The organism is Angustibacter sp. McL0619 (assembly GCF_049994355.1).
GTDB lineage: Bacteria > Actinomycetota > Actinomycetes > Actinomycetales > Angustibacteraceae > Angustibacter.
Map to the genome: position 1 here is coordinate 1923740 of NZ_CP188257.1, position 115343 is coordinate 2039082.

Annotated in this window: 110 protein-coding genes and 3 rRNA genes (2 of these 113 running past the window's edge); 93 read left to right on the forward strand and 20 right to left on the reverse strand. The window is 71.5% G+C overall.

Translation table 11 applies throughout. The features are described from left to right. The 11 genes from ACPPVT_RS08880 to ACPPVT_RS08930 all read left to right on the forward strand — a co-directional run. A protein-coding gene (locus ACPPVT_RS08880; RefSeq protein WP_426566634.1) for a YggS family pyridoxal phosphate-dependent enzyme crosses the window boundary here: on the forward strand, positions 1 to 412 show its 3' portion. The gene continues 323 nt to the left of window position 1, outside the view; only the last 412 of its 735 coding nucleotides appear in the window; its start codon lies off the left edge, out of view; it ends in the stop codon at positions 410 to 412. Positions 413 to 471: 59 nt separating this feature from the next. Beyond that, the gene (locus ACPPVT_RS08885) at positions 472 to 945 is read left to right on the forward strand and encodes a cell division protein SepF (protein WP_426566635.1); all 474 of its coding nucleotides are present in this window, start codon (positions 472 to 474) and stop codon (positions 943 to 945) included. 3 nt (positions 946 to 948) lie between these two features. Then, positions 949 to 1227: a YggT family protein gene (locus ACPPVT_RS08890; RefSeq protein WP_426566636.1), complete on the forward strand. Its 279-nt coding sequence runs from the start codon at positions 949 to 951 to the stop codon at positions 1225 to 1227. Between the two features lie 112 nt (positions 1228 to 1339). Beyond that, entirely contained in the window at positions 1340 to 2143 is an 804-nt protein-coding gene (locus ACPPVT_RS08895; protein WP_426566637.1) for a DivIVA domain-containing protein, read from the forward strand. 203 nt (positions 2144 to 2346) lie between these two features. Then, positions 2347 to 3351 carry a TraR/DksA family transcriptional regulator gene (locus ACPPVT_RS08900; RefSeq protein WP_426566638.1) on the forward strand — a complete coding sequence of 335 codons (1005 nt, stop codon included), beginning with the start codon at positions 2347 to 2349 and terminating at the stop codon, positions 3349 to 3351. Then, a complete protein-coding gene (gene lspA / locus ACPPVT_RS08905) occupies positions 3324 to 3902 on the forward strand; it encodes a signal peptidase II (protein WP_426566639.1) in 579 nt (192 codons plus the stop codon). The genes ACPPVT_RS08900 and lspA overlap by 28 nt, the downstream gene beginning before the upstream one ends. After that, entirely contained in the window at positions 3895 to 4842 is a 948-nt protein-coding gene (locus ACPPVT_RS08910; protein WP_426566640.1) for an RluA family pseudouridine synthase, read from the forward strand. The genes lspA and ACPPVT_RS08910 overlap by 8 nt, the downstream gene beginning before the upstream one ends. A gap of 87 nt (positions 4843 to 4929) precedes the next feature. After that, positions 4930 to 8493, forward strand: coding sequence for a DNA polymerase III subunit alpha (dnaE, locus tag ACPPVT_RS08915; RefSeq protein WP_426566641.1), 3564 nt, complete (start codon positions 4930 to 4932; stop codon positions 8491 to 8493). 106 nt (positions 8494 to 8599) lie between these two features. Continuing rightward, complete coding sequence (locus ACPPVT_RS08920) at positions 8600 to 9601, forward strand: IS481 family transposase (protein WP_426562277.1); 1002 nt, start codon at positions 8600 to 8602, stop codon at positions 9599 to 9601. A 179-nt stretch (positions 9602 to 9780) separates the two neighbouring features. Then, positions 9781 to 11352, forward strand: coding sequence for a DUF3352 domain-containing protein (locus ACPPVT_RS08925; RefSeq protein ID WP_426566642.1), 1572 nt, complete (start codon positions 9781 to 9783; stop codon positions 11350 to 11352). Positions 11353 to 11375: 23 nt separating this feature from the next. Beyond that, positions 11376 to 11900: a hypothetical protein gene (locus ACPPVT_RS08930; protein WP_426566643.1), complete on the forward strand. Its 525-nt coding sequence runs from the start codon at positions 11376 to 11378 to the stop codon at positions 11898 to 11900. 54 nt (positions 11901 to 11954) lie between these two features. On the opposite strand, the gene ACPPVT_RS08935 is transcribed toward ACPPVT_RS08930, so the two are convergent. Both ACPPVT_RS08935 and ACPPVT_RS08940 read right to left on the reverse strand, forming a co-directional pair. Continuing rightward, positions 11955 to 12644: an LON peptidase substrate-binding domain-containing protein gene (locus ACPPVT_RS08935; protein WP_426566644.1), complete on the reverse strand. Its 690-nt coding sequence runs from the start codon at positions 12642 to 12644 to the stop codon at positions 11955 to 11957. Then, positions 12641 to 13396 carry an ABC transporter permease gene (locus ACPPVT_RS08940; RefSeq protein ID WP_426567105.1) on the reverse strand — a complete coding sequence of 252 codons (756 nt, stop codon included), beginning with the start codon at positions 13394 to 13396 and terminating at the stop codon, positions 12641 to 12643. Before ACPPVT_RS08940 ends, ACPPVT_RS08935 begins: the two co-directional genes overlap by 4 nt. Positions 13397 to 13537: 141 nt before the next feature. Here ACPPVT_RS08940 and hisD point away from each other — a divergent pair, with 141 nt between their 5' ends. From hisD to ACPPVT_RS08980, 8 genes are read left to right on the forward strand one after another with little or no spacing between them, the layout of a single operon-like run. Beyond that, entirely contained in the window at positions 13538 to 14875 is a 1338-nt protein-coding gene (hisD, locus tag ACPPVT_RS08945; protein ID WP_426566645.1) for a histidinol dehydrogenase, read from the forward strand. A gap of 23 nt (positions 14876 to 14898) precedes the next feature. Beyond that, the gene (locus tag ACPPVT_RS08950; RefSeq protein WP_426566646.1) at positions 14899 to 16014 is read left to right on the forward strand and encodes a histidinol-phosphate transaminase; all 1116 of its coding nucleotides are present in this window, start codon (positions 14899 to 14901) and stop codon (positions 16012 to 16014) included. Then, the gene (gene hisB / locus ACPPVT_RS08955) at positions 16011 to 16637 is read left to right on the forward strand and encodes an imidazoleglycerol-phosphate dehydratase HisB (protein ID WP_426566647.1); all 627 of its coding nucleotides are present in this window, start codon (positions 16011 to 16013) and stop codon (positions 16635 to 16637) included. The genes ACPPVT_RS08950 and hisB overlap by 4 nt, the downstream gene beginning before the upstream one ends. A 13-nt stretch (positions 16638 to 16650) precedes the next feature. Then, positions 16651 to 17277 (forward strand): hypothetical protein, encoded by a 627-nt coding sequence (locus tag ACPPVT_RS08960; protein WP_426566648.1) that lies wholly within the window; start codon positions 16651 to 16653, stop codon positions 17275 to 17277. Next, a complete protein-coding gene (hisH, locus tag ACPPVT_RS08965; RefSeq protein WP_426566649.1) occupies positions 17274 to 17924 on the forward strand; it encodes an imidazole glycerol phosphate synthase subunit HisH in 651 nt (216 codons plus the stop codon). The genes ACPPVT_RS08960 and hisH overlap by 4 nt, the downstream gene beginning before the upstream one ends. A 42-nt stretch (positions 17925 to 17966) precedes the next feature. Then, a complete protein-coding gene (priA, locus tag ACPPVT_RS08970) occupies positions 17967 to 18704 on the forward strand; it encodes a bifunctional 1-(5-phosphoribosyl)-5-((5-phosphoribosylamino)methylideneamino)imidazole-4-carboxamide isomerase/phosphoribosylanthranilate isomerase PriA (protein WP_426566650.1) in 738 nt (245 codons plus the stop codon). An 11-nt stretch (positions 18705 to 18715) separates the two neighbouring features. Beyond that, entirely contained in the window at positions 18716 to 20128 is a 1413-nt protein-coding gene (gene proS / locus ACPPVT_RS08975; RefSeq protein ID WP_426566651.1) for a proline--tRNA ligase, read from the forward strand. Then, entirely contained in the window at positions 20128 to 20868 is a 741-nt protein-coding gene (locus ACPPVT_RS08980; RefSeq protein WP_426566652.1) for an SseB family protein, read from the forward strand. The genes proS and ACPPVT_RS08980 overlap by 1 nt, the downstream gene beginning before the upstream one ends. A 26-nt stretch (positions 20869 to 20894) precedes the next feature. Here the strand turns inward: ACPPVT_RS08980 and ACPPVT_RS08985 are convergent, their stop codons facing one another. Continuing rightward, the gene (locus ACPPVT_RS08985; RefSeq protein ID WP_426566653.1) at positions 20895 to 21377 is read right to left on the reverse strand and encodes a glutathione peroxidase; all 483 of its coding nucleotides are present in this window, start codon (positions 21375 to 21377) and stop codon (positions 20895 to 20897) included. Positions 21378 to 21440: 63 nt separating this feature from the next. On the opposite strand from ACPPVT_RS08985, the gene ACPPVT_RS08990 reads away from it, so the two are divergent. The 3 genes from ACPPVT_RS08990 (at position 21441) to ACPPVT_RS09000 (ending at position 23713) form a co-directional block, all read left to right on the forward strand. Then, complete coding sequence (locus ACPPVT_RS08990) at positions 21441 to 21698, forward strand: hypothetical protein (RefSeq protein WP_426566654.1); 258 nt, start codon at positions 21441 to 21443, stop codon at positions 21696 to 21698. Between the two features lie 88 nt (positions 21699 to 21786). Beyond that, positions 21787 to 22398 (forward strand): dihydrofolate reductase family protein, encoded by a 612-nt coding sequence (locus ACPPVT_RS08995; RefSeq protein WP_426566655.1) that lies wholly within the window; start codon positions 21787 to 21789, stop codon positions 22396 to 22398. A gap of 82 nt (positions 22399 to 22480) precedes the next feature. Further along, entirely contained in the window at positions 22481 to 23713 is a 1233-nt protein-coding gene (locus ACPPVT_RS09000; protein ID WP_426566656.1) for an MFS transporter, read from the forward strand. Here ACPPVT_RS09000 and ACPPVT_RS09005 read toward each other — a convergent pair. Then, positions 23685 to 25031, reverse strand: a complete 1347-nt coding sequence (locus tag ACPPVT_RS09005) for a class I SAM-dependent methyltransferase (protein WP_426567106.1) — start codon at positions 25029 to 25031, stop codon at positions 23685 to 23687. The genes ACPPVT_RS09000 and ACPPVT_RS09005 overlap by 29 nt on opposite strands. Before the next feature lie 173 nt (positions 25032 to 25204). Next, complete coding sequence (locus ACPPVT_RS09010; protein WP_426566657.1) at positions 25205 to 25570, reverse strand: DUF1844 domain-containing protein; 366 nt, start codon at positions 25568 to 25570, stop codon at positions 25205 to 25207. A 284-nt stretch (positions 25571 to 25854) separates the two neighbouring features. On the opposite strand from ACPPVT_RS09010, the gene infC reads away from it, so the two are divergent. The 15 genes from infC to argH all read left to right on the forward strand — a co-directional run bounded on the left by infC (position 25855) and on the right by argH (position 41956). After that, positions 25855 to 26493, forward strand: a complete 639-nt coding sequence (infC, locus tag ACPPVT_RS09015; protein ID WP_426567107.1) for a translation initiation factor IF-3 — start codon at positions 25855 to 25857, stop codon at positions 26491 to 26493. A gap of 129 nt (positions 26494 to 26622) precedes the next feature. Beyond that, a complete protein-coding gene (gene rpmI, locus ACPPVT_RS09020; RefSeq protein WP_345716527.1) occupies positions 26623 to 26817 on the forward strand; it encodes a 50S ribosomal protein L35 in 195 nt (64 codons plus the stop codon). A gap of 60 nt (positions 26818 to 26877) precedes the next feature. Next, the gene (gene rplT, locus ACPPVT_RS09025; protein WP_426566658.1) at positions 26878 to 27261 is read left to right on the forward strand and encodes a 50S ribosomal protein L20; all 384 of its coding nucleotides are present in this window, start codon (positions 26878 to 26880) and stop codon (positions 27259 to 27261) included. Between the two features lie 101 nt (positions 27262 to 27362). Then, complete coding sequence (locus ACPPVT_RS09030) at positions 27363 to 28244, forward strand: TrmH family RNA methyltransferase (RefSeq protein ID WP_426566659.1); 882 nt, start codon at positions 27363 to 27365, stop codon at positions 28242 to 28244. Positions 28245 to 28295: 51 nt separating this feature from the next. Beyond that, on the forward strand, positions 28296 to 29378 hold the full coding sequence (locus tag ACPPVT_RS09035; protein ID WP_426566660.1) for an ATP-binding protein: 1083 nt from the start codon (positions 28296 to 28298) through the stop codon (positions 29376 to 29378). Between the two features lie 55 nt (positions 29379 to 29433). Then, on the forward strand, positions 29434 to 30528 hold the full coding sequence (gene pheS, locus ACPPVT_RS09040; RefSeq protein ID WP_426566661.1) for a phenylalanine--tRNA ligase subunit alpha: 1095 nt from the start codon (positions 29434 to 29436) through the stop codon (positions 30526 to 30528). After that, positions 30528 to 33104, forward strand: coding sequence for a phenylalanine--tRNA ligase subunit beta (gene pheT, locus ACPPVT_RS09045; RefSeq protein WP_426566662.1), 2577 nt, complete (start codon positions 30528 to 30530; stop codon positions 33102 to 33104). The genes pheS and pheT overlap by 1 nt, the downstream gene beginning before the upstream one ends. Positions 33105 to 33183: 79 nt before the next feature. Continuing rightward, positions 33184 to 34227 carry an N-acetyl-gamma-glutamyl-phosphate reductase gene (gene argC / locus ACPPVT_RS09050; RefSeq protein WP_426566663.1) on the forward strand — a complete coding sequence of 348 codons (1044 nt, stop codon included), beginning with the start codon at positions 33184 to 33186 and terminating at the stop codon, positions 34225 to 34227. Then, positions 34224 to 35375: a bifunctional glutamate N-acetyltransferase/amino-acid acetyltransferase ArgJ gene (gene argJ / locus ACPPVT_RS09055; protein WP_426566664.1), complete on the forward strand. Its 1152-nt coding sequence runs from the start codon at positions 34224 to 34226 to the stop codon at positions 35373 to 35375. The genes argC and argJ overlap by 4 nt, the downstream gene beginning before the upstream one ends. Positions 35376 to 35419: 44 nt before the next feature. Continuing rightward, positions 35420 to 36301 (forward strand): acetylglutamate kinase, encoded by an 882-nt coding sequence (gene argB / locus ACPPVT_RS09060; RefSeq protein ID WP_426567108.1) that lies wholly within the window; start codon positions 35420 to 35422, stop codon positions 36299 to 36301. Continuing rightward, complete coding sequence (locus tag ACPPVT_RS09065; RefSeq protein ID WP_426566665.1) at positions 36298 to 37575, forward strand: acetylornithine transaminase; 1278 nt, start codon at positions 36298 to 36300, stop codon at positions 37573 to 37575. Before argB ends, ACPPVT_RS09065 begins: the two co-directional genes overlap by 4 nt. Position 37576: 1 nt before the next feature. Beyond that, complete coding sequence (gene argF, locus ACPPVT_RS09070) at positions 37577 to 38512, forward strand: ornithine carbamoyltransferase (protein ID WP_426566666.1); 936 nt, start codon at positions 37577 to 37579, stop codon at positions 38510 to 38512. Further along, positions 38509 to 39063 (forward strand): arginine repressor, encoded by a 555-nt coding sequence (locus ACPPVT_RS09075; protein ID WP_426566667.1) that lies wholly within the window; start codon positions 38509 to 38511, stop codon positions 39061 to 39063. Before argF ends, ACPPVT_RS09075 begins: the two co-directional genes overlap by 4 nt. After that, a complete protein-coding gene (gene argG, locus ACPPVT_RS09080) occupies positions 39060 to 40490 on the forward strand; it encodes an argininosuccinate synthase (protein ID WP_426566668.1) in 1431 nt (476 codons plus the stop codon). Before ACPPVT_RS09075 ends, argG begins: the two co-directional genes overlap by 4 nt. 41 nt (positions 40491 to 40531) lie before the next feature. Then, a complete protein-coding gene (gene argH, locus ACPPVT_RS09085) occupies positions 40532 to 41956 on the forward strand; it encodes an argininosuccinate lyase (protein WP_426566669.1) in 1425 nt (474 codons plus the stop codon). A 110-nt stretch (positions 41957 to 42066) separates the two neighbouring features. Here the strand turns inward: argH and ACPPVT_RS09090 are convergent, their stop codons facing one another. Further along, on the reverse strand, positions 42067 to 42309 hold the full coding sequence (locus ACPPVT_RS09090) for a hypothetical protein (protein ID WP_426566670.1): 243 nt from the start codon (positions 42307 to 42309) through the stop codon (positions 42067 to 42069). A gap of 111 nt (positions 42310 to 42420) precedes the next feature. Here ACPPVT_RS09090 and ACPPVT_RS09095 point away from each other — a divergent pair, with 111 nt between their 5' ends. The 24 genes from ACPPVT_RS09095 (at position 42421) to ACPPVT_RS09210 (ending at position 69438) form a co-directional block, all read left to right on the forward strand. After that, the gene (locus ACPPVT_RS09095; RefSeq protein WP_426566671.1) at positions 42421 to 42708 is read left to right on the forward strand and encodes a hypothetical protein; all 288 of its coding nucleotides are present in this window, start codon (positions 42421 to 42423) and stop codon (positions 42706 to 42708) included. Positions 42709 to 42711: 3 nt separating this feature from the next. Further along, entirely contained in the window at positions 42712 to 43545 is an 834-nt protein-coding gene (locus tag ACPPVT_RS09100; protein WP_426566672.1) for a hypothetical protein, read from the forward strand. Positions 43546 to 43573: 28 nt separating this feature from the next. Beyond that, on the forward strand, positions 43574 to 45502 hold the full coding sequence (locus tag ACPPVT_RS09105) for a fumarate reductase/succinate dehydrogenase flavoprotein subunit (protein ID WP_426566673.1): 1929 nt from the start codon (positions 43574 to 43576) through the stop codon (positions 45500 to 45502). Next, positions 45499 to 46248 carry a succinate dehydrogenase/fumarate reductase iron-sulfur subunit gene (locus ACPPVT_RS09110; protein WP_426566674.1) on the forward strand — a complete coding sequence of 250 codons (750 nt, stop codon included), beginning with the start codon at positions 45499 to 45501 and terminating at the stop codon, positions 46246 to 46248. Before ACPPVT_RS09105 ends, ACPPVT_RS09110 begins: the two co-directional genes overlap by 4 nt. Positions 46249 to 46256: 8 nt before the next feature. After that, on the forward strand, positions 46257 to 46922 hold the full coding sequence (locus ACPPVT_RS09115) for a DNA-3-methyladenine glycosylase (RefSeq protein WP_426567109.1): 666 nt from the start codon (positions 46257 to 46259) through the stop codon (positions 46920 to 46922). 63 nt (positions 46923 to 46985) lie between these two features. After that, complete coding sequence (gene tyrS, locus ACPPVT_RS09120) at positions 46986 to 48251, forward strand: tyrosine--tRNA ligase (protein WP_426566675.1); 1266 nt, start codon at positions 46986 to 46988, stop codon at positions 48249 to 48251. A 577-nt stretch (positions 48252 to 48828) separates the two neighbouring features. Next, a 16S ribosomal RNA gene (locus tag ACPPVT_RS09125) occupies positions 48829 to 50351 on the forward strand. Between the two features lie 373 nt (positions 50352 to 50724). Further along, a 23S ribosomal RNA gene (locus ACPPVT_RS09130) occupies positions 50725 to 53830 on the forward strand. A gap of 69 nt (positions 53831 to 53899) precedes the next feature. Continuing rightward, positions 53900 to 54016 (forward strand): 5S ribosomal RNA (rrf, locus tag ACPPVT_RS09135). Together the 16S, 23S and 5S rRNA genes form the textbook arrangement of a ribosomal RNA operon. Before the next feature lie 433 nt (positions 54017 to 54449). Beyond that, complete coding sequence (locus ACPPVT_RS09140) at positions 54450 to 55205, forward strand: hypothetical protein (RefSeq protein ID WP_426566676.1); 756 nt, start codon at positions 54450 to 54452, stop codon at positions 55203 to 55205. A 10-nt stretch (positions 55206 to 55215) separates the two neighbouring features. Next, positions 55216 to 55671: a tetratricopeptide repeat protein gene (locus tag ACPPVT_RS09145; RefSeq protein WP_426566677.1), complete on the forward strand. Its 456-nt coding sequence runs from the start codon at positions 55216 to 55218 to the stop codon at positions 55669 to 55671. Beyond that, positions 55664 to 56770: an HAD-IIA family hydrolase gene (locus tag ACPPVT_RS09150; protein ID WP_426566678.1), complete on the forward strand. Its 1107-nt coding sequence runs from the start codon at positions 55664 to 55666 to the stop codon at positions 56768 to 56770. Before ACPPVT_RS09145 ends, ACPPVT_RS09150 begins: the two co-directional genes overlap by 8 nt. 55 nt (positions 56771 to 56825) lie before the next feature. Then, complete coding sequence (locus ACPPVT_RS09155; protein WP_426566679.1) at positions 56826 to 57419, forward strand: phasin family protein; 594 nt, start codon at positions 56826 to 56828, stop codon at positions 57417 to 57419. Further along, positions 57416 to 57655 carry a hypothetical protein gene (locus tag ACPPVT_RS09160; protein WP_426566680.1) on the forward strand — a complete coding sequence of 80 codons (240 nt, stop codon included), beginning with the start codon at positions 57416 to 57418 and terminating at the stop codon, positions 57653 to 57655. The genes ACPPVT_RS09155 and ACPPVT_RS09160 overlap by 4 nt, the downstream gene beginning before the upstream one ends. Next, positions 57652 to 58473, forward strand: a complete 822-nt coding sequence (locus tag ACPPVT_RS09165) for a TlyA family RNA methyltransferase (RefSeq protein ID WP_426566681.1) — start codon at positions 57652 to 57654, stop codon at positions 58471 to 58473. Before ACPPVT_RS09160 ends, ACPPVT_RS09165 begins: the two co-directional genes overlap by 4 nt. Then, positions 58470 to 59381, forward strand: coding sequence for an NAD kinase (locus tag ACPPVT_RS09170; RefSeq protein WP_426566682.1), 912 nt, complete (start codon positions 58470 to 58472; stop codon positions 59379 to 59381). The genes ACPPVT_RS09165 and ACPPVT_RS09170 overlap by 4 nt, the downstream gene beginning before the upstream one ends. Positions 59382 to 59402: 21 nt before the next feature. Beyond that, positions 59403 to 61193, forward strand: coding sequence for a DNA repair protein RecN (gene recN / locus ACPPVT_RS09175; RefSeq protein WP_426567110.1), 1791 nt, complete (start codon positions 59403 to 59405; stop codon positions 61191 to 61193). Positions 61194 to 61244: 51 nt separating this feature from the next. After that, positions 61245 to 62426, forward strand: coding sequence for a putative cytokinetic ring protein SteA (gene steA / locus ACPPVT_RS09180; protein WP_426566683.1), 1182 nt, complete (start codon positions 61245 to 61247; stop codon positions 62424 to 62426). A 1-nt stretch (position 62427) separates the two neighbouring features. Continuing rightward, a complete protein-coding gene (locus ACPPVT_RS09185; RefSeq protein ID WP_426566684.1) occupies positions 62428 to 63393 on the forward strand; it encodes a copper transporter in 966 nt (321 codons plus the stop codon). 7 nt (positions 63394 to 63400) lie between these two features. Further along, positions 63401 to 64276 (forward strand): hypothetical protein, encoded by an 876-nt coding sequence (locus ACPPVT_RS09190; RefSeq protein WP_426566685.1) that lies wholly within the window; start codon positions 63401 to 63403, stop codon positions 64274 to 64276. Then, on the forward strand, positions 64273 to 65940 hold the full coding sequence (gene murJ, locus ACPPVT_RS09195) for a murein biosynthesis integral membrane protein MurJ (protein WP_426566686.1): 1668 nt from the start codon (positions 64273 to 64275) through the stop codon (positions 65938 to 65940). The genes ACPPVT_RS09190 and murJ overlap by 4 nt, the downstream gene beginning before the upstream one ends. Next, complete coding sequence (locus ACPPVT_RS09200) at positions 65937 to 67055, forward strand: glycosyltransferase family 4 protein (protein ID WP_426566687.1); 1119 nt, start codon at positions 65937 to 65939, stop codon at positions 67053 to 67055. Before murJ ends, ACPPVT_RS09200 begins: the two co-directional genes overlap by 4 nt. A 62-nt stretch (positions 67056 to 67117) precedes the next feature. Continuing rightward, a complete protein-coding gene (locus ACPPVT_RS09205) occupies positions 67118 to 68797 on the forward strand; it encodes a CTP synthase (protein ID WP_426566688.1) in 1680 nt (559 codons plus the stop codon). Further along, complete coding sequence (locus ACPPVT_RS09210) at positions 68794 to 69438, forward strand: NUDIX domain-containing protein (RefSeq protein ID WP_426566689.1); 645 nt, start codon at positions 68794 to 68796, stop codon at positions 69436 to 69438. Before ACPPVT_RS09205 ends, ACPPVT_RS09210 begins: the two co-directional genes overlap by 4 nt. A gap of 2 nt (positions 69439 to 69440) precedes the next feature. On the opposite strand, the gene ACPPVT_RS09215 is transcribed toward ACPPVT_RS09210, so the two are convergent. Beyond that, entirely contained in the window at positions 69441 to 70175 is a 735-nt protein-coding gene (locus ACPPVT_RS09215) for a class I SAM-dependent methyltransferase (RefSeq protein WP_426566690.1), read from the reverse strand. A 68-nt stretch (positions 70176 to 70243) separates the two neighbouring features. Here ACPPVT_RS09215 and ACPPVT_RS09220 point away from each other — a divergent pair, with 68 nt between their 5' ends. After that, positions 70244 to 70828 (forward strand): helix-turn-helix domain-containing protein, encoded by a 585-nt coding sequence (locus ACPPVT_RS09220; RefSeq protein ID WP_426566691.1) that lies wholly within the window; start codon positions 70244 to 70246, stop codon positions 70826 to 70828. Positions 70829 to 70847: 19 nt separating this feature from the next. Here the strand turns inward: ACPPVT_RS09220 and ACPPVT_RS09225 are convergent, their stop codons facing one another. Beyond that, positions 70848 to 72599 carry an AMP-binding protein gene (locus ACPPVT_RS09225; protein WP_426566692.1) on the reverse strand — a complete coding sequence of 584 codons (1752 nt, stop codon included), beginning with the start codon at positions 72597 to 72599 and terminating at the stop codon, positions 70848 to 70850. A gap of 133 nt (positions 72600 to 72732) precedes the next feature. On the opposite strand from ACPPVT_RS09225, the gene ACPPVT_RS09230 reads away from it, so the two are divergent. Further along, positions 72733 to 73332 carry a hypothetical protein gene (locus ACPPVT_RS09230; RefSeq protein ID WP_426566693.1) on the forward strand — a complete coding sequence of 200 codons (600 nt, stop codon included), beginning with the start codon at positions 72733 to 72735 and terminating at the stop codon, positions 73330 to 73332. On the opposite strand, the gene ACPPVT_RS09235 is transcribed toward ACPPVT_RS09230, so the two are convergent. After that, entirely contained in the window at positions 73310 to 74230 is a 921-nt protein-coding gene (locus tag ACPPVT_RS09235) for a carbohydrate kinase family protein (protein WP_426566694.1), read from the reverse strand. The two genes, ACPPVT_RS09230 and ACPPVT_RS09235, sit on opposite strands and share 23 nt — an antisense overlap. Further along, positions 74227 to 75135: a pseudouridine-5'-phosphate glycosidase gene (locus ACPPVT_RS09240; RefSeq protein ID WP_426566695.1), complete on the reverse strand. Its 909-nt coding sequence runs from the start codon at positions 75133 to 75135 to the stop codon at positions 74227 to 74229. Before ACPPVT_RS09240 ends, ACPPVT_RS09235 begins: the two co-directional genes overlap by 4 nt. 56 nt (positions 75136 to 75191) lie before the next feature. Between ACPPVT_RS09240 and ACPPVT_RS09245 the strand changes: the two genes are divergently transcribed. From ACPPVT_RS09245 to ACPPVT_RS09295, 11 genes are all read left to right on the forward strand, one after another. Continuing rightward, complete coding sequence (locus ACPPVT_RS09245) at positions 75192 to 77837, forward strand: GNAT family N-acetyltransferase (protein WP_426566696.1); 2646 nt, start codon at positions 75192 to 75194, stop codon at positions 77835 to 77837. Positions 77838 to 77919: 82 nt separating this feature from the next. Beyond that, positions 77920 to 78243, forward strand: a complete 324-nt coding sequence (locus ACPPVT_RS09250) for a type II toxin-antitoxin system Phd/YefM family antitoxin (RefSeq protein WP_426566697.1) — start codon at positions 77920 to 77922, stop codon at positions 78241 to 78243. Next, positions 78240 to 78632, forward strand: coding sequence for a type II toxin-antitoxin system VapC family toxin (locus ACPPVT_RS09255; RefSeq protein WP_426566698.1), 393 nt, complete (start codon positions 78240 to 78242; stop codon positions 78630 to 78632). Before ACPPVT_RS09250 ends, ACPPVT_RS09255 begins: the two co-directional genes overlap by 4 nt. A 65-nt stretch (positions 78633 to 78697) precedes the next feature. Further along, entirely contained in the window at positions 78698 to 79291 is a 594-nt protein-coding gene (locus ACPPVT_RS09260; RefSeq protein ID WP_426566699.1) for a DUF5998 family protein, read from the forward strand. Then, positions 79288 to 80451 (forward strand): alkaline phosphatase family protein, encoded by a 1164-nt coding sequence (locus ACPPVT_RS09265; RefSeq protein ID WP_426566700.1) that lies wholly within the window; start codon positions 79288 to 79290, stop codon positions 80449 to 80451. The genes ACPPVT_RS09260 and ACPPVT_RS09265 overlap by 4 nt, the downstream gene beginning before the upstream one ends. A gap of 12 nt (positions 80452 to 80463) precedes the next feature. Continuing rightward, on the forward strand, positions 80464 to 81162 hold the full coding sequence (locus ACPPVT_RS09270; protein WP_426566701.1) for a thymidine kinase: 699 nt from the start codon (positions 80464 to 80466) through the stop codon (positions 81160 to 81162). Between the two features lie 2 nt (positions 81163 to 81164). Next, positions 81165 to 81743 (forward strand): class I SAM-dependent methyltransferase, encoded by a 579-nt coding sequence (locus tag ACPPVT_RS09275; protein WP_426566702.1) that lies wholly within the window; start codon positions 81165 to 81167, stop codon positions 81741 to 81743. Next, positions 81740 to 82189: a Fur family transcriptional regulator gene (locus ACPPVT_RS09280; protein ID WP_426566703.1), complete on the forward strand. Its 450-nt coding sequence runs from the start codon at positions 81740 to 81742 to the stop codon at positions 82187 to 82189. Before ACPPVT_RS09275 ends, ACPPVT_RS09280 begins: the two co-directional genes overlap by 4 nt. Further along, the gene (gene def, locus ACPPVT_RS09285) at positions 82186 to 82728 is read left to right on the forward strand and encodes a peptide deformylase (RefSeq protein ID WP_426566704.1); all 543 of its coding nucleotides are present in this window, start codon (positions 82186 to 82188) and stop codon (positions 82726 to 82728) included. Before ACPPVT_RS09280 ends, def begins: the two co-directional genes overlap by 4 nt. Positions 82729 to 83065: 337 nt before the next feature. After that, entirely contained in the window at positions 83066 to 83653 is a 588-nt protein-coding gene (locus ACPPVT_RS09290; protein WP_426566705.1) for a pentapeptide repeat-containing protein, read from the forward strand. After that, a complete protein-coding gene (locus tag ACPPVT_RS09295; RefSeq protein WP_426566706.1) occupies positions 83653 to 84042 on the forward strand; it encodes an NUDIX hydrolase in 390 nt (129 codons plus the stop codon). Before ACPPVT_RS09290 ends, ACPPVT_RS09295 begins: the two co-directional genes overlap by 1 nt. Before the next feature lie 24 nt (positions 84043 to 84066). Here ACPPVT_RS09295 and ACPPVT_RS09300 read toward each other — a convergent pair whose 3' ends face one another. From ACPPVT_RS09300 to sepH, 3 genes are read right to left on the reverse strand one after another with little or no spacing between them, the layout of a single operon-like run. Continuing rightward, positions 84067 to 85131, reverse strand: coding sequence for a Gfo/Idh/MocA family protein (locus ACPPVT_RS09300; RefSeq protein WP_426566707.1), 1065 nt, complete (start codon positions 85129 to 85131; stop codon positions 84067 to 84069). Beyond that, the gene (locus ACPPVT_RS09305; RefSeq protein ID WP_426566708.1) at positions 85124 to 86095 is read right to left on the reverse strand and encodes an MBL fold metallo-hydrolase; all 972 of its coding nucleotides are present in this window, start codon (positions 86093 to 86095) and stop codon (positions 85124 to 85126) included. Before ACPPVT_RS09305 ends, ACPPVT_RS09300 begins: the two co-directional genes overlap by 8 nt. 20 nt (positions 86096 to 86115) lie before the next feature. Further along, positions 86116 to 87423, reverse strand: coding sequence for a septation protein SepH (gene sepH / locus ACPPVT_RS09310; protein ID WP_426566709.1), 1308 nt, complete (start codon positions 87421 to 87423; stop codon positions 86116 to 86118). An 84-nt stretch (positions 87424 to 87507) separates the two neighbouring features. Between sepH and ACPPVT_RS09315 the strand changes: the two genes are divergently transcribed. The 4 genes from ACPPVT_RS09315 (at position 87508) to ACPPVT_RS09330 (ending at position 90587) form a co-directional block, all read left to right on the forward strand. Beyond that, a complete protein-coding gene (locus ACPPVT_RS09315) occupies positions 87508 to 88155 on the forward strand; it encodes a trimeric intracellular cation channel family protein (RefSeq protein WP_426566710.1) in 648 nt (215 codons plus the stop codon). Further along, entirely contained in the window at positions 88152 to 89291 is a 1140-nt protein-coding gene (locus ACPPVT_RS09320; RefSeq protein WP_426566711.1) for a ferrochelatase, read from the forward strand. Before ACPPVT_RS09315 ends, ACPPVT_RS09320 begins: the two co-directional genes overlap by 4 nt. After that, positions 89288 to 90142: an inositol monophosphatase family protein gene (locus ACPPVT_RS09325; protein ID WP_426566712.1), complete on the forward strand. Its 855-nt coding sequence runs from the start codon at positions 89288 to 89290 to the stop codon at positions 90140 to 90142. Before ACPPVT_RS09320 ends, ACPPVT_RS09325 begins: the two co-directional genes overlap by 4 nt. Positions 90143 to 90290: 148 nt before the next feature. Next, positions 90291 to 90587, forward strand: a complete 297-nt coding sequence (locus ACPPVT_RS09330; protein WP_426566713.1) for a DUF4193 domain-containing protein — start codon at positions 90291 to 90293, stop codon at positions 90585 to 90587. Here the strand turns inward: ACPPVT_RS09330 and ACPPVT_RS09335 are convergent. Continuing rightward, complete coding sequence (locus tag ACPPVT_RS09335) at positions 90560 to 91081, reverse strand: DUF3093 domain-containing protein (protein WP_426566714.1); 522 nt, start codon at positions 91079 to 91081, stop codon at positions 90560 to 90562. The genes ACPPVT_RS09330 and ACPPVT_RS09335 overlap by 28 nt on opposite strands. A 53-nt stretch (positions 91082 to 91134) precedes the next feature. On the opposite strand from ACPPVT_RS09335, the gene dut reads away from it, so the two are divergent. Genes dut through ACPPVT_RS09355 form a run of 4 tightly spaced genes read left to right on the forward strand, consistent with a single transcriptional unit; the run spans position 91135 to position 93651 of the window. Next, positions 91135 to 91668 (forward strand): dUTP diphosphatase, encoded by a 534-nt coding sequence (gene dut / locus ACPPVT_RS09340; RefSeq protein ID WP_426566715.1) that lies wholly within the window; start codon positions 91135 to 91137, stop codon positions 91666 to 91668. Then, positions 91665 to 92507 carry a DUF3710 domain-containing protein gene (locus ACPPVT_RS09345; protein ID WP_426566716.1) on the forward strand — a complete coding sequence of 281 codons (843 nt, stop codon included), beginning with the start codon at positions 91665 to 91667 and terminating at the stop codon, positions 92505 to 92507. The genes dut and ACPPVT_RS09345 overlap by 4 nt, the downstream gene beginning before the upstream one ends. Before the next feature lie 30 nt (positions 92508 to 92537). Next, positions 92538 to 92918 carry an OB-fold nucleic acid binding domain-containing protein gene (locus tag ACPPVT_RS09350; RefSeq protein WP_426566717.1) on the forward strand — a complete coding sequence of 127 codons (381 nt, stop codon included), beginning with the start codon at positions 92538 to 92540 and terminating at the stop codon, positions 92916 to 92918. 28 nt (positions 92919 to 92946) lie between these two features. Then, positions 92947 to 93651: a DUF3159 domain-containing protein gene (locus ACPPVT_RS09355; protein ID WP_426566718.1), complete on the forward strand. Its 705-nt coding sequence runs from the start codon at positions 92947 to 92949 to the stop codon at positions 93649 to 93651. On the opposite strand, the gene ACPPVT_RS09360 is transcribed toward ACPPVT_RS09355, so the two are convergent. After that, a complete protein-coding gene (locus ACPPVT_RS09360; RefSeq protein ID WP_426566719.1) occupies positions 93633 to 94319 on the reverse strand; it encodes a potassium channel family protein in 687 nt (228 codons plus the stop codon). The genes ACPPVT_RS09355 and ACPPVT_RS09360 overlap by 19 nt on opposite strands. 8 nt (positions 94320 to 94327) lie before the next feature. Continuing rightward, the gene (locus ACPPVT_RS09365) at positions 94328 to 94990 is read right to left on the reverse strand and encodes a potassium channel family protein (RefSeq protein WP_426567111.1); all 663 of its coding nucleotides are present in this window, start codon (positions 94988 to 94990) and stop codon (positions 94328 to 94330) included. A gap of 113 nt (positions 94991 to 95103) precedes the next feature. Between ACPPVT_RS09365 and ACPPVT_RS09370 the strand changes: the two genes are divergently transcribed. The 8 genes from ACPPVT_RS09370 to ACPPVT_RS09405 all read left to right on the forward strand — a co-directional run bounded on the left by ACPPVT_RS09370 (position 95104) and on the right by ACPPVT_RS09405 (position 106871). Then, positions 95104 to 97170, forward strand: a complete 2067-nt coding sequence (locus tag ACPPVT_RS09370) for an APC family permease (RefSeq protein WP_426566720.1) — start codon at positions 95104 to 95106, stop codon at positions 97168 to 97170. A 53-nt stretch (positions 97171 to 97223) separates the two neighbouring features. Further along, entirely contained in the window at positions 97224 to 98483 is a 1260-nt protein-coding gene (locus ACPPVT_RS09375) for a class I SAM-dependent RNA methyltransferase (protein ID WP_426566721.1), read from the forward strand. 59 nt (positions 98484 to 98542) lie between these two features. Then, complete coding sequence (locus ACPPVT_RS09380; protein WP_426566722.1) at positions 98543 to 98974, forward strand: acyl-CoA thioesterase; 432 nt, start codon at positions 98543 to 98545, stop codon at positions 98972 to 98974. An 85-nt stretch (positions 98975 to 99059) separates the two neighbouring features. Continuing rightward, positions 99060 to 101837, forward strand: a complete 2778-nt coding sequence (gene acnA / locus ACPPVT_RS09385; protein WP_426566723.1) for an aconitate hydratase AcnA — start codon at positions 99060 to 99062, stop codon at positions 101835 to 101837. A 378-nt stretch (positions 101838 to 102215) separates the two neighbouring features. Continuing rightward, positions 102216 to 103286: a sugar ABC transporter substrate-binding protein gene (locus tag ACPPVT_RS09390; RefSeq protein ID WP_426566724.1), complete on the forward strand. Its 1071-nt coding sequence runs from the start codon at positions 102216 to 102218 to the stop codon at positions 103284 to 103286. Positions 103287 to 103372: 86 nt separating this feature from the next. Beyond that, the gene (locus ACPPVT_RS09395; protein WP_426566725.1) at positions 103373 to 104221 is read left to right on the forward strand and encodes an ATP-binding cassette domain-containing protein; all 849 of its coding nucleotides are present in this window, start codon (positions 103373 to 103375) and stop codon (positions 104219 to 104221) included. A 46-nt stretch (positions 104222 to 104267) separates the two neighbouring features. Further along, positions 104268 to 105539, forward strand: coding sequence for a sugar ABC transporter permease (locus ACPPVT_RS09400; protein WP_426566726.1), 1272 nt, complete (start codon positions 104268 to 104270; stop codon positions 105537 to 105539). Between the two features lie 51 nt (positions 105540 to 105590). Then, complete coding sequence (locus ACPPVT_RS09405; RefSeq protein WP_426566727.1) at positions 105591 to 106871, forward strand: ROK family protein; 1281 nt, start codon at positions 105591 to 105593, stop codon at positions 106869 to 106871. Here ACPPVT_RS09405 and ACPPVT_RS09410 read toward each other — a convergent pair. The 3 genes from ACPPVT_RS09410 to xylB are packed head-to-tail and all read right to left on the reverse strand — an operon-like array spanning position 106844 to position 110609. Continuing rightward, positions 106844 to 108037: an ROK family protein gene (locus tag ACPPVT_RS09410; RefSeq protein WP_426566728.1), complete on the reverse strand. Its 1194-nt coding sequence runs from the start codon at positions 108035 to 108037 to the stop codon at positions 106844 to 106846. The genes ACPPVT_RS09405 and ACPPVT_RS09410 overlap by 28 nt on opposite strands. A gap of 5 nt (positions 108038 to 108042) precedes the next feature. Continuing rightward, entirely contained in the window at positions 108043 to 109206 is a 1164-nt protein-coding gene (gene xylA, locus ACPPVT_RS09415) for a xylose isomerase (RefSeq protein ID WP_426566729.1), read from the reverse strand. Further along, positions 109206 to 110609 (reverse strand): xylulokinase, encoded by a 1404-nt coding sequence (xylB, locus tag ACPPVT_RS09420; RefSeq protein WP_426566730.1) that lies wholly within the window; start codon positions 110607 to 110609, stop codon positions 109206 to 109208. Before xylB ends, xylA begins: the two co-directional genes overlap by 1 nt. 128 nt (positions 110610 to 110737) lie before the next feature. Between xylB and ACPPVT_RS09425 the strand changes: the two genes are divergently transcribed. From ACPPVT_RS09425 to dxs, 3 genes are all read left to right on the forward strand, one after another. Continuing rightward, positions 110738 to 112669 carry a glycoside hydrolase family 9 protein gene (locus ACPPVT_RS09425; RefSeq protein ID WP_426566731.1) on the forward strand — a complete coding sequence of 644 codons (1932 nt, stop codon included), beginning with the start codon at positions 110738 to 110740 and terminating at the stop codon, positions 112667 to 112669. A gap of 42 nt (positions 112670 to 112711) precedes the next feature. Further along, the gene (locus tag ACPPVT_RS09430; RefSeq protein WP_426566732.1) at positions 112712 to 113083 is read left to right on the forward strand and encodes a hypothetical protein; all 372 of its coding nucleotides are present in this window, start codon (positions 112712 to 112714) and stop codon (positions 113081 to 113083) included. 63 nt (positions 113084 to 113146) lie between these two features. Beyond that, the gene (dxs, locus tag ACPPVT_RS09435; RefSeq protein ID WP_426566733.1) at positions 113147 to 115057 is read left to right on the forward strand and encodes a 1-deoxy-D-xylulose-5-phosphate synthase; all 1911 of its coding nucleotides are present in this window, start codon (positions 113147 to 113149) and stop codon (positions 115055 to 115057) included. A gap of 9 nt (positions 115058 to 115066) precedes the next feature. On the opposite strand, the gene ACPPVT_RS09440 is transcribed toward dxs, so the two are convergent. Next, positions 115067 to 115343 carry the 3' end of a hypothetical protein gene (locus tag ACPPVT_RS09440; protein ID WP_426566734.1) on the reverse strand. It continues 626 nt past the right edge of the window, so the window shows 277 of its 903 coding nt (coding positions 627-903); the start codon falls outside the window, past its right edge; the stop codon is at positions 115067 to 115069.

Below are 115343 nucleotides of genomic sequence, written 5' to 3' on the forward strand. Positions count from 1 at the left end.
CGACGTGGTGCACTCTGTGGACCGGCTCCCGCTGGCCACGGCCCTCGGCAAGGGCGCGCAGCTGGCCGGGCGCCAGCTTGACGTGCTGCTGCAGGTGTCGCTCCACGACCCCGCCGGCGGCGCCGGACGTGGTGGCGTCCTGCCGTTCGACCTGGCCGAGCTGGCCGCCGCGGTGGCGCGGACGGAAGGTCTGCGGCTGCGCGGGGTGATGGCGGTGGCGCCGCTCGACGCACCGGCGGGGCCGGCCTTCGCCCGGCTCGCCGAGCTCGCTGCCACGCTCCGCGCGGAGCACCCGCAAGCCACCTGGATGTCCGCCGGGATGAGCGGCGACCTGGAGGATGCGGTCGCTCACGGTGCGACACACCTGCGTGTCGGGAGCGCGGTCCTCGGATCACGTCCGTCACTCCGGTAACGTCCAAAACCGTACGCGGGCGCGAGGTGCGCCCCGGACGGACGACGGAGGAGCTGGCGATGTCAGGTGCGCTGCGCAAGACCATGGTGTACCTCGGGCTGGCCGAGGACGAGCACTATGACGACGAGCTGTACGAGGACTTCGACGAGGAGCCCGCACAGCGACCCGAGGTGCCGCGATCGGAGCGCAGCCAGGTCACCCAGCTGCCCGCCCGCTCGCTGGCACGAGTGGTTCCCGGCCCTGGGCACGGGGAGCTGCAGCGGATCACCACGATCCACCCGCGCACGTACAACGAGGCCAAGAACATCGGCGAGTCGTTCCGTGACGGCGTGCCGGTCATCATGAACCTGTCCGACATGAGCGACTCGGACGCCAAACGCCTGGTGGACTTCGCGGCCGGTCTGGTGTTCGGTCTGCACGGCGCCATCGAGCGGGTGACCAACAAGGTGTTCCTGCTGTCCCCGGCCCACATCGAGGTCACGGCCGAGGACAAGGAGCCGGTGAACACGGCTGGCCTGTTCAACCAGAGTTGATCCGTGCAGCTGATCCGGACGCTGCTAGGCCTCGTCGTCCTGGCATTCTTCGTCCTGCTCATCGGGCGACTGGTGCTGGACTGGATCCAGGCTTTCGCCCGTGACTGGCGCCCGCGGGGCGTCTCCCTCGTGCTCGCCGAGGCGATCTACACCGTGACCGACCCGCCGTTGCGCGCGCTGCGGCGGGTCATCCCGCCGTTGCGCATCGGCCAGGTTCAGCTCGACCTAGCATTCATGATCTTGTTCATCGTGACGCTGCTGCTGCTCCAGTTGCTGCGTTGACGCCAGCGGGCCGCCCCCGGCATCCGGGTGCATGTGTCGAGCGTCGAATCGACCTCTGACATGCGCATTCGCTACGGTGGGCGGGCGACCCCAGACACCGAGAGGTGACCACATGCCGCTGAACCCCGAGGAAGTTGTCAACAAGCGCTTCAGCCCGACGAAGTTCCGTCAGGGTTACGACGAGGAGGAAGTCGACGAGTTCCTCGACGAGGTCGTGGCCGAGCTACGACGTCTGAACTCCGAGAACGAAGAGCTCCGCGCCAAGCTCAGCGCGTGCGAGAGCCGCGTGGCCGAGCTGTCCCGCAACGGTGGCCGAGCCCGCGAAGAGGCACCGGCCAGCGGCCCGGTAGCCGTCGTGCCACCCGCACCGGCGCCTGCCCCTGTACCGGCACCGGCTCCCGTCCCGGCTCCTGCTCCTGCTCCTGCGCCGGCCCCGGCACCCGTCCAGGCGCCGGCCGCCGCCAGTGCTGGCGCTGAGGGCGCCGCGGGCATGCTCGCACTGGCGCAGAAGCTGCACGACGAGCACGTCGAGGCGGGCAAGGCCGAGCGCACCAAGATCGTCGGCGATGCTCAGGACCACGCGGCGCGACTGATCCGCGAGGCCGAGGCCAAGCAGCGCGAGACGCTCGGTGACCTCGAGGAGCAGCGTCAGGTGCTGCAGCGCAAGGTCGAGCAGCTGCGCTCGTTCGAGCGCGAGTACCGCAGCCGGCTCAAGGCCTATCTGGAGGACCAGCTCAAGCAGCTCGAGGCGAAGGCCGCAGCCGGGGGCTCGGAGCCGGATTCGTCCGGCACTGGCTCGCAGCCGCAGTCGTCGACGGCGGAGGTGACGCAGCTGCCCACCCGCGGTGCCTACGGCTCCAACGACGCCGACCGCCAGGGCCAGTCCGAGACGCCGAGGTTCCCCTTCGGGAGCTGAACGTCAGGGCCGCATCTCGGTAAGCATGGGTAGCATCGCGCCAGGACCACCGGACTCTTCCGGTGGTCCTGGCGCGTCCCTGCTCGGCGAGTCGCGTTGAGGTCGGTTCAGGTGGCGCCTATCCTTCCGGCACCACGCTGAGCGGTGCGGCTGGTATCCGGTTGGGGCACAGGATCGGTTCGCTTCGCAACGAGGGAGACACGATGGCCAGAACCAGCGTCGCAGGGTCAGCCCGACGCGCGGTCGGGGCCGCCGTGTCCTCGGCGGCCAGAGTTGCGAAGAAGGTCACCCCGGCTAAGAAGGCCACCCCGGCGAAGAAGGCCACCCCGGCTAAGAAGGTGGCTCCGGCTAAGAAGGTGGCTCCGGCTAAGAAGGTGGCTCCGGCGAAGAAGGTGGCTCCGGCCAAGAAGGCCACCCCGGCGAAGAAGGTGGCTCCGGCCAAGAAGGCCACCCCGGCGAAGAAGGTGGCTCCGGCCAAGAAGGTGGCTCCGGCCAAGAAGGTGGCTCCGGCCAAGAAGGTGGCTCCGGCCAAGAAGGCCACCCCGGCGAAGAAGGTGGCTCCGGCCAAGAAGGTGGCTCCGGCCAAGAAGGCCACCCCGGCGAAGAAGGTGGCTCCGGCGAAGAAGGCCACCCCGGCGAAGAAGGTGGCTCCGGCCAAGAAGGTGGCTCCGGCCAAGAAGGCCACCCCGGCCAAGAAGGTGGCTCCGGCGAAGAAGGCGGCCCCGGCCAAGAAGGTGGCCCAGGCGAAGAAGGTGGCTCCGGCCAAGAAGGCCACCCCGGCCAAGAAGGTGGCTCCGGCGAAGAAGGCCACGCCGAGGGCGCTGCGCGTTCGGGAGGACGAGTCCCCGTGGACGGCCGCCGAGCTGCGCGAGGTGCGCAACGAGCTGACTGCGGACGTGACCCGCCTGCAGAACGAGATCTCGCACGCGGAAAGCGACCTGCAGGACCTGCTTCGTGACTCCGGCGACGGCGCCGGCGACGACCAGGCGGACGCCGGCGCGAAGACCTTCGAGCGCGAGCAGGAGATCACGCTGGCGAACAACAGCCGCGAGATGCTCGAGCAGAGCCAACGCGCTCTCGCCCGGATCGCCGACGGCACCTACGGGATCTGCGAGTCCTGCGGCAACCCGATCGGCAAGATGCGACTGCAGGCCTTCCCACGTGCGACCCTGTGCGTGTCATGCAAACAGCGTCAGGAGCGTCGCTGAGCGACGCCGCCCCCCAGCCCGCACGCCCCCGACGGGGTCTGATCGTCGTCCTCGCCGCCGTCGCGGTCGCCGTGATCGTCGTCGACCAGGCAAGCAAGGCGTTGGCGGCGGCCAAGCTCACCCCTGGTGACCCGATCCAGCTGGTCGGCGACCTGCTCCGGCTGGACCTGATCCGCAATCCCGGCGCGGCGTTCTCGCTGGCCACCGGGATGACCTGGGTGCTAACCGTGGTGGCGATCGGCGTCGTGGTCTTCGTCGTCCGGTCCGCCAGGCGCCTGGCCAGCCTGCCGTGGGCAGTGGCGCTCGGCCTGCTGCTCGGTGGGGCGATCGGGAACCTGACCGACCGCCTGCTTCGCGAGCCGGGATTCGCTCGGGGTCACGTGGTGGACTTCATCGCCTACGGACACCTGTTCATCGGCAACGTCGCGGACATCGCGATCGTCGTCGCAGCCGGGCTGATCGTCGTCCTCGGGCTGCGCGGCACGAGCCTGGACGGCCGGCACCCGACCCCCGATCGCAGCGGCCCCCGGACGGACGACGCCGATGAGTGAGTCGACGACCCAGCCGGGTGAGCAGCGCTCGCTTCCCGTGCCCGAGGGGCTGGAGGGCGAGCGCCTGGACGCGGCGATGGCTCGGCTGTTCGGCCTGTCCCGCACCCGCGCCGCCGATCTGGTGGCGCAGGGGCTGGTGCAGCTCGACGGGCGCCCCACCGCCAAGTCGGACCGGGTCAGCGCCGGAGCCTGGCTCGAGGTCACGCTGCCTGGACCAGCCGTCGAACAGCAGATCGTGGTCGAGCCCGTCCCCGGTCTGCGGGTGGTGCACGACGACGACGACATCGTCGTGGTGGACAAGCCGATCGGCGTCGCCGCGCACCCGAGCCCGGGCTGGACGGGCCCGACCGTGGTCGGCGGGCTCGCGGCGGCCGGGTACCGGATCTCCACGTCCGGGGCGGCCGAGAGGCAGGGCATCGTGCACCGCCTGGACGTCGGCACGTCGGGTCTGATGGTCGTCGCCAAGAGCGAACGCGCGTACACCCTGCTCAAGCGTGCGTTCAAGGAGCGCACGGTCGACAAGGTCTACCACGCACTGGTCCAGGGTCATCCCGACCCGCTGCGCGGCACGATCGACGCGCCGATCGGCCGCCATCCCCAGCACGACTACAAGTTCGCGGTGACCGCCGGCGGCAAGGACAGCGTGACGCACTACGAGGTACTGGAGGCGTTCCGGGCGGCGTCCCTGGTCGAGGTGCACCTGGAGACCGGCCGGACCCACCAGATCCGGGTGCACTTCGCCGCGCTGCGCCACCCGTGCGTGGGCGACCTCACCTACGGCGCTGACCCGACGCTGGCCCAGCGGGTCGGGCTCCAGCGCCAGTGGCTGCACGCCATGCGGCTCGGGTTCGAGCACCCCGGCAGCGGCCAGCACGTGGAGTTCGAGAGCAGCTACCCAGCCGACCTGGCTGCCGCCCTCGAGGTGATCTCGGCCGGTTGACGGCGTGTCCAGCCGCGACACGCGGGCTGGCCTGGATCGTTGCCGCGGGTGGCGGGAACTGTCGGTTCGCCGACCTAGACTCGGCCCATGCCGTCGAGCTCCACCCCGTCCCCCGCTGCGTCGTCCGGCGGGCCGTCGTTCGCGCATCTGCACGTGCACACCGAGTACTCGATGCTCGACGGGGCGGCCCGGATCGACGACCTGATGGCCGAGGCGGCCAGGCAGGGGATGCCGGCGGTGGCCACCACCGACCACGGTTACATATTCGGCGCCTACGAGTTCTGGAAGGCCGGCCAGAAGCACGGGGTCAAGCCGATCATCGGGCTCGAGGCCTACCTCACCCCGGGCACGAGTCGCTTCGACCGGACGCGGGTCAAGTACGGCGGCGGCGGCCGCGACGACGTGTCCGGCTCGGGTGCCTACACGCACATGACCATGCTGGCCCGCACCACCGGGGGCATGCACAACCTCTTCCGGATGGCCTCGCTGGCCTCGCTGGAGGGGTACTACTTCAAGCCGCGGATGGACCGCGAGCTGCTGCAGACCTACGGCGACGGCCTGATCGCCACCACCGGCTGCCCGAGCGGCGAGGTGCAGACCAGGCTCCGGCTCGGCCAGTACGACAAGGCGGTCGAAGCGGCGGCCGACTTCCGTGACCTCTTCGGCGCTGAGAACTTCTACTGCGAGCTGATGGACCACGGCCTCGGCATCGAGCGCCAGGTCCAGCAGGAGCTGCTCAGGCTGGCCCGTGACCTGGGCCTGCCGCTGGTGGCCACCAACGACCTGCACTACACCCGCGCCGAGGACGCGAAGGCGCACGCTGCCCTGCTGTGCGTGCAGTCCGGCTCGACGCTGGCCGACCCGAATCGCTTCAAGTTCGACGCCGACGACTTCTACCTCAAGAGCGCGGCCGAGATGCGACACACCTGGCGCGAACTGCCGGAGGCCTGCGACAACACGCTGTTGATCGCCGAGCGGTGCGAGGTCGGGTTCGCCGAGGGCGAGGGCCGGTACATGCCGCGGTTCCCGTGCCCCGAGGGCGAGGACGAGACCTCCTGGTTCGTCAAGGAGGTCGAGCGCGGGCTGCGCGAGCGCTACCCGGCCGGTATTCCGGACGACGTGCGCCGCCAGGCCACGTACGAGACCGACGTGATCGTGTCCAAGGGCTACGCCGGGTACTTCCTGGTCGTCGCGGACTTCATCGGCTGGGCCAAGGAGCACGGCATCCGGGTCGGCCCCGGTCGTGGGTCGGGCGCTGGCTCGATGTGTGCGTACGTCATGAAGATCACCGACCTCGACCCGCTGCAGCACGGCCTCATCTTCGAGCGGTTCCTCAACCCCGAGCGCATGTCGATGCCGGACTTCGACGTCGACTTCGACGAGCGCCGCCGCGGCGAGGTGATCCGCTACGTCACCGAGAAGTACGGCGAGGAGCGGGTCGCGCAGATCGTCACCTACGGCACCATCAAGGCCAAGCAGGCGGTCAAGGACGCCGCCCGGGTGATGGGCTTCCCGTTCGCGATGGGCGAGAAGCTGACCAAGGCGATGCCGCCGGCGATCATGGGCAAGGACATCCCGCTCGCCGGGATCTTCGACCCGCAGCACAAGCGGTACAGCGAGGCCGCCGAGTTCCGCACGCTGCACGACACCGACCCGGACGCCCGCGAGGTGGTCAAGACGGCCCTCGGGCTCGAGGGGCTCAAGCGGCAGTGGGGCGTGCACGCGGCCGGCGTGATCATGTCCAGCGAGCCACTGCTCGACCTGATCCCGATCATGCGCCGCGAGCAGGACGGCCAGATCATCACCCAGTTCGACTACCCGAGCTGCGAGACGCTCGGCTTGGTCAAGATGGACTTCCTCGGGCTGCGCAACCTGACGATCCTGGACGACGCGCTGGCCAACGTGCTGATGAACCGCGACCAGGTGGTCGACCTCGACGAGCTGAGCAAGACGCTCGACGACCCGGCGACGTACGAGCTGCTCGGGCGCGGCGACACGCTGGGCGTCTTCCAGTTCGACGGTGGCCCGATGCGCGCGCTGCTGCGCCTGATGAAGCCCGACAACTTCGAGGACATCTCCGCGGTCGGCGCGCTCTACCGACCCGGGCCGATGGGCGCGAACTCGCACACGAACTACGCCCTGCGCAAGAACAAGCTGCAGGACATCACCTACATGCACGACGAGCTGGCCGAGGCGCTGGAGCCGATCCTCGGCACCACCTACGGCCTGATCGTCTACCAGGAGCAGGTGATGGAGATCGCCCAGCAGCTGGCTGGGTACACGCTCGGCAAGGCGGACCTCCTCCGCCGCGCGATGGGCAAGAAGAAGCGCGAGGTGCTGGACGCCGAGTACGTCGGCTTCGAGTCGGGCATGCAGGTCAACGGCTTCAGCGCGGCCTCCATCAAGTCGCTGTGGGACGTGCTCGTCCCGTTCTCGGACTATGCGTTCAACAAGGCGCACAGCGCGGCGTACGGGCTGGTCTCGTACTGGACCGCCTACCTCAAGGCCAACTTCCCCGCCGAGTACATGGCCGCAGTGCTGACCAGCGTGCGCGACGACAAGGACAAGTCCGCGCTCTACCTCGGCGAGTGCCGCCGGATGGGCATCAAGGTGCTCCCGCCGGACGTCAACGAGTCGATCGCGAACTTCGCCGCGGTCGGCACCGACATCCGGTTCGGCCTGGCGGCGATCCGCAACGTCGGCACCAACGTGGTCGAGGCCATCGTGGCGACCCGGGACAGCGCGGGCGCGTTCACCTCGTTCGAGGACTTCCTGCGCAAGGTGCCGGCGGTGGTGTGCAACAAGCGGACCATCGAGTCGCTGGCCAAGGGCGGTGCTTTCGACTCGCTCGGGCACAGCCGGGCCGGCCTGGTGCGGGTGCACGAGGTCTACGTCGAGTCGATGGTCGACGAGAAGCGCAAGCAGGCCCAGGGGCAGGACTCCCTGTTCGCCGGGTTCGGCGACGAGGCGCCCATCGAGCTCGCGGTTCTCCCGCCGATCCAACCGGCGGAGTGGGACAAGCGCGACAAGCTGCGCTTCGAGCGCGAGATGCTCGGCCTGTACGTCAGCGACCACCCGTTGTTCGGCATCGAGCACGTGCTCAGCAGCGCCGCGGACTGCTCCATCGCGTCGCTGCTGACCGACGAGTCTCGTCCCGACGGCACCACGGTGACCATCGCCGGGATGATCAGCGGTTTGCAGCGCAAGATGACCAAGGCGGGCAACCCGTGGGCCATCGCCACCGTGGAGGACCTCGAGGGCGCCGTCGAGGTGCTCTTCTTCCCGCAGAGCTACCAGACCGTCTCGACCATGCTGGCCGAGGACCTCGTGGTGGTCGTGCGCGGCCGGCTGAACCGGCGCGACGAGGTGCCCACCCTCTACGCGCAGGAGATGTCCATCCCAGACGTCAGCGAGGGGCCGCGCGGTCCGGTGGTGATCGCCATGCCGCTGGCCCGGTGCACGCCACCGGTGGCCGAGCGACTCAAGGACGTGCTGGCGACGCATCCCGGGGTGACCGAGGTGCACCTTCGGCTGACCCAGTCCGGCGAGGCCACGGTGATGCGGCTGGACGACCGGCTGCGGGTGACCGCCGGCCCGGCACTGTTCGGCGAGCTCAAACAGCTGCTCGGGCCGTCCTGCCTGGTCGGGTGATCTAGGTGTAGTTCCTACACAGGTTGTGAGCGTGAAGGCGTAGACGGATAGCGAGGACCTCCAGTACGGAGGGGGTTACGACACCAACCCTCGACTGGAGGTCCTCGTGACTCACGCTAATGCCCCGCTGACGCCTGAGGGGCGTCGACGCCTGGCGGTCCTGATCGTCGAGCAGGGGTGGACGGTCCGTCGTGCTGCGGAGCGGTTGCAGGTCTCGCCCGCGACAGCGGCCAAGTGGGCCCGGCGCTACCGTGATGGCGAGCCGATGACGGACTGCTCGTCTCGTCCAGCGCGGTCGCCGCGGCGCTGCCCGCGCCGCCTTGAACGGCGCATCGTGAAGCTGCGGTACTGCCGGCGTTGGGGTCCGCACCGGATCGGCTATCACCTCGGGGTTCCGCGATCGACGGTTGGTCGCGTCCTGGCGCGTTATCGGATGCCGCTGCTGGTCCACCTCGACCAGGCCACCGGCCTGCCGGTCCGCAAGCCATCGCCGATCCGCTACGAGGCGGCGGCCCCGGGCGACCTGGTCCATGTGGACATCAAGAAGCTGGGCCGGATCCCGGACGGTGGTGGCTGGCGGGCCTTTGGTCGCGACTCCGAACAGCACCGACGCGCCCATGCCAGGACCGAGCGGGCCGGTCATGGTGGCGCGCCGACGTCGCGTGGCTACGTCTTCTTGCACCACGCGGTGGACGATCATTCCCGGCTGGCCTACTCCGAGCCGCTGCCTGACGAGCGCAAGGAGACCGCCGCGGCCTTCTGGGGCCGCGCCAACGCGTTCTTCGCCCAAGCCGGGATCACCGTCCGGGCAGTCATGACCGACAACGGCTCCTGCTACCGCTCACGCGACTTCGCCAACGCCCTCGGGCCCGCCATCAAACACCGACGGACCCGCCCCTACCGACCCCAGACCAACGGGAAGGTCGAGCGGTTCAACCGGACCCTGATCGTCGAATGGGCCTACGCCCAGGTCTATCTCTCCGACCAAGCCCGCGCAGCGACCTACCCCGACTGGCTCCACTCCTACAATCATCACCGACCCCACACCGGCATCGGAGGCCTCGTCCCCGCAGCCCGCGTTCACAACCTGTCGGGGAACTACATCTAGGCCACCTGGTCGTATCCATCGGGTTCCGGCACGTTCTGTCGGTCGCTGCCCATAGACTCGCCCGCGACGCCGGCGCCCCGAGTGCGCCCGTCCATCGCTGAGACCGACGCCTGCCCGGGCGGACGGTCGACCACTGCCTCAGGGGAGTTCCCTGCGGCCACGACTTGGGGGGACCTCCCGTGACCGAGCCTTCTGGCGGCCAGACGCCGCCGCACGACGACGCCCCGACGCAACCGGTCGGCCAGCCGCCGTCGGACCACCCGATGGCTAGCCTGCCGATGGGTTCGACGGAGGTCCTGACCCTCGGCGAGCCCGGGTCCGCGGCCTACGACATCGTCCCGGCCAGCACCGCTGGGCGTCGCCGCGGCGTGGCGATCGGCGCGGGGGTTCTCGCGGTCGCGCTGCTCGGCGGTGCCGCGGCCTTCGCTGCCAGCAAGCTCAGCGGTGGGGGACCGCAGCCGGACGAGGCGGTCCCGGCGTCCGCGGTGGCCTACTTCGGGGTCGATTTCGACCCCTCGTCGGGGCAGAAGATCGACGCGCTGCGGTTCGCCCGCAAGTTCCCGACCGCCGGCGAGAAGATCGGCAAGGACGACGACCTGCGCAAGGCCCTGTTCGACTCGCTGAAGGACGACGGTGGCGTCAAGGGTGACTGGGCCACCGACGTCGCGCCCTGGCTCGGCCAGCGGGCCGCGATCGCGGTGCTCCCGGCGGCGCAGGACGGGGACGACCCCGGCGTCGTGGTGGTCCTCGCGGTGAAGGACGCGGCGAAGGCCAAGGCCGGCCTGGCCAAGGTGTCCGACGGCAAGGCGGCCTGCGAGGTCGACGGCGACTTCGCGGTGTGCGCGCAGGACGCGGCCGTCGCCAAGAAGGCAGTGGCCGACGCCAAGGACAGCCCGCTCTCGGGCGCCAAGAACTACGCCCACGACCAGGACGCCCTCGGCGACCAGGGCATCGTGCACGGCTGGGTCGACCTCGCCGCAGCCAAGCAGGCCGTACCCACCTCGGGCGGTGTGCAGTCCGCGCTGAACGGCGCCGAGCTGACGGGCCGGGTCGCTGTTGCCCTGCGCTTCGACGGCCCGCACCTGGAGCTCGCCGGGCGCACCTTCGGCACCAAGCTGCCGACGGCGGCGGGCAAGGTCTCGATGGCTGAACTGCCGGCGGACTCGCTGGCCGCGATCAGCTTCACCGGCGCCGACAAGAGCGTGCGGCAGGCCTTCGAGGGGGCTCGCAAGGCCGCCGGCGCCGAGCAGCTCGACGCTCAGATCCAGTCCCTGCAGGAGCAGACCGGCATCGCGATCCCCGACGACATCGCCAAGGCGCTGGGGGACCGGGTGAGCCTGGTCTTCGGTGGGATCGACGCGGGCATGCCGCAGATCGGCGCCCGGCTCAGCGGCGACCGCGGCACGCTGGACAAGATCGTCAACGCGGCGGGTGAGCTGGGTGGGCTCAGCCTCGGTAAGGCCGACGCCGGGTCCGACACGGTGCTGGCGTCCACCCAGGCCTACGCTGACCAGGTGGCCAAGGGCAAGGGGCTGGCTTCGGCCAAGGCGTTCAAGGACGCCGTGCCCGACGCGTCCGACGCCCAGGCCGTGGTCTTCGTGAACATCGGCGAGCTCGTCGCGAGGCTGGGCGACCAGATGGACCTCAGCGCCGAGAACCGCAAGGACCTCGAGCCACTGGCGTCGCTCGGCGTGAGCGTCACGCGCGACGGGGGCGACGCGACGTTCAACGTGCGGTTGGCGACCAAGTAGGCACGAGGTTCGGAGAGGACCGCTTGAGCATCAGCGCAGTTCTGCAGCCGGCTGCCAGCCCCGACCGGGGCTGGCGGCCGGCCAGCAGGCTGTTGGCGTCGGCCCTGCTGCTCGCGCTGGTCGGCGGCGCCCTGCTCGGCGTTGCCTGGAGGCTGCTGGCCCCGGTGCCCGGGGTCCAGGTCATCGAGGGTGCCGTCTACCTGCAGGGGCACGCCGAGCTGGAGGCCGCCCAGGACGGGTGGCTGGCGGTCGTCCTGGGGCTGGCCGGTGTCCTGGTGGCCACCATGCAGGCCGTGCGCGCGCGCGAGCCGCAGGCGGCCCGCGCGGTGCTGGCGGTCGTGGCCGTCGGTATCGCCGGGGTGGTCGCCTGGCAGGTCGGGCAGCTGCTCGGCCCGGAGACACTTCGCCACCAGCTGGCCGTGCACGAGGCGCACCTGCGCACCCCGCTGCGACTGCACTCGGCGGGCGTCCTGCTCATCGGCCCGATGCTGTGCGCCGTGACCCGCTGCCTCGCCGCGCTGTTCAGCACGCCGAACCGGCCGAGCTAACCGGAGCTGACCGGAGCGCTGACCGGAGCTGACCGCCCGCGCGGCCAGCCGCCGCTAGCCCTGATCGGGTGCCCGGCGAGCCAGGTCGACTGCCGGCACCGAAGCCGCCACCTGCCACAGCACCCGCTCGCGGCGAAGCAGGCTCAGCGCGCGACGCAGCCGGACCCGCGCGTCCGGTGCCGCCAGCAGGTTCTGCCGCTCAGGCAGGTGCAGCAGCATCGATGCGGTCACCACGTACGACAGCAGCACCGGATCCTCGAGCGCCGACGAGGACGCGGTGCCGTCGCGACCCATCCCGAGCCGCTCGCAGTACATCAGGAACTCTGTGCGGACCTGCTCGGTGAGAGCGGGTTCCACGACGGTGCTCGGTTCGTCCAGCCACTCGACCTGGCCGGTCAGGTAGGCGGTGCCGGCGTCCCCGTCCAGCGCGTCCAGCCGGAAGCGCTCGCGGCCGACCGTTACGAGGTCCAGCGTCCCGTCGGCGTTGCGGTCGATCTCCAGCACCTCCGCCGCACAGCCCACGTCGTACAGCTCGGCCAGCCGGTGCGCGCCCACCTCGTGGCCGCGGCGGATGCCGAGCACACCGAACCGGCTCACCGAGCCGTCGCGGCCGTCCGGGTGGGAGGCGTCATCCAGCACGTCACGGACGAGGTCGAGGTAGCGAGGCTCGAACACGTGCAGCGGAAGCACCTCGCCGGGCACCAGGACGGCACCGAGCGGGAAGAGCGGCAGGCGCTGGCTCACCGTCCCACCCTAGGCACAGACCTGCCGAGCCACCCGCGGGCGACCAGCTCGACCACCACGACCACGGCCACCGACTGGACCATCAGCAGCTCGACCAGCACGACCAGCTGCACGGCGGCCGCGTCGATCGGGCTGGCACCGCCGAGCAGCATGCCGACGAAGGCGCCAGGCAGCGTGACCAGTCCGACGGTACGGGTCTGGTCCAGACCGGGCACCAGCGCGAGCGCGGCGTCGTCCCGGGCGACGAGCAGCGCGGCGTCGCGGGAGGTCAGCCCGACCGACAACGCCGCCTCGTACTCGCCGCGGCGCGACGCGAGGGCATCCAGCGAGCGCCGTCCGGCCAGCACGGTGGCCGTCATCGCCCCGCCGATCAGGATGCCCCCGATCGGCACCACCGCCACCCCCTCGAAGGGCACCAGGCCGGTCACCAGGACCAGGGCGAGCGCGGGCAGCGCACCCGCCACCACCGGCAGCGCCGCCCAGGCGCCTGAGCGGTCCTGAGTCAACCGCCTCGCCGCGGTCAGGCTGGCCACAGACACCATGAGCGCCACGAAGGCGAGCATCAGCGGTCGCGAGTCCAGCACCGCAGCGATGACCAGGGCGACCACCAGCAGCTGCACCAGCGCCCGTCCGCTGGCGCGCAGCGCCGCCCAGCCGTGCCCGAGCGAGCCGAGGGCGTTCACCGCAACGGCGGCAGCGACGCTGACCGTCACGACCACGACCAGCGCGACCCGCGAGGCCGTGCTGTCCAGGCTGATGATCGCGTCCGCCCGGACCGACGCCACTGCAGTGATCGTGACCACGACCGCAACGTACAGCGGTCCTGCGCCGCAGATGTTCGCATGCTGGACGCGTCCCACTGGGACCTGGTCGTTCTGACCTACCATGTCCGGGTGATCGCGCGTACCGACCTGCGCGGACGCCCGTTGGACACGGCGTCGTTGCGGCAGGTGCTGCCCCGGGGCGAGTTCGACGTCGAGGCTGCCCTCGTGGCCGTCCGACCGATCTGCGACCAGGTCCATCACGGCGGGGCGAGGGCGCTGCGCGAGCTCGGCGAGCGGTTCGACGGGGTGCGCCCCGAGCAGCTGCGCGTCCCCGGCGACGCGTTGCAGGCCGCGCTCGCGCAGCTCGACGGGGCCGTCCGGGCCGCCCTGCAGGAGTCGATCCGGCGAGCCCGGCTGGTGCACCGCGACCAGCGCCGTCAGGACGTCACCACCCAGGTCAGCGCGGGCGGACGGGTCACCGAGCGGTGGATCCCGGTCGGCCGGGTCGGACTGTACGCGCCGGGCGGGCTCGCCGTGCTGGCCAGCAGCGTCGTGATGAACGCCGTCCCCGCCCAGGAGGCCGGGGTCCCCTCGATCGCGCTGGCCAGCCCGCCGCAGCGCGAGAACCCCGCCCGGTTCGCCGGGATGCCGCACCCGACCGTGCTCGCCGCCTGCGCGCTGCTGGGGATCGACGAGGTGTACGCGGTCGGCGGCGCCCAGGCGATCGCGATGTTCGCCTACGGCGCCCGCGAGGACGACGGCACCGTGGTCTGCGAGCCGGTCAACCTGGTCACCGGGCCGGGCAACATCTACGTGGTCGCGGCCAAGCGCCTGCTCAAGGGCCTGATCGGCATCGACTCCGAGGCCGGCCCCACCGAGATCGCCGTGCTGGCCGACGACAGCGCCGACCCGGTCCTGGTGGCCGCCGACCTGATCAGCCAGGCCGAGCACGACCCGATGGCCGCCTCCGTGCTGATCACCCCGGACGCGGAGCTGGCCGACGCCGTCGAGGCCGAGCTGGCTGTCCAGGTGGCCGCGACCAAGCACACCGAGCGGGTGCGCCAGGCGCTGTCCGGACGCCAGTCGGCGATCGTCCTGGTGGACGACCTGGACGCCGGGCTGGTCGTGTGCGACGCCTACGCCGCCGAGCACCTGGAGATCCACACCCGGGAGCCTGCCGCGGTGGCCGCCCGGGTGCGCAACGCCGGGGCGATCTTCGTCGGTCCGTACGCGCCGGTGTCGCTCGGCGACTACCTGGCCGGGTCCAACCACGTGCTGCCCACCGGCGGCTGCGCGTGTCACTCCAGCGGCCTGTCCGTGCAGTCCTTCCTGCGCGGCGTGCACGTCGTCGAGTACGACCGCGCGGCGCTGGCCGAGGTCGCCGACCACGTGGTCGCGCTCGCCGACGCCGAGGACCTCCCCGGGCACGGCGACGCCGTCCGGGCACGCGCCCGCGACCGCGGGTGAGCGGGCTCCCTAGACTCGACCACGTGCGCCCCACTGCCACCGGATCGGGTCTCGACGCGCTGCCGCTGCGCGCCGACCTGCGTGCACGCGTCCCGTACGGCGCGCCGCAGGTCGACGTCCCCGTCCGACTGAACACCAACGAGTGCTCCTACCCGCTGCCGGAGCCGGTGGCGATGGCCGTCGTGGAGTCGGTGGCGCGCGAGGTGCGTGGGCTGAACCGCTACCCCGACCGCGAGTTCACCGCCCTGCGCGAGGCGCTCGCCGGGTACCTGGGCCACGGCGTCGAAGCGGCCCAGGTGTGGGCGGCGAACGGGTCCAACGAAGTGCTGCTGCACCTCTTCCAGGCCTTCGGTGGGGCCGGGCGCACCGCGCTCGGCTTCACGCCGGCGTACTCGATGCACCCGAACATCGCCGCCACCAGCGGCACCGGGTGGGTGGACGGGCACCGCGGCGCCGCCGCCGGGCCGTTCGAGCTCGACGCGAAGGACGCCGCCGAGCAGGTCGCCCGGCACGACCCCGATCTGGTCATGCTGTGCTCGCCGAACAACCCCACCGGCACGGCGCTCGGGCTGGACGTCGTCCGCGCGGTCTACGAGGCGAGCGACCGCGCCGTCGTGGTGGTCGACGAGGCCTACGAGGAGTTCGCCCGGCCCGGCACGCCCAGCGCCCTGACGCTGCTGCCCGGCCGGCCGCGGCTGGTGGTCACCCGGACCATGAGCAAGGCGTTCGCCCTGGCCGGTGCCCGGCTCGGCTACCTGGCCGCCGACCCCGCCGTGTGCGACGCGCTGCGCCTGGTCCGGCTGCCGTACCACCTGTCCACGCTGACCCAGGCCGCGGCGCTCGTCGCGGTGCAGCACGCAGCCGACCTGCTCGGCACGGTGGCCGCGCTGCGCGAGCAGCGCGACCGGATCGTCAGCGAGTTGGCCGCGCTCGGGCTGGACCCGGTGCCGAGCGACGCGAACTTCGTGCTCTTCGGTGGTCTGCGCGACCCCGCGGGCACGTGGCAGCGGCTGCTCGAGCACGGCGTCCTGATCCGCGACGTCGGCATCGAGGGCCACCTGCGGGTGACAGCGGGCACCCCTGCCGAGACCACCGCGTTCCTGACCGCCCTGACCGCCACGCTCCAGGAGTCCTCGTGACCGAGCAGCAGACCGACCCGACGTCCGGCCGCCGGGCCAGCCTCGACCGCGGCACCGGGGAGTCGACGGTGCACGTCGAGCTCGACCTCGACGGCAGCGGACGGTCCAGCGTGAGCACCGGCGTCGGCTTCTACGACCACATGCTGGCCAGCCTCGCCAAGCACGCGCTCTTCGACCTGACGGTGCAGGCCAGCGGGGACACCCACGTGGACGCGCACCACACCGTCGAGGACGTCGCCATCGTGCTCGGTGAGGCGCTGCGCGAGGCGCTGGGCGACAAGGCGGGCATCGCCCGGTTCGGCGACGCCACGGTGCCGCTGGACGAGACCCTCGTGCAGGCCGTGGTGGACGTCAGCGGCCGCCCGTACTGCGTGCACACCGGTGAGGCCGAGGGGCAGCAGTACGTCGTCATCGGCGGCCAGTACGTCGGTTCGCTGACCCGGCACGTGTTCGAGACCCTCGCGCACCACGCCGGCATCGCCCTGCACGTGCGGGTGCTTTCCGGTCGAGACCCTCACCACGTGGTCGAGGCGCAGTTCAAGGCCGTCGCTCGCGCGCTGCGGGCCGCTGTCGCGCCGGACCCGCGAGTCGGCGGCGTGCCGAGCACCAAGGGTGTGCTGTGAACCGGGACCACCCATGAGCGCACCAGCTGTGCTGGTCGTCCTGCGTGGGCGGCTGGACGGCGTCCGGTCCTGGGCCGGGTCCGGGTTCGTGCCGGTGTGGATCGTCCCCGACGTGGCGTGGACGCTGGTGGTGCCGGCTGGTGCGGCGCTCTCGGCGCCGCCGTACGACGACCCGGTGGCGCTGCTCGGCGGCCGACCTGTGCCCGGTCGGCTACGCCCGGTGCTACGGCTGGTCGCCGACGGGCCGCGGGCGGTCGTGACCGTGCAGCGGGGTCGGCACGGAGGTGTGCGCTGGCTGGCCTGGTCCAGCGGCGTCGGCCCGCACCGGGTGGACGACCAGCCGCTGGCCACGCTCGACGTGCTCGCCGACACGGCCGGCGTGGGCGAGTCCGACCGGACGGACCGCCGCGGCGAGCTCCGGGCGGCGCTTCGCCCGGACGACCGCACCGGCGCCGACGTGGTGGACGACCTCGTGCGTGCCCTCGCGCTGCCGGGCGCCGGACTCGTGCTGGGGGCCGTGCACGCCGGTGACCTGCCCGGCGCCGTCCGAGTCGATCCCGACGCCCGGCTCGTGCAGCGCTTCGACAAGTTCGCCGCCGACGAGGCGGAGCTGTCCGCCCAGCTCGAGGACGGGCAGTGAGCGCCGCGCAGGTCGTGGTGCTCGACTACGGCTCGGGGAACGTCCACTCGGCGGTCCGCGCGCTGGAGCGGGCCGGCGCCCAGGTGCAGCTGACGGCCGACCGCGACGCGGTGCTCGGCTGCGACGGGCTGGTGGTGCCCGGGGTCGGCGCCTTCTCGGCGGTGGTCGCCGGTCTGGCCGCGGTGCACGGGCCTGAGCTGGTGGACCGCCGGCTCGCCGGCAGCCGACCGGTGCTCGGCATCTGCGTCGGCCACCAGGTCATGTTCGAGCGCTCAACCGAGCCCTTCGCGGCGGGCCCGCTGGACGGGCTGGGGGAGTGGCCCGGCACGGTCGAGCGGCTCCCCGCGGACGTCGTCCCGCACATCGGCTGGAACACCGTGGCCGCCGCGCCGGGCTCGGTGCTGTTCGAGGGCGTCGAGACCGAGCGCTTCTACTTCGTGCACTCCTACGCCGTCCAGCGCTGGCTGCTGGAGTCGCACGACGGCCGAGTCGCGCACTTCGCCACGCCTCGGGTCAGCTGGTCCGAGCACGGCGCGCGGTTCGTGGCCGCGGTCGAGAACGGACCGCTGTCGGCCACCCAGTTCCACCCGGAGAAAAGCGGCGACGCCGGCGCGCAGCTGCTGCGCAACTGGGTCCGGTCCCTGTGAGTCGCCACCGATCCAGTCGTCCCCACCTCGAGGAGATTCCCCGTGTCCGGTGAGCCGAGACTCCAGCTGCTGCCCGCCGTCGATGTCGCGGACGGCCAGGCCGTCCGGCTGGTGCAGGGCGCGGCGGGCAGCGAGACCTCGTACGGCGACCCGCTGGCCGCCGCTCTGGCCTGGCAGCAGGACGGGGCCGAGTGGATCCACCTGGTCGACCTGGACGCCGCGTTCGGTCGGGGGTCGAACCACGAGCTGCTCGCGGAGGTCGTCGGCCGGCTGGACGTCGCGGTCGAGCTGAGCGGCGGGATCCGCGACGACGAGTCGCTCGAGGCGGCCCTGGCCACGGGGTGCGTGCGGGTCAACCTGGGCACCGCCGCCCTGGAGGACCCCGAGTGGACGGCCCGCGCGATCGCCAGCCACGGCGATCGGATCGCCGTCGGTCTCGACGTGCGGGGCACGACGCTGGCCGCGCGCGGCTGGACCCAGGACGGGGGCCAGATCTGGGACGCGCTGGAGCGGCTGGACCGCGACGGTTGCGCCCGCTACGTGGTCACCGACGTCACCAAGGACGGAACGCTGCGCGGCCCGACCACCCAGCTGCTGCGCGACGTGTGTGCCCGCACCAGCGCGCCCGTGGTGGCCAGTGGCGGGGTGTCCAGCCTGGACGACCTGGCGACGCTGCGCATGCTGGTTCCCATCGGGGTGGAGGGAGCGATCGTCGGCAAGGCGCTGTACGCGCAGGCGTTCACGCTGCCCGACGCGCTCGACGTGGCGGGTCGGCCGTAAGGTCGGGCGACATGGCCCGCCCACCGGTTCTGACCCCTCGCGCCGAGGACTTCCCCCGCTGGTACCAGGAGGTCCTCGCCAAAGCGGAGGTGGCCGAGAGCGGGCCGGTCCGCGGCAGCCAGGTGATCCGCCCGTACGGGTACGCCATCTGGGAGCGGATGCAGGCCGAGATGGACGGGCGGATCAAGGCGGTCGGGGCGCGCAACGCCTCGTTCCCGCTGCTCATCCCGCAGAGCTACCTGCATCGCGAGGCCGAGCACGTCGAGGGCTTCAGCCCCGAGCTCGCCGTGGTCACGCATGCCGGCGGCAAGGACCTCGAGGAGCCGGTGGTGGTCCGGCCGACGTCCGAGACGGTGATCGGCGAGTTCATGGCGAAGTGGACGTCCAGCTACCGCGACCTGCCGCTGCTGCTGAACCAGTGGGCCAACGTGGTGCGCTGGGAGCTACGCCCGCGGCTGCTGCTGCGCACCAGCGAGTTCCTCTGGCAGGAGGGGCACACCGCGCACGCCACCCAGGCCGACGCGGCCGGCTACGCGCGACGGGTGCTGCACGAGGTGTACGAGGACTTCATCCGGTCGGTGCTCGCGGTGCCGGTGGTGGTCGGGCGCAAGACGGTCCGCGAGCGGTTCGCCGGAGCGACCAGCACGATGACGCTCGAGGCGATGATGGGTGACGGCAAGGCGTTGCAGATGGGGACCAGCCACGAGCTCGGGCAGAACTTCGCCAGGGCCTTCGGGATCGACTTCCTGGACTCCGACGGTGAGCGCAAGCTCGCCTGGACGACGTCCTGGGGGACCTCGACCCGGATGCTCGGCGGCCTGATCATGACGCACGGCGACGACGCCGGACTGCGGGTGCCGCCCTACCTGGCCGCGCTGCAGGCGCTGGTGACCGTCGTCAAGGACGGCGAGGGCGTCCCGGACGCCGCTGCCCGGTTGGTGGACGACCTGTCCGCCGCCGGGGTGCGGGTCGAGCTCGACGACCGGGTCGACACCCCGTTCGGGCGGCGCGCGGTGGACGCCGAGCTGAAGGGCGTGCCGGTGCGCGTCGAGGTCGGGCCACGCGACCTGGCGCAAGGCACTGTGACGCTGGTCCGACGGGTGCCCGGCACGAAGGTCGCGACGCCGCTGCGCGAGGTCGCCGACGCGGCCGTCCGAGCGCTTGTCGAGGACCACCGGACGCTGTACCAGGAAGCTCTGGTCCGTCGCGAGGCGGCCACCCAAGAGGTGTCCACCGTGGACGAGGCGATCGAGGCCGCGGCCGCCGGGTGGGCGCGGATCCCGTGGGCCACGCTGGGCGTCGAAGGAGAGGCGCTGCTGGCGGCCCGCGGGATCACGGTGCGCTGTCTGGTCCGACCGGACGGCGGTGTTCCCGAGTCCGACGACGAGGCCGGCGCGGTCGCCGTCGTGGCCCGGGCGTACTGATGGACCAGGGTCCGACTGACTCCGCGGGACTGCCGTGGCAGGGGCGCACGCTTCCCGGCGGTGGGTTCGACGGGGACGACGGAGGCGCCGATCCCGTTGTGACGCAGGCGCTCGCCGCCCTGGGCGAGGGGTCCGGCAGCGTAGCCGCCGTGGTGCGAGAGCTGGCTGCGTCGAGGCTGCTGGTGCCCGTGGTCGCGGTGCTCGGCGAGGGCGTCGAGGCCAGCCACGGTCCGGCCGACAAGAGCGCTGACATGGCGCTCGTGACGCTGACCGGTAACGACGGTCGACGAGCCCTCCCGGTGTTCAGCAGCCTGGAGTCGTTGGCGCGGTGGGACCCCAGCGCCCGGCCCGTACCCGTGCCGTGTCGTCGGGCGGCCGTCTCGGCGGTGGCCGAGGGGTGCGAGCTGATGGTGCTGGACCCCGCCGGTCCGGTCACCTTCGTGGTGTCCCGCCCCGCACTGTGGGCCATCGGGCAGGGCCGGCCTTGGACCCCGGCGCACCAGGACCGTGAGATCGCCACGGTGCTCGGCGAGGTCGCGGAGCAGGTGCCGGGGGTGGTCGGGCTGCGCAGCGAGCCGGGTACCGACGCCGAGCTGCTCGTGGTCCTGCTGCTGGCCCCGGGGCTCGCCGACGACGTGGTTCGCGGCGCAGCGGCGACGGTGGCCGAGCGGCTGCAGGCCAGTGAGCTGCTGCGCGAACGGGTCGACGGGATCCGGCTCAGCCTCGCGCCGGCCGGCTGAGCGGGCCTGGGGCAGCGGGTCGACCCTCAGGCCGACAGCGCGGCCCGGATGTCGTCCGCGATCGCCTCGGGCTTCGTGGTCGGCGCGTAGCGGTCGATCACCTGACCGTCCTTGCCCACCAGGAACTTGGTGAAGTTCCACTTGATCTTGTCGCCCAGCAGGCCGCCCTTCTCGGTGCGCAGCCAGGCGAACACCGGGTGCGCCTGGGGGCCGTTCACGTCAACCTTCGAGAACAGCGGGAAGGTCACGCCGAAGTTCCGCTCGCAGAACTGCGCGATCTCGGCCTCGTCGCCCGGCTCCTGACCGCCGAACTGGTCGCACGGGAACCCGAGCACGCTGAAGCCCTGGCCGCCGAACGTGTCGTGCAGCTCCTGCAGGCCTTGGTACTGCGGGGTGAACCCGCACTGCGACGCGGTGTTCACGACGAGGACGACCTCGCCACTGAAGGTGGAAAGGTCGACGTCGGAGCCGTCGATCGAGCGGGCGGTGAAGTCGGTCAAGGCGGTCATCAGGGCAGTCTGCCAAGCGATGTTCGGTGTCCCGCACTCGGGTCCGCGCGGCATCGCTTCGGCGTGCTCCCCGGCCTTATCGTGGTGGCGATCTTGCTGTCCCAGTTCGACTTCTCGTTCACCTCGTTCATCACTCTGCGGTTTCTGAAGGTGATCTACATCGTGCTGGTCGTGATCTCGCTGCTGGCCGGGCTCTCGCTGTTCTACGTTCTGCTGGCCAGGATCTACCTCGAGATCGTGGAGTTGTTCTTCAGGATCGGGGAGAACACCACGATCCTGGCCAGGGCGGCGGCCGGTGAGGCGCCGGCCTCGACCAGCTGAGAGCGCGGTGGCGGACCGCCGATGAGTCGACCTCGCGTCGGCGGTCTGCACACCCGACCGATTCACCACGACGAAGGAGCTGCACGCCATGGGCCGGATCACCATCACCACGTTCGTCTCGCTGGACGGTATCGCGCAGGGCCCTGGTGGCCCGGAGGAGGACCGCAGCGGAGGCTTCGACCGCGGCGGCTGGTCGGTACCGTTCGGCGACGAGGACTTCGGGACGTTCGTCACCGGGGTCTTCGAGCATGCCTCCGCCTTCCTGCTCGGCCGACGGACGTACGACATCTTCGCCGGGTACTGGCCCGAGCACGACGACGAGACCGACCCGATCCCGAACAAGCTCAACCGGCTGCCCAAGTACGTGGCGTCGTCCACCCTGACCGCGCCGACCTGGCAGGGCACGACCGTCCTCGCCCCGGACGACCTGGCCGGACGGGTCGCCCGGCTCCGCGCGGAGACGGACGACGAGCTTCAGGTGCACGGCAGCCTCGGGCTGGCCCAGTGGCTGCTGGCCAACGCACTTGTCGACGAGCACCACGTGCTGACCTTCCCGGTGGTTGTCGGTGCAGGACGACGGTTGTTCGCGGACGGCGCGCCGGCCACGGCGATGCAGCTGTCCAACCTCTCGTCCACCGCCGCCGGGGTCGTCATCGCCTCGTACCGGCCGACCGGACCGGCGCAGTTCGGCAGCTACTGAGGCAGCGCACCGGCCAGCGCCACGGAGCGCGGCGCGGTCGGTCGGTGCCGGCCCGGTCGTCGCCGGGTGACAGACTCCCGGAGTGCCGCTGACCCCCTACCGCCGCGTACTCGCGGTGCCCGGGGTCCCGTCGCTGACGCTGCTGGGCATCGTGGCTCGCATGCCGAACGCCGGGACCGGCGTGATCGTGACGGTCCACGTCGTGCAGACGCTCGGGCGCAGCTACGTGGCAGCCGGCCTCGTCGTCGCGGCCCTGACCATCGGGACGGCGATCGGCGCGCCCTGGCGCGGCCGGATGGTCGACCGGCTGGGCTTGCGACGGGCGCTGCTGCCGTCCCTGCTCGCCGAGGCGGTGGTGTGGTGCAGCGCGCCCTGGTTGTCGTACTGGTGGCTGGTCGGCGCCGTAGCCGTCGGCGGGTTGTTCTCGCTGCCGGTGTTCACCGTGATCCGGCTCGCGCTGTCGGCGATGGTGCCGGCCGAGCTACGGCGGACGGCCTTCTCGCTGGACTCCGTCAGCGTCGAGGTCTCCTTCATGGTCGCGCCGGCGCTCGGCATCCTGGTCGCGACGCACATCTCGACGACCGTGGCGCTGATCGCACTCGGCACGACGTCGGTGCTGGCCGGCATCGGTCTGATCGTGATGAACCCGCCGACCCTGACGCCTGAGGGAAAGGCCCGGGCCGCGGGCCACCCGTCGATCGCGATCGTCGACGGCCCGAAGCCGAAGATCCAGGTGACCTCGCCGCTGGTGCTCGTGCTGGTGGCGACCTCCGCGGCCACGGTCGTGCTGGCCGGCACGGACGTCTCGATCATCGCCAGCCTGCGTTCGACCGACCAGCTCGGCTGGACCGGCCTGGTGGCGTCGGTCTGGGCGTTCGCGTCATTGCTGGGCGGCGTGGTCTACGGAGCCATCCCGCGCTCCATCCCGCCGACCTGGCTGCTGCTCGGCCTCGGCGCCCTGACCATCCCGGTGGCGCTGTTCAGCGGACCGCTCGCACTGTGCCTGGCGATGTTCCCGGCCGGGTTCCTGTGCGCTCCGGTCATCACCGCCACCGCCGAGGTGATCGCTGAGCTGGTGCCTGAGCAGGTTCGCGGCGAGGCGATGGGGTGGCACGGCTCGGCGCTGACCGCGGGGATCGCTGCCGGCGCGCCGCTGGCTGGGTTCGCGATCGACAAGGTCGCACCCTGGGCCGGCTTCGTGACCGTAGGCGTGGTGGGCACCGTGGTGGCGGTGGTCGGCCTGGCGACGCTGTCGGGACGTGCCAGGTCACCCGACCGTCCGGGGGCTAGGCCAGAAGGTCTGCGCGGAACGTGAACTCAGCGGTGGTGCCCCGGCGCGTCTGCGCGAGCACCTGCACCCGATTCGCACCGGACGTGGGCTTGAACGGGCCCGCGACGACGCTGCCCGTCGTCTCGCTCGGGCGCAGCCCGAACGAGCGCCTGCCCGGCTCGCGCTGGTCCGGACGGACCGACCAGCTCCACGAGCCGAGAAGGGTGTCGTCCGCGAAGACCGAGATGCGGACCTGCTCGAGGTCCAGCGCGCTGGTCATCCCGAAGCTCACCCGCAGCGCCTCCAGCCCGTCCACCGGGAACTCCAGCACCCCTGAACCCTGGACCGTCACGTCGACCCGGCCGGGCGCGCCCTTGCTGGTCGCCTCGCTCACCGGGGCAGCGCCGGCAGCTCCGGTCAGCGTGTACGTGGCCGGCTCGACGGTTCGATAGTCGTGCTGGGAGGTCAGCGAGGTCTCCACGCGAACCGGCGGCCGCCTTCCAGCGGCGCGCACCCGGGCGCTCGGTCCCGGGTCACGGGACGCCACGACCGTCGTCCAGGTGTTGCCCAGCGGCTCGACCAGGTGGACGTACAGCCCCGCGCCGTCCAGCATCCGCTTCAGTCGGGCCACGTCGAAGACGGTCACGTGGCCGAGGATCGCCTCCAGCCGACCGTGTAGCGGGACGGAGAACAGCAGGTCCGCGCCGTCCGGCAGCGCATCGGCGAGGACCTTCAGCGCGAGCTCGGGGTCCGGGACGTGCTCGAGCACCTCGCAGCACACGACGAAGCTGGCTTCGGACGCCTCGAGCTGGCTGCGCTGGAGTTCGTAGAGGTCGCCGTAGTCCAGCCGCACGTCGGCGTCAGCGAACCCGTTGACGTCCAGGACCTCGCGGGCTGCCCTGGCGTGCCAGCGCTCGATGTCCACGCCGTGGTAGCGGGCGATCCCGCAGTCGCGCAGCAGCAGTGCGGCCAGGTAGCCGCGGCCGAACCCGATGTCGAAGAGCCGGTCGCCGGGCTGGGCCAGGTCCATGACCCGGCGGAAGCGCAGCCGGTTGGTGTCTGTCTCGTACTGCTTCAGCGAGCGCGTGGGTGGGTGCGCCGCGTTCTGTACCGTGTCCAGCCCGTACTGGCGCCAGGCCTCGAGCTCGTCGGCGAACACCGTCGCGGCGGCCTTGGCGGTCAGTCGCTCGTAGGCCCCCACGAGCTGCCACCCGGCGCGGACGGCGGCGGCCTCGCTCGGGTCGCTGACCTCGCGGTCCAGTACCGGCGGGGTGGGCGGTGCGTCGGGCCTTGACCGGATCCAGGCGGCCTCTTTCGGCCCGGTCTTCGCCGGCGTGGCTACTCGCAGCTGCCTGCCCAGCATCCTTCGCACGCGGGAGATGGTGCGCCCCCACGATCTGGTCGAATCGTTTACCGCGCAAGCAGTCATGGGACGGCACTGTAGCTGCTGATCGCGGGTCGGACTCGGACAAGTCGATCGGGTTCGTGCTCGCGAGTGCGTCGCACGACCGCCGTGCCCGCAGTCGGCGGGAGGCTTCAGCTGACCGGTCCGGTGAGTCGCTCGCCCGGTCCCCGACCCGGCGGGTCAGGCACCGGCGAGGCCTCGCGGAACGCGAGCTGCACCTGGCGCAAGCCGTCCCGGAGCAGCGCCGCGTGCTGGCTGCCCACCTCGGGCGCCGCGGCGGTGACCAGGCCCGCGAGTGCAGTGATCAGCTTGCGGGCCTCGTCGAGGTCCTGGTGCTGGGCGGCGGCCTCGTCGTGACCGAGGCCGCACTTGACGGCGGCCGCGCTCATCAGGTGCAGGGCCGCCGTGCTGATCAGCTCGATCGCGGGGACGTCGGCGATGTCCCGCTCCGGGGAGCGCTCGGACGCTTCGTCGGGAATAGGTACTGCGCCGTCCATGCTGTTACCCTTGCAGACTGACCGACCAGACCTGTCGGCGCCCTTCGGGACGACGGTGGGTCTGGGACGCAAGAGGAGTTCTCTCCCACCCGGGTGACCATACGGTTGCCGGGTTCCGGTCCGGCCGACCTTCGGGTCGGTGCGTGCGCGAGCACGCTGGCGCTCCGGCGCCGGTGCCGCCCGTGCCGTGACGGATCCGTGGAGCAGGCTCCCCTCGCGACGGCGACGGGAGCCTTTTCTCGTCTCCGCGGTCGTACATCCGCCCGAACCGTGAGGAGCAGCACATCAGCGAGCCCCGCATCAACGACCGCATCCGGGTACCCGAGGTGCGGCTCGTCGGACCGAACGGCGAGCAGGTCGGCATCGTGCGCGTCGAGGACGCGCTCCGACTGGCGCAGGAGGCAGACCTCGACCTGGTCGAGGTGGCCCCGACCGCCCGTCCGCCGGTCTGCAAGCTCATGGACTTCGGCAAGTACAAGTACGAAGCGGCTCTGAAGGCCCGTGAGGCCCGCAAGAACCAGATCAACACCGTGATCAAGGAGATCAAGCTCCGGCCGAAGATCGACCCGCACGACTACGGCACCAAGAAGGGCCACGTCGTCCGGTTCCTCAAGGCCGGTGACAAGGTGAAGGTCACGATCATGTTCCGCGGACGCGAGCAGTCCCGCCCCGAGCTGGGGTACCGGCTGCTGCAGCGCCTGGCCGAGGACGTCGCCGAGCTCGGCTTCGTCGAGAGCGCGCCCAAGCAGGACGGCCGCAACATGATCATGGTGCTCGGGCCCACGAAGAGGAAGGCAGAGGCCAAGGCCGAGGAGCGGCGCCGCCGCACCGCAGCCGAGGAACTGGCCGACACCGTGGCTGACACGCCGGCTGGTGACGAGGCGTCCCACGACGCCGGCGCACCGGTCGCGACCGAAGCCTGACCGAGGTCATACCAAGGTCGCCGCACGACGGTGACCACCAAACTTCCGGCCGCGACGAAAGTCACGGCCGGCGGACGAGACAGCACGCCCGCCACCGTGGGCGAAGCAACGACGAGGAGAACGGCAGCCATGCCGAAGATGAAGACGCACAGCGGTGCGAAGAAGCGCTTCCGGATCACGGGCAAGGGCAAGGTTATGCGCGAGCAGGCCGGCCACGTCCACAAGTTCCACGAGAAGACGCCCCAGAAGGCGCGTCGCCTGTCGAACGACGTCGTGCTCGCGCCGGCGGACACGAAGAAGATCAAGAAGCTGCTCGGCCGCTGAGGCCACCGTTCCCTGGGCGCCCGTGACGCGGGCGCCGAGATTGACTGAAGGAGTACTCACGTGGCACGCGTGAAGCGGGCGGTCAACGCCCAGAAGAAGCGCCGGGTCGTCCTCGAGCGGGCGAGCGGCTACCGCGGTCAGCGCTCGCGCCTGTACCGCAAGGCCAAGGAGCAGGTCACCCACTCGATGACCTACGCCTACCGGGACCGTCGGGCGAAGAAGGGCGACTTCCGTCGCCTGTGGATCCAGCGGATCAACGCCGCTGCCCGCGCCAACGGCATGACCTACAACCGGTTCATCCAGGGCCTGAAGGCCGCTGGGGTCGAGGTCGACCGTCGCATGCTGGCCGAGCTGGCCGTCAACGACGCCGCAGCCTTCACCACCCTGGTCGAGCTGTCCCGCGCCAACGTCCCGGCCCAGGCCGCGACCGGCGACGCAGCCTGACGAGAAGTATCCCGGGCCACCCGCGTGCCCGATCACATGGAGCCGCCGCAGAGTGCCGAAGCACCCCGCGGCGGCTTCATACTGTCCGGGTGGGTCCCGCGATGACGCAGACCTCTGACCAGCTCACCAACCCCAAGGCCGAGCGGGTACGGCGGGTCGCGCAGCTGGCCCGGCGGGCGGGCCGTGAGCGGGCTGGGCGGTTCGTGGCCGAGGGGCCGCAGGCGGTGCGTGAGGCGGTCGCCGCGCACTCGACGTCCGGGGACGTCGTCCACGACCTGTACGTGACCACCCACGCCACCACCCGTTGGGCGGACGAGCTGGACGCCGCCCGCGCCGCGGGCGTGGCGCCCAGGCTCGTCTCGGACGACGTGATGGCGGCGATGACCGACACGATCACACCGCAAGGGCTGCTGGCGGTCTGCCGGCTGCTCGACCTGCCGCTGGACGAGGTGCTTCGGGCCGCCGATCCTTCGGCGCTGGTCACCGTGCTGTCCCACGTGCGCGACCCGGGCAACGCCGGCACGGTGCTGCGGGCCAGTGACGCCGCCGGCGCCGGCGCCGTGGTGCTCACCGAGGCGAGCGTGGACGTGCACAACCCCAAGTGCGTGCGCTCGACTGCGGGCAGTCTGTTCCACCTGCCGGTCTCCCAGGGCGCCACGCTCGTCGACACGGTGGGCGCGCTGCGCGAGCGAGGACTGGTGGTGCTGGCGGCGGACGGCGCCGGGGAGGTCGACCTCGACGACCTGCAGGACGCGGCCGAGTCGGACGAGACGGCGCTGCTGCGTCGACCCACCGCCTGGTTGTTCGGTAACGAGGCCTGGGGGCTCAGCGCCGAGCACCGCGACCTGGCCGACGCGGTGGTGCGGGTTCCGCTGCGCGGGGCGGCCGAGAGCCTCAACCTGGCGATGGCGGCGACGGTCTGCCTCTACGCGTCCTCACGGGCACACCGGCGCCATCCGCGCATCGGCCGCCAGAGTCGATAGAGTCCCAGGCATGCCTCGCGGGATCGCGCACGTCAGCACCGGAGGTGGCTGATGTCTGCCGATTCCCGGGTGGACCTCGACCACTTGCCGGACGGTGTGCTCGTTGCCGGCCCGGACGCCCGGATCACCGCGCTCAACGTTGCCGCCGAACGGGTGCTCGAGCGCTCGCGCGCCGACCTGCTGGGGCAGGACGTGCGTATCGCGCTGCCGCTGCGTGACATCGAAGGCCAGCGCTGGTGGGAGTGCACCGACCCGTGGTCCGGACTGGCCACCCGCACCGGTCACCGCGAGCGCCTGCTGCTGTTGCCCGGCGAGACCAAGCCGGTCGAGGTGCTGGTGACCGCGACCTACCGTCGCGCCGAGCGCGGCGCACCGGTCGAGGCCGTCGTGCTGGGGTTGCGCGACGCGAAGTCGCGCCAGCGCACCCAGGAGGAGCAGGGCGCGCTGATCTCCACCGTCGCCCACGAGCTGCGCTCGCCGCTGACCTCGGTCAAGGGGTTCACCGCGACCCTGCTGCGGCGCTGGGACCGGTTCACCGACGACCAGAAGCGCTTCATGCTGGAGACGATCGAGCACGACGCCGACCGGGTGACCCGGCTGATCGGCGAGCTGCTCGACATCTCCCGGATCGACGCCGGTCGGCTCGAGGTGCACGCTCAGCCGGTCGACCTGGCCGCCGCCGCCCGCCGGCACGTCGAACGGATGGTGGCCAGCGGCAGCGACGAGCGCAAGTTCGTCGTGCACGCGTCCCCGCACCTGCCCGAGGTCTGGGCCGATCCGGACCGGCTGGACCAGGTGATGGCCAACCTGCTGGAAAACGCCGTGCGGCACGGCGACGGCACGGTGACACTGGACCTCGTGGCCACGTCCGAGGTGCTGTCCGGCTCCGAACCCGAGCCGGTCGTCGCCGTGAGCGTGAGCGACGAGGGCGAAGGCATCGACGAGGAGAACCTCCAGCGGGTGTTCACCCGGTTCTGGCACAGTCACCGTCGCGGCGGTACGGGTCTCGGGCTGTACCTGGTACGCGGTCTCGTAGAGGCGCACGGCGGTCGGATCTCGGTGGGACGGGCCGCCTCCGGCGGTGCCGAGTTCCGATTTACGCTGCCCGCCTCGGTCCCGGACCACGTGGCCTGAGCGCGGGCTCCACCCTCGTCCCTCGCAGCACCCTCGCTCGTCGAAAGGCAATCCCATGTCCGGCCCCAACTCCAGCTACGACCCGGTCGAGGTCGAAGCCCTCTCGCCCGGCGCCGTGCAGCATGCGCTCGAGGACGCCCTCGCAGCCGTGGCGGCCGCGACGTCCCTGGACGACCTGAAGTCCGCCCGGCTCGCGCACGCAGGTGACCGCGGCCCGCTCGCCCTGGCGAACCGTGAGATCGCGGCGCTGCCGCCGGCCGCCAAGGCCGAGGCCGGACGCCGGGTCGGCCAGGCGCGGGGCGAGGTGTCCCGGGCGTTCGCCGCGCGCCAGCAGGTGCTCGAGGCCGAGCGTGACGCCCGGGTTCTGGTCGAGGAGGCAGTGGATGTCACTCTTCCGGTGGGCCGCTCGCTGCGTGGCGCCCGGCACCCGCTGAACACCTTGCAGGACAAGGTGAACGACCTGTTCGTCGGGCTCGGCTGGGAGGTCGCCGAGGGGCCCGAGCTGGAGTCCGAGTGGTTCAACTTCGACGCCCTCAACTTCGACCCGGACCACCCGGCGCGGCAGATGCAGGACACCTTCTTCGTCGAGCCGGCCCAGGCCGGCCTGGTGCTGCGCACGCACACCTCACCCGTGCAGGTGCGCAGCCTGCTCGAGCGTGGCGTGCCCACGTACGTGATCTGCCCCGGCAAGGTGTTCCGCACCGACGAGCTGGACGCCACACACACCCCCGTCTTCCACCAGGTCGAGGGCCTGGCGGTCGATGAGGGGCTGACCTTCGCGCACCTGAAGGGGACGCTGGACCACTTCGCCCGGGAGATGTTCGGCCCGGGGACGCCGACCCGCTGGCGGCCGTCGTACTTCCCCTTCACCGAGCCGAGCGCCGAGGTCGACCTGCAGTGCGTGGCCTGCCGTGGCGCCGACCGCGCCTGCCGGACCTGCGGCGGCACGGGTTGGATCGAGTGGGGCGGGTGCGGCATGGTCCACCCCAACGTGCTGCGGTCCTGCGGCGTGGACCCCGCCCGCTACAGCGGGTTCGCCTTCGGCATGGGGATAGAGCGCACCCTGCTGATGCGCTACGGCGTCCGGGACATGCGCGACATGGTCGAGGGCGACATCCGGTTCAGCCAGCACTACGGGATGGAGATCTGATGCGCGCCCCCATGTCCTGGCTGCGCGAGCACACCGACCTGCCGACGGACGCCACGCCGGAGCACGTGCAGGAGGTGCTCGTCCGGGTCGGGCTCGAGGAGGAGGCCATCCACCGCACCGACCTGGTCGGCCCGCTCGTCGTCGGCGAGGTGGTCTCCGCCGAGCCCGAGCCGCAGAAGAACGGCAAGACGATCCAGTGGTGCCAGGTGCGGGTGGGTGCAGAGCACGGCGCGGACGACACCGACCTGCGTGGGATCGTCTGCGGTGCCTCGAACTTCGCAGCCGGCGACAAGGTCGTGGTGGCGCTGGCCGGTGCGGTGCTGCCGGGCGGGTTCGAGATCGCCGCTCGCAAGACCTACGGTCACGTCTCGGACGGCATGATCTGCTCCGAGCGCGAGCTCGGTCTGGGGGACGACCACAGCGGCATCATCGTGCTGTCCCGGCTCGGGCTTGGTGACGCGCCGGTCGGCGCCGACGCGATCGCACTGCTCGGCCTGGACGACATCGCCGTCGAGGTCAACGTCAACCCCGACCGCGGCTACTGCTTCAGCCTGCGCGGCATCGCTCGCGAGTACGCGCTGAGCGCCGGTGGCCGGTTCGTCGATCCGGTGGACCCTGAGGTCGTCGTCCCACCGGCGGACGACGGGAACGGTTTTGCGGTGCGGCTGGCCGACGACGAGCCGTTGCGCGGCACGCCGGGCTGCGAGCGCTACGTGGCGCGGACGGTCCGCGGCTTCGACCCGTCGGCGCCCACCCCGCCGTGGATGCGCCGGGTGCTGCGGCTGTGCGGCATGCGGCCCATCTCGCTCGCGGTCGACGTCACCAACTACGTGATGCTGGCCACCGGCCAGCCGTTGCACGCCTTCGACCTCGACCTGCTGGGGGACGTGATCGTGGTGCGCCGGGCCAGGTCGGGGGAGCGGCTGACCACGCTGGACGACGTGGAGCGGGTGCTGGACCCGCAGGACCTGCTGATCACCGACGAGTCCGCGACCGGCTCTCGGGTGATCGCGCTGGCCGGCGTGATGGGTGGTGCGAGCAGCGAGGTCAGCTCATCCACCCGCAACCTGCTGGTGGAGTCGGCGCACTTCGACCCGATCACCGTCGCCCGCACTGCGCGCCGGCACAAGCTGCCTACCGAGGCGGCCCGTCGGTACGAGCGTGGGGTGGACACCGATCTCGCGGACCGTGCGGCTGAGCTGGCGGTGCGTCTGCTCACCGAGCTCGGCGGTGGCGACGGTGGCGTCGGGGTGAGCGATGTCGACGAGCGGCGAGCGCGGCCCGCGCTGCTGATGCCGGTCGACCTGCCGCGACGGCTGGTCGGCGTCGACTACACCCACGAGCAGGTGGTGCAGGCCCTGGAGGCCGTCGGTTGCACGGTGGCCCAGGCCCGGGTGGCGGGGGTGGACGCGTCCGACTCGACGCTGGACGAGCTCCAGGTGCACGTGCCGTCCTGGCGCCCGGACCTCACCCAGGGCGCGGACCTCGTCGAGGAGGTCGCCCGGGTGCAGGGCTACGACCGGATCCCGTCGGTGCTGCCACAGGCGCCGGCCGGTCGCGGGCTGACCCGCTCGCAGCGGCTGCGCCGATCGGCCGCGCGCTCGCTGGCTGAGCGCGGCCTGGTCGAGGTGCTGACCTACCCCTTCACGTCCACCGACCGGTTCGACCAGCTCGGGCTGGCGGCGCAGGACCCGCGCCGGCACGCGCTGCGGCTGGCGAACCCGCTGAGCGAGCAGGAGCCGCTGCTGCGCACCTGCCTGCTGGCCACCCTGCCGGAGGCGGTCCGGCGCAACCTGTCGCGCGGGGTTCGCGACGTCGCGCTGTTCGAGATCGGTCGGGTGTTCCGCCCGGCGGGCGAACCGGGCGTCGCTCCGCAGCCGGGCGGTGGCCGACGTCCGGACGACGCCGTGCTCGCCCGGCTCGACGCCGGCGTCCCGGCCCAGCCGTGGCGGGCCGCCGTGCTGCTGGCCGGCCAACGTGAGCCTGCGGGTTGGTGGGGGCCGGGCCGGGCTGCGGACTGGGCGGACGCGGTGGCTGCGGTGCAGGGTCTGGCCGAGGCCCTCGGTGTGCCGACGCTGCAGGTCAGTGCGGACCGACACGACCCGTGGCACCCCGGACGGTGCGCGCGGCTGGAGCTCGCCGACGGCACCCTGGTCGGGCACGCCGGCGAGCTCGCGCCGGCCGTGATCGCTGCGCTCGACCTGCCGGAGCGCGCCTGCGCGGCGGAGATCGACCTCGACGTCCTGGTCGCCGCCGTGCCCGAGGTGATCCAGGCGGTGCCGGTGCCGACCCACCCGGTGGCGCTGCGCGACGTGGCGCTGCTGGTGGACGACGATGTGCCGGCCGCCCGGGTCGAGCAGGCGTTGCGCGAGGGCGGGGGCTCGCTGGTGGAGCAGGTGTGGCTCTTCGACGACTACCGCGGGGAGCAGGCGGGGCCGGGCAAGCGGTCGCTCGCCTATCGGCTGGTGCTGCGCGCGCCCGACCGGACCCTGACCGGTGAGGAGGCCGCGGCCGTGACCGAGGCCGCCGTAGCCAGCGCCGCCGGCGCGACCGGAGCCGTGCTGCGCGACCACTGACCCCACCAAGCCACCCGCCTCACCCGACCGGACGAGAGGTAGGTGCATCGTCTCGCTGAGGTGTGTATAGTCATGCACCATGGTGAGTGTGGCGGTCGCGGGGGCCAGCGGGTACGCCGGCGGTGAGGTGCTGCGGTTGGCCCTGGGCCACCCGCAGCTGACGGTCGCAGCGGTGACAGCTGCCGCGAGTGCCGGCACTCGCCTCGGCAGCCACCACCCGCACCTGCGTCCGATCGCGGACCGGGTGATCCAGCCGACCACGCCGCAGACCCTGGCCGGCCACGACGTGGTGGTGCTCGCGCTGCCGCATGGAGAGTCCGCCGCGCTGGCCGCCGAGCTGTCGTCGGACACGGTCGTCATCGACTGTGGCGCGGACTTCCGGCTGACCGACGCGCAGGCGTGGAAGTCCTTCTACGACACCGACCACGCCGGGTCCTGGCCCTACGGTCTGCCCGAGCTCGCGCTGCACGACGGTCGTCGCCAGCGCGACGTACTGGCACTGGCCGGGCGGATCGCCGTCCCGGGCTGCTACCCGACCGCCGTCACGCTCGCGCTCGCCCCCGGCTTCGCGGCCGACCTCACCGAGCCGGACGACGTGGTCGTGGTCGCGGCCTCCGGGACGTCGGGCGCCGGCCGCTCGCTGAAAGCGCACCTGCTCGGCTCCGAGGTCATGGGGTCGATGTCGCCGTACGGCGTGGGCGGCGTGCACCGGCACACCCCGGAGATCGAGCAGAACCTGGCCGCCGCCGCGGGCGAACCCGTCACCGTCTCGTTCACCCCGACGCTGGCGCCCATGCCGCGCGGCATCCTGGCCACGTGCACCGCCCGGCTCCGGCCCGGCCGCACCCCCGCGCAGGTGCACGAAGCCTGGCGGGACGCGTACGCGGACGAGCCGTTCGTCGAGCTGCTCCCGCAGGGCAGCTGGCCGCGCACCTCGGACACCTACGGCGCGAACACGGTGCACCTGCAGGTCGCCGTGGACGAGCGGACCGGTCGCGTGGTCGTCGTCGCAGCCCTGGACAACCTGGTCAAGGGAACCGCGGGAGCGGCCGTGCAGTGCGCGAACCTCGCTCTCGGGCTGCCCGAGGCACTCGGCCTGCCGGTGATCGGGGTCGCACCGTGAGCGTCACCGAGGCCGGCGGTTTCCGGGCCAGCGGGGTCACCGCCGGGCTCAAGCCCTCCGGCAGGCCGGACGTCGCGCTCGTCGTCAACGACGGTCCGTCCAGCGCCGCCGCCGCCGTCTACACGAGCAACCGGTGCAAGGCCAACCCGGTGCTGTGGAGCGAGACGGCCAGCGCCGACGGCGTGGTCCGTGCGGTCGTCCTGAACTCGGGCGGCGCGAACTGCTACACCGGCGCGCAGGGCTTCTCGGTCACCCACGCGAGCGCGGAGCTGGTCGGCCGGCTGCTCGACGCCTCGCCCGGCGACGTCGTGGTCTGCTCGACCGGTCTGATCGGCCAGCCGCTGGACCGGCCGCTGCTGGAGTCCGGCATCGAGGCGGCCGCGCAGGCCCTGGCGGCGGACGGCGGCGGCGCCGCAGCCACCGCCATCATGACCACCGACACCGTGAGCAAGCAGGGGGTGCAGCACGGTGACGGCTGGGTCGTGGGGGGTATGGCCAAGGGGGCGGGGATGCTCGCACCGGCCCTGGCCACCATGCTCGTCGTGCTGACCACCGACGCCGACGTGGACGCCGCGCAGTGCGACGTCGCGTTGCGCGCAGCCACCCGGGTGACGTTCGACCGGCTGGACTCCGACGGCTGCCAGTCCACCAACGACACCGTGCTGCTGATGGCCAGCGGCGCCAGCGGCGTCCGCCCGGACCAGGCGTCGTTCACCGCTGCGGTGAGCGCGCTCTGCCACGACCTGGCCCAGCAGCTGATGCGGGACGCCGAGGGCGCCGACCACGACATCAGCATCGACGTGGTACGCGCGGCCAGCGAGGACGACGCCGTCGAGGTGGCCCGCTCGGTGGCTCGCAGCAACCTGTTCAAGGCCGCTGTGTTCGGCCGCGACCCCAACTGGGGGCGGGTCCTCGCCGCGGTCGGCACCACCTCCGCCGCGTTCGACCCGTCAGTGCTGGACGTCGCGATGAACGGGGTCTGGATCGCCCGCGACGGCGGTCCGGCCGAGGACCGTGACGGCGTCGACCTGACCGGACGGGACCTGCACGTGCTCATCGACCTCAAGGAAGGCGACGCCACCGCGACTGTGTGGACCAACGACCTGACGCACGCCTACGTGCACGAGAACTCGGCGTACTCGACATGACCCGGGTCGACCAGTCCGGACGGCGGTGGGGGAGCACCCGACCGATGCGGCCGGACGACCCCGAGTGGGACGCCACCCGGGCCGACGTGCTGATCGACGCCCTGCCCTGGCTGAAGGAGTTCCACGGCCAGGTCGTGGTGATCAAGTACGGCGGCAACGCGATGACCGACTCGCGACTCAAGCGTGCCTTCGCCGAGGACATGGTGTTCCTGCGGCACGTGGGCATCCGACCGGTCGTGGTGCACGGCGGCGGACCACAGGTCACCGCCATGCTCAGCCGGCTCGGCGTGGACTCCCAGTTCCGGGCCGGCCTGCGGGTGACCACGGCCGAGACGGTGGACGTCGTCCGGATGGTGCTGGTCGGCCAGGTCGGGCGCGAGCTCGTCGGGCTGATCAACGAGCACGGGCCGCACGCAGTCGGGCTGTCCGGCGAGGACGCCGGGCTGTTCCGGGCCGAGCGGACCAGGCCCGTGGTCAACGGCGAGCCGGTGGACGTCGGCCTGGTCGGCGACGTCGTCGAGGTGGACCCCGCCGCCGTCCTCGACCTGGTCGCCGCAGGCCGGATCCCGGTGGTCTCCAGCATCGCGCCGGAGGCGTCCGGGCAGGTGCTCAACGTCAACGCCGACACCGCTGCAGCGGCGCTCGCGGTCGCCCTCGGTGCGGTGAAGCTGGTGGTGCTGACCGACGTCGAGGGGCTGTACGCCGACTGGCCGGACCGCTCCTCGCTGGTGCAGCAGATCGCCGCCGACGAGCTCGAGCAGGTGCTGGCGCTGATCGACTCCGGCATGGCGCCGAAGATGGCCGCCTGCCTGCGAGCGGTGCGCGGCGGCGTCGGTCGAGCGACGGTCGTCGACGGCCGGCTGCAGCACGCCTTGCTGCTGGAGATGCTGACCAGCGAGGGCACCGGCACGATGGTGACGCCATGAGCGGCCACCCCAGCGAGCTGCCCGCCGTCCCGGGCGTGACGGACGTGCTGCACGTACCGGGCGAGGCGGCCCAGCGCGCCGCCGGCGCCGAGTGGGTCGACCGGTACAGCCACGCGATCATGGCCACCTACGGCACCCCGCAGCGCGCGCTCGTGCGCGGCGAGGGAGCGTACGTCTGGGACGCCGACGGGCAGCGCTACCTCGACCTGCTCGGTGGCATCGCGACCAACGTGCTGGGCCACGCGCACCCGACGCTGGTCGGTGCGGTGAGCGCGCAGCTCTCGACCCTGGGGCACGTGTCGAACTTCTTCGCCAGCCCACCCCAGGTCGCGCTGGCCGAGCGGCTGCTCGAGCTGCTGCACGCCCCGCAGGGTTCACGGGTGTTCCTGTCCAACTCCGGGGCCGAGGCCAACGAGGGGGCGTTCAAGGTCGCCCGGCGGACCGGTCGTCCTCGGGTCCTGGCCCTGGAGGGTGCGTTCCACGGGCGGACCATGGGGGCGCTGGCGCTGACCCACAAACCCGACTACCGCGAGCCGTTCGAGCCGCTGCCCGGTGGCGTCGAGCACCTGCCGTTCGGCGACTTGGGCGCGCTGGAGGCCGCCCTGGACGGCGAGGTCGCGGCGCTGTTCGTCGAGGTGATCCAAGGCGAGGCCGGCGTGCGGCCGTTGCCCGAGGGCTACCTGGCCGCGGCCCGCGAGCTCACCACCTCCGTCGGCGCCCTGCTGGTCGTCGACGAGGTGCAGACCGGGGTCGGCCGGACCGGCGGCTGGTTCGCCCACACCCGACACGGCGTCGTCCCGGACGTCGTCACGCTGGCCAAGGGGCTGGGCGGCGGCATCCCGATCGGCGCGACGGTCACCCTGGGCGAGCGGACCTCCGGGCTGCTGGTCGCGGGGCAGCACGGCACCACGTTCGGTGGCAACCCGGTGGCCACCGCCGCGGCGCTGGCCACCCTGCACGTCATCGAGCGCGACGACCTGCTGGCCAACGTGCGCGAGGTCGGGCATCGGCTCGCCGCGGGCGCGCCGTCCGCGGGAGCTCCGCTGGTCACCTCGGTGGACGGCGAGGGGCTGCTGCTCGGCCTGCGGCTGGCTCGCCCCCGCGCCAAGGAGCTGGCCGCCGCGGCGCTCGAGGCCGGTTTCATCGTGAACGCGGTGACCTCGGACACGGTGCGCCTGGCACCGCCGCTGGTCCTGTCGGCGGACCAGGCAGACTCCTTCCTCGCGGCGCTGCCGCAGCTGGTCCAGATCGCCGAACTCGCCGAGGAGCCCTGACATGCCGCGCCACTTCCTGCGGGACGACGACCTGAGCCCCGCCGAGCTGGCCGAGGTGCTCGACCTGGCCGTGCACGCCAAGGCGGACCGGTTGGCGCTGCGCCCGCTGGCGGGTCCGCGCGCGGTGGCCGTGCTCTTCGACAAGCCCTCCACCCGCACCCGGGTGTCATTCAGCGTCGGCATCGCCGAGCTCGGCGGCTACCCGCTGGTGATCGATGCGGCGTCCAGCCAGCTGGGTCGGGGCGAGCCGGTCGAGGACACCACCCGGGTGCTGGACCGGCAGGTGGCCGCCATCGTCTGGCGCACCTTCGGGCAGGACCGGATCGAGACGATGGCCTCGGTCAGCCGGGTGCCGGTGGTCAACGCGCTGACCGACGACTTCCACCCGTGCCAGATCCTGGCCGACCTGCTCACCGTTCGCGAGCACAAGAAGACGCTTGCCGGCCTGACCTTCAGCTACCTCGGCGACGGCGCCAACAACATGGCGCACTCGTACCTGCTCGGCGGTGCCGCGGCCGGCATGCACGTGCGGATCGGCACGCCGACCAGCCATCAGCCCGCCCCGGCGATCGTCGAGCGGGCCCGCCAGATCGCCGACGAGACCGGCGGGTCCGTGCTGGTCACCGACAGCCCCGAGGGCGCCGCGGCCGGCGCGGACGTGCTGGCCACCGACACCTGGGTCTCGATGGGGCAGGAGGGCGAGAAGGGCGAGCGCGCCGGCGCCGCGAGCCCATTCGCCCCGTTCGCGGTGGACGGCGCCGCCCTCGACCGGGCCGCGGTCGACGCCGTCGTCCTGCACTGCCTGCCGGCCTACCGCGGGCTGGAGATCAGCGCCGACGTGATCGACGGCCCGCAGTCGGTGGTCTGGGACGAGGCCGAGAACCGGCTGCACGCCCAGAAGGCGCTGCTCACTTGGCTGCTGGAGCGCAGCTCGTGACGTCGGCCGCCCCGGCTGCCCGGACCACTCCGCAGACCAAGGCGGCCCGGCAGCAGCGCATCGCCGACCTGCTGGGACGGACCGCCGTTCGTTCGCAGACCCAGCTCGCCCAGCTGCTGGCCGACGAGGGCATCGACGTCACCCAGGCGACGCTCTCCCGCGACCTGCTTCAGATGGGTGCGGTCCGGGTGCGCGGCACCACTGGCGAGCTGGTGTACGCCGTGCCGGCCGAGGGCGGCGACCGGACGCCGCGACCCGCCGACCTGTCCGCTGACTCCCGGCTGGCCAAGGTCGCCAGCGAGGTGCTCGTCTCCGCCGAGGCCTCCGCGAACCTCGTCGTCCTGCGCACCCCGCCGGGGGCCGCCAACTACCTGGCCTCCGCGCTCGACCACGCCGACGCCGCCGACCTGCTCGGCACCATCGCCGGCGACGACACCGTCCTGCTCATCGCCCGAGACCCCGCAGGCGGGCCGGCACTCGCCGCCCGGCTGCTGGCGGTCGCCGAGGGCACCGAGCCCGTCATCGAGACCCCAGAAGGAACCCCACGGTGAGCAAGGTCCTGACGTCCCTACCCGTCGGCGAGCGGATCGGCATCGCCTTCTCCGGCGGTCTCGACACGTCCGTCGCGGTGGCCTGGATGCGCGAGAAGGGCGCGGTGCCCTGCACCTACACGGCCGACATCGGCCAGTACGACGAGCCGGACGTACAGGGCGTGCCGTCCCGCGCGCTGCAGTACGGGGCTGAGCTCTCGCGCGTGGTGGACTGCAAGCGGGCGCTGGTCGAGGAGGGGCTGGCTGCGCTGGCCTGCGGTGCGTTCCACATCCGCTCCGGCGGCCGGGCGTACTTCAACACGACTCCGCTCGGGCGGGCGGTCACCGGCACGATGCTGGTCCGTGCGATGCAGCAGGACGGCGTCGACATCTGGGGTGACGGGTCCACCTTCAAGGGCAACGACATCGAGCGCTTCTACCGCTACGGGCTGCTCACCAACCCTTCGCTGCGCATCTACAAGCCGTGGCTGGACCCGGACTTCGTGCGCGAGCTCGGCGGCCGGTCCGAGATGAGCCGGTGGCTCACCGACCACGACCTGCCGTACCGGGACAGCGCCGAGAAGGCGTACTCCACCGACGCCAACATCTGGGGCGCCACGCACGAGGCGAAGACGCTCGAGCAGCTCGACGTCTCGCTCGAGCTGGTCGAGCCGATCATGGGGGTCCGGTTCTGGGATCCGGCTGTGCTGATCGAGCCCGAGGACGTCACGGTCCGGTTCGAGCGCGGGCGGCCGGTGGCGATCAACGGGACGACGTTCGACGACCCGGTCGCGCTGGTGCACGAGGCGAACGCGGTCGGCGGCCGACACGGGCTGGGCATGTCCGACCAGATCGAGAACCGGATCATCGAGGCCAAGAGCCGCGGCATCTACGAAGCGCCGGGCATGGCGTTGCTGTGGACGGTCTACGAGCGGCTGCTGAACGCGATCCACAACGAAGACACCGTCGCCAGCTACCACACGCACGGGCGTCGCCTGGGCCGGCTGCTGTACGAGGGCCGTTGGCTCGACCCGCAGTCGCTGATGCTGCGAGAGCCGATCCAGCGCTGGATCTCCTCGGTCGTCACCGGTGAGGTGACGTTGCGGCTGCGACGTGGCGAGGACTACACGGTGCTGCGCACCGAGGGTCCGGCGTTCTCCTACCACCCGGACAAGCTGTCCATGGAGCGCACCGAGAACGCCGCCTTCGGCCCCACGGACCGGATCGGGCAGCTGACGATGCGCAACCTCGACATCGCCGACTCTCGCGCCCTGCTCGAGCTCTACGCGGGCCAGCCTTTGGACCAGGGCCAGGTCCTGGTCGAGCACGGCACGCTGTTCGGTGAGCTGCCTGCCGGCGGCGCCGACCGGATCACTGCGAACCCTGCGGTCGCCGGCGACGAGGAGGCCGCGCTGGAGGCCGCCGCGATGGAGACGGGGACCGACTGATGGGCACCCACCGATGAGCACCCACCGATGAGCACCCACCGATGAGCACGGACGACCCCGGCACGAACGCCGGCGCGCTGTGGGGCGGCCGGTTCGCCGGCGGCCCGGCGGACGCGCTGGCGGCGCTGAGCAAGAGCACCCACTTCGACTGGCGGCTGGCCCGGCACGACCTCGAGGGGTCCCGGGCGCACGCCCGCGTGCTGGCCGCCGCGGGGCTGCTGGACCACTCGGAGCTGGCCGGCATGCTGGACGCGCTGGACGCGCTGGACGCCGACGTGGTCAGCGGAGCCTTCGCGCCCGCGCCGGATGACGAGGACGTGCACAGCGCGCTGGAGCGCGGCCTGATCGAGCGGGCCGGGGCCGAGCTCGGTGGTCGGCTGCGCGCCGGTCGCTCGCGCAACGACCAGATCGCCACCCTGGTGCGGATGTACCTGCGCGAGCACGCTCGGCTGGTCGCCGGCTGCGTGCTGGACGTCGTCGACGCGCTCGTCGCGCAGGCGGCCGCCCACCCCGGGGCCGCGATGCCTGGCCGCACCCACCTGCAGCACGCCCAGCCGGTGCTGCTCGCACATCACCTGCTGGCGCACGCCTGGCCGCTGCTGCGCGACGTGGAGCGGCTGCGCGACTGGGACCGCCGCGCGGCGGTGTCGCCGTACGGCTCGGGTGCGCTCGCTGGTTCCTCGCTCGGCCTCGACCCGGCGGCGGTGGCCCGGGACCTGGGCTTCGAGCGGCCGGTGGAGAACTCGATCGACGGCACGGCCGCGCGTGACGTGGTGGCCGAGTTCGCTTTCGTCGCGGCGATGACCAGCGTCGACGTCTCCCGGTTGGCCGAGGAGGTGGTGATCTGGGCGACCAAGGAGTTCTCCTTCGTCGCGCTGGACGACGCCTACTCCACCGGGTCGAGCATCATGCCGCAGAAGAAGAACCCGGACGTCGCCGAGCTGGCCCGGGGCAAGGCGGGCCGGCTGATCGGTGACCTGACCGGGCTGCTGGCCACGCTCAAGGGCCTGCCGCTGGCCTACAACCGGGACCTGCAGGAGGACAAGGAGCCGGTCTTCGACGCGGTCGACACCCTGGAGGTGCTGCTGCCGGCCGTGGCTGGGATGGTCGCCACCCTGCGCTTCGACGTCGACCGGTTGGCCTCGCTGGCTCCGCAGGGCTTCGCGCTGGCGACGGACGTCGCCGAGTGGCTGGTCCGCCAGGGCGTGCCCTTCCGGGTCGCGCACGAGGTGGCCGGTGCGTGCGTGCGGGCCTGCGAGGCGCGCGCCATCGAGCTGTGGGACCTGTCCGACGACGATCTCGCCGCGATCTCCGAGCACCTCACGCCCGGCGTCCGCTCCGTGCTGTCCGTCGAGGGCTCGCTGGCCTCGCGCGACGCGGTCGGCGGGACCGCGCCGGTGCGGGTCGCCGAGCAGCTCGCGGCCTGCGAGGAGCGGCTGGCCGAGGCCCGCACCTGGTCCGGCTGACCCCCAAGGCTTGCTCCCCCCAACCCGCTTTGCTCACCCCAACCCGCTCGGGAGCGCTCGCATAGCGGGCTGAGTGGAGCAACCCCGGCTGAGCGGAGCAAGGCCTGAACTCAGCGCCGCCAGCTGGTGCCGATGATCGCGGCCAGCGGCAGCAGCGGTGCGGCCAGCGCGAGCGCCGCGATCCGCCAGGGCGTCGGCGCCGGCACGAAGAAACCGAACAGCACGAGCAGGATGCACGGCACCCACAGCAGGAAGTAGCGCCGACGCTGACGCGCGATGTCCGCGTCCAACGCCTCGTGCTCGGTCGGCGTCACGATGTCGTAGCGCGGTAGCCGACGCGATCGGCGGGCCATGAGCACCAGTCTGCATCCCTTCGCGTGGTGATGCTTTACGTGGGACGGTGTCCGGGCAAGGATGCGTGCAGGGACCGCAACGGAGCGGGACGGCCAACGGGAGGTTCGTGGATGACCGCGCACGACGACCTGGCGACGGCAGCCAAGCAGCTCGCCGACCTGCGCGCGAGCGTGGCGTCGCTGCAGGCGCACCTCGGGGACACCGTCGACGTCCAGCGGTTGCGCGACGACGTCGCCCGGCTGGCCGCGGACCTCAACCTGGTCGCTCGGGTCGAGGGGCTGCGACACGGCCCCGCGCAGCCCGGCGAGATCATCTACATCCCGGACGAGGACTACGACCCCTCGTTCTGGTCGGACGCGGACGACGAGGGCCTGGGCGCCACGGGTCGGGCGGGCTGACGGGTGGCCCGCAGCACGCCCGCCACAGCAAAGCCCAGCACCCCTGCACCTGTCACCGGAGTCGGTCATCCCGGTCGCGCCCGGATCCCGGCTCGCACCCTGCGCACCGACCGCTACTGGGTGCAGCCGGCCATCACGTTCGGCGTGCTGCTCGCGTTCATCATCTACGCGACGATCCGCGCGTTCTGGAACGGCGCCTACTACAGCGCGCCCTACATCTCGCCGTTCTACTCGCCGTGCCTGTCCACCAACTGCGTGCCGGGGTCGGGCGAGACGCACCCGGTGGGTGACTGGTGGACGCTCTCGCCGGCGCTGCTCATCCTGATCTTCCCGCTCGGCTTCCGGATGACCTGCTACTACTACCGCAAGGCCTACTTCCGCTCCTTCTGGCTGAGCCCTCCGGCCTGCGCGGTTGCCGAGCCGCACGGTGCGTACTCGGGCGAGACGCGGTTCCCACTGATCCTGAACAACATCCACCGGTACTTCTTCTACGCCGGGCTGGTGTTCAACGTGATCCTGACCTGGGACGCGATCCTCGCCTTCCGCGACGCGGACGGCGAGTGGGGGCACATGGGCCTGGGCACGCTCGTGCTGCTGACCAACGCCACCCTGCTCTGGCTGTACTCGATGTCCTGCCACTCCTGCCGGCACGTGATCGGCGGCCGGCTCAAGCACTTCTCGACGCACCCGTTGCGCTACAAGAGCTGGACGTTCGTCTCCAAGCTCAACACCCGGCACATGCAGTTCGCGTGGACCTCCCTGGTGGGAGTGGCCCTGACCGACGCGTACGTCGCGTTGCTGGCCTCCGGCGCGTTCGACGACCCCAAGTTTTTCTGACCCCAACGGTTTTCGAGGAGACGCCCGAGTGAGCGACCTGGAGCGCTACCAGTACGACGTCGTGGTGATCGGCGCAGGCGGCGCCGGCCTGCGCGCCGCCATCGAGGCGCGCGAGCACGGCCTGCGGACGGCGATCATCTGCAAGTCGCTGTTCGGCAAGGCGCACACCGTGATGGCCGAGGGCGGCATCGCGGCCTCGATGGGCAACGTGAACTCCAAGGACAGCTGGCAGGTGCACTTCCGCGACACCATGCGCGGCGGGAAGTTCCTGAATAACCCGCGGATGGCCGAGCTGCACGCGCAGGAGGCGCCGCAACGGGTCTGGGAGCTGGAGACCTACGGCGCGCTGTTCGACCGCACTCCCGAGGGCAAGATCAGCCAGCGCAACTTCGGCGGTCACGAGTACCCGCGGCTGGCCCACGTCGGCGACCGCACCGGGCTCGAGCTGATCCGCACGCTGCAGCAGAAGATCGTCTCCCTGCAGCAGGAGGACCTGCGCGAGCACGGTGACCTGGACGCCCGGATCCGGGTGTTCGCCGAGCTCACGGTGACCGACCTGCTCAAGGACGGGGACGCGATCAGCGGGGCGTTCGGCTACTGGCGCGAGTCCGGCCGGTTCGTGGTGTTCGAGGCGCCCGCCGTGGTGCTGGCCACCGGCGGCATCGGCAAGTCCTTCAAGGTGACCTCGAACTCCTGGGAGTACACCGGCGACGGCCACGCGCTGGCCCTGCGCGCCGGCGCGACGCTGATCAACATGGAGTTCATCCAGTTCCACCCCACCGGCATGGTCTGGCCTCCGTCGGTCAAGGGGATCCTGGTCACCGAGTCGGTGCGCGGCGACGGCGGAGTGCTGCGCAACAGCGAAGGCACGCGGTTCATGTTCGACCACGTCCCCGACGTGTTCCGCGGCCAGTACGCCGAAACCGAGGACGAGGCGGACCGCTGGTACACCGACGCGGACAACAACAAGCGCCCGCCTGAGCTGCTGCCGCGCGACGAGGTCGCCCGGGCGATCAACACCGAGGTCAAGGAAGGTCGCGGCTCTCCGCACGGCGGCGTCTTCCTGGACGTCTCGACCCGGTTGCCGGCCGAGGAGATCATCCGTCGGTTGCCGTCCATGCATCACCAGTTCAAGGAGCTCGCGGACGTCGACATCACCGCCGAGCCGATGGAGGTTGGCCCGACCTGCCACTACGTGATGGGTGGCGTGGAGGTGGACGCGGACAGCGGCGCCGCCGTTGTCCCGGGACTCTTCGCGGCCGGCGAGGTGGCCGGCGGGATGCACGGGTCGAACCGGCTGGGCGGCAACTCGCTGTCCGACCTGCTGGTGTTCGGACGTCGTGCCGGGGCCGGTGCCGCCGCGTACGTCGAGGGGCTAGGGGAGCGTCGTCCAGGCATCAGCGACGACGACCTGGCGGTGGCGTCCACGACGGCGCTGGAGCCGTTCACGCTGGGCGGCGCGGCGGACGCCGCGGTGCAGAACCCGTACACGATCCACTCCGAGATGCAGCAGATGATGAACGACCTGGTCGGCATCATCCGGCGTGAGGGCGAGATCGTCGAGGCGCTGGACAGGCTGGGCGGCCTACGCGAGCGGGCGGCCAGCGCCGGGGTCGAGGGGCACCGCCAGTTCAACCCCGGGTGGCACCTGGCGTTGGACCTGCGCAACATGCTCGACGTCAGCGAGTGTGTCGCCAAGGCCGCGCTGGAGCGCACTGAGAGCCGGGGCGGGCACACCCGCGAGGACTTCCCGACGATGGACCCGCAGTGGCGCGGAGTGAACCTGGTCTGCCGGCTGGACGACGACGGCGCAGTGCAGCTGACCCGTCAGGCGGTGCCGGCGATCCGCGGCGACCTGCTCACGCTGTTCGAGCGCTCGGAGCTGGCGAAGTACCTCACCGACGCCGAGCTCGCGGTCTTCGACGACGCCTCCGGGCAGGGAGGGGAGCAGGCATGAGCTACGACGCACGGTTTCGGGTGTGGCGCGGGGACGCCGAGGACGGCGAGCTCGTCGACTACACGGTGGAGGTGAACGAGGGCGAGGTCGTGCTCGACGTCATCCACCGGCTGCAGGCCACCCAGGCCGGGGACCTCGCGGTCCGGTGGAACTGCAAGGCCGGCAAGTGCGGGTCCTGCAGCGCCGAGATCAACGGGCGTCCGCGGCTGCTGTGCATGACCCGGATGAACACGTTCGCCGAGCACGAGCTGGTCACCGTCACCCCGCTGCGCGCGTTCCCGGTCATCCGCGACCTGGTCACCGACGTGTCCTTCAACTATGACAAGGCGCGCCAGGTGCCGGCCTTCGAGCCACCGGCCGACCTCGCCCCCGGTGACTACCGGATGGCCCAGGTCGACGTGGAGCGCTCGCAGGAGTTCCGCAAGTGCATCGAGTGCTTCCTCTGCCAGGACGTCTGCCACGTCGTTCGTGACCACGAGGACAACAAGGAGGCCTTCGCGGGGCCGCGCTTCCTGATGCGGATCGCCGAGCTGGACATGCACCCGCTCGACGCCCGCGACCGCAAGAGCGAGGCCCAGGAGGAGTTCGGCCTCGGCTTCTGCAACATTACCAAGTGCTGCACCGAGGTCTGCCCCGAGCACATCAAGATCACCGACAACGCGCTCATCCCGATGAAGGAGCGCGTCGTCGATCGCAAGTACGATCCGCTGGTGTGGCTGGGGTCGAAGATCGCGCGCCGGCGCTGACCGGCACCCTGCCCGGTCCGGCGCGCGGATCGGCTGCGCTGCAACGGTTCTGCGCCAGGCCGGTGCTGGACGTCGCGCCCGCGCTGCTGGGTGCCGTGCTCGAGCACCGCTCACCCCGGGGCTCGGTGGCCGTGCGGCTGACCGAGGTCGAGGCCTACGACGGGCCGGGCGACCCGGGCTCGCACGCGCGAAACGGGCTGACCCCGCGGACCGCAGTGATGTTCGGCCCGCCGGCCCGGCTGTACGTGTACTTCACGTATGGGATGCACTGGTGCGTGAACCTGGTCTGCGGCCCGGCCGGCTCGGCGTCCGCCGTGCTGCTGCGAGCGGGTGAGGTGGTCCGCGGCCACGAGCTGGCGCGGCTGCGCCGCCCCGCGGCCCGGGCGGACCGCGACCTGGCCCGGGGGCCGGCCCGGCTGACCAGCGCGCTCGGCATCGACGGGGCGCTGGACGGCGCGGTGCTCGGTGGCGCGCGGTCGTCGTCCGCGGTACGGCTGCACCTGGGCGGGCAGGGCTCCGGGCCGGTGCGTAGCGGCGCCCGGGTCGGGGTGAGCGGACCCGGCGGGGACGTCGCGCGCTATCCGTGGCGGTTCTGGTTGGACGGCGAGCCGTCCGTCTCCGCCTACCGCGCGGCGGTGGTCCGCCGGCAACCCCCTCGCACCGGCGGGACCTGATCGGGCAGGCTTGCCTGCGACGACCGGCGAGACGCACGTGCGTGAACGACGAAGGGACGACCCGTGAGCGACATCCTCGACGAGCTGCGATGGCGAGGCCTGGTGGCGCAGACCACCGACGAGGCCGCGCTGCGCGAGGCACTCGCCGACGGGCCGATCACCTTTTACTGCGGCTTCGACCCGACGGCCCCGAGCCTGCACATGGGCAACCTCGTCCAGCTCATCACGATGCGTCATCTGCAGCGCGCCGGCCACCGTGCGCTGTGCCTGGTGGGCGGCTCCACGGGGCTGATCGGCGACCCCAAGGCGACTGCGGAGCGGCAGTTGAACGACCCGAGCCTGGTCGCGGACTGGGTGGCCCGGATCCAGGCGCAGGTGCGGCCGTTCCTGGACTTCGAGGGCGACAACCCTGCCGTGATGGTGAACAACCTCGACTGGACGGCGCCGATCAGCGCGCTGGAGTTCCTGCGCGACATCGGCAAGCACTTCCGGGTGAACACCATGATCCGCAAGGACGCGGTGGCGGCGCGCCTGGCCAGCGATGACGGGATCAGCTACACCGAGTTCAGCTACCAGATCCTGCAGGGGCTGGACTACCTGCAGCTCTTCCGTCAGTACGGGTGCACCTTGCAGACCGGCGGCACCGACCAGTGGGGCAACCTGACCGCCGGCGTGGACCTGATCCACCGGGCCGAGCACGCCTCGGTGCACCTGCTGACGACGCCGTTGGTCACAAAGGCCGACGGCACCAAGTTCGGCAAGACCGAATCGGGCACCGTGTGGCTTGACGCCTCGATGATGTCGCCCTACGCCTTCTACCAGTTCTGGCTCAACGCGGACGACGCGTCGGTCCTGGCCTACATCAAGATCTTCACCGACCGCAGTCGCGAGGAGGTGGCGGCGCTGGAGGTCGAGGTGGCCGAGCGCCCGTTCGCCCGGCAGGCGCAGCGCACACTGGCAACGGACGTGACGACGCTCGTGCACGGGGCGAGTGCCGCGGCTGCGGTGGAGGCCGCCAGCCAGGCACTGTTCGGCCGTGGCTCGCTGGACGACCTCGACCCGGGGACGTTGGCCGACGCCACCGCAGAGCTGGACCGCGCGGCCGTCGTTCTGGGCGGCTCGGTCGTGGACGCTTTCGTGGACGCCGGGTTGGCACCGAGCCGGTCCGGGGCACGGCGGACCATCGACGAGGGTGGTGCCTATGTGAACAACGTCAAGGTGACGGACCCGGAGGCGGTGTTCACCACTGACCAGCTGTTGCACGGGCGGTTCGCCGTGCTGCGCCGGGGCAAGAAGTCGCTCGCAGCGGCAGTCGCCGAAGGCGCCTGAGCGCCTTCGATTGGGTGGTTTCGACGCGGTGCGGGACCCCCGATTTGACGTTGCCGTCGAGGGCCCTCTAGTGTTCTCGACGTCAGCCCGACAGGGAGGAACGGACACCGCTAGGTGGCCGGTCTCACGGGCTGAAACCCAACAACAGCACCGGGTTTCCCGGGGCCTGGCCGCGCCTCAAGGCGTTGGTCAAGGCGGCTCTCAGAGCCTGCTAGAGTAGGGACTCGATCCCCACAGCAGGACGAGTCAACAAGTTCCAGGCCTCGCCCGGAACGAAGTTGACTGCCTCGACGCGGATCGGCTAAGTTAGAGAGGTTGCCCCGACTGATAGGCCGAGAGGCCCGATGCGGTGCGCGTCCGATCCTTGAGAACTCAACAGTGTGCCAAAAATCGATGCCATATAACACTCGTCATGGCGTTGGATGCGGAGAGCCATTCGGTTCCGAGCGCTGATGCCAGACGATTCCTTTGGTTAAGATACGGATGACTTCGTGTCATCCACTTCTAGCCATGGATCGGGTCTTCGGACCCAACCTCAAGAGATGTCGCTCTGCGCCAGCGTGGAGTGAACAAAACATCAACGGAGAGTTTGATCCTGGCTCAGGACGAACGCTGGCGGCGTGCTTAACACATGCAAGTCGAACGGTGACCTCGGAGCTTGCTCCGGGCGATCAGTGGCGAACGGGTGAGTAACACGTGAGTAACCTGCCCCTGGCTCTGGGATAACCCCGGGAAACCGAGGCTAATACCGGATACGACACAGACAGGCATCTGTACTGTGTGGAAAGTTTTTCGGCTAGGGATGGACTCGCGGCCTATCAGCTTGTTGGTGAGGTAACGGCCCACCAAGGCGACGACGGGTAGCCGGCCTGAGAGGGCGACCGGCCACACTGGGACTGAGACACGGCCCAGACTCCTACGGGAGGCAGCAGTGGGGAATATTGCGCAATGGGCGAAAGCCTGACGCAGCGACGCCGCGTGAGGGATGAAGGCCTTCGGGTTGTAAACCTCTTTCAGCAGGGAAGAAGCGAAAGTGACGGTACCTGCAGAAGAAGCACCGGCTAACTACGTGCCAGCAGCCGCGGTAATACGTAGGGTGCAAGCGTTGTCCGGAATTATTGGGCGTAAAGAGCTCGTAGGCGGTTTGTCGCGTCTGGTGTGAAAATCCAGGGCTTAACCCTGGACCTGCATCGGGTACGGGCAGACTAGAGTGCGGTAGGGGAGATCGGAATTCCTGGTGTAGCGGTGAAATGCGCAGATATCAGGAGGAACACCGGTGGCGAAGGCGGATCTCTGGGCCGTAACTGACGCTGAGGAGCGAAAGCATGGGGAGCGAACAGGATTAGATACCCTGGTAGTCCATGCCGTAAACGTTGGGCGCTAGGTGTGGGGCTCATTCCACGAGTTCCGTGCCGCAGCAAACGCATTAAGCGCCCCGCCTGGGGAGTACGGCCGCAAGGCTAAAACTCAAAGGAATTGACGGGGGCCCGCACAAGCGGCGGAGCATGCGGATTAATTCGATGCAACGCGAAGAACCTTACCAAGGCTTGACATACAGAGTAAACCGGCAGAAACGTCGGGTCCGCAAGGGATTCTGTACAGGTGGTGCATGGTTGTCGTCAGCTCGTGTCGTGAGATGTTGGGTTAAGTCCCGCAACGAGCGCAACCCTCGTTCTATGTTGCCAGCACGTAATGGTGGGGACTCATAGGAGACTGCCGGGGTCAACTCGGAGGAAGGTGGGGATGACGTCAAATCATCATGCCCCTTATGTCTTGGGCTTCACGCATGCTACAATGGCCAGTACAAAGGGCTGCGAGACCGCAAGGTGGAGCGAATCCCAAAAAACTGGTCTCAGTTCGGATTGGGGTCTGCAACTCGACCCCATGAAGTCGGAGTCGCTAGTAATCGCAGATCAGCAACGCTGCGGTGAATACGTTCCCGGGCCTTGTACACACCGCCCGTCAAGTCACGAAAGTCGGTAACACCCGAAGCCGGTGGCCCAACCCTTGTGGAGGGAGCCGTCGAAGGTGGGACTGGCGATTGGGACTAAGTCGTAACAAGGTAGCCGTACCGGAAGGTGCGGCTGGATCACCTCCTTTCTAAGGAGCATCTGGCGCCGGTTCGCCGGCGTCCAGGCCTCTGCCTCGGACATACGCTTCGAGGAGAGTGCTCAAGGGTGGAACATCGATTATTTGGGAACGATGCCGACTGATCTCGCTCAGTACAGCTCTTCGGAGCAGGAACCTGCGAAGGACGCGGAATCGATCCCAGGCACACTGTTGGGTCCTGAGGGACCGGGCGAAAAGCCTGAACCTCAGCGACAGCGGCCCCACGATGGTCTTAGACCAGAACGGGGCCGTTTCGCGCGGACCGACCCCCGGTTGAACCGCTCGCACTGGCGAGCAGGCACCGGACAAGGGGTCGCTCTCCGCCCGTACCTTGAGAACTGCACAGTGGACGCGAGCATCTTTGATTCAAGTTAATAAGGGCACACGGTGGATGCCTAGGCACTAGGAGCCGAAGAAGGACGTAGGAACCTGCGATAAGCCTTGGGGAGCTGGTAACCGAGCTGTGATCCAAGGATTTCCGAATGGGGAAACCCGGCTGGAGTCATGTCCAGTCACCCACGCCTGAACACATAGGGCGTGCGGAGGGAACGTGGGGAAGTGAAACATCTCAGTACCCACAGGAAGAGAAAGCAACCGCGATTCCGTGAGTAGTGGCGAGCGAAAGCGGAAGAGGCTAAACCGATCACATGTGATAGCCGGCAGGCGTTGTGTGGTCGGGGTCGTGGGACCTCTCAGTCAGTTCTGCCGAGTTGACAGCAAGTTACCAATCCGCGTCATAGTCGAAGGGCATTGAAAGGCCCGGCACAGAGGGTGCGACCCCCGTAGACGAAATGGCACGGACTTGCGAGAGGGATCCCAAGTAGCACGGGGCCCGAGAAATCCCGTGTGAATCTGGCAGGACCACCTGCTAAGCCTAAATACTCCCTAGTGACCGATAGCGGACAAGTACCGTGAGGGAAAGGTGAAAAGTACCCCGGGAGGGGAGTGAAATAGTACCTGAAACCGTGTGCTTACAATCCGTCGGAGCCTCCCTAGCAGGGGTGACGGCGTGCCTTTTGAAGAATGAGCCTGCGAGTTAGTGTTACGTGGCGAGGTTAACCCGTGTGGGGAAGCCGTAGCGAAAGCGAGTCCGAATAGGGCGTCTGAGTCGCGTGATCTAGACCCGAAGCGGAGTGATCTACCCATGGCCAGGTTGAAGCGCGGGTAAGACCGCGTGGAGGACCGAACCCACCAGGGTTGAAAACCTGGGGGATGAGCTGTGGGTAGGGGTGAAAGGCCAATCAAACTCCGTGATAGCTGGTTCTCCCCGAAATGCATTTAGGTGCAGCGTCACGTGTTTCTTGCCGGAGGTAGAGCTACTGGATGGCTAACGGGCCCTACAAGGTTACTGACGTCAGCCAAACTCCGAATGCCGGTAAGTGAGAGCGTGGCAGTGAGACTGCGGGGGATAAGCTCCGTAGTCGAGAGGGAAACAGCCCAGACCACCAGCTAAGGCCCCTAAGCGTGTGCTAAGTGGGAAAGGATGTGGAGTTGCCCAGACAACCAGGAGGTTGGCTTAGAAGCAGCCACCCTTTAAAGAGTGCGTAATAGCTCACTGGTCAAGTGATTCCGCGCCGACAATGTAGCGGGGCTCAAGCACACCGCCGAAGCTGTGGCATTCACACATTGCCCGGCCGGCCTTCGGGTCGGTCCAAGCGTGTGGATGGGTAGGGGAGCGTCGTGTGGCGAGTGAAGCGGCGGAGTGATCCAGCCGTGGACGCCACACGAGTGAGAATGCAGGCATGAGTAGCGAATGACGGGTGAGAAACCCGTCCGCCGAATGACCAAGGGTTCCAGGGTCAAGCTAATCTGCCCTGGGTAAGTCGGGACCTAAGGCGAGGCCGACAGGCGTAGTCGATGGACAACGGGTTGATATTCCCGTACCGGCGAAGAACCGCCCATGCTGAACCTAGTGATGCTAAGCGCCTGAAACCGGCGTCCTCTTCGGAGGTAGTCCGGCGGAGCGCGCGACCCGAACTAGTAGTAGGCAAGCGATGGAGTGACGCAGGAAGGTAGCCTCCGCGTGGCGATGGTAGTCCACGTCCAAGGGTGTAGGGCGAGGTATAGGCAAATCCGTACCTCACATAGCCTGAGACCTGATAGTGACCGCGATAGCGGGAAGCAGGGTGATCCTATGCTGCCGAGAAAAGCTTCTAGCGAGGTTCGAGCCGCCCGTACCCCAAACCGACTCAGGTGGTCAGGTAGAGAATACTAAGGCGATCGAGTGAATCGTGGTTAAGGAACTCGGCAAAATGCCCCCGTAACTTCGGGAGAAGGGGGGCCGGAAGGGTGAAGGACTTCTCGTCCTAGCCCGGATGGCCGCAGAGACCAGGGAGAAGCGACTGTTTACTAAAAACACAGGTCCGTGCGAAGTCGCAAGACGATGTATACGGACTGACGCCTGCCCGGTGCTGGAACGTTAAGGGGACGGGTTAGCCTCACGGCGAAGCTCAGAACTTAAGCGCCAGTAAACGGCGGTGGTAACTATAACCATCCTAAGGTAGCGAAATTCCTTGTCGGGTAAGTTCCGACCTGCACGAATGGCGTAACGACTTCTCCGCTGTCTCAACCACGAACTCGGCGAAATTGCACTACGAGTAAAGATGCTCGTTACGCGCAGCAGGACGGAAAGACCCCGGGACCTTTACTATAGCTTGGTATTGGTGTTCGGTACGGCTTGTGTAGGATAGGTGGGAGACTTTGAAGCTGACACGCCAGTGTTGGTGGAGTCAACGTTGAAATACCACTCTGGTCGTTCTGGATATCTAACCTCGGTCCGTGATCCGGATCAGGGACAGTGCCTGGTGGGTAGTTTAACTGGGGCGGTTGCCTCCTAAAATGTAACGGAGGCGCTCAAAGGTTCCCTCAGCCTGGTTGGCAATCAGGTGTCGAGTGCAAGTGCACAAGGGAGCTTGACTGCGAGAGAGACATCTCGAGCAGGGACGAAAGTCGGAACTAGTGACCCGGCGGTGGCTTGTGGAAGCGCCGTCGCTCAACGGATAAAAGGTACCCCGGGGATAACAGGCTGATCTTGCCCAAGAGTCCATATCGACGGCATGGTTTGGCACCTCGATGTCGGCTCGTCGCATCCTGGGGCTGGAGTAGGTCCCAAGGGTTGGGCTGTTCGCCCATTAAAGCGGTACGCGAGCTGGGTTTAGAACGTCGTGAGACAGTTCGGTCCCTATCCGCTGTGCGCGTAGGAAACTTGAGAAGGGCTATCCCTAGTACGAGAGGACCGGGATGGACGAACCTCTGGTGTGTCAGTTGTTCCGCCAGGAGCACCGCTGATTAGCTACGTTCGGAAGTGATAACCGCTGAAAGCATCTAAGCGGGAAGCACGCTTCGAGATGAGGTTTCCATGGGGTGTTCCCCGAGAGGCTCCCAGCTAGACTACTGGGTTGATAGGCCGGATGTGGAAGTGCAGTAATGCATGCAGCTGACCGGTACTAATAAGCCGATAACTTGATACAAAGATGCTACGCGTCCACTGTGCGGTTCCCGAGATGCGGTCGGAGACGACTGTGACATCTCCATAGAGTTTCGGCGGCCATAGCATTGGGGAAACGCCCGGCTCCATTCCGAACCCGGAAGCTAAGCCCAATAGCGCCGATGGTACTGCAAGGGGGACCTTGTGGGAGAGTAGGACGCCGCCGGACATTCTTTCGAGACGCCCACCCGGGTTACCCCGGGTGGGCGTCTTCGTTTTGCCCCCTAGGCTTGGCTCGGAGTCGTGCGCACGCACCCGACAGACCCGAATGCACGTGTGATGGAAGGCCGAAGATGAGCGACGAGGACCGTCCCGCGGACTCTGGGTCCGATCGAGCGCGCGGCGTCGGGCCCCGGGGCACGGGCCGCGGCGGGGCCAAGCCGCGCACCGGCTCGGCCGGCGGCTCCCGCTCGACCGGTTCTGGTTCGGGCGCCCCGCGCTCTGGTTCGGGCGCCCCGCGCTCTGGTTCGGGCGCCCCGCGCTCTGGTTCGGGCGGTCAGCATTCTGGTTCGGGCGGTCAGCGCCCTGATACGCGCGGGCAGAGCCGCTCCGGTGCTGACAACCGTGCAGGCGCGCCGGGCCGCCGTCCGTCCGACGAGCCGGTGCGGCTGCTCGGCCCGCGCCGTGACGCTCCGGACGAGCCGGACATCGCCGAGGACGTCGCGGCGGCCGATCTGGACCGGGCAGTCCGAGCCCAGCTCCGCTCGTTGAGCAAGAACAACGCCGAGCAGGTGGCTCGGCACCTCGTCATGGTCTCGCGGCTGCTGCCCGACGAGCCCGAGCAGGCGTATGCGCACGCGATGGCCGCCCAGCGTCGAGCCGGGCGGGTCGCCGTGGTCCGCGAGGTCGTCGGAATAGCGGCGTACCACGCCGGCCTGTGGTCCGAGGCGCTGGCAGAGCTGCGGGCTGCCCGGCGGATGAGCGGCTCCTCGCACCAGCTGCCGCTGATGGCGGACGCCGAGCGAGGTCTGGGTCGGCCGGAGCGGGCCCTCGAGCTGGCGGCCAGCGACGAGTCCGCGACCCTGACCCGCGCCGAGCAAGTCGAGATGACCATCGTCGTGTCCGGTGCCCGGCGTGATCTGGGGCAGAATGACGCCGCCGTGCTGGCACTGCAGGTTCCCGAGCTCCAGTCCGCCGCGGTCCACCCGTTCACCGCCAGGCTGCGCTATGCCTACGCAGACGCGCTGCTCGCGGCCGGCCGGCAGGACGAGGCCGTTGCCTGGTTCGCCCAGGCAGCCGACGCGGACGTCGACGGCGAGACCGACGCGGACGAGCGGCTCGCCGACCTGCAGGGCGTCGAGTTCACCGACCTCGGTGCCGACGCGTCAGACGACGACGAAAACGCCCAGGACACGTAACGTTGGACTCGTGACACGTGCACCTGAAGGCGGCCCCTACGAGTGGTGGCAACGCGCCGTCGAGCTGCTCGAGCGCGGCGACCCGGCCGCTGCGGCCGTGCTCCTGGAACGCACCGTCGCGGCCGAGGCCAGGTCCGCGAGCGGCTGGGAGGCGCTGGGCCGGGCGAGCTACGACGCCGGCCAGATCCAGCGCGCGGCGGAGGCGTTCACCAAGCTCGTCGAGCTGGCGCCCGACTCGCACTACGGCCACTTCGCGCTCGGCCTCAGCCTGACCCGCCTGGACCGCTTCGAGCGCGGAGTTGAGCACCTCGCGATGGCCTCCACCATGCGACCCGAACGCCCCGAGTACGCGGACCGGCTGCGCCAGGCCCGGGCCACCCTGCAGGCCCGCCAGGACGCAGCCGCCGCCCGAGCCCAGGACGGCGCGTCCAACCCCGGCGACCGGCCCGACGGCACTGATGGCTGACGTCGACTGGTCCGCCTGGGCTGAGACCTCGAGCCCGCTGGTGGACCAGCACGACGCCGTGCTCCTGGACCTTGACGGAGTCGTGTACGTCGGCGAGCACGCGGTGCCCGGAGCGGTCGCGGCCATCGATCTCGTGCGGGCCCGCGACGTCGCGGTTGCCTTCGTGACGAACAACGCCTCGCGGACACCTGCGGACGTGGCCGCGCACCTGGTCCGACTCGGGGTCACGGCCGCAGCACGGGACGTCGTCACCAGCGCGCAGGCCGCTGCGGCGATGCTTCGCGACCTGCTGGACCCCGGGTCCGCCGTGCTGTCGATCGGCGCTGACGGGCTCGCCCAGGCGCTGCAGGAGGCAGGTCTGCGCCCGGTCCAGTCCATGGACGACGAGCCGCAGGCGGTCGTGCAGGGTTTCTCGCCCCACCTGAGCTGGCCGATGCTCCTCGAGGCGTGCGTGGCGGTGCGGGCCGGCCTGCCGTGGGTGGCCACCAACCTCGACTCGACCCTGCCGACCCCCCGCGGCACGGCGCCCGGCAACGGCGCCTTCGTCGACGTGGTGCGGCGTACGACCGGGGTCGAGCCCCAGGTCGCCGGGAAGCCGTACCGGCCGCTGATGGACGCGTCGGTGGACCGGCTGCGCGCCCAGCGAGCAGTCGTGGTCGGGGACCGACTGGACACCGACCTGGCCGGGGCGCGACGGGCGGGCCTGCCGGGGATGCTCGTGCTCACCGGCGTGACCGGCGTCCGGGCGCTGCTGGCGGCCGACCCCGGCGAGCGCCCGGACTACCTGGCGGCCGACCTGCACGGGCTGCTCGACGCGCACCAGGCGCCGCGCCGGGACGCAGCGGCCTGGATGGTGCCGGACGGCGGTCAGGACGGCCCGCTGCGGGCCTGGATCGATGACAGCGAGGGCCTCCGCCTGGACGGCGCCACGCCGCACCCCGACGGTGCGGACCAGCAGGCAGCCCTGGCCGTGCTGCGGCTGGCCTGCGCCGCACTCTGGAACGGCGCCGGGTCGCACGCTGCGATATCGGCCGACCGCGTGCAGCAGGCCTTCGAAGCCGTACGCCCGTGGACGTCCGGACCGGGCTGGGACCGGTAGTGTGGCGGCGCGGCGGCCGGGGTGGGCTGCCGACTCGCTCCACGAGGAGGATGCGGTGATCGACGCAGTCAGCGGCTATGTACAGCTCGCCAGCGGTCTGACCCAGGTGACCCGGCAGAAGGCCCAAGACGTCGCCAAGCAGTTGTTGGCCGCGACCCCCGCGGCCGACGTGACCACGGCTGCCTCGGTCGGCGCCCAGGCGCTGTCCGGGCAGGTCACGGCCCTCGCCGACGAGCTGATGGCCACCGGCCGGCAGAACCGCGACCAGCTGCGCCAGCTCGTCCGCGCCGAGATCGAGGTCCTGCTGGCCCGGTGGGGACTGAGCGCGGACGCCGAGCTCGAGGCCGCGCTGGCGGTCAGCCGGGCCCGGGTCGTCGAGCTTGAGGGGCGGCTGGCCGCGCTCCAGGCCAAGCAGCCCACGTCGGCCACGGCGAGGAAGGCCGCTGCCAAGCGAGCACCCGTCAAGAAGAGCGCCAAGAAGGCCGCGAAGAAGGCTCCGGCCAAGAAGGTGGCTGCCAAGACCACCGCGGCCGAGCAGACCCCCGCTGCCGAGCAGACTCCCGCTGCCGAGCAGACCACCGCTGAGCCGAGTCCCGTCGCACAGACCGACGCCCCCGGGACCGCGTCGTCAACAGCAGGAGAGTCGTGACCCAGTTCCCGCAGCCGGAACCGCAGGACCAGGCAGCACAGCAGCACGAGCCGGCGACCTCGGCCGAGGTCCAGCCTGCTGCTGACCTGGACCTGCCGCACACCGGCGACGACCAGGTCGACGAGGCGCTCGAGCGCCTGCTCGTCGTCCCCGACCTGCCGCCGGCAGACCAGGTCGAGGTCTACGTCGGCGTGCACCGCAACCTCCAGGACCGCCTCGCCGACCTCGAGGGATGAGCTCCGCTCGGCTCGACGTCGAGCTGGTCCGGCGTGGGCTGGCGCGCTCGCGCGGGACGGCCGACGAGATGATCCGCGGTGGACGGGTGGTCGTCGAGGGGCGCGAGGCGACGAAGGCCTCGGCCAAGGTGACCGCGCAGACGCAGATCGACGTCCTGCCCGGTGAGCACCCCGACTACGTCGGCCGGGGCGCTCTCAAGCTCGAGGGGCTGCTGGACGACCTGGCGCCCGGTCCCGCGGTTGTGGGTCGTCGGTGCCTGGACGCCGGCGCCAGCACCGGCGGGTTCACCGAGGTGCTGCTGTCCCGCGGAGCCAGCGAGGTGCTCGCGGTCGACGTCGGGCAGGACCAGCTGGCCCCCCGGTTGCGCGCCGACCCGCGGGTGCGCGACCTCCCGGGCACCACGGTCCGGGGCCTGAACGGCGACCAGGTGGGTGGACGGGTCGACCTGCTGGTGGCCGACCTCTCGTTCATCTCGCTCCAGGTCGTGATGCCCGACCTGTCCGGGTTGGTGCACCCCGGCGGCGACCTGTTGTTGCTGGTCAAGCCCCAGTTCGAGGTCGGGCGTGAAAGGCTCGGCTCCGGTGGGGTCGTCCGCGACCACGCGTTGCGCGCGCAGGCGGTGCAGCAGGTGGCTCGAGCCGGCCTCGCCGCCGGACTGCTGGTGCGCGCCGTGCGCGCCAGCAGGTGGCCGGGACCGAGTGGGAACGTCGAGTACTTCGTCTGGCTTTCCGTCGACGACGGGACGCCGGTCGACGCGCTCACCGACGAACAGCTGGCCGACGCCACGCAGCGGGCGGTCGAGGAAGGACCTTCGTGACCCGACGCGTGCTGCTGGTGACGCACACCGGTCGACCGGAGGCGCTGACGGCTGCCCTGGAGCTGACCTCCGGCCTGATGAGCGCCGGCATCGAGGTCGCCGCGCTGGCCGAAGAGGCGGACGAGCTGCACACGCTGCGACGCCACATCGACGGCGTGATCGTCGCCGCGGCCGAGGCCCCGGCCGCGGACTGCGAGCTGGTGATCTGCCTCGGCGGCGACGGCACCATCCTGCGCGGCGCCGAGATCGTGCACGGCAGCGACGTCCCGCTGCTGGGCGTCAACCTCGGTCACGTCGGCTTCCTGGCCGAGCTCGAGCGCGAGAACATCAGCGAGATCGTGCACCGGGTGGTTGCCCGCGACTTCACGGTCGAGGAGCGGCTGACCCTGGACATCACCGTGCGGGCCGGCGATCGGGTCATTCACGAATGCTGGGCGCTGAACGAGGCCACCGTCGAGAAGGCAGCCCGCGAGCGCATGCTCGAGGTGGTCATCGAAGTCGACGGTCGCCCGCTGTCCACCGTCGGGGCGGACGGCGTCGTGATGGCCACCCCGACCGGGTCCACCGCGTACGCGTTCTCGGCCGGCGGTCCGGTGGTGTGGCCCGAGGTCGAGGCGCTGCTCCTGGTGCCGATCTCGGCGCACGCGCTGTTCGCCCGGCCGCTGGTGGTCGGGCCCAGCTCGCGGCTGGCCGTCGAGGTGCTCGCGGACACCGAAGGCACCGGTGTGCTGTGGTGCGACGGGCGGCGCCGGTACGAGCTGCTTCCGGGTTCGCGGATCGAGGCGGTCGCGGCGGACCGGCCGGTGCTGCTCGCGCGGATGACCAGTGGCCCGTTCACCGACCGACTGGTCGGCAAGTTCCGGCTGCCGGTGCATGGCTGGCGAGGTCAGCCCCGCTCAACCACCTAGGCTGTCCGCGTGCTGGAGGAGATGCGTATCCGCGGGCTCGGCGTGATCACCGACGCCGTGCTCGAGCTCGGTCCCGGCCTGACCGTCGTCACCGGGGAGACCGGCGCGGGCAAGACCATGGTGGTCACCGGGCTCGGCCTGCTGCTCGGCGGTCGGGCGGACTCCGGCGCGGTGCGCGCGGACGCCGCCCAGGCGGTCGTCGAGGGCAGGGTGCTGGTGGACCCGTCCGGGCCGGTCGCGAAAGCCGCCCAGGACGCCGGCGCCGAGCTGGACGACAACGTCCTGCTGCTGGCCAGGACGGTCACCGCGGCGGGCCGCTCGCGGGCCCACGCCGGTGGCCGCGCCGTCCCGGTGAACGTGCTGGCGGAGATCGCCAGCGAACTGGTCACCGTGCACGGCCAGTCCGACCAGCTCCGGCTGCTCCAGCCGGCCCGACAGCGCGAGACGCTCGACCGGTTCGCCGGCACCAGAGCACTGGTCACCGAGCACTCGCAGCTGCACGCCGGCCTGCGTGAGGTCGAGCGGCAGCTGGAAGACGTCGTGACCCACGCCCGGGAGCGCGCCCACGAGGCCGCGCAGCTGCGGCAGGGCCTGGAGGAGATCGAGGCGGTCGACCCGCAGTCGGGCGAGGACCACCAGCTGCGCGACGAGGACGCCCGACTGGGCCATGCCGACGCGCTGCGCCTGGCCGCGGAGCAGGCGCACGCAGCACTGACCGCGGACGGCGCAGCCAGCGCCGGTGAGACCGGCGACGGTCCCGCGACGGGCGCGTCCGAGCTGCTCGGCGCCGCCCGGCACGCCATCGACCCGGTACGCGACCACGACCCGGCGCTGGCCGAGATCGGCCGCCGGCTCAGCGAGCTGGGCTTCCTGGTCGCGGACCTGGCGGCCGACCTCGCGTCCTACGTGGCCGGGATCGAGTCCGACCCGGCCCGGCTGGCCGTCGTCCAGCAGCGCCGGGCCGAGCTGGGCGCGCTGGTCCGCCGGTACGGGCAGGACGGCCCAGGCGCTGGCGAGCTCTCGCCCGACGTCGCGGCGGTGCTGGCCTGGGGGCAGCGGGCCAGCAAGCGCCTGCTCGAGCTCGACGACGACGGGGACCGGGTCGAGCAGCTTCGCACCCGGCGGGCCGAGCTGCGCGCCCGGCTGGGCGAGCTCGCCGGACGGCTGCACCTGGAGCGGTCCGCAGCCGCCCGCCGGCTGGCCGACCAGGTCGCCGTCGAGCTGGCGCAGCTCGCGATGCCGAACGCCCGGCTGGAGGTCTTGCTCACCCAGCGCGACGACCCGGACGGCATCATCGTGCAGCTGGACGGCGCGCCTCGCACGGTGGCGGTGGCGGCGCACGGCGTGGACGACGTCGAGCTGCAGCTGTCACCGCACGCCGGCGCCGAGCTGCGGCCGGTGGCCAAGGGTGCCTCGGGCGGTGAGCTGTCTCGGGTGATGCTGGCCCTGGAGGTCGTGCTCGCCGGGGCCGACCCGGTGCCGACCTTCGTCTTCGACGAGGTGGACGCCGGCGTCGGCGGGCGGGCCGCGATCGAGATCGGCCGCCGGCTGGCCGCACTGGCCCGCAGCGCCCAGGTCATCGTGGTCACCCACCTGCCCCAGGTCGCCGCCTACGCGGACCGGCACCTGCTGGTGCTGAAGGCCGACGACGGTGCGGTGACCGAGAGCGGCGTGCGCCTGCTGGACGACGAGGCCAGGGTCGCCGAGCTGGCCCGGATGCTGGCCGGCCACGAGGAGTCCGGCACGGCCCGCGCGCACGCCAAGGAGCTGCGGGAGACGGCGGCGGCCGAGGTGGCGAACGCCTCGTCCTGACACCCGCGGACCTGCGCGGCTGGCTCGCTCGGGCGTGACAGGATGGCCGCGATGCGTCTGCCCTCACTGCGTTCCCGCACCCACGAGCCCTCTGCCGCGGGTGCCGTCGGCGTGGCCAAGGTCGACTCACGCACCAAGAACCTGACCAAGCGTCTCGACCCTGGTGACGTGGCGGTGATCGACCACCTCGACATCGACACGGTCGCCGCCGAGTCGCTGGTGGCCCGCCGTCCGGTCGCGGTGGTCAACGCCGCCGCCAGCACCAGTGGGCGATACCCCAACCTGGGTCCGGAGATCCTGCTCGCGGCCGGCATCACGCTCGTGGACGGCGTGGGCCGGGAGGTGATGGTCGCGATCGCCGAGGGCGACCGGGTGCGGGTGCACGGGCCGAACGTCTACGTCCGCGACGACCTGGTGGCCACCGGGACCGTGCAGACGGACGAGACCGTGGCCGCGGCGATGGAGGAGGCGCGGGCCGGCCTGGCAGTGCAGATGGAGGCGTTCGCCGCCAACACGATGGAGTTCCTGCGCAAGGAACGCGACCTTCTGCTGGACGGCGTGGGCGTCCCGGAGATCACGACCCAGCTCGACGGCCGGCACGTGCTCGTGGTGGTGCGCGGGTACCACTACCGGGAGGACCTGCAGACGCTGCGGCACTACGTGCGTGAGTACAAGCCGGTCATCATTGGGGTGGACGGCGGCGCGGACGCGGTGCTGGACGCGGGCCTGTCCCTGCACATGATCGTGGGCGACATGGACTCGGTGTCCGACAAGGCGCTGCGCAGCGGGGCCGAGGTGGTCGTGCACGCCTACCGGGACGGTCGGGCGCCGGGCCTGGACCGGGTGCGCCAGCTCGGCATCGACCCGGTCGTCTTCCCCGCCGCGGGCACCAGCGAGGACGTCGCGATGCTGCTGGCCGACGACAAGGGCGCCGAGCTGATCGTCGCGGTCGGCTCCCACGCCACGCTCGTGGAGTTCCTCGACAAGGGCCGCTCGGGGATGGCCAGCACCTTCCTGACCCGGCTTCGGGTCGGTGGCAAGCTCATCGACGCCAAGGGCGTCAGCCGGTTGTACCGCTCGCGCATCTCCAGCTGGCAGGTGCTGCTGTTGCTGGCGGTCGGGGTACTCGCCATGTTCGTCGCCATGTCGGTGACGCCAGCCGGTCAGGCGATGCTCGCCGTCGGCCACGCACGCTGGGACGACTTCGTCTCATGGATCCAGGGACTGTTCTGACGTGATCGACTTCCGTTACCACCTCGTCTCGATCGTCTCGATCTTCCTGGCTCTGGCCGTGGGGATCGTGCTCGGTGCCGGTCCGCTGCAGCAACAGATCGGGCAGACCCTGACGAACCAGGTCTCCCAGCTACGCCAGGACAAGTCCGACCTGCGCAGCCAGCTCGACACCCAGCAGCACAGCCTGGAGGCGGCGGACGAGTTCGCCGCTGCCGTGACGCCGGAGCTGGTGGGATCGCGGCTGGGTGGACGTTCGGTCGTGCTGGTCCTGCTTCCCGGGGCCGAGTCCGCGGTCGCCGACGACATCACCGCCACCATGAAGACCGCCGGCGCCACGGTGAACGGCCGGATCAAGCTGACCTCGGCCTGGGCCGACCCCGACCCCGGCAAGGTGGCCTTCCGAGACCAGCTCAGCAGCAACCTCGGCCCGCTGGTCGGTTCGACCGCGAGCCCGACGGCATCGGTGAACGAGCAGATGGGCGCCATCTTGGCCAAGGGGCTGATGGTCTCCAGCGTCGCCGAGGCCGACCGGGTGACCGAGCAGAGCGAGCAGGCCTTGTCCGGGCTCAAGGAGGCCGGGCTGATCACCATCGACGGCCCCTCGCCCAAGCTGTCCACCCTGGTCGTCACGGTGGTCGGTGGACCGGTCACCAAGATGTCCGACGATGCCCGCAACGCCACGCTGACGACCTGGAAGGTCACTGCCAGCCAGCTCGACAAGGGCGCCAGCGGCAGCGTCGTCGCCGGGCCGCTGGCCAGCTCGGAGCCGATCGGCGTGATCGGGGCGATCCGGGCCGACCGCGCCGTGGCGGCTCAGGTGTCCACCGTCGACGACGTGCAGCTGGCGATGTCGCAGCCGGCCATCGTGTTCGCGCTCCTGCAGCAGATGAGTGGGGGATCGGGCCAGTACGGCACGGGTGTGGGGGCCACCGCGGTGCTGCCGCCGCTGCCGAGCGACGAGTCGTGAGCCGGCGATGAGCGGGCCACGGCGCGCCGGGGCGGCCGCCGCGCTGCTCGCCGCGGCCGCGGCCAGGGCGGCGTCCACCGCGTTGGACCGGTACCCGCCGGGCGGTGCTGAGCGGTGGACCCGCACCAACCACCGCGGCGAGCCGATCAGCCTGCTCGAGGGGGCAGCGTTCGTCGCCGGAACCTCGAAGGCTCTGCTGGTTGCCCCGGGAGTGCCCCCGAGGGTGCGCGCCGCGGCCTTGGTCGCCGTGACCACGGCCGGCGGGCTGGGTGCCTACGACGACCTCGCCGAGAGCTCGGTCCGCAAGGGGCTGGCCGGTCACCTGGGCGCGCTGGCGCGCGGCGAGGTGACCACGGGAGCCGTGAAGATCCTCGGTCTGGCGGCCAGCGGGGCGCTCGCGTCGGCGCTCGTGCTGACCGACGAGCGCAGAGCAGCGGACGGCGAGGGGACGGGCGTGCTCGGCCGCTGCATCGACGTCCTGGTCGGCGGTGCCGTGGTGGCCGGTTCGGCGAACCTGGTCAACCTGCTGGACCTGCGCCCAGGTCGCGCGCTGAAGACGGTGCTGCTGGCGGCACCCGTGCTGGCCTCCGCCCCGGCGGCGGCCGGACCGGCCGGCGCGGCCGCCGGCGCTGCTGCCGCGCTGCTGCCGCAGGACCTCGCCGAGCGCGGGATGCTCGGTGACACCGGCGCCAACGCGGCGGGTGCGTTGCTGGGGGTCTGCCTGGTCGCGGGGAGGGCTCGCGCGGGCCGGCTGGCGGCGCTGGCCGGGTTGGTCGCGCTGACCGTGGCCAGCGAGAAGGTCAGCTTCACGAAGGTGATCGAGTCGACGCCAGGCCTGCGCGAGCTCGACGGGTTGGGCCGTCGGCCCGCGTCGGGCACGTGAGCGGGCCGCGCGGCCGGGTCGGCGCCCTCACTCTGGGGGTGGCCGGTGCGGCCACCACCATCGCCGTACTCACCCTGCTCACCCGCGTCGTCGGCTTCGGGCGCTGGCTGGTCTTCTCCGGCACGGTAGGCAGCTCATGCGTCGGAACGGCGTACACCAGCGCGAACCTGGTGCCGAATGTGCTGTTCGAGGTGGTCGCGGGTGGCGCCCTGGCCGCCGCGGTCGTGCCGGTGCTCTCGTCGTCGCTGGTGCGCGGTGACCGCGACGCCGCGAACCGGGCCGCGTCGGCAATGCTCTGCTGGGCGGTGGTCGTGCTCACCCCGGTCGCCGTGCTGGTCGCCGTTCTCGCCGGCCCGATCGCCCATGCCCTGCTGCGCTCCGACCAGTGTCCCGGGCAGCTGGAGAGCGCTGCCCGGATGCTGGTCGCGTTCTCGCCCCAGGTCCTGCTGTACGGCGTCGGGATCGTGCTCACCGGCGTCCTGCAGGCGCACCGACGATTCCTCGGTCCGGCGCTCGCGCCACTGGTCTCCAGCCTGGTGGTGATCGTGGTCTACCTGACGTTCGCGGCGGTGACCACGCGCCCGGTCGAGCCCGCCGCCGCAGCCGCGTGGCTGCCGGGGCGCGGCGCCGAGGCGTTGCTCGCCCTGGGCACGACCGCCGGGGTGGTGGTGCTCAGCCTGCCGCTGTTCGTGCCGGCCCTGCGGGCCGGGATCCGGCTGCGTCCGACGCTGCGCTTCGACTTCGGCGTCGCCCGCCGGGTGCGCACCCTGGCAGCGGCCGGGCTCGCCGGGCTGCTGGCCCAGCAGGTGCTGGTGCTGGTCACCCTGAGGCTGGCCAACTCCAGTGGCGGCACCGGAGCGATCAACGTCTACCAGTACGTGCAGGCGGTGTACCTGCTGCCGTACGCGGTGCTCGCGGTGCCGCTCGCCACGGCCGCGTTCCCGACCCTGTCAAGCCAGTATGCGGCGCAGGATGCCCGCGGCTACGGGCGCACGCTGCTGCGCTCGACCCGGCTGGTCCTGGTGGTGTCCGTCGCCGGTGCGGCGGTGCTGGTCGCGGTCGCACCTGCGGTCGGCGCTCTCTTCTCAGCCCTGGACGTCGGAGGTGCCGGCCTCTCCGCGATGCCGCTCGCGCTGACCGCCTTCGCGCCGGGGCTGATCGGCTTCGCGCTCATCGCGCACCTGGGGCGGGCCCTGTTCTCGGCCGGGCACGCGTCCTGGGCGGCCAGGTCGACGGTGGCGGGGTGGCTGTCAGCCGTCGTGCTGTCGTACGTGCTGGTGCGGGCGCTGGACGCCGATGGCGACGTCGGCCGCACCCTGCTGGCTCTGGGGCTGGCCAGCTCGCTCGGCATGACTGTCGCCGGAGTGGCCCTCTGGTTCGGGGCGAACCGCATTCGGGTGGGCCCGACAGGCTCCTCCACCCAGCTGGCGTCGTCACTGCCCGTGATCGGCGCCTTCCTGCTGGTCGCGGTCGTCGCCCTGCTGGTGGGTCGGGTGGCGACGGATCGGGTGCTCGAACCCGGGATCGCCGGTGCACTGCTCGCTGGTGTGGTGGGATCGGTGCTGGCGGGGGCGGTGTTGGTGGTGGGGCTCGCGGTCGTCGACCGCGACGACCTGCGTGCGCTGCTGCGACGCGGCGCGCGCTCGGGAGATGGAGGCTCGTGAGCGTGACCGTGCGTCGTCGGGTTCTGCTCGTGGTGGGCCCGGTCGCTGGGGGGATCGGCGTCCACGTGTCCAGCCTGGCCACCGGGCTGCCCCGGCTGGGCTGGGACGTCACTGTGCTGACCACACCGGCGTCCGCCGCCCGCTTCGACTTCGGTCCCGACGTGCGCCCGATCTGGCCCGACCACGTCGCGGCCTCCCCGGGCCGGGTGCTGGGGCTTCGCTCCGCGGCCCGCCAGGACGTCGTCGACGCGGACGTCGTGCACGCCCACGGCCACCAGGCCGGAGTGCTGGCCCTCGGGCTGACTGGCTGGACCGGCGCGGCCCGGCGTCCGGTGGTGGTGTCCTGGCACAACGCAAGCCTGGGCTCGGGCGTGGACCGTCGGGTTCGCGACCTCAGCGAGCAGTGGCTGGCCCGGCGCGCCGACCTGGTGACCGGCGCATCCAGCGACCTCGTGGACCGGGCTCGCACGCTCGGCGCGCGAGCCGTGCAGCTGGCTCCGGTGGCCGCACCGGACGCCGGGTCGTGGGTTGGTGACCGGCGGGCCGAGCGGGCGGTGGTCGCGGACGAGCTCGGGCTGGACCCGGACCTGCCGTGGGTGCTCACCGTGTCCCGGATCGCGCTGCAGAAGAACCTGCAGGTCGTGGTGGACGCGTCGGCGCGGCTGGCCGACGTGGTGCCGCACCAGTGGCTCGTCGTCGGCGACGGGGACGAGGAGCTGGCCGCCCGGCTGTGGACGCGCATCGCCGACACCGGAGCTCCGCTGCAGCTGGTCGGCGCCCGCGCGGACGTCCCGAGGTTGATGGCGGTCAGCGACCTGTTCGCCCTGGCCAGCGCCTGGGAGGCGCGGGCGCTCGTCGTCCAGGAGGCGTTCGCGGCCGGGCTCGCCGTGGTGGCCACGGACGTTGGCGGCCTGACCGACCTGGTCGAGGGCGTCGGGGCGCTCGTCCCGGTCGGTGACGCCGCAGCGCTGGCCCGTTCGGTGGGGGACCTGTTGGTGGACGCCGAGCGGCGGGCGCAGGTCGCCGCAGCCGGCCTGGAGCGGTTCGCCCTGCTGCCGGACGAGGACGACGTGCTGCAGATGTGGGCCCAGATCTACGACGGCCTGGTGCGCTAGCCCGAGGACTCGCGGGGGCTGGTGGTCAGCACCGGGCGCAACACCTAGTACAGTAAAAGTCCGTGGCGCAGACGAAACACATCTTCGTAACCGGCGGCGTGGCCTCTTCCCTCGGCAAGGGCCTGACCGCATCGAGCCTCGGACTCCTGCTTCGATCGCGCGGTTTGCGCGTGACGATGCAGAAGCTCGACCCCTATCTGAACGTCGATCCTGGGACGATGAACCCGTTCCAGCACGGCGAGGTGTTCGTCACCGACGACGGGGCCGAGACGGACCTCGACATCGGCCACTACGAGCGCTTCCTGGATCAGCCGCTGTCGGCCAGCGCGAACGTGACGACCGGCCAGATCTACAGCGAGGTCATCGCCAAGGAACGCCGTGGTGAGTACCTGGGCGACACCGTGCAGGTGATCCCGCACATCAGCAACGAGATCAAGCGCCGGATGCGCGCGCAGGCCTCGTCCGACGTCGACGTGATCATCACTGAGATCGGCGGCACGGTCGGCGACATCGAGTCGCTGCCGTTCCTGGAGTCCGCGCGGCAGGTGCGGCACGACGTGGGGCGCGACAACGTGTTCTTCCTGCACGTGTCGCTGGTGCCCTACCTGGCGCCGTCCGGTGAGCTGAAGACCAAGCCGACCCAGCACTCGGTGGCCGCGCTGCGTCAGGTCGGCATCCAGCCGGACGCGCTGGTGATCCGCAGCGACCGTCCGGTGCCGCCGGAGATGAAGCGCAAGATCTCGCTGATGTGCGATGTGGACGCCGAGGCCGTCGCGAACGCGGTGGACGCTCCGTCCATCTACGACATCCCCAAGGTGCTGCACCGTGAGGGCCTGGACGCCTACGTCGTCCGCCGGCTGGGACTGGCGTTCCGAGACGTGGACTGGACCGACTGGGACGAGCTGCTTCGGCGGGTGCACGAGCCCGAGCACGAGGTCGAGGTCGCGCTGGTCGGCAAGTACATCGACCTGCCGGACGCCTACCTGTCGGTGACAGAGGCGTTGCGCGCCGGTGGTTTCGACCAGGACGCCAAGGTCCGGCTGCGCTGGGTCGCCTCGGACGAGTGCAGCACCGCGGACGGCGCCCAGCGTGCCCTCGGCGGGGTGGACGCGATCTGCGTCCCCGGTGGCTTCGGGGTGCGCGGCATCGAGGGCAAGCTCGGCGCGCTGCGCTGGGCCCGCGAGCACCAGGTCCCGACCCTCGGCCTGTGCCTCGGGTTGCAGTGCATGGTCATCGAGTACGCGCGCAACGTCGCCGGCCTGGCCGGTGCGTCGTCCACCGAGTTCGAGGCGGACAGCCCGAACCCGGTGATCGCGACGATGCAGGAGCAGAAGGCCATCGTCGAGGGCGGCGGCGATATGGGCGGCACGATGCGCCTGGGCGCCTACCCGGCCAAGCTCACCGCCGGCAGCGTGGTGGCCGAGGCCTACCGCGCGACGTCGGTGTCCGAGCGGCACCGGCATCGCTACGAGGTGAACAACGCCTACCGCGGTGAGCTCGAGCAGGCCGGTCTCGTCTTCTCCGGCACCTCGCCGGACGGGGGGCTGGTCGAGTTCGTCGAGCTGCCCCGCGAGGTCCATCCGTACTACGTCTCGACGCAGGCGCACCCGGAGTTCCTGTCCCGGCCGCACCGCGCGCACCCGCTGTTCTCCGGGCTGGTCCGCGCCGCGGTGGACGCCCAGCGTTCGGCGCGGCTGGTCGAGGTGGATCGGCCGCGCGAGCAGGTCGTGGCCGGCGCGTGAGCGAGCGCGAGCTCGCGGACACGTTCACGCCCAACCCGGTCTCGTCGTCCGAGGTCGCCTTCGAAGGCATGGTCTGGGACGTCCGCCGCGAGGCCGTCGACCTGGGACGGGCGGGCACGGTGACCCGCGAGTTCCTCGACCATCCCGGCGCGGTGGGCGTGCTCGCGCTGGACGACGCCGGCCGGGTCGCGCTGGTGCACCAGTACCGGCACCCGGTCGGCATGACGTTGTGGGAGCTGCCCGCTGGGCTGCTGGACGTCGAGGGTGAGCCGCCGCTGCTGGCGGCCCAGCGGGAGCTGGCCGAGGAGGCCGACCTGCAGGCCGGACGGTGGGACGTGCTGATCGACTGGCTGCTCTCGCCCGGCGGGACGTCCGAGGCGTTCCGCTGCTACCTCGCCCGGGACCTGTCACCGGTGCCCGAGCACGCCCGGCACCAGCGTCACGGCGAGGAGCTGGACATGCCGACCGTCTGGTTCGACCTGGACGAGGTGCACGCGGCGGTCCTGGCCAACCGGCTGAGCAGCCCGACCCTGGTGGTGGGGGTGCTGGCCGCGCACGCCGGTCGGGTCAACGGCTGGAGCACGCTTCAACCGGCGGACACTCCGTGGCCGGAGCATCCTCGACTGCGTCCCAAGTCCTAGGGTCAGGCCGACCGGCGCGCCCGCAGCACGGCGTCGTGCGCGCGGATCGGGTCGCCCTCCGGCCCCGGGACGTCGCGGCCGGCCGCTTCGGCCACCTGGACGTGCCAGATCTGCGGGTCCAGGTCCGCGGCGACCTGGTCGGCGGTGTACATCGCGTCCTGCATGGCCTCGACGTTGGCCGGCGTTCGCAGGCCGGTGTCGATGTCGAGCGGGTGGTGACCGACGACTAGCAGGGTGCCGCCGGGGCGAACCGCCTCGGCGAGCCGGGCGAAGAGCGGTCGACGCACGATGGTCGGCTGCTGCATGAACTGCGACGTGACCAGGTCGAAGCTCGCCCGGGGCGGGGCCCACACCCGGATGTCCTCGCGCAGCCAGGTGATGCACGCGGCCACCTCAGCGCCCACCGACTCGGCGTGGGCCCGGGCCCGGTCGATCCCGGCCTGGCTGAAGTCGACTGCGGTCACCGTCCACCCGCGCTCGGCCAGCCACACGGCGTCCGCGCCCTCGCCGCAGCCGACGTCCAGCGCGCTGCCGGGGGCGAGCGGGCCGGCGTGCTCGACGAGCCGCGAGTTGGGCCGCCCGCTCCAGACCGCCTCGGGCGCGCCGTAGCGTTCCTGCCACCAGGGCAGCTCGAACATCTGCGCGAGCTCCGCGTCCTGCGCCGGACCGTGCTGGTGACCGTGCTGGTCTCCGTGCTGGTCTCCGTGATGGTGGACGGGCGGCGAGGAGTTCGTCATGGACAGCAGTGTGCGGAGGCTTGGCTCGTCTTGACAAGTCGCGTTGCCGTTCCGGCAAACTGAGGGCCATGCCCGACTCCAGTGCAGCTGTCCTGGCCGCGGTGCCGCAACGGTTGCGCGCGCTGCGGCACCAGCGCGGTGGCACCCTCGCCCAGCTGGCCGAGACCACCGGGATCTCGGTGAGCACGCTGTCCCGCCTGGAGTCCGGGCAGCGCAAGCCGACGCTCGAGCTGCTGCTGCCGCTGGCGCGCGCCTACCAGGTCGCGATCGACGAGCTGGTCGGCGCGCCCGAGACCGGCGACCCCAGGGTGCAAGGCCGCCCGGTGTCCCGCGGTGGGATGACCTTCGTGCCGCTGAGCCGTCAGCCCGGGGGCCTGCAGGCGTTCAAGGTGATCATCCCGGCTGGCAAGGTGGCGAGGGCCTCCGCGATGGGGTCGCACGAGGGCTACGAATGGGTCTACGTGCTCAGCGGGCGGCTGCGACTGCTGCTCGGCGAGCACGACCTCGTCCTGACCTCGGGCGAGGTGGCCGAGTTCGACACCCGGACGCCGCACGCCATCGGTTCGGACGGCGGCCGGCAGGTCGAGGCGCTGGCGCTGTTCGGGCCGCAGGGTGAGCGGATGCACGTGCGCGCCGCCCCCCGACGAGCCTGACGCTGTTTCCCGTGGCTGCTCAGCTGCCGGTCGAGCGGGGGAGGTCCTCCTCCCAGAACTCGGTCGCGCTGGCCCGGCTCTGGACGTCGCTGCCTGCGCCGTGCAGGTCGACCTCGCGGGCTCGTAGTTCCACCCGGCGGATCTTGCCGCTGATCGTCTTGGGCAGCTCGGCGAACTCGATCCGGCGGATCCGCTTGTAGGGCGCGAGGTTGGCGCGGGCGTGGTCCAGGATCGAGCCGGCCGTCTGCGCCGTCGGCTCGTACCCAGCGGCAAGCACGATGTACGCCTTGGGCACGGCGAGCCGGGTCGGCTCTGGGGACGGCACCACGGCGGCCTCGGCAACGGCGGGGTGCTCGATCAGCACGCTCTCCAGCTCGAAGGGGCTGATCCGGTAGTCCGACGCCTTGAACACGTCGTCCGAGCGCCCGACGTACGTGATGTAGCCGTCGCCGTCGCGCTGGGCCACGTCCCCGGTGTGGTACGCCCCACCGCGCATCGCCTCCGCGTTCCGGTCGTGGTCGCCGCGGTAGCCGACCATCAGCCCCACCGGTCGCCCGGCCGGGCCGTCCAGCGGCAGGCAGATCTCGCCCTCGTCGCCCGGCTGCCCGGTCACCAGGTCAAGTAGGACGACGTCGTAGCCGGGCAGCGGCCGACCCATCGAACCCGGCTTGAGTACCGCACCGGGCGGGTTGCCGATCTGCGCGGTCGTCTCGGTCTGGCCGTAGCCGTCGCGGACCGTCAGACCCCAGGCCCGCTCGACCTGCTCGATCACCTCGGGGTTGAGCGGCTCGCCGGCGCCGACCACCTCACGCAGCGGGATGCGCCCGCGGTGGGCCTCGAGGTCGGACTGCACGAGCATCCGCCAGACGGTCGGCGGAGCGCAGAACGTGGTCACCGCGCAGTCGGCCATCACGTCCAGCAGCGGGCCGGCCGCGAACCGCGACTGGTTCACCACCAGCACTGTCGCCTCGGCGTTCCACGGCGCGAACACGTTGCTCCACGCGTGCTTGGCCCAGCCCGGCGAGCTGATGTTCAGGTGGACGTCGCCCGGCTTCAGGCCGATCCAGTACATGGTCGACAGGTGCCCGACCGGGTAGGACGTGTGGGTGTGCTCCACCAGCTTGGGCTCGGCGGTGGTCCCGGAGGTGAAGTAGAGCAGCAGCGGCTCGTCGGCGCGGGTCGCCACCTCGGGGGTGAAGGAGTCCAGGTGTTCGAAGCTGGCGCCGTAGGAGAGCCACCCGGGCAGGTCGTCGCCGACGGCGATCCGCGTCCAGCTGCCCGGCACCCCCTCGAACTTCGGTACGTCCTCCGATCGGGCGACCACGTGCGCCACGTGACCGCGGTGCACCCGGTCCGCCAGGTCCGCGGTGGCCAGCAGCGTGCTGGCCGGGATGACCACGACGCCCAGCTTGACGCAGGCGAGCAACGTCTCCCACAGCTCCAGCTGGTTGCCCAGCATCAGCAGGAGCCGGTCGCCGCGGTCCACGCCGTGGGCCTGCAGCCAGGCCGCCAGCTGGCTGGACCGGCTGGCCAGCTCGGCGTAGGTCATCTCGGCGCTCGACCCGTCGTCCTCGACCACCTTCAGCGCCGTCCTCGACCCGGACGGCTCGGACCCGGCGACGACGTCGAACCAGTCCAGCCCCCAGTTGAAGTGCTCCAACCGCGGAAGGGCGTACTGCACCGCTTGGTCGTGGTCCTCTCGCGCGAGGAGCAGCTGGTCGCGGGCGGCCCGGAAGGTCTCGTGGCTGTTGTCGTGCTCGCGCAAGGTCATGTCAAGGACCCTGGCACCCACGGCGATGGCATGCAACGGGGCGAGGCATCGCGATCGACGTGGCGGCTCAAGCCGCGCCCGGGTCCTGTCGAACCTTGTGAGGTCGATCCCAGATGCACCAGGAGGACTCATCATGCGCAGCCGTACCGCCGTCGCGGCCGTCGCGACGGTCTGCGCACTGGCCACCGTCCTGCTGTCCGGGTGCGGTCTCGGCGGACTCGCCGACGCACCCCGGGCCGCCGCCGCCGGCGACGTCCCGGCCGGCCCCAGCGCACCGACGCCGAAGGCCACCGCCACCAGGTCGCCGGTCGCCACCTCCAGCCCCACCTCCAGCCCCACCTCCACCCCTGCTGGCACAGCCGGCGGCACCCCCGCCGCCAGCGCCGGCGCGACGGCATCGGTCGCACCGAGCTGGCCGAGGGCGCTCGGCGAGCCGTCGCAGGGCGACCCGGTCTGGGCGGTGTACCTGGCCGTGGGCCACAGCGTCAACGACCCGGCGCTGCAGCAGGCGACGGCGCACGCCGCGGCCGTCGGCTACCGGGCAGTCGTCGGCGACGTGGCCTGCGACGACGGGGCGACCCAGGCGCTGGGTCTGGACCAGTACGACTACTGGTCCGGCGCGACCCTCTACTTCGCCACCGAGAAGCAGGCCCGCGGTTTCGCCGCGGCCTACACCGCGGCGGCAGCCGCGCCGGTGGGCCTGACCCAGGTCAACGTCGGCTGCCTGGACTGAGCGGCCGGGTGCCCACCCGGGTCACCACCGAGGCGGCGGCCCGGCACCCCTGCGACAGTGCGGTTCCGGTCGGCGCACCGCCCAGCGCGGCGTCCAGGTACGCGGCGGCGAACGCGTCGCCGGCACCGGTGGTGTCGACCACCGGGCCGGGCGCCGGGCAGGCCGGGACGCCGACGCTGGCCGAGCCCTCGCGGGCCCAACCTGCGCCGGCCGCACCCAGCTTGAGCACTACCTCGCGGTAGCTGCCGGTCAGCCGGGCCAGGGCGAGCTCGCGGTCCCGGGTGCCGACCAGCACCTCGGCCTCCTCCAGCGTGCAGAAGACCAGATCGGTGCCGTCGGTGAGCCGCAGGAACTCCTTGCCCCCCAACGCCTGCAAGGGCGCGGCACTCGCCACGTCCACCGAGGCGGGCACGCCGGCGGCCCGCGCGGCCGCCAGCGCGGCGGTGCCCGCGTCCCGCGAGCCGGGGTTGAGCAGCGTGTAGCCGGACAGGTGCAACCAGGAACAGGTCTGCACCGAGCCGGTCGCGACGTCGTCCACGGTCAGGCCGGAGTTGGCGCCGGCGTCCGGCAGCATGGTCCGCTCGCCGTCGGCGCCGACCAGCACGACGACGGTTCCGGTGGCGCGCAACGGGTCCCGGGCCACCCGGACGTCGACGCCACCGTCCCGCAGCACCTGCACGGACTCGGTGCCGAAGGGGTCGGTGCCGACCCGTCCGACGAAGCGCACCGACCGGCCGAGGGCGGCCAGCCACGCCGCGACGTTGGCCCCGGCGCCGCCCTGGTGGGTCTGCACGTGGGCGGCGGTGTCCGAGCCGAGGGCCAGCGGGTCGTCCACCCGGGCCACCACGTCGGTCATCACGTCGCCGAGCACCAGCACGGGCTCGGCCGCGACGCTCATCCGGCCACCGCGTGCGCGAGCGCGATCTGTGCCGCCAGCCGGGCGTTGCGCAGGATGATCCGGGTGTTCACCGCGAGGCTGCGTCCCTGGGTGTCCTGGTGGAAGCGGGCCAGCAGGTACGGCGTCGTCTCCTTGCCGTGCACGCCTTCTGCGTCGGCGCCGGCCAGCGCCGCGGCCAGCACGCGGTCGTGCAGCACCGGATCGAGCTGTTCGTCCTCGGGCAACGGGTTGGCCACGACCAGCCCCGCGCGGTCGGTGCCCAGCGCCGCCCGGGCGCGCATCACGGCGGCCACCTCGGCCGGGTCGTCCACCCGGTGCTCGACCGGGTGCCCCGAGTCGGTCAGATAGAACCCTGGGAACCTGTCCGTGCGGTAGCCGACGAGCCCGATGCCCAGCGTCTCCATCCGCTCCAGGGTGGCGGCGATGTCCAGGATCGACTTCACCCCGGCGCAGACCACCGTGGTCGGCACCCGGGACAGCGTGACCAGGTCGGCGGACTCGTCGAACGTCGTGCTCGCCCCTCGGTGCACACCGCCCAGCCCGCCGGTGGCGAACACCGCGATCCCCGCGCGCGCCGCCAGGTGCGCCGTGGACGCGACCGTGGTGGCGCCGTGCCCGCCACGGGCCGCCACCACGGCGAGGTCGCGCACGCTGACCTTCAGCACGCTGTCGTCGCCGGCCACGGTGGCCAGCGCGTCGTCGTCCAGGCCGATCCGCACGCGGCCGGCGACCAGCGCCACGGTGGCCGGGACCGCCCCTGCGTCGCGGACCGCCTGCTCGATCTCGCGGGCGACGCGCAGGTTGTCCGGCCGGGGCAGGCCGTGGCTGATGATCGTCGACTCCAGTGCCACCACCGGTGCGCCGTCGGCGAGCGCGTCGCGAACCTCGTCGGACAGCGTGATCATCCACAGCTCCAGATCATGTGCGGCAGCCTAACCAGCGACGGGGCTAGGCTCGCTGCGTGCCCACGAGCGACCCGCCGTACCCCGCTCACTGGGAGGCGGACGTCGTGCTGCGCGATGGTGGGGTGGTGCACCTTCGGCCGATCCGGCCGGACGACGCCGAGGCGGTCGAGGCGTTCCACGCCGGGCAGAGCGCGGAGTCCATCTACCTGCGCTTCTTCGCTCCGCTGCAACGGTTGTCCGAGCGCGAGCTCGAGCGGTTCACCCACGTCGACCATCGCGACCGGGTCGGTCTGGTCGCCACGCTGGGCGACGCGATCGTCGGCATCGGACGTTACGACCGGCTGGAGGGCAGGACGGCGGAGGTCGCGTTCAACATCTCCGACGCCCACCAGGGCCGGGGCATCGGTTCGGTGCTGCTGGAGCACCTGGCCGCCGCGGCGCGCGAGCGCGGCGTGCGGCGTTTCGTGGCCGACGTGCTGCCGCAGAACCGCAGGATGATCGGGGTCTTCAACGAGGCCGGCTACGAGGTGAGCCACCGCTACGAGGACGGCGTGATCGCCCTGGCGTTCGACATCTCGCCCTCGGAAGACTCCGACCAGGTGCGCGAGGCCCGCGAGCACCGCTCCGAGGCCCGCAGCATGCAGACCCTGTTCAGTCCCTCGTCGGTCGCCGTGGTGGGGGCCAGCCGCGACCCGGACGCCATCGGCCACCGGCTGCTGCAGAACCTCATCGAGGCCGGCTTCACGGGGCGGCTGTACGCAGTGAACCCTGAGGCGTGGGAGGTCCAAGGGGTGGAGAGCCACACCCGGGTCACCGAGATCCCGGACCAGGTCGACCTGGTCGTCGTCGCGGTGCCGGCCGAGGCGGTCGGTGGGGTGGTGGCGGACTGCGGCGCGGCCGGCGTGCGTGGGCTGGTCGTGGTGAGCAGCGGGTTCGCCGAGACCGGCGACGGCGGGCGCGCGCTGCAGGTCGAGCTGGTGCGCACCGCGCACAGCCACGGCATGCGGGTGGTCGGTCCGAACTCGTTCGGCATCGTGAACACCGACCCGCAGGTGCGGCTGAACGCGTCGCTGGCACCGTCCTTGCCACCTGCCGGGCGGCTGGGGCTGTTCAGCCAGTCGGGCGCGCTGGGCATCGCGGTGCTGGACACCGCCCGTCGCCGCGGGTTGGGGGTGTCCACCTTCCTGTCTTCCGGCAACCGGGCGGACGTGTCCGGCAACGACGCCATGCAGTACTGGCTGGACGACTCGGCCACGGACGCGGTCGGCCTGTACCTGGAGAGCATGGGCAACCCGCGCAAGTTCTCCCGGGTCGCCCGCCGGCTGTCCCGCAGCAAGCCGGTGATCGTCGTGAAGTCCGGTCAGTCCAGCTTCGGGGTGCCGCCGGGGCACACGGTGCGCGAGTCACGGCTGCCCCGGGACGCGGTCGACCAGATCCTGCACCAGGCCGGGGTGATCCGGGTGGACAACATCCACCAGCTGTTCGACGTGGCGCAGCTCGTCGTGCACCAGCCGTTGCCGGCCGGCCCGCGGGTCGCGGTGGTGACGAACTCGGCGGCGCTGGGCGCGCTGGCGGCCGATGCCTGCTCGAGCTGGGGGCTCGAGGTGGTGCACGGCCCGGTCGCTGTGCGTCCCGAGGCGAGTGCGCAGGAGTTCCGGGCGGCGCTGGCCGAGGCGTTCGCGGCGCCGGACGTGGACGCGGTGGTCGCTGGCTTCATTCCGCCACTGGTCACCGTCGACGCGGACGTCGCGGTCGCGCTGGCGGAGGTGGCGGCCGAGGGCGACAAGACCTGCGTCGCAACGTTCCTGGGGATGCACGGGGTGACCGAGGCGCTGTCGTCGTCCTCACGCACCGTGCCGGCGTACCCGACGCCGGAGGACTCGGTGCGCGCGCTGGTGTCGGCGACCCGGTACGCCGAGTGGCGCGGCCGGGACCGCGGCCCGCGGGTGGCGCCCAAGGACCTACAGCGCGAGCGGGCCCGGGAGCTGGTCGAGCGGCTCACCCCGAGCGACCCGGACGGCGTGTGGCTGTCCGAGGAGGACGCGACCGACCTGCTGTCGGCCTACGGGATCGAGGTCTGGCCGGCGTACCCGGTGCAGACCCCGGACGAGGCGGCGGCCGCCGCGGAACGGGCCGGCTACCCGGTGGCGCTGAAGGCGACGGCCCCGCTGCTGCGGCACCGGGCCGACCTGGGTGCGGTCCGGCTGGACATCGGTCGCGAGGCCGAGCTGCGCGGCGACCTGGGCGAGATGCAGCGTCTGCTGGAGCGGCACGGCCCCGGCGAGTTCGTGGTGCAGGCCATGGCTCCGGTCGGCGTGGCCTGCGTCGTGCGCTCGGTCGAGGACCCGCTGTTCGGCCCGATCGTCGAGTTCGGGGTCGGCGGTCCACCCGTCGAGCTGCTCGGGGACGTCGCCCGCCGCAGCCCGCCGCTACGTGAGGGGGACGTCGCCGACCTCGTCCGCGGCGTGCGCGCTGCACCCTTGCTGCTGGGGTACCGGGGCGCCGAGCCGGTGGACGTGGACGCCCTGGAGGACGTCGTGGCCCGGGTGTCCGTGCTGGCCGACGACCTGCAGCAGGTCGCCGAGCTGGAGCTCAACCCGGTGATCGCCGCACCGGAGGGGGTGACGGTGCTCGGGGCCACGGTGCGGCTGGCTCCGCCGCCGGTGCGCACGGACGCCGACACCCGTCGACTCCCCGGCTGACCGATGCAGGCGGGATGGGTTGCCCTATCGCGGCGCTGCGTACACATGTGGGCAGATATCGCCACCGGTGTACCATCACGGTATGACCGGATCTGCGGCCCACCACGTGGGGACGCGCGAGCTGCGCGATCACCTCAGCAGCGTGCTTCGTCGAGTCGAGGCCGGCGAGCCCATCACGGTCACCGCTGCGGGTCGGCCGGTGGCCCAGATCGTTCCGGTCCAGTCGGGGCGCTGGACACCTCGGTCCGAGGTGCAGCGGATCCTCGTGACGTCGCAAGCCGACCCGGGCCTCACCCAAGACCTTGACGAGCTCGCCGGCGACGACCTCGATGACCTCGATGACCTCGATGACCTCGACGACCTCGACGACCCCGACGACCCCGACGACCCCGACGACCCCGCATGACGCGTCAACGAGGGCTGCTCGACACCTCCGTGTTCATCGCGCGCGAGTCCGGGCGTCCGGCCGACCTCGGGGCAGCTCCCGACGAGCTCGCCGTGTCCATCGTCACGATCGGCGAGCTGTGGGCCGGCGTGCTGGCGGCACCGGACACGGCCACGCGGGCGCAGCGCATGCGAACCGCCTCCGACGCCGCGACCGTGGCCACGGTCGAGATCGGCGTCGAGGTCGCGCGTGCGTGGGCCCAGCTACGGGTTGCGTTGCGCGACGCCGGTCGGCGGATGAAGGTCAACGACTCCTGGATCGCTGCCACGGCACTGGCCCACGACGTTGCCGTGGTGACCCAGGACGGCGACTTCGACGATGTGCCTGGTCTGTCCGTCATCCACGTCTGAACGGTCGGCGTCGCCGACCACAGGCTGTGGTCGGGCGCACCCGCCGCGGGTGGGATGATGTCGTGATGCGCAAGACCCCGAGCCTGCCCACCACGCTGCGCGAGGACCTCGAGCACGCGGGGTATTACCCGGACCTGGTGGCCGACGTGCTCGACGTGAGCGTCGCGGCGGAGCCCACGGTCGGTCACCTCGTGCACGCCGAGACGACGTTCGACCACGATGTCGTCCGCCGGCACATCACCGTCCTGGTGCTCACCGACACCCGGTTGGTCGTCGTGCACGCCGACGACCACGCGCCGGAGCCGCCGGACGGCCCGCAGCAGACGTATGCGACGGCGGCCACCGAGGCGGTCCCGCTGGCTGCGGTCAAGTCAGTGGTGGTCACCCACGTGGTGCCGAGCCCGGAGACCTACCGGGCGGGCGAGGGCTCGCGAGAGCTCACCCTCACCATCGGCTGGGGCGGAGTCAGCCGGCTCGACCTCGAACCGGCCGGTTGCGCGGACCCGGACTGCGAGGCCGACCACGGCTACACCGGTACGGCCAGCACGGACGACATCTCGCTGCGAGTCTCCGCCGACGCGGACGGCGAGGAGGCGCTGCGCCGGGCGCTGGACTTCGCGCGGGCGCTGTCCGCAGCCACCGCCGGTCGCCCCGGGTGACCGAGCCCGGCCTCATCGCCCCGCAGTACGGCTGCGACACCCTCGCCGACCTGATGCCCGCGGTGGCGGGCAGCCTGGGCGTGGCGCTGCCCGGCCGCGAGCCGGTCGTCGATCGGCTCGCCGGGCCGCTGCGGCTGCGGCCCACCGACCGCGCCTGCGTGCTGCTGGTCGACGGTCTGGGCGACGTGCAGCTGCGCGAGCGGGCCGGGCACGCCCCGTTCCTGCGCGGCCAGCTGGCCCGCACCGGCACCTTGGCGGCGGGGTTCCCGACGACGACGGCGACCAGCATGGGCAGCTTCGGTACCGGGCTGCCTCCCGGGGCGCACGGGCTGGTCGGCTACGAGGTCCTGATACCCGAGCGCGACGAGCTGCTCAACGAGCTGTCCTGGGAGCCGCCGATCGACCCGCGGCGCTGGCAGCCCGAGACAACGGTGTTCCAGCACGCGGCGGCGGCAGGGGTCGAGGTGGTGCGCATCGGGCCGGGCTTCTTCGACGGCTCCGGGCTTACCGAGGCCGCGCTGCGTGGTGGCCGCTTCGTCGCGGCTGACTCCCTGGAGGACCGGGTGGACGCGGCGATCGCCGCCCTGCGCTCGTCCTCGCGCTGCCTGGTCTACGTCTACTGGGGTGACGTCGACAAGGTGGGGCACGTCAGCGGCGCCGGGTCCTGGGAGTGGGGCGAGGAGCTGGCCCGGGTCGACCTCGCGGTACGCACCCTGGCCGCTCAGCTGCCGCGAGGTACGACGTTGCACGTGACCGCGGACCACGGCATGGTCGACGTGCCACACCACCAGCGGATCGACCTCGCGCACGACGGCGAGCTGGCCCGCGGCGTCCGGCACGCCGGCGGGGAGCCGCGCTGCCCGCAGCTGTACTGCGAGCGCGACCAGGCGCCGTCCGTGCTGGCCACCTGGACCGAGCGGCTCGGTGACCGGGCAGAGGTGCTGTCCCGCGGCGACGCGATCGCCCTGGGCCTGTTCGGCCCGGTGGCCGTGCACGTGCGTGAGCGGATCGGCGACGTCGTGGTGATCTGCCGTCCGGGACTGGCGGTGGTCGACTCCCGGCGGATGCGCCCCGCCCTGCTGGCGCTCGTGGGCCTGCACGGATCGTGGACACCGCAGGAGTCGCTCGTGCCCTTGCTGACTCTGGACGGACCCTCGTGACAGGATTCTGCGGTGGCTGAGCTCGTGTTCTTCTCCGGGACGATGGACTGTGGCAAGTCGACCCTCGCCCTGCAGATGAACCACAACCACACGGTGGCCGGCCGGGCCGGGCTGCTGTTCACCCAGCAGGACCGCGCGGGCGAGGCCGTGCTGTCCAGCCGGCTCGGGCTGCTCGGCCAGGCGCTGGAGGTGCAGCACGACCTGGACTTCTGGGAGGTCGTGGTCTCGCACCGGATGGCCGGCGAGCGGGTGGACTTCCTGATCTGCGACGAGGCCCAGTTCTACGACACCGAGCAGATCGACCAGCTGGCCCGACTGGTCGACGAGATGGGTGTCGACGTCTTCGCCTTCGGGATCACCGCGGACTTCCGCACCCGGCTCTTCCCAGGGTCGCAGCGGCTGATCGAGCTGGCCGACCGGGTGCAGGTGCTGCAGGTCGAGGCCTTGTGCTGGTGCGGCGCCCGGGCCACCCACAACGCGCGCACCGAGGACGGGGTGATGGTCGTCGAAGGCGCCCAGGTCGTCGTCGGGGACACGAACGTCGGCGCCAGCGAAGTCGGCTACGAGGTACTGTGCCGGCGCCACCACATGCGCCGAATGACGCGCTCCGCCGCACACGCTGCAGCGTTGTCGCCGGACGTGCTTCCGCTCGACCTCGACATCTGCCCCGTCCCGCCGCCGCGCGGGGCAGCGAGCACAGCGACGGGATAGTCGTGGACGCCGCAGGCTGGGACGCCCGGTACGCCGACGCACCGATGGTCTGGTCGGCCGGTCCGAACGCGCTGTTCGCCTCGGTGGTGGCCGACTGGACGCCCGGCCGGGCCCTGGACGTGGCCAGCGGCGAGGGCCGGACGGCGATCTGGCTGGCCTCGCGGGGTTGGCAGGTCCGGGCCGTGGACTTCTCCGCGGTCGGCGTGGACAAGGGCCGCGAACGCGCTGCGGCACAAGGACTCTCGGTCGACTGGGTGGTCGACGACGTCACGGCGGCAGAGCTCGGCTCCGGCTTCGACCTGGTGGCGCTGCTGTACCTTCAGCTCGAGCACGCGCAGCAGGCCGCTGTCGTCTCGCGGTGCGTGCAGGCGCTCGCACCCGGCGGGCGGCTGGTGGTGGTCGCGCACGACCTGGACAACCTCGAGCAGGGCGTGGGCGGCCCGCAGGACCCGTCGGTCCTGCCCACCGTCGAGCTGCTGCGGTACTGGGCCCGGGAGGCGCACGTGGAGCGAGCCGAGCAGGTGCACCGGCAGACCGAGGCCGGAACTGCGATCGACGTCCTGATGGTGGCCCGGCGATGAGCGAGCAGCCGGACGCCGCGGCCGCCGTCGATCGGGTGGCCGGGCTGCTGCGCGCCAGGGGTGACCGGATGACCGGCCCCCGACGAGCGGTGATCACCGCGCTGGCCGCCCGGCGTACCCACCTGACCGCGGACCAGGTGGTGTCCGCGGTGGCCGAGCAGGACGCCTCGGTACACCGCGCGTCGGTCTACCGCACCCTGGAGACGCTGAGCGCGCTCGGCGTCGTCCAGCACGTGCACGTCGGGCACGGGACGACGACGTACCACCTCGCTGGGGACCATCCGCACCTGCACGCGCAGTGCTCGGCGTGCGGCGCCGTGCTGGACCTGCCCGGGTCGCTGCTCGACTCGGTGTCGGCGCGGCTGCTGGCCGAGCACGGCTTCGAGCTGGACCCGTCCCACGTGGCCCTGTCCGGGCTGTGCGCGGACTGTCGGGGCCGGCGATGAGCGGGCCTCGGCCGCTGCCCTCGGCCGCACCGATCCGGCAGGTCGGCGACCCGGTGCTGCGCACCCCGACGGCCGCCGTGCTGGAGTTCGACGACGACCTGCGCGCGCTGGTCGACCGGATGTGGGTGTCCATGCACGCGGCCCGTGGGGTGGGCCTGGCGGCCAACCAGATCGGGGTCGGGCTGTCGGTCTTCGTGTTCGAGGTGGACGACGAGTCCGGCGTGGTGGTCAACCCGACGCTGGTCGAGACGTCCGGGGGCGTGATCGTGGAGGAGGAGGGTTGCCTGTCCGTCGTCGGTCAGGTCTTCGAAACCGCGCGCCACGAGTTCGCGGTGGTGACCGGGTTCGACGTCGAGGGCAATCCGGTCCAGGTGCGCGGCGAGGGACTGCTGGCCCGCTGCCTACAGCACGAGACGGACCACCTGAACGGCCTGCTGTACCTGGACCGCCTCAGTGGGCGTGATCGCCGGGCGGCGATCAAGGAGGCCGCCGCGCGCGAGTCGCGCGAGGCCACCCGCGGCGCCTTCGGCACCTTCTGAGGCGGTTCACGGATCCGCATGGGTGATCAATCTCGGCTGATCGACTGGTGGCGTACGGCGGCCGGTAGGGCATGCTCGAGACATCGACCAGCTCCCCGTTCCGCAGGCCGCCGCCGACGGCCGACCCGAGCTGCGCGCCGACTGCGGCCGCTGCGCGGGGCTGTGCTGCGTCGTCCCGGCGTTCACTGCTTCGGCGGACTTCGCGATCGACAAGCCGGCCCGGCAACCATGCGTCAACCTGCTTGCCGACTCGCGGTGCACTATCCACGACAGCCTGCGCGACAACGGTTTCGCCGGCTGCACGGTGTACGACTGCTTCGGGGCCGGGCAGCACCTCGTGCAGTCGACGTTCGGTGGGCGCACCTGGCGTGAGGGGCCTGAGCTGGCGGAGTCGATGTTCGCCTCGTTCGGGGTCATGCGCGACCTGCACGAGCTGCTCTGGTACCTGGACGACGCCCTCGGCCGCGAGGCGGCGCGGCCGCTGCATGAAGAGATCGCCCTTGCGCGAGACGAGATCGTCGAGCTCACCCGGCTGGACGCGGCGGCGCTGGTCGCGATGGACAGCACCGCGGTGCAGCGCACGGTGACGCCGTTGCTCACCTCCACCAGCGAGCGGGTCCGGTCCGGGGTCGCACGCGGGGACGACGACGAGCTGCGCGGCGCCGACCTGTTCGGCCGGGACCTGTCGGGCGCAGACCTGCGGGGTGCCAACCTGCGCGGCACCTACCTGATCCGGGCGGTGTTGTGCGACGCGGACCTGCGCCTGGCCGATCTGATCGGCGCCGACGTACGCGGTGCGGACGTCGCCGGCGCGGACCTGTCGACGGCGCTGTTCCTGACCCAGTTCCAGGTCAACGCGATGCGGGGCGACCTGGGAACCGCACTGCCGCACACGCTGCAGCGCCCGAGCCACTGGTCGTCCTGATGGCCGAGGTGGTGAAGGTGGGGCTGGTGCACGTGCAAGATGGCCGACTGCTGGTGGCCCGCAACGAGGGACGGCAGCTGTTTTACCTGCCGGGTGGCCGCCAGGAACCGGGGGAGTCGGACGCCGACACGCTCTGCCGTGAAGTGCTCGAGGAGCTCGCGGTAGTGGTCGACCCGACCTCCATCCGACCGGTGGTCACGGTGGAGGCCCCGCGAGACGGGACCTTCGGCTCGCTGCAGATGCGTTGCTACACAGCCGTTTTCACCGGCACGCCGGTTCCGAGCCACGAGGTCGTCGAGCTGGCTTGGGTGAGCGCGACCGACGGGTCGCGGGTCACCGCCGCGGAGCGGGCGCTGATGGTCGAGCTGACGGCCGCCGGGCTGCTCTGACTCCTGACGCCCGCGGTCGGCCCGTCATGGGGACCAGGGCGCGTCGCTGGTGCGCACCGACCCACCGGCGGCCAAAGCCTCGTCCACCGCGAGGGCCAGCAGGTGGTCGTGGGCGCCGTCCGCGAGGGAGTACGGCGGCGGACCCTCGCCGCGCACCCAGCTGCCCATCTGCTCGAGCAGCGTCGCGATCGCGATCTCCTCGTCGTTCCACCGCCGGCCAGGGTAGGGGTTGCGGTACAACACCTGCGAGCCGCACGAGAGGTGGTCGGTGTCGAAGCCGTCCAGGTCCAGGTCGTAGCCGGTCTGCCGTCGCACGAGCGGTGAGCGGACGACGGTCTGCGGTCCGTCCAGTCGGATGACCTCGTCGTCGCGCACCTCGCCGTGCGTGCCGCGCACCAGGATCCGGCGGAACCGCAGCTGGTTGTGCCACTGGTTGTCGGTGAAGTCGTAGACCCCGGACCGGCCTTCGCCGAAGTCGAACGTGGCGATGGTCGTGGTCGCCGGCTGGGCGGCCCCGTCGTGCGTCCAGCCGTCGCGGTCCTGCGGCTGGACGAGTGGTGCCACGAAGCTGCTGGCGCGGACCGTCGCCGCCACGCGGCCGACGCCGAGGTACCCGCGGATCAGGGACAGCGCGTGGTACTGGTGCGTCGAGGAGACCTGGACCTGGGTCGGGGTGCCGATGGCCCCGGACCGCACCAGGGCCAGCCGGGCGGCGTGCGAGGGCAGCAGCAGGTACTGCTCGGCCACCTGGACCAGGCCGCTGGCACCCACGTCCTGCCACAGGGCGTGCAGCCCGTCCAGGTCCGGTGCCGGCGGGGTCTCGGCCAGGACCGGCAGTCCGGCCTCGACCGCCGCGCGGACCACCTCCGGCGTCACCGGCCAGGGCACGGCGGTGACCACGAAGTCCGGTCGGGCCTCGCGCACGCACTGCGCCAGCGAGCTGAACGTCGCGACATCCAGCGGGCGCGGCGACCGGACGACCGCACCGACGCAGTCGAGCGAGTCGAGGCTGCGCCCCAGCCGCCAGAAGTACTCGGCCCGCCAGCCAGCGCCGACCACCACGAACCGGGTAGGCGTCGGGTCACTCACCGGTAGCGCTCATTGATCGCCATCTGCGCAGGATAGGCAGCGTTCGCAGCCGCCACCAGACCAGCCGCCCGGCCTGGGCCAGCATCGCCCGGCGGCAGGGGCCTACCCACAGGTGGAAGGACTCGAACCGGTGCACCCCGGGCTGGTCGATGAACCGGTGCGCGGCGGCCTGCACCTGGGCGAGCTGCTCCAGCGACATCGCCAACGGTGCCTCGTCCGGCTGGTACGTCGTCCCGGTCGGGTAGTCGCGGCCGGGACGGTTCGACATCTCGATGTGGCACCCCAGGACGTGCCGGACCGCGCGCCCCTCGGTGAGGGCCACCAGCCGGTCCAGGCTCGCCGCGAACTGCGTCGGGTCGCGCACGTACAGCCGGCCGGGGTACACCGAGTCGCCGGTCAGCAGCAGCCCGGTGCAGTCGTCGTAGAACGCCAGGTGGGCCCGGTGGTGGCCCGGGATCGCGAGCACGTCCAGCACCCGGCCGCCGAGGTCGAGGAAGCGTGGGTCGCGCGGCCAGTCGGCGAACCCGAAGAAGTCCGTCACCTCGCGCACACTGTGGCCGACCACGACGGTGCCCGGCCGTCCGACCAGCTGAGGGTCGCCCGCGACGTGGTCGCCGTGCGCGTGGCTGTGGGCCACGACCAGGCGGTACCGGGCCGCCGCCTCGGCCGACAGCCACCGCTCGGTCCACTCCCGGATCAGGCTGTCCACCGTCTCGCGCAGCGGGAACCGCCCTGGATCGGACGTCGCGCCGGTGTCCACCAGCAGCGCGCGCTCGTTGCCGAGGAGCAGGTACAGGAACGGCGCCTCGTAGGTCACGGACTTGCTCTGTCGCAGGATCACGGTGTGTGGGTCGTACCAGTGCACCTGCAGCAGCGGTTCGGCCGGCTGGCCCCGGCGCGTGCCGTGGATCCAACTGGGCGGGAGCTCGCCGTCGGCGGCCGGGACGGTGAAGTCGACGCTCACCGGCGGTTCGCAGACCGGGGTCAGTCGCGCTTCGCGCCGAACATGATGTCGTCCCAGCTGGGAACGCTCGTGCGACGTGCGCGAGAGGCCGCCGACGGACGGTGGCGACCTGCCCGGTTACCGTCGTCGTGCTCGTCCAAGCCCTCGTCCAAGCCCTCGTCGGCCAGATCGTCGGCCAGATCGTCGGCCAGATCGTCGGCCAGATCGTCCGGCAGGTCCTCCGGTTCCTCGGGCACGAGACGGGCCACGTCGGCGGCGGCCGGAATCTCGCCGGTGTCCTCCTGGTCGGCAGGCTTCTCGTGCATCTGTGCCGCGAGCGGCCAGCGCTGGGCCTTGTGGTGCGCCGGCTCGGCCTGCAGGTCGACGACGACCTGCAACCCGCCGTCCTCGGCATCCAGCGACCGGAGCGCGGCTTCGACCTCGCTGTCCGCCGGGTGCGCGGCTGGCGGGTCGGCCATCAGGGCTGGGTCCAGCTCCAGCGGCTCTGCGACCGGCGGCCGCCGACGTCCGGCCGGGTGCTTGGCGCCGGGCACGTCAGCCGGGTCCACCGGTTGCCCGGAGTGGCGACGGGTCGTGGTGCGGTGCAGGTCGCGCTCGCGTCGGCGCGACCGCATGGCCGTCATCAGGTCGAGCGGGTCGTCCGTGCTGGTGCGTTCGGTACGCACCGGCGGGCCGTCCACCCCGCCGTCCGCCTCGATGTCGTACAGGCTGCCGGTGGGTACCGCGGCCAGCCGGACCGAACCGAGCGGCCCGTCCCCGTCCGGTGCCTGCTCGCTGAGCCAGCGTGCCTCGTCGTCGGCCGGCACGACCGTGCGGGCCGCGGGGTCGAAGTGCCAGCGGGCCTGGCGCTGGCGGCCGCCGGCCGGGAAGGTCAGCACCACGGTCCACGGACCGTCGTCCGTGCGCCAGCTGTCCCAGGTCACCGAGTCGGCGTCGACGCCACGCCCGGCGAGCCGGCGGGACACCTCGGTGCCGAGCGTCACCTGCTCCGCGCCGCGCCGGCGCAGGGTGATCGCGCGGGCCAGGTCGGCGACGTGGGCGCGCTCGGCGAGCACCGGGCCCTCGTACCGCCGGACCCGGTCCAGCGGCCAGCCGCAGGCCGCGGCGACGTCCTCCGCGGTGGCCCCGGCACGCACCCGCGCCTGGACCTCGCGCGGCCGCAGGCCACCACCCATCTCGATCTGCAGCTGTCCGAGGTGGGCGCGGTCGCGCCGCACCGCGGCGCGCAGCGCCTCGTCGACGGACAGCAGGAATCGCTGGCCCTCGGCGTCGCCGAGCACCAGGTGCTCGCCGTCGTCATGGACCCCGACGAGTCGCAGGTCGTGCATACCGGATCCTCCATCTCGTGGCAGGTCCGACTCTGCCACCGCCCGCGCCCGGATCGCGGCAGGCGCGCCCTAGGCTGGTTGTCCGTGATCCTTCCTGATGCCCGGTTGCAGCTCGCGCTCGACCTGATCGGGGTCCTGGTCTTCGCCGTCTCCGGCGGGCTGGTCGCGGTCAAGAAGCAGCTCGACCTGTTCGGCGTGCTCGTCCTGGCCCTGGTGGCCGGGCTCGGCGGCGGTGTGCTGCGCGACCTGTTGATCGGGGTGGTGCCGCCCACCGGCGTGACGGACTGGCGGCTGGTTGCGGCGGGCGCGCTCGGTGGGCTGCTGACCTTCCTGTGGCACCCGGCCTTCGGCCGGATCAGCCGCCTGGTCAAGGTGCTGGACGCCGCCGGGCTGGGCGCCTTCTGCGTCAGCGGCGCGCTGACCGCGCTGGCGCTGGGCATGCCGGACCTGACCTGCGTGATCGTCGGGACGTTGTCCGCGATCGGCGGAGGGATGCTGCGCGACGTGTTGGCCCGTGAGGTGCCCGAGGTGCTCACCCGCGAGCTGTACGCGGTACCGGCCCTGCTCGGCGCCACCCTGGTCGTGGTCGCCCACGAGCTGCACGTGCTGCGCTGGTGGGTGGCGCTGGCCGCCGCGGTGCTGGTGTTCGGACTGCGGATGACGGCCGTGCTGCTCGACCTGAACGCCCCGCGACCGCTGCGAACGCAACCGCCGGGCACAATCGAGCCGTGAGTGACGCCCTGGCGAACGACTCCCTGGCCCCGTACGACGCCGTCCTGCTGCTGTCCTTCGGTGGTCCCGAGGGCCCGGACGACGTGCTGCCCTTCCTGCGCAACGTGACCGCCGGCCGGGGCATCCCGGACGAGCGGCTCGCCGCGGTCGCCGAGCACTACGCAGCGTTCGGCGGTCGCAGCCCGATCAACGACCAGAACCGCGAGCTGCTGGCCGCGCTTCGCGCCGAGCTGGACCGGCGCGCTCTCGCGCTGCCGCTGCTGTGGGGCAACCGGAACTGGGCGCCGTACGTCACCGACAGTCTCCGCGAGGCGCATCTGGCCGGTCACCGGCGGGTGCTGGTGGTGACCACCAGCGCCTACTCTTCGTACTCGAGCTGCCGGCAGTACCGCGAGGACCTCGCGGCCGCGCTGGCCACCCTGGCCGCCGAGAACCGCGACCTCGCGGTCGACAAGGTCCGCCCGTACTGCAACCACCCCGGCTTCGTGCAGCCGAACGCCGAGGCCGCGCTCGCCGCGCTGGAGTCACTGCCGGCCGGTTCGCACCTGGTGTTCGTGACGCACTCCGTCCCTGACGCGATGGACGAGGCGAGCGGGCCGGGCGGGGACCTGAGCCCCGCCTACTCGCAGCAGCACCGGGACGTCGCCGCCGTCGTCGCGGACGCGGTCGGTCATGCGGTCGGCCACGCCGTCCCCTGGGAGCTGGTCTACTGCTCGCGATCCGGTCCGCCGTCCCAGCCGTGGCTCGAACCCGATGTCGGTGACCACCTGCGCGCCCTGCAGCGGGCCGGGGTGCCGGGTGCTGCGGTGTGCCCGATCGGCTTCGTCAGCGACCACCTCGAGGTGGTCTACGACCTGGACACCGAGGCATACGAGGTGGCCGAGCGGCTCGGGCTGCCGTTCGCCCGGGCGGCCACCGTCGGGGTCGACCCGGCGTTCGTGACGGCCTTGGTGGACCTGATGGTGGAGCGCGCCGGACAGGCCCGCGACGAGCAGCCGGCCCGGCCGGCCCTGGGCTCGCGCGGTCCGGCCCCGGCGATCTGTCCGACCGGCTGCTGCGCCAACCTGCGCGCCGAGCGGCCGGCCGCCTGCGGGCAGGACTGGACCGCTCCGCGAGTCAGGGACGGTGTCCGGTGACCGGCTCGACCGGCTCGACCGGCTCGGACGCGCCCGAGCGGCTCGCGCTGCTCGAGCTGGCCGAGCGGGCCGCCCGGGCCGCCGGCGACCTGATCCGCGACGAGCGGCCGGACGACCTCGGGGTGGCGCTGACCAAGTCGAGCCCGACCGACGTGGTCACCGTGATGGACCAGCGCAGCGAGCAGCTGCTGCGCGACCTGCTGCTGTCCGAGCGGCCGGACGACGGGCTGCTGGGGGAGGAGGGCGGCGACGTCCCCTCCCGCAGCGGCATCACCTGGGTCGTCGACCCGATCGACGGGACCGTCAACTACCTCTACGGCATCCCGGCCTACGCGGTCAGCATCGCGGCGGTGACCGGCGACCCGCGCGATCCGGCGGGCCACGAGGTGCTGGCCGGCTGCGTGCACAACCCGGTCTCCGGGGAGACGTTCACGGCGACCCTGGGCGGCGGCTCCTACCTGGACGGTCGCCCGCTCCGCGTCAACGACGTCCACGACCTGGGGCAGTGCCTGCTGGCCACCGGGTTCGGGTACGCCGCGGAGCGCCGGCGCAAGCAGGCCCAGGTGATCGCGGCGCTGCTGCCCCTGGTCCGCGACATCCGGCGGATCGGCAGCGGCGCCCTGGACCTGTGCCAGGTGGCCTGCGGACGGGTCGACGCCTACCTCGAACGCGGTCTCATGCCTTGGGATCTGGCGGCCGGCGGACTGGTCGCCCGAGAAGCCGGCGCACGGGTCAGCGGACTCCGAAACGCGCCAGCGGGGCACGATCTCGTGCTCGCAGCGGCCCCGAGGCTGCATGCTGACCTGCAGCATCTACTCGTCCCGTTGCGACCGGACACGGACGCAGTGTGACCGAACTACTCCGGATGAGGCACAATCCCTGTCTCGGCCGGGCACAAACTCGGGCCCTGGCGCGTTATGACGCGGCGAGTGATCTACAGCAGGACCGGCTCACGAGCAACACCACCACAGCGAGACCCCGCGGAGGGCGACCCAACTCATGGCGACCGACTACGACGCGCCGCGCAAGACCGACGACGACCTGAACGAAGACAGCATCGAGGAGCTCAAGGCCCGACGGGTCGACAAGAGCTCGTCGTCGGTGGACGTCGACGAGACCGAGCAGGCCGAGGGCTACGAGCTGCCCGGAGCGGACCTGTCCAACGAAGAGCTGTCCGTCCGGGTGCTGCCCCGGCAGGCGGACGAGTTCACCTGCTCGCGATGCTTCCTGGTGAAGCACCGCAGCCAGCTCTCCGGCGACTCGGGCACTCAGCCCGTGTGCCGCGAGTGCGCCTGACCAGTACCGTCTGACGGCTCGTCGCGCGCGCTGCCCGCCCCTTGGGCCCGCAGCGCGGCGGCGAGCCGTTCAGGTCTGCGCGAGGAGACGAGCCAGTAGGGCACCGGGTCCTGCGGGTCGACCACTTCCACCACGACGCCGCCGCGAATCCATGCGCGCTGGCACAGGTAGGCCCGGGCGTCGGTCTTCGGCCCGCGCAGCTCCGCCATCCGCTTCGGGTCCACGGCACGGACCCGGCCGAGGTGGTGCGCCTCGATCCTGGCCCGGCCGGCGCGTAGCTCACCGTGCGCGGCGACCACGTGCGCGCTCGAGGCCAGCAGTGCCGCCGCCGCGACCGCGACCGCGAGCAGCGCGACCACGGCACCTGCGTTCCAGCCGAGCGGACGGACGGCGGTCAACCCGAGGCTGGCCGACACCGCCAGCACGGCGACCCAGACGGGGGCCGAGGGCAGCAGCCGCTCGTGGTGCTCGGCCGGGACCGCGGGTTCCTTCACCCACCCAGGGTGGCACGCGGGCCGCCGGGACCGAGGGACTAGGGTCGCTGCCGATGAGTGCGCAAGAGCTGGAGAGATCGGCGACCACCGTCCAGGTGCTGCTTCGGCAGCTGGACGACGAGCTGCCCGTTCCGTCGTACGCCCACCCCGGGGATGCCGGGGCCGACCTGGTCACCCGGGTCGACGTCACGCTGGCCCCCGGCGAGCGAGCCACCGTGCCGACCGGCGTAGCGATCGCGCTGCCGGTGGGGTACGCCGCCTTCGTGCACCCGCGCTCCGGCCTGGCGGCCCGTCATGGCGTGACCACGCTGAACGCGCCCGGCACGGTGGATGCCGGTTACCGGGGCGAGATCCATGTCAACCTGGTCAACACCGACCGCAACACTCCGGTGACGCTGCACCGCGGCGACCGGGTGGCCCAGCTCGTCGTCCAGCGGGTCGAGCACGCCGAGTTCGTCCTGACCGGCGAGCTCCCCGAGTCCGTCCGGGGCGCCGGCGGGCACGGGTCTACCGGCGGGTTCGCCGGCACGGCGTCCGCACCCGGTACCAACATCGGGGCCAGCGCCCCGGAGGGAGACGTTTCGTGAGCCTCTTCAAGCGCCGCAAGGACGCAGACACCGATGAGGTCGAGGGCGCTGACGCCACACTCGAGCAGGCCGCCGACGGCGACGCGGACGACGGGGACGGGGTCGAGCCGGACGCCGCGGCTCAGTCGTCCGCCGAGCGCGCCGCGACCTTCGACCGGTCCGGCGGCCCGCTGGATCGCTCCGAGGTCGAGGATCTGGAGGGTCGCCTGGACATCGGAGCGCTCTGGCTGCCGATGATCGAGGGCATCGAGCTGCAGCTGCAGATGGACGAGGCGACCCAGCAGGTGACCGGCGCGTTCATCGTGCTGAAGGACGCGGCCGTGCAGGTCCAGGCGTTCGCCGCGCCGCGCAGCGAAGGGATCTGGGCCGAGGTGTGTACCGAGATCGCGGCCGGCATCACCGAGCAGGGCGGCACCGCCGACCCGGGCTACGGACGGTTCGGCCGCGAGCTGGTCGCCCGGGTGCCGACCCAGCAGCCGGACGGCAAGGTCGGTTTCCAACCGCTGCGGTTCACCGGCGTCGACGGTCCGCGCTGGCTGCTGCGTGCGGTGTTCCACGGGCGTGCGGCCGTCGAGCCCGAGGCCGAGGCGAGCGCCGCCCTCGAGGCCCTGGTGGCCGGGATCGTGGTCGACCGCGGCATCGAACCGATGGGCCCGCGCGAGCTGCTGCCGCTGCGGCTGCCGGTCGTGGGCGAGCAGCTGGCCGAGGGCGCCGACGGCGAGGACGGCCCAGCGCGTGACGCGCCGAACCCGGAGTCGATCGCGGCGAACGAGCCCCCCGCGTCCTTCGACGACCTGCAGCCGTTCCGCCGTGGCCCGGAGATCACCGAGCAGCGCTGAGCACCCAGCCAGAGCGTCTACCCTGGACGCATGGGTGAGACACGCGGCCGGCTGCGCTCTGCGCTGCACCGGCTCTCCAGCTCGGACCAGACGCTGGAGGCCGAGGATCTCCGCGAGGTGTCCGACCGCTTCGGTGGCACACCGGTCGACCAGCTCCCGGACCGCCAGCTGGCGTGCGTCTGCGGCACCCTGCGCTCGGTGACCCTGCGGCCGCGGGCGGGCGTGCCCGCGCTGGTCGCCGAGCTGTACGACGGCTCGGGCACGGTCCAGGTGGTGTGGCTCGGACGTCGCCGGATCGCCGGTATCCAGGCCGGCCGCCGGATCCGCGTGCACGGTCGGATCGCCCGCCGTGAGGGCACCCGCGTGCTGTTCAACCCGAGCTACGAACTGCTGCCCGGCGGACCGGAATGACGGGCTCGCGGCGCGCCGCGGGGACCACATGAGCCTGGTGCTCGGCCACGTGCCGGAGGGGGCGACCACCGTCGAGGAGGTGGTGCGGCACCGGCTCGTCGAGGGTGTCGGCGGGCTGCGGGGGTCCGTCGAGGCCGCGCTGCCGACGGTCGCCTTCGTGGCGGTGTGGACGTCGTCGAAGAACCTCACGGCTGCGCTCGTCGCGTCGGCGGCCATCGTGCTGGTCTCACTGACCGTCCGGCTGGTGCAGCGGCAGACCCTGAGGTACGCCCTGGGCAGCCTGGCTGCCGTCGCCATCGCGGCCTTCTTCGCGCTGCGCAGCGGGCGGGCGCAGGACGTTTTTTTGCCGGGCATCCTCTACAGCTGCACCATGCTCGTGGTGACGTTGCTCTCGGTGGTGACGCGCTGGCCGATGGTCGGCTTCATCGTGGGTGCGGCGCACCCCGAGGACCCGCTGGCGTGGCGCACCCACCACGGCATCGTGCGGCTCTGCCAGCGGCTGACGCTGGTGCTGGCCGCGATGTACGCCATCCGGGTGGCCGTGATGCTGCCGACCTACTTCGCCGGTCTGGTCGGCTGGCTCGGGGTGGAGAAGATCGTGCTCGGCTGGCCGTTGTACCTGGCGGCCATCGCAGTGATGGGCGCGGTGCTGCTGCGTGGCCACACGCCGCTGGACCCGGAGGACCTCGAGCCGGCTGCCGAGCCGGAAGGGAATCACTCCATCGAGGACTGATGCTCCGGGTGGCCGGGGGAGAGCATCTGCTCGAGCGCGGACTCGCTCTCCGGCACGGTGAGGAAGAGCAGCTCGTCGCGCGACTCCAACGAGTCGTCACGGCTGGGGGCGATCGGGCGGTCCTCACGGATGATCCCGACCAGCACGCACTCCGGCGGCCAGGCCAGGTCACCCACGCGCGTCCCGGCGTACGGCGAGTCGTCCGGCAAGGTCATCTCGACCATTGTCGCCCGGCCCTGCTGGAACTGGAAGATCCGGACCAGGTCACCGACGCTGACGGCCTCCTCCACCAGTGCGGTCATCAGCCGCGGCGTCGACACGGCGACGTCCACGCCCCAGGCCTCGTCGAACATCCACTCGTTCTTCGGGTTGTTCACCCGTGCGACGGTCCGCGGCACCCCGAACTCGGTCTTGGCGATCAGCGAGACCACGAGGTTCGCCTTGTCGTCGCCGGTCGCGGCGACGACCACGTCGCAGCTCTCCAACCCCGCCTCGCGCAGGGCGCTGATCTCGCACGCGTCGGCGAGCAGCCACTCCGCGTCGGGGACGCGCTGGGTCTGCACGGCGCGGGGCTCCCGGTCGACCAGCAGCACCTGGTGCCCGTTGCTCAGCAGCTCGCGGGCGATGGAGCGGCCGACACTGCCGGCACCTGTGATCACTACGCGCATCGTGGCCTTCAGTCCGTCTTGGGGGGCGAGTCGAGGGCGGTGCTCACCTCGGGCAGGTCGGCCTCGGCCACGGCGACGTGCAGCAGGTCACCGTCCTGCAGCATCGCCTCGCTGTCCGGCACGAAGGCGTCGCCGAGCCTGCTGAGGTAGGCGATCCGGAACTTGCCGCTGACCTGCATGTCGTCCACGCGCCGACCTACCCAGCCCTGGTTCACCGGGACCTCGGCCAGCACGACCCGGCCACTGGGGTCGCGGAACAACGGGGACGCGCCCACCGGGAGCAGGCGGCGCAGCATCTGGTCGGCCGTCCAGCGGACCGTGGCGACGGTGGGGATGCCCAGCCGCTGGTAGATCTCCGCCCGGCCGGGGTCGTAGATCCGGGCCACGACGTTCTCGATGCCGAAGGTCTCCCGGGCCACCCGGGCCGCCAGGATGTTCGAGTTGTCGCCGCTGCTGACCGCGGCGAAGGCGTAGGCCTGCTCGATCCCGGCCTCGCGCAGAGTGTCCCGGTCGAAGCCGACGCCGGTCACCCGACGTCCCTCGAACGACGTGCCGAGCCGCCGGAAGGCGGTCTCGTCCTGGTCGACGACGGCCACCTCGTGGCCCTGCGACTCCAGGCTGTGGGCCAGCGTCGAGCCGACCCGCCCGCAGCCCATGATGACGAAGTGCACGCCATGCCTCTCTCGGTCGTCCGCGGTCACCTCGGCCACCGGGTCAGGGCAACACGCGCCCCCCGATGACCGCACCGCACGCTACACGGTGCCAGGCCCTAGGCTCAGGGACCGTGCCTGTTGCTGGTCGGATCCTCAAGCGTCTCGTCGTCGGTCGCCCGCTGGGCAGCGACCGGCTGGGCGAGACCCTGTTGCCCAAGCGGATCGCCCTGCCGGTGTTCGCCAGCGACGCCCTGTCCTCTGTCGCGTACGCACCGGACGAGATCTTCCTGACCCTGTCTCTGGCCGGCATCGGTGCCTACGCGTACAGCTGGAAGGTCGGCGTGGCCGTCGCGTTCGTGATGCTCGTGGTGGTCGCCAGCTACCGGCAGAACGTGCACGCCTACCCCTCCGGCGGGGGTGACTACGAGGTCGCGACCACCAACCTCGGGGCGACCGCCGGGCTGACCGTGGCCAGCGCGCTGCTCGTGGACTACGTGCTGACCGTGGCCGTGTCGATCTCGTCGGCCGCGCAGTACGCGGCGTCCGCCATCCCCTCGCTGAAGGGTCACGAGGCGGTGGCCGCGGTGGCCGCGGTCGCGGTGCTGACCGCGATGAACCTGCGCGGGGTGCGCGAGTCGGGGTCGGCGTTCGCCATACCCACGTACATCTTCATGGCCGCCATCATCGGCATGGGGTTGTGGGGCTTCGCGCGGATGGCGTTCGGCAACCTGCCGGACGTCGAGAGCGCGCAGTTCACCGTCCAGCCGCAGGCGGCCTACGAGGGCGGCCTGGCCACGCTCGCCGGGTTCTTCCTGATCCTGCGCGCGTTCTCCTCCGGCTGCGCCGCGCTGACCGGCGTCGAGGCGATCAGCAACGGGGTGCCCGCGTTCAAGAAGCCGAAGAGCGCGAACGCCGCGACCACGTTGGCCCTGCTCGGCGGCATCGCCGTCACCATGCTGCTGTCGATCCTGGCGCTCGCGCACTTCACCCACCTGGTCTTCGTCGACCCCAACGACACCGGCGAGCTGCTGCTGAACGGGCAGTCCGGCACGGTCGGCACCGACGGGACCGTGACGTTCGCGAACGGCGTCAGCTACTCCCAGGACCCAGTGATCGGCCAGCTCGCGAAAACCGTCTTCGACCACTTCCCGCCGGCCTTCTACCTGGTGGCGGCGGCGACCGGGGTCATCCTGGTGCTGGCCGCCAACACGGCGTTCAACGGCTTCCCGGTGCTCGGCTCGATCCTGGGTCGGGACGGGTACCTGCCTCGTCAGCTGCACACTCGCGGCGACCGGCTGGCCTTCAGCAACGGGATCATCTCGCTGGCGCTGATGGCCAGCATCCTGATCATCGCGTTCGACGCGCAGGTGACCCGCCTGATCCAGCTGTACATCGTCGGGGTGTTCGTCTCGTTCACGACCAGCCAGATCGGCATGATCCGACACTGGAACCGGTTGCTGCTGACCGCCTCCGGCGCCGAGGCCGGACGGATGAAGCGCGCCCGGGTGATCAACGGCCTCGGCGCGGCCATCTGCGGCATCGTGCTCGTCGTCGTCCTGCTGACGAAGTTCCTCAAGGGCGCGTGGATCGCCATCGCCGCGATGGTGGTGATCTTCCTGCTGATGCGGGCGATCAAGAAGCACTACGTGGCGGTGGCCGCCGAGCTCGCGCCGGACGAGGACAGCACGGACGTCGTGCTGCCGACCCGGGTGCACGCCCTGGTGCTGGTCTCCAAGATCCACCGCCCGACGCTGCGCGCACTGGCCTACGCGCGGGCCACCCGCCCGTCTTACCTGGAGGGGATCAGCGTCAACGTCGACCCGGAGGAGACCGCTGCGCTGCAGGCGGAGTGGGATCGGCGCGGCATCCCGGTGCCGCTGAAGTCGCTGGACTCGCCGTACCGCGAGATCACCCGGCCGGTGATCGACTACGTGCGCTCGATCCGCCGCGAGAGCCCCCGCGACGTGGTGATGGTCTACATCCCGGAGTACGTCGTCGGGCACTGGTGGGAGCAGCTGCTGCACAACCAGAGCGCCTTGCGGCTCAAGGCCCGGCTGCTGTTCATGCAGGGCGTGATGGTGGCCAGCGTGCCGTGGCAGCTGCAGTCCTCGGAAGGCTACGAGGAGCGGCTCGAAGGGCGCCCGGCGCCGGGTGCGGTGCGTCGAGGTCCCACCAACGACACGAGGGACTCGTCCTGAGCGGCGAGCCGGACGGCCTGGTCGGCACCGTCATCGAGCTGGAGGTCGGGGCGGTGGCGCACGGGGGTCACTGCGTCGCCCGGCATGAGGGCCGCGTCGTCTTCGTCCGGCACGCGCTGCCGGGGGAGCGGGCCCGGGTGCTGGTCACCGAGGGCGCGGCCACCGACCGGTTCCTGCGCGGTGACGCGGTGGAGATCCTGGTGCCCGCACCGGACCGGGTGCCTTCGCGCTGCCCGGTCAGCGGACCGGGAGGGTGCGGCGGCTGCGACTGGCAGCACGTCTCGGTCGACGGGCAGCGCAGCCTCAAGGCGGACGTGGTGCGCGAGCAGCTGCACCGGCTCGCCGGGCTCGACGGCCCGCTGGTGGACGACCTCGTGGTCGAGCAGGTTCCCGGTGACGACGACGGTCTGGGCTGGCGCACCCGCGTGCAGCACTCGGTCAGCCCTCGGGGCCGGCTCGGCCTGCGCGAGCACCGCTCGCACCAGGTGGTCGAGATCGAGCGGTGCCCGATCGCGGCGCCGCGGGTTCAGGAGGTCGAGCTCGGTTCGCCACTGTGGCCGGGCGCCGCACGGGTCGAGGTCGTGGCACCAGCCGGCGGCGACAAGCCGCTGGTGCTGGTGGAGCCCGTCGGACGACGTCCGGCTGTGCTGCCCCCGGGCAGCGCCCTGGACGCCTCGGTCGCCACCACCACCCGGGACGGCCTGGAGCGGGTGCGCGGTCGGACCTGGGTCCGTGAGCAGGTCGACGTCGGCGACTGGCACGCCACCATGCGGGTCAGCGGCTCGGGCTTCTGGCAGGTCCATCCCGGTGCCCCGGCGGCGCTGGTGGGTGCGGTGCTGGAGCTGCTGGACCCGGCGCCGGGGGAGCAGGCCTTGGACCTGTTCTCCGGGGTCGGCCTGTTCGCCGCCGCGCTGGCCGCGCGGCTCGGCCCGGACGGCGCCGTGCTGGCCGTCGAGGGGGACCCGCACGCGGTCCGGGACGCTCGACGCAACCTGCACGAGCTGACTCAGGTGGGCATCACGGCCGGACGGGTGGACCGGGTGCTGGCGACCATGCTGGACACCGGGCTGACCACGGACCTGGTCGTCCTCGATCCGCCGCGTGAGGGCGCCGGACGGCGCGTGGTGGAGCAGGTGGTGGCGGTCGAGCCGCGCGCGGTGGCGTACGTCGCGTGCGACCCGGCGGCGCTGGCCCGGGACGTGAGGACGTTCGCCGAGCACGGCTACGAGCTGGACGCCCTGCGCGCGTTCGACTGCTTCCCGATGACGCACCACATCGAGTGCGTCGCCCGGCTGGTGCCCGCGGTGCCCTAGCGCGTGCCCGGGTGGGGGCCGCGGTGGCCCGTCACCGGCGTCCGCGAGAGGATCGACGGGTGCCCGACGACGTCGCCCAGCCCGCTGCCTTCAGCTGGCCGTTCGACGTCCGGTTCCACGAGGTCGACGCGTTGGGTGTCGTCTTCAACATGTGGTACTTCGCCTACTGCGACGCGGCCCAGGCAGCCTTCTTCGCCGACCTCGGTACGCCGTCGTCCGCGCTGAACGAGCAGGGCCTTGACGTGTTACTGCGCCACGCGGATGTCCAGTGGGTGGGTGCGCTGGAGCCGCACACCAGCGGTGAGGTGCGGGTTCGCCCGGTGAGCGTGGGGCACACCTCGCTGGTGCTGCGGTTCGAGGTGGTGCGGGTGCCGGACGGGCAGCTCGCCTTCACCGCGCAGATCACCTACGTCTGCGTCAGGGTGGCAGAGCGGGAGCCGGTGAGCGTGCCCGAACCGCTGCGCGCGGCCCTCGAGCGACGGATCGGTTGACTGCCTGGAATTTATCTCGACATCAAGATAGTGTGACCGAGGACGTGCGGCACGAAGGTGCGCACCGGTAGACGGAGGAGCAGCGGTGAGCCAGGACAGCTTCGGTGCCAAGGGCGACCTGACGGTCGGCGACGACACCTACACGATCTTCCGGCTGAGCGGCATCGAGGGCGCCGGCGACCTGCCCTACAGCCTCAAGGTGCTGCTGGAGAACCTGCTGCGCACCGAGGACGGCGCGAACATCACCGCCGACCACGTCCGGGCGCTCGCCGGCTGGGACCCGGACGCCGAGCCGGACACCGAGATCCAGTTCACCCCGGCCCGGGTGCTGATGCAGGACTTCACCGGCGTGCCGTGCATCGTCGACCTGGCCACCATGCGCGAGGCCGTCAAGGAGCTCGGCGGGGACCCGGCCAAGATCAACCCGCTCGCCCCGGCCGAGATGGTCATCGACCACTCCGTCATCGCCGACGTCTTCGGCCGCGAGGACGCCTTCGCCCGCAACGTCGAGCTCGAGTACCAGCGAAACGGCGAGCGATACCAGTTCCTGCGCTGGGGCCAGGGCGCGTTCGACGACTTCAAGGTCGTCCCGCCGGGCACCGGCATCGTCCACCAGGTCAACATCGAGCACCTGGCGCGCACCGTGATGACCCGCGAGGTGGACGGCGAGCTGCGCGCCTACCCGGACTCCTGTGTGGGCACCGACTCACACACCACGATGGTCAACGGCATCGGCGTCCTCGGCTGGGGCGTCGGCGGCATCGAGGCCGAGGCGGCCATGCTCGGCCAGCCGGTGTCCATGCTCATCCCGCGCGTCGTCGGCTTCAGGCTGACCGGCGAGATCCCGGCCGGTGCGACGGCCACTGACGTCGTGCTGACCATCACCGAGCAGCTGCGCGAGCACGGGGTGGTCGGCAAGTTCGTCGAGTTCTACGGCGCCGGGGTCGCCGCGGTGCCATTGGCCAACCGCGCCACCATCGGCAACATGAGCCCGGAGTTCGGCTCCACTTGTGCGATCTTCCCGATCGACGACGTGACCCTGGACTACCTGCGGCTGACCGGCCGCGACGACTCCCAGGTGGCCCTGGTCGAGGCCTACGCCAAGGAGCAGGGCCTGTGGCACGACGCGTCGGTCGAGCCGCGCTTCAGCGAGCACCTCGAGCTCGACCTGTCCACGGTGGTGCCGAGCATCGCCGGGCCGAAGCGCCCGCAGGACCGCGTCGAGCTGTCGGCCGCCAAGGCCGGGTTCCGCGAGGTGCTGCCCGCGTACGTGAGCAAGCGCGAGGGCGACTCGGTGCTGGGGGACAGTTTCCCGGCGTCCGACCCGCCGACCCCCGACTCGGCGCAGCCGCAGAACGGCGCGCCGGTTCACGACGGCGACGTCGAGCGGCGGATCAGCCGCCCGACCCGGATCTCGCTGGACGGCCAGGAGGTCGAGATCGACCACGGCTCGGTGGCGATCGCCTCGATCACCAGCTGCACCAACACGTCCAACCCGTCGGTGATGGTCGGCGCCGGGCTGCTGGCGAAGAAGGCGGTCGAGGCGGGCCTGGAGCGCAAGCCCTGGGTCAAGACCTCACTGGCGCCGGGCAGCAAGGTGGTCACCGGCTACTACGACAAGGCCGGCCTGACGCCGTACCTGGAGAAGCTCGGCTTTCACCTGGTCGGCTACGGCTGCACCACCTGCATCGGCAACAGCGGCCCGATCATCGACGAGGTCTCCGCGGCGGTGAACGAGCAGGACCTCGCCGTGGTCTCGGTGCTGTCCGGCAACCGCAACTTCGAGGGCCGGATCAACCCGGACGTTAAGATGAACTACCTGGCCTCACCGCCCCTGGTGATCGCGTACGCACTGGCCGGGACGATGGACTTCGACTTCGAGACCGACGCGCTGGGGCAGGACCACGACGGCAACGACGTCTACCTGCGCGACATCTGGCCGGCACCGGCTGAGGTCGACCAGGTGATCGCGAGCTCGCTGAACCGCGACATGTTCACCCGCGACTACGCCGACGTGTTCGCCGGCGACGAGCGGTGGCAGTCGCTGCCGACCCCGACCGGCGACACGTTCGACTGGGACGGCGAGTCGACGTACGTGCGCAAGCCGCCGTACTTCGAGGGCATGCAGCCCGACCCGGCGCCGGTGACGGACGTCGAGGGTGCGCGGGTGCTCGCCCTGCTCGGCGACTCGGTGACCACCGACCACATCAGCCCGGCGGGCTCGATCAAGGCGGACAGCCCGGCCGGGCAGTACCTGGCCGAGCACGGTGTGCAGCGGCGGGACTTCAACTCCTACGGTTCGCGGCGCGGCAACCACGAGGTGATGATCCGCGGCACGTTCGCCAACATCCGGCTGCGCAACCAGATGCTGGACGGCGTGGAGGGCGGGTTCACCAAGAACCTGCTGACCGGCGAGCAGGCGTCGATCTACGACGCGGCGCAGGCTTACGCCGAGGCCGGGATCCCGCTGGTTGTGTTGGCAGGCAAGGAGTACGGCTCCGGCTCGAGCCGCGACTGGGCGGCCAAGGGCACCGCGCTGCTCGGCGTCCGTGCCGTCATCGCGCAGTCCTACGAGCGGATCCACCGGTCCAACCTGATCGGCATGGGCGTCCTGCCGCTGCAGTTCCCGGACGGCGAGTCGGCGCAGTCCCTCGGTCTGGACGGCAGCGAGACGTTCAGCATCACCGGGGTCACCGAGCTGAACGAGGGCAGCACGCCGCGCACCGTGCAGGTCGTGGCGAGCAAGGACGGCGCTGGCGACGTCCGGTTCGACGCGCGGGTGCGGATCGACACCCCGGGCGAGGCGGACTACTACCGCAACGGCGGCATCCTGCAGTACGTGCTGCGCTCACTGGTGGGCTGACCGGCCGGAAGGTGTTGTGGCACTAGGCCCCGTGAGCGGACGGAAGCGTCCGCTCACGGGGCCTCGTCGTGCAGTCGTGACACCTGGATCGACCGGGTGTCCCATCCCAGGACGTCACCAGAAGTTCGTCACCGTAACCCCCTGGCTACGGACGGTGAACTATGGCAGCATTCGGCACATCGGCTGTCCGATCTGCCTGACTCGTGCTCAACGTGATACTCCCGAGACCTATTTGTTGTGTCGAACCACTGGACGACGGCACCTCGGACCCATACGTTGTCGCTCACAACAATTACGCCCACGTAGCGTCGACGTGTCTAACACGTGACGGACGTGCGCCGGTCGAGGAGGCGGTCTGGAGTGGTAGGCAAGCGCTACGTGGCAGCGATTGGGGCCCTGGGTGTGGCTCTCGCGCTGACTGCGTGTGGGAACAGCAGCGACGACGCGTCGAGCAGTTCGAGCAAGACAGCGTCGAAGGGCAAGATCGGGGTCATCCTGCCCGACACCAAGTCGTCCGCTCGGTGGGAGTCCTCCGACCGTCCGGCACTGGAGAAGGCGTTCAAGGACGCGGGCATCCCCGCGATCATCGACAACGCCCAGGGTGACAAGAACCGCATGCAGACCATCGCGGACCAGATGATCACGCAGGGCGTCACCGTCCTGGCGATCGTCAACCTCGACTCCGACTCGGGTGCGGCCATCCAGGCCAAGGCCAAGAAGGCCGGCATCGCGAACATCGACTACGACCGGCTGACGCTCGGTGGTAGCGCGGACTACTACGTGTCGTTCGACAACAGCAAGGTGGGCACGCTCCAGGGTGAGGGTCTGCAGACCTGCCTGGGCGCCGACAAGAAGGCGAACATCGTCTTCCTGAACGGCTCGCCGACCGACAACAACGCCACGCTGTTCGCAGCCGGCGCACACGCGGTGCTGGACAAGAACACCAACTTCACGAAGGTCGCCGAGCAGCCCGTTCCGGACTGGGACAACACCAAGGCCGGCACGATCTTCGAGCAGATGTTCACCCAGCAGAAGGGCAAGATCGACGGCGTGCTCGCGGCCAACGACGGCCTGGGCAACGCGGCGATCGCGATCCTGAAGAAGAACCACCTCGCCGGCAAGGTTCCGGTGACGGGTCAGGATGCAACCGTTCAGGGTCTGCAGAACGTCCTGGACGGCAGCCAGTGCATGACGGTCTACAAGTCCGCGAAGGAAGAGGTCGGCGCTCTGGCTGACCTGGCCATCGCGATCACCAAGGGCGAGAAGGGCACCACGACCGGCACCACGCGTGACGACACGGGCAACCGCGACGTCCCGTCCGTGCTGCTGGACCCGAAGTCCATCACCATTGACACGGTGAAGGACGTCGTGTCCGACGGTGGCGCCAGCGCCGCCGAGGTCTGCACCGGCACCTACGCCGAGCTCTGCACGAAGCACGGCGTCTCCTGACGCGCTGACCGTGGTGGCTCCGGTGCCGACTCGGCACCGGAGCCACCCGGTGGCACGATGCGTCCAGGAGCTTCGAAGGAGAGGTCATGACCGAGTCCGCCGTACCCGCCCCGAACACCCCGGCCGACGCCGACGCGACCAAGCGCCCGGCCACTGATCCGGGCCAGCCGCTGCTCGAGCTGCGCGGCATCAACAAGAGCTTCGGCGCCGTGCACGTGCTGCACGACGTCGACCTGGCGATCTACCCGGGCCAGGTCACCGCGCTGGTGGGCGACAACGGCGCCGGCAAGTCGACGCTGGTCAAGACCATCGCCGGGATCTACTCCGCCGACACGGGCGACTACCTCTACGAGGGCCGCCCGGTCGAGGTGAGCGGCCCCAAGGACGCTGCGGCGCTGGGGATCGAGATCGTCTACCAGGACCTCGCGCTCTGCGACAACCTCGACATCGTCGAGAACATGTTCCTCGGCCGCGAGAGCAAGTCCCGCCTTCTGCTGGACGAGGGCGCGATGGAGGACCAGGCCCGCAAGACCCTGGCCTCGCTGTCGGTGCGCACGATCAAGTCGGTCCGCCAGTCGGTGGCCAGCCTGTCCGGCGGTCAGCGCCAGTCGGTGGCCATCGCGAAGGCCGTGCTGTGGAACTCCAAGGTGGTGCTGCTCGACGAGCCCACCGCCGCGCTGGGGGTGGCGCAGACCCGGCAGGTCCTTGACCTGGTGCGTCGGCTGGCCGACCACGGTCTGGGCGTGCTGCTCATCTCGCACAACATGGTCGACGTCTTCGAGGTCGCGGATCGCATCACCGCGCTGTACCTCGGCCGGGTGGCGGCTGACGTGGCCGCCTCGGAGGTCAACCACAGCCGCGTGGTCGAGCTGATCACTGCGGGCCGCTCCGGCGACCTCGGCATCTCCAAGGCCACCGCGGCCGAGTCCGCCTGACGGCGCGACCGCCCACCACTTCACAGCACTTGCGAGGGAGCAGAACATGACGACGACCTCCAGCGACGAGGCCAGCGTCGCCGGCACCGACTTCACGGGTGACGAGCGCGCCGTGACGCTCGGTGGCGCGACCCGCGAGTACGTCGACAAGCTCCGCGGCGGTGACATGGGCGCTCTGCCCGCCGTCCTCGGGCTGATCGTGCTCGGTCTGGTCTTCACGATCCTTCGGCCGGACACGTTCCCGTCGTTCGGCAACCTGGCCAACCTGACCGTGCAGGCCGGCCCGATCTGCGTGCTGGCCATGGGCCTGATCTTCGTGCTGCTGCTCGGCGAGATCGACCTGTCCGCCGGTGTCGCCGGCGGTGCCTCGGCCGGCGTGATGGCGATCCTGATCAACGACAAGGGCTGGGGCTGGCCGCTCGCCGTCGTCGGTGGTGTGGTGACCGGCTTCGTGATCGGCACCCTGATCGGCCTGCTGGTGTCCCGGCTCGGCATCCCGTCGTTCGTCGTCACCCTGGCGTTCTTCCTTGGGCTGCAAGGCATCACGCTGAAGCTGATCGGTGAGGGTGGCACCGTCCCGGTGCGCAACGACGTCATCGTCGGCATCGCGAACAGCAACCTGCCCGTGGCCTGGGGCTGGGTGCTCGCGGTCGTGGTGTCCGTCCTCTACGCGCTCGTGCAGCTGCTGCGCCTACGGCGTCAGATCGCTCACAACCTGCAGCACCCGCCGTTCGCGCTGGTGCTGATCCGGGTGATCGGGATGGCCGTGATCCTGCTGGCCTTCACCTACGTCCTGAACGCGAACCGCGCCCGCGTGCCCACCGTCGTGGTCGCCGGCATCCCGTACGTCGTGCCGATCGTCGCCGTCCTGCTGGTGTTCTGGACGCTGATCCTCGGCCGCACCGGGTACGGCCGGCACGTCTACGCGGTCGGCGGCAACTCCGAGGCGGCGCGTCGCGCCGGCATCGACGTCGGCCGGATCCGGATCTCGGTGTTCATGATCTGCTCGTCGATGGCCGCGCTGTCCGGCATCATCGCGGCCTCGCGGCTCAACGCGGTGACACCCGACGCCGGCGCCGGCAACACCCTGCTCTACGCGGTCGGCGCGGCCGTCATCGGCGGCACCAGCCTCTTCGGCGGCAAGGGCAAGGCCCGCGACGCCGTCATCGGTGGTCTCGTGATCGCGACCATCGACAACGGCCTGGGCCTGTTGGGCCTGGACGCGTACGTCAACTACCTGGTGACTGGTGGCGTGCTGCTGCTGGCTGCCTCGGTCGACGCGATCTCGCGCCGTCGTCGCAGCGCGACCGGTCACTGAGCAGGGACATGGCCGTGACATTGGCCGACCGGCTGAGGGGGAGGTGACGACTTGGCTACTGCACGACGTCCTGGTACCGGGACGAACCAAGAGGCCGTGCGTCGGCACAACCTCGGCACGGTGCTGGCTCACCTGCACCACGACGGGCAGCTGTCCCGCGCCGAGCTGACGGTCCGGATGGGCTTGAACCGCAGCACGATCGGCGCACTGGTGGGCGAGCTGGTCGAGCTGGGTGCCGTCGTCGAGACGGCCCCCAGCGAGCGGCCGGGCGGACGACGTCCGGCCGGCCGGCCCTCGCTGGACGTCCGCCCGAGCAGCGACGCGGTCTACGTCATCGCGGTCGACGTCGGGGTCAAGGTCCTGCAGGTGGCCAGGATCGGGCTCGGCGGCGACGTTCTGCAACGAGCCAGCGGGCGGACCCCGGTCTCACACAGCCCGGCCGCGGTCGCGACCGCGGTGGTGCGACTGATCCGGCAGATCGTCAGCTCCGCCCCGCCGGGCAGCGCGCTGCTCGGGATCGGCCTCGGTGTCCCCGGTGTGGTGCGCGAGCGGGACGGCGTGGTCCGGTTCGCGCCGAACCTGGGCTGGCACGATGTCCCGTTCGCCCAGCTGCTGCGCGAGCGGATGAGCCTTCCGGTGTTGCTGCACGTCGGCAACGACGCCGACCTCGGCGTGCTCGCCGAGCACACCCGCGGTGCCGGCGTCGGCTACGACAACGTGGTCTTCCTGATGGGGGACGTGGGTCTTGGCGGTGGCGTCATCGTGGACGCGCACCCGTTGCAGGGCATCGGCGGCTACGCCGGTGAGCTCGGGCACCTGATCGTGAACTCCCGCGGGCGGGTCTGCCGTTGCGGCAGTACGGGTTGCTGGGAGACCGAGGTCTGCCTGCCGGCGATCTCACGGGCCCTGAAGCTGGACGACGGCGAGCTCGACGAGGTGATGCAGCGGCTGGCGGAGGTTGAGCGCCCGTCGGCCGCCCTGCGTGAGGTTGGCCGGTACCTGGGCGTCGGGCTGGGCAGTGTGGTGAACGTGCTGAACCCCGAGGTGGTCGTCCTGGGTGGGCTCTTCCGGGCGCTGTTCCCGGTGGTCCAGGCACAGGCGCTGCAGGCGCTGACCGACTCGGCCCTGGAGGCACCTCGAGAGCAGGTGCACGTCGTGGTGCCGATGCTCGGTGGCGACGCGGTCCTGATCGGTGGCGCGGAGAAGGCGTTCGAGTACCTGCTGGCCGACCCGGCCCGGGCGCTCTCGGAGGCCTGCCGGGACGCGATCACCGCCACGGCGGCACCCGAGCACGGCCTGCGCGATCAGTCCAGGGCGAGCGTCCCGGCGTAGACGTCGCCGAGCACGGCTGCCGCCGCGCCGGTGGACGCAGCGTGCAGCCCGAGGGTGCTCAGCTCCACCCGGCAGCTGCTGACGGCGTCCAGCTCGCGGGTCACCACCGGCAACAGCCACGGGCCGAGCGGGACGAAGGACCCGCCCAGTACGATCAGCTGCGGGTCGAGCGTCGCGGCCAGGGTGGCCAGACCCGTTGCGAGAGAGCGCGCCAGGCGTCCCACTCCGGCCTGGACGGTGTCGTCGACGGCGCACCTCGCGGCGATCTCGATGGCCACCGCGACCGGGTCGCGGCCGTCCAGGTCCTGCTCGGTGCCGGTCTCGCGAAGCAGGGCGCGCAGCCCGATCGCGGTCTCCCAGCAGCCGCTTCGCCCGCAGACGCAGCGCCGCCCGGGCTCGCCCAGCGGTGCGTGACCCACCTCGCCGGCCAGCCCGTGCGCTCCGCGACGGACCTGCCCGCCGACCACCAGCCCGGCGCCGATACCCACCGTGCCGGTCAGGTAGAGCAGGTCGGCGATGCCCCGCGCGGCGCCGAACGCGGACTCTCCCGCCGCGGCGCAGTTCGCGTCGTTGTCGACCAGGACGCTGGTCTCGCCCAGCGCCTGCGTCAGCACGGCGGCGACGTCCCGGTCGTGCCACTGCAGGTTGGGGGCGTCGATCACCCGACCGGTGCCCAGGTCGACCTGGCCGGGCACGGCCACCGTGACGCCGAGCACCTTGCGTCCGTCCGTGGCCAGCCGGTCGACGCTGTCGCGGGCCAGCGCGACCAGCCGGGCGAGCCCGGACTGCTCGGCGGCGAGCGGCACCTGGGTGCTGAGTACCACCTGACCGGACAGGTCCAGCGCCGTCGCCGCCAGGTATCCGACGTTGACCTCCAGGCCGAGCCCGACCGGGTGCGAGCCGGCCAGGGTGACCGGGCGACCGGGTCGACCCGATCGCCCGGTCGCCGCGACCTCCGGCTGGGCGGCACCGTCGCGGACGGCACCGGCCGCGACCAGGTCCGCCACGATCGTCGAGACCGTGGCTTTGGCCAGCCCGGTGCGCTGGGCGAGGGCCGCCCGGCTGGCCGGGCCGTCGTCGCGCAGCGAGCGAAGCAGCAGCGCGCTGTTGTCCCGCCGCAGCCGGTCGGTCGCCGCCGGGGCGCCGGCCGGTAGGGACGATGACACCGCGCTCAGCCGCGGACGCCGTACAGGTGCTCCAGGGCCAGCTGGTCGAGGTGCTCGAACGCCATCCCCTGGGCGGCCAGCACCTCCGGGTCGGCCAGGTCCGCCTGCTCCAGCGCCTGCCAGCCCTCGCCGGCGTCCAGCGTCGGCACCGCGAGCTCGTCCAGCCGGGAGGCGACCAGCGCCTGCTGCACCTCGGGGTCGGCGCGGAAGGCGCGCACCTTCTCGCGAAGGATCAGGTAGTTGCGCATGCAGGCCGCGGCGCTGACCCAGACGCCGGCGTCGTCCTCGGTGCGCGAGGGCTTGTAGTCGAAGTGCACCGGCCCGTCGTACCCGCCGGCCAGCAGCGTGTCGACGATCCAGAAGGCACCGCGTACGTTGCCGGCGCCGAAGCGCAGGTCCTGGTCGAACTTCGGACCGTTCTGGCCGTTGAGGTCGATGTGGTAGAGCTTGCCCTGCCAGAGCGCCTGCGCGTAGCCGTGCGCCGCGTTGACCCCGGCCATCTCCTCGTGGCCGATCTCCGGGTTGACCCCGACGAGCTCGGGCCGGTCGAGGGTCTCGATGAAGGCGAGCGCATGGCCGACCGTGGGCAGCAGGATGTCCCCGCGCGGCTCGTTCGGCTTGGGCTCGATGGCGAACTTCAGGTCGTAGCCGCGGTCGGTGACGAACTCGCCCAGCAGGTTGAACGCCTCCTGGTACCGGTCCAGCGCAGCCGGGATGTCTTTGGACGCCCCGAACTCGGCACCCTCGCGGCCGCCCCAGCAGATGTAGGTCTTCGCACCGAGCTCGGCCGCCAGGTCGATGTTGCGCATGACCTTGCGGATCGCGTACCGGCGCACGTCGCGGTCGTTGGCGGTGAAGCCGCCGTCCTTGAACACCGGGTGGGTGAACAGGTTCGTGGTCGCGGTCGTCACCACCAGGCCGGTGTCGGCCAGGCCCTTGGTGAACCGGTCGATGATCCGCTGGCGCTCGGCGTCGTCCACGCCGAACGGGATCACGTCGTTGTCGTGGAAGTTCACGCCGTACGCACCCAGCGCGGCCAGCTCGTGCAGGGAGCGGACCGGGTCCAGCGGGCCGCGGGTGGGCTCACCGAACGGGTCGCGACCCTGGTAGCCGACGGTCCACAGCCCGAAGGAGAACTTGTCGGTGGGGGACGGTGCGGGGATCTGCATCAGGAGCTCCAGTCATCGGTTCGGTCGCGCAGCCTGGCGTAGGCCTCGCGGACGTGCGGGGTGGGTTCGGCTTCGAAGGTGAGGGGGTCCGGCAGGCTCCAGGACGGCGGCGCGTCCGCTCCGGACAGCGACCAGGCGGCCTGTCGGGCGGCGCCGAGTGCGACGTACTCGGACTCCCCGGGGACGACGACGGGCCGGCCGAAAACCGCGGGCGCCAGCTCGCGGACGGCGCGGCTGCGCGCCCCGCCGCCGAGCAGGACGACCCGCTCGACCGCGACGCCGGTGACCCCGGCGAGCCGGTCCACGGCGTCAGCCAGCGAGCAGAGCAGGCCCTCGACGGCGGCCCGGGCCAGGTGCTCCGGACCGGTCGCGGTGGTGATCCCGTGCAGCGTCCCGCGGGCCTGCGGCCGGTTCGGGGTGCGCTCGCCGTCCAAGTAGGGCAGCAGCGTCACCCCGCCGGCGCCCGAGGGCGCGTCCAGGGCCAGGGCGGAGAGGCCGTCGTGGTCGGTGCCGAGCAGCCGGGCCGTGGTGTCGAGCACCCGGGCGGCATTGAGCGTGCAGACCAGCGGCAGGTAGGCACCGGCGGCGTCGCAGAAGCCGGCGACGTCGCCGGTCGGGTCCGCGCACGCGGTGGCCGCCACCGCAGAGGCGACGCCGGAGGTGCCGACCGAGACGGCGACGTCTCCCGGGCGCAGTCCGAGGCCGAGCGCGGCGGCCATGTTGTCCCCGGTGCCAGGTGCCACGACAGCGCCGCTCGCGGAGCGCCCGACGACCTCGTCCGGTGCGGCGACGCGGGGGAGCCGCACGTCGTGGCCGAGAGCATCGGTGGCCAGGTCAGGGCGCCAGGCGCTCGTGGCGGGGGAGAAGTAGCCGGTGCCGGAGGCCTCGCCGCGGTCGGTGGTCGGTTCGTGCGAGCGGCCGGTCAGGTGCCAGGTCAACAGGTCGTGCGGGAGCAGCACCTGGTGCACCCGCTCGGCGTTCGCCGGCTCGTGGTCACGCAGCCAGCGCAGCTTGGTCGCGGTGAACGAGGCGACCAGGACCGACCCGACCGCCGCGGCGCACGCCTGCGGTCCGCCCCACGACTGCACCAGCTGCTGCGCGGCCTGCGCGGACCGGGTGTCGTTCCACAGCAGCGCTGGGCGGACCACATCGCCGCCGGCGTCCAGGGCAACCATGCCGTGTTGCTGGCCGCCGACCGCGACCGCCGCGGCGCGGGGCAGCAGGTCGGCGCTCACCTCGTCCAGGGCGTCCAGCCAGGCCTGCGGGTCGACCTCGGTGCCGTCCGGGTGCGGTGCGCTGCGCTGGTCGACGACGGTGCCGTCGTCCGCGCGGACCAGGAGGGCCTTGACCGACTGCGTCGAGGAGTCGACGCCGAGCACCAGGTCGGATGACTGCGATGGCATGAACAGCATCTTCGTTCGAGTCGTGAACTAAGTCAAGACCAGCGCGCCGAGGGTCTTGCGCCGAGTCGCCCGCCGAGGCAGGATGGACGGAGATTAGTAGGAAAAGAAGTTTCCTATTAGGAGTGGCCGTGCGTCGTTCGTCCTGGACCAAGCCCGTGCTCGTCCTGGTCTGCGCCGTCGCGCTCGCGCTGGTCGTCGCGGCGTCCGGTCCGGCCGTGGCGGCGTCCAGCGGACGCGCGGGCCCGCCGACCGTCGTCCGGGTCGATCAGCTCGGGTACCCGGCCGCCGCCGCCAAGGTCGCCTACGTGATGACCGCACGTTCGGTCGCGGCACCGCACTTCACGGTTCGCGACGGCCGCGGTCACGTCGTCCTGCGCGGGCGCACCGGCAGCAGCCGCGGGCCTTGGAACGCCACCTACGGCGCGGTGTTCACCGCGGACCTGACCGCGCTGAAGCGAGCCGGCACCTACCACGTCGAGGCGCTCGGCAGCCGGTCGCCGGCCTTTCGGATCGCGTCCGCGCGGCAGCTGTACCTGCCCCGCGTGGCCGACACCGTCGCGTTCTTCCAGGCCCAGCGGGACGGCGCCGACGTCGTCCCAGGACCGTTGCAGCGCAGGCCTTCTCACCTCAACGACGCGCGCGCCGACGTCTACGACTGGCCGACCTACGAGGACCCGGACAGCGACGTCATCGTCGGGTCGTCGCTGCACCGCGCGAGCGGTCCGCCGGTGGACGTCGAGGGCGGGTGGTTCGACGCCGGCGACTTCGTCAAGTTCACCCACACCACGGCCTACAGCGACGCCCTGCTGCTGATCGCCCAGCGCGACCTGGGCGCCAGTGCACCGTCGTCCCTGGACCGCGAGACCCGCTACGGCCTGGAGTGGCTGGCCAAGACCTGGGACCCGGCCAACGACCGCATGGTGATCCAGGTGGGCATCGGGTCCGGCAACGCGGACGGCACGTTCAACGGCGACCACGACCTGTGGCGGCTGCCCGAGGTGGACGACGGATTGCCCGGCCCGCAGAACCGCTACCTCGCGCACCGGCCGGCCTTCGTGACCGACGCCCGTCCAGGCCGGCTGGCGCCCAACCTGGCCGGCCGGGTGGCGGCGTCCTTCGCGCTGGCCGCCCAGGTGGACGCCGCGCGTGCCCCGCGCCGGGCTGGGGCCGAGCTGGCCACCGCCATCCAGATCTACTCGCGGGCACGCTCGACGGGCGTCACCGAGTCGGACGTCGTCACCGCACTGCCGCACGCGTTCTACCCCGAGTCGTCCTGGCGGGACGACCTCGAGCTGGGGGCGGTCGAGCTGGCCGACGCGACCCGGGCGCTGCACCTATCCGGCGAGCAGCACTGGCTGGACGTCGCCACCCACTGGGCGCGGCAGTACCGCGCGCACGAGGCCGGCTCGGACACGCTGAACCTGTACGACGTCAGCGCCATCGCGCACGCCGAGCTCGCCGGCGCCCTGCAACGGGCCCAGCCGATCCGGTCGGCCGGGACGGTGGCGGCGCTGACCGCGGACCTGCGCGCCCAGCTCGCCATCGGCGTCCACCGCGCGGCGGGCGACCCGTTCCGGGCCGGCGGTCGGCAGGACGACTTCGACGTGGCCTCGCACACCTTCGGCCTGGCCGCGACCGCCTCGCTCTACCGAGGGGTGGCCGGCGGCAGCAGGTACACCTGGTTCGGTGCCGGCCAGCTCGGCTGGGTGCTCGGCGCCAACCCGTGGGGCCAGTCCCTGATGATCGGCGTCGGGACCAGCTACCCCCGGTGCCCGCAGCACGTGGTGGCCAACCTGTCCGGCGACTCCACCGGCCGCAAGGTGCTGCGCGGCGCGGTGGTCAACGGGCCGAACGACGCGTCTCTGTTCGACGACGGCCTCGGTGAGTTCTTCGACGAGGGCCGCACCTGCCCGGCGGACGGGGTCGATGTCAACGCACCGTTCAACGGCCAGGGCAGCGCCTACGTGGACGACGTCCGCTCCTGGCAGACCGTCGAACCGGCCGACGACTTCACCGCCAGCGCCGCGCTGGCGTTCGCCCTGGCGGCAGGCGTCGGCTGAGCCCGGCTGGGGTGCTCGGCGGCCATCGGCCAGGATGGACGGGTGAGCGACGTCCACCTGCCCCCCGGCTGGCCGGTCGCGGTGCGGCCGCCGCAGTCGCCGGGCTGGCAACGCAGTGCGGTGGGTTGGCTGCTGGACCAGTGTCCGTCCGAGTACCGCGCGCACCCCGTGCTGCGCTCGCAGCCGGTGGCGCTGGCCTGGCTGGCGCTGCTGCACGTCACCGCGCAGGGCCGGGCGAACGCGGCGGCCCGCGCCGAGGCGCGGGCCGACCTGCGCGAGCACCTGGACCCCACCGCACTGGACGCGTTCATGGTCGCCCTCGACCACGAGCACGCCCGGCTGCTCGAGCTGCACCGAGCCGTCCGACTGGTCGGGGACGCGCTGCGGGGGCTGCGCTACGTGCCGAGGTTGTGAAGACCGAGTCGGCCCAGCCGGGCTGGGGAGCCGCAGAAGGCCGCGCGCACCTAGACTGACCGGATGCTCCTCGAGAAGATCCAGGGGCCGCGCGACCTGCGACGGCTCGACCGGGACGAGGCCCAGGCCCTCGCCGGGGAGATCCGCTCCTTCCTGGTCACCGCGGTCGCCCGCACCGGTGGTCACCTCGGCCCCAATCTCGGAGTGGTCGAGCTGACCATCGCCATCCACCGCGTCTTCGACTCGCCGCACGACACCGTCGTCTTCGACACCGGCCACCAGTCGTACGTCCACAAGCTCCTGACCGGGCGTCAGGACTTCGACGGGCTGCGCAGCGCCGGCGGGCTATCCGGCTACCCCTCACGTACCGAGAGCGTGCACGACGTCGTCGAGAACTCGCACGCCACGACGGCGCTGTCCTGGGGGGACGGCATCGCCAAGGGCTACCGGCTGCGCGGCGAGAAGGACCGCCACGTGGTCGCCGTGATCGGGGACGGCGCGCTGACCGGCGGGATGGCCTGGGAGGCCATCAACAACATCGCCGCCGACAAGGACCTGCCGCTGACCATCGTGGTCAACGACAACGAGCGCTCGTACGCGCCGACGACGGGTGGCCTGGCCCAGCACCTGGCCACGCTGCGCACCACCCGCGGCTACGAGAGGTTCCTGTCCTGGGGCAAGCAGGCGCTCGGCCGCACGCCGGTCGTCGGGCCTGCCATGTACGACACCCTGCACGGCATGAAGAAGGGCCTGAAGGACATCGTCGCCCCGCAGGGCATGTTCGAGGACCTCGGCCTGAAGTACATCGGCCCCGTCGACGGGCACGACATCGAGGCCGTCGAGCGCGCGCTGCGCCAGGCCCGCTCGTACGGCGGCCCGGTGCTGGTGCACGTGATCACCCAGAAGGGCCGCGGGTATCCGCCGGCCCTGGCCGACGAGGGTGACCGCTTCCACGCCGTCGGGCCGATCGACCCGGAGACGGGCGAGCGGGTGGCGAGTTCGGGCATCCCCTGGACTGACGTCTTCGAGGACGAGTTGGTCCGCATCGCGCGCGAGCGCCCTGACGTCGTCGGGGTGACCGCGGCCATGTGCATCCCGGTCGGGCTGGCCAGGTTCGAGGCCGCCTTCCCCGAACGGGTCTTCGACGTCGGGATCGCCGAGCAGCACGCGACGACCAGCGCGGCGGGGCTGGCCTTCACGGGGCTGCACCCGGTGTTCGCGGTCTACGCGACCTTCCTCAACCGTGCCTTCGACCAGGTGCTGATGGACGTCGCGCTGCACCGGGCCGGCGTGACCTTCGTGCTGGATCGGGCCGGGGTCACGGGCCCGGACGGCGCCAGCCACCACGGCGTGTGGGACATGTCCATGCTGCAGGTCGTGCCGGGGCTGCACCTCGCCGCGCCGCGCGATGCGGCCACGGTGCGCGAGGAGCTGCGCGAGGCCCTGGTCATCGACGACGCACCGAGCGTGCTGCGCTACTCGAAGGGTTCCGTTCCGGCACAGGACATCCCGGCCCTCGAGCGGGTTGGTGGGGTGGACGTGCTGCACCGCAGCGCGCGGGCCGATGTGTTGGTCGTCACCGTCGGGCCGATGGCCTCGGTGGGCCTGGAGGTGGCGCAGCGGCTGACCGCGCACGGCATGTCGGCGACGGTGGTGGACCCGCGCTGGGTGCTGCCGGTCGACCCCGAGCTGGTCGCGATGGCCGCTGGGGTGCGGCTGGTCGTCGTGGTCGAGGACGGCTCACGGGTCGGTGGTGTGGGAGCCCGGCTCGCCCTCGAGGTCACCGATGCCGGCCTGTCCACCAGGGTGGTCGCGTTGGGTGTCCCGCCGAGGTTCCTGGACCACGGCGAGCGGGGCGCGATCCTGACCGCGCTGGGTCTGAACGCGCAGGACGTCACCCGCCGGATCGTCGAGGAGCTGGCTGGTCTGGAGCCCGCGATGGACGGGACGCCGGTGGTGGAGGACTCCCAGTAGCCGACCGGCTCAGCGGAACAGCACGTCGCGCTGGTGCTGGGCGCGGGACCCTGCGGGGTCGGCCAGCGACGTGCGGGCCAGTGCTTCGGGTGACAGCAGCGCCACGGCGAGGCCGACCTCCTCGGCGGTGACCAGCAGCGGGCGCTGCACGCCGCGCAGCTCGGGCTCGGTGGCCACCGCGGCGGCACCGACGAACGCCGGGTCGATCCGCGCCAGGTCGAACCAGCCGCGTGAGCGCATGGGCGCGGCGACCGCGCGCATCCCGATGCCGTCCTCGGTCGCCAGG

Bases quoted from the DNA above. Each gene is read 5' to 3' on its own strand.
- ACPPVT_RS08885 (WP_426566635.1), top strand. From the start codon at position 472: ATGTCAGGTGCGCTGCGCAAGACCATGGTGTACCTCGGGCTGGCCGAG.
- ACPPVT_RS08895 (WP_426566637.1), top strand. From the start codon at position 1,340: ATGCCGCTGAACCCCGAGGAAGTTGTCAACAAGCGCTTCAGCCCGACG.
- ACPPVT_RS08900 (WP_426566638.1), top strand. From the start codon at position 2,347: ATGGCCAGAACCAGCGTCGCAGGGTCAGCCCGACGCGCGGTCGGGGCC.
- lspA (WP_426566639.1), top strand. From the start codon at position 3,324: ATGCAAACAGCGTCAGGAGCGTCGCTGAGCGACGCCGCCCCCCAGCCC.
- ACPPVT_RS08910 (WP_426566640.1), top strand. From the start codon at position 3,895: ATGAGTGAGTCGACGACCCAGCCGGGTGAGCAGCGCTCGCTTCCCGTG.
- dnaE (WP_426566641.1), top strand. From the start codon at position 4,930: ATGCCGTCGAGCTCCACCCCGTCCCCCGCTGCGTCGTCCGGCGGGCCG.
- ACPPVT_RS08960 (WP_426566648.1), top strand. From the start codon at position 16,651: ATGAGCGCACCAGCTGTGCTGGTCGTCCTGCGTGGGCGGCTGGACGGC.
- proS (WP_426566651.1), top strand. From the start codon at position 18,716: ATGGCCCGCCCACCGGTTCTGACCCCTCGCGCCGAGGACTTCCCCCGC.
- ACPPVT_RS08980 (WP_426566652.1), top strand. From the start codon at position 20,128: ATGGACCAGGGTCCGACTGACTCCGCGGGACTGCCGTGGCAGGGGCGC.
- ACPPVT_RS08985 (WP_426566653.1), bottom strand. From the start codon at position 21,377: ATGACCGCCTTGACCGACTTCACCGCCCGCTCGATCGACGGCTCCGAC.
- ACPPVT_RS08995 (WP_426566655.1), top strand. From the start codon at position 21,787: ATGGGCCGGATCACCATCACCACGTTCGTCTCGCTGGACGGTATCGCG.
- ACPPVT_RS09005 (WP_426567106.1), bottom strand. From the start codon at position 25,031: ATGCTGGGCAGGCAGCTGCGAGTAGCCACGCCGGCGAAGACCGGGCCG.
- ACPPVT_RS09010 (WP_426566657.1), bottom strand. From the start codon at position 25,570: ATGGACGGCGCAGTACCTATTCCCGACGAAGCGTCCGAGCGCTCCCCG.
- rpmI (WP_345716527.1), top strand. From the start codon at position 26,623: ATGCCGAAGATGAAGACGCACAGCGGTGCGAAGAAGCGCTTCCGGATC.
- ACPPVT_RS09030 (WP_426566659.1), top strand. From the start codon at position 27,363: ATGACGCAGACCTCTGACCAGCTCACCAACCCCAAGGCCGAGCGGGTA.
- ACPPVT_RS09035 (WP_426566660.1), top strand. From the start codon at position 28,296: ATGTCTGCCGATTCCCGGGTGGACCTCGACCACTTGCCGGACGGTGTG.
- pheS (WP_426566661.1), top strand. From the start codon at position 29,434: ATGTCCGGCCCCAACTCCAGCTACGACCCGGTCGAGGTCGAAGCCCTC.
- pheT (WP_426566662.1), top strand. From the start codon at position 30,528: ATGCGCGCCCCCATGTCCTGGCTGCGCGAGCACACCGACCTGCCGACG.
- argC (WP_426566663.1), top strand. From the start codon at position 33,184: ATGGTGAGTGTGGCGGTCGCGGGGGCCAGCGGGTACGCCGGCGGTGAG.
- argB (WP_426567108.1), top strand. From the start codon at position 35,420: ATGCGGCCGGACGACCCCGAGTGGGACGCCACCCGGGCCGACGTGCTG.
- ACPPVT_RS09065 (WP_426566665.1), top strand. From the start codon at position 36,298: ATGAGCGGCCACCCCAGCGAGCTGCCCGCCGTCCCGGGCGTGACGGAC.
- argF (WP_426566666.1), top strand. From the start codon at position 37,577: ATGCCGCGCCACTTCCTGCGGGACGACGACCTGAGCCCCGCCGAGCTG.
- argH (WP_426566669.1), top strand. From the start codon at position 40,532: ATGAGCACGGACGACCCCGGCACGAACGCCGGCGCGCTGTGGGGCGGC.
- ACPPVT_RS09090 (WP_426566670.1), bottom strand. From the start codon at position 42,309: ATGGCCCGCCGATCGCGTCGGCTACCGCGCTACGACATCGTGACGCCG.
- ACPPVT_RS09095 (WP_426566671.1), top strand. From the start codon at position 42,421: ATGACCGCGCACGACGACCTGGCGACGGCAGCCAAGCAGCTCGCCGAC.
- ACPPVT_RS09110 (WP_426566674.1), top strand. From the start codon at position 45,499: ATGAGCTACGACGCACGGTTTCGGGTGTGGCGCGGGGACGCCGAGGAC.
- ACPPVT_RS09150 (WP_426566678.1), top strand. From the start codon at position 55,664: ATGGCTGACGTCGACTGGTCCGCCTGGGCTGAGACCTCGAGCCCGCTG.
- ACPPVT_RS09165 (WP_426566681.1), top strand. From the start codon at position 57,652: ATGAGCTCCGCTCGGCTCGACGTCGAGCTGGTCCGGCGTGGGCTGGCG.
- recN (WP_426567110.1), top strand. From the start codon at position 59,403: ATGCGTATCCGCGGGCTCGGCGTGATCACCGACGCCGTGCTCGAGCTC.
- steA (WP_426566683.1), top strand. From the start codon at position 61,245: ATGCGTCTGCCCTCACTGCGTTCCCGCACCCACGAGCCCTCTGCCGCG.
- ACPPVT_RS09190 (WP_426566685.1), top strand. From the start codon at position 63,401: ATGAGCGGGCCACGGCGCGCCGGGGCGGCCGCCGCGCTGCTCGCCGCG.
- ACPPVT_RS09215 (WP_426566690.1), bottom strand. From the start codon at position 70,175: ATGACGAACTCCTCGCCGCCCGTCCACCATCACGGAGACCAGCACGGA.
- ACPPVT_RS09220 (WP_426566691.1), top strand. From the start codon at position 70,244: ATGCCCGACTCCAGTGCAGCTGTCCTGGCCGCGGTGCCGCAACGGTTG.
- ACPPVT_RS09225 (WP_426566692.1), bottom strand. From the start codon at position 72,599: ATGACCTTGCGCGAGCACGACAACAGCCACGAGACCTTCCGGGCCGCC.
- ACPPVT_RS09230 (WP_426566693.1), top strand. From the start codon at position 72,733: ATGCGCAGCCGTACCGCCGTCGCGGCCGTCGCGACGGTCTGCGCACTG.
- ACPPVT_RS09235 (WP_426566694.1), bottom strand. From the start codon at position 74,230: ATGAGCGTCGCGGCCGAGCCCGTGCTGGTGCTCGGCGACGTGATGACC.
- ACPPVT_RS09240 (WP_426566695.1), bottom strand. From the start codon at position 75,135: ATGATCACGCTGTCCGACGAGGTTCGCGACGCGCTCGCCGACGGCGCA.
- ACPPVT_RS09250 (WP_426566697.1), top strand. From the start codon at position 77,920: ATGACCGGATCTGCGGCCCACCACGTGGGGACGCGCGAGCTGCGCGAT.
- ACPPVT_RS09255 (WP_426566698.1), top strand. From the start codon at position 78,240: ATGACGCGTCAACGAGGGCTGCTCGACACCTCCGTGTTCATCGCGCGC.
- ACPPVT_RS09260 (WP_426566699.1), top strand. From the start codon at position 78,698: ATGCGCAAGACCCCGAGCCTGCCCACCACGCTGCGCGAGGACCTCGAG.
- ACPPVT_RS09280 (WP_426566703.1), top strand. From the start codon at position 81,740: ATGAGCGAGCAGCCGGACGCCGCGGCCGCCGTCGATCGGGTGGCCGGG.
- def (WP_426566704.1), top strand. From the start codon at position 82,186: ATGAGCGGGCCTCGGCCGCTGCCCTCGGCCGCACCGATCCGGCAGGTC.
- ACPPVT_RS09295 (WP_426566706.1), top strand. From the start codon at position 83,653: ATGGCCGAGGTGGTGAAGGTGGGGCTGGTGCACGTGCAAGATGGCCGA.
- sepH (WP_426566709.1), bottom strand. From the start codon at position 87,423: ATGCACGACCTGCGACTCGTCGGGGTCCATGACGACGGCGAGCACCTG.
- ACPPVT_RS09330 (WP_426566713.1), top strand. From the start codon at position 90,291: ATGGCGACCGACTACGACGCGCCGCGCAAGACCGACGACGACCTGAAC.
- dut (WP_426566715.1), top strand. From the start codon at position 91,135: ATGAGTGCGCAAGAGCTGGAGAGATCGGCGACCACCGTCCAGGTGCTG.
- ACPPVT_RS09350 (WP_426566717.1), top strand. From the start codon at position 92,538: ATGGGTGAGACACGCGGCCGGCTGCGCTCTGCGCTGCACCGGCTCTCC.
- ACPPVT_RS09355 (WP_426566718.1), top strand. From the start codon at position 92,947: ATGAGCCTGGTGCTCGGCCACGTGCCGGAGGGGGCGACCACCGTCGAG.
- ACPPVT_RS09360 (WP_426566719.1), bottom strand. From the start codon at position 94,319: ATGCGCGTAGTGATCACAGGTGCCGGCAGTGTCGGCCGCTCCATCGCC.
- ACPPVT_RS09395 (WP_426566725.1), top strand. From the start codon at position 103,373: ATGACCGAGTCCGCCGTACCCGCCCCGAACACCCCGGCCGACGCCGAC.
- ACPPVT_RS09400 (WP_426566726.1), top strand. From the start codon at position 104,268: ATGACGACGACCTCCAGCGACGAGGCCAGCGTCGCCGGCACCGACTTC.
- xylA (WP_426566729.1), bottom strand. From the start codon at position 109,206: ATGCAGATCCCCGCACCGTCCCCCACCGACAAGTTCTCCTTCGGGCTG.
- xylB (WP_426566730.1), bottom strand. From the start codon at position 110,609: ATGCCATCGCAGTCATCCGACCTGGTGCTCGGCGTCGACTCCTCGACG.
- dxs (WP_426566733.1), top strand. From the start codon at position 113,147: ATGCTCCTCGAGAAGATCCAGGGGCCGCGCGACCTGCGACGGCTCGAC.